This is a genomic window from Bradyrhizobium sp. LMTR 3 (genome assembly GCF_001693485.1).
Classification (GTDB): Bacteria; Pseudomonadota; Alphaproteobacteria; order Rhizobiales; family Xanthobacteraceae; genus Bradyrhizobium.
Map to the genome: position 1 here is coordinate 221311 of NZ_MAXC01000033.1, position 110490 is coordinate 331800.

The following is a 110490-nucleotide window of genomic DNA, read 5'->3' on the forward strand; positions in this document are numbered from 1 at the left end:
CGCCTGGGACTTCAAGCGCTTCCGCGAGATCGCCGATAGCGTCGGCGCCTATCTGCTGGTCGACATGGCGCATTTCGCCGGCCTCGTCGCCGGTGGCGTCCATGCCTCGCCGGTGCCGCATGCGCACGTCACCACCACGACGACGCACAAATCGCTGCGCGGTCCGCGCGGCGGCCTGATCCTCTGCAACGACGAGGCGCTTGCCAAGAAGCTGAATTCGGCGATCTTCCCGGGCCTGCAGGGCGGCCCGCTGATGCATGTCATCGCCGCCAAGGCGGTGGCGTTCGCCGAGGCGCTGCGTCCGGACTTCAAGGTCTACGCGAAGAACGTCGTCGAGAACGCCAAGGCGCTTGCCGAAACGCTGCGCGGCCATGGCCTCGACATCGTCTCTGGCGGCACCGACAACCATCTGATGCTGGTCGACCTCCGGCCGAAGGGCCTGAAGGGCAACGTGTCGGAGAAGGCGCTGGTGCGCGCCGCGATCACCTGCAACAAGAACGGCATTCCGTTCGACCCCGAAAAGCCGTTCGTCACCTCGGGCCTGCGTCTCGGCACGCCGGCGGCGACCACGCGCGGCTTCGGTGTTGCCGAGTTCAAGCAGGTCGGCGGCATGATCGCCGAGGTGCTCAACGCGCTGGCGCAGTCGGAGGACGGCAAGGCACCGCTGGTCGAAGCCGCGATCAAGGAACGTGTGAAGGCGCTCACCGACCGCTTCCCGATCTATCAGTAAGGTCTAGCAAGTCGAAGGTCCCGTTGGATGCGTTGTCCTAGCTGCAACAGTCTCGATACGCAGGTGAAGGATTCGCGTCCGACCGAGGACTCGGCCGTGATCCGACGGCGGCGGGTATGCATTGCCTGCAACTTTCGCTTCACCACCTTCGAGCGGGTGCAGTTGCGCGAACTGACGGTCATCAAGCGCAACGGGCGCCGGGTGCCGTTCGACCGCGACAAGCTGGTCCGCTCGTTGCAGATCAGTCTGCGCAAGCGCCCGGTCGACCCTGAGCGGGTCGAGAAGATGGTTTCAGCCATCGTGCGCGAACTCGAGAGCGGCGGCGAGGCGGAGGTTTCCTCGGAGGCGATCGGCGAGATCGTGATGGAGCATCTGCGCCAGCTCGACGACGTCGCCTATGTGCGCTTCGCCTCCGTCTATCGCAATTTCCGCGAGGCCAAGGATTTTGAGACCGTGCTCGGCGAGCTCTCGGGCGAGGACGAAGCGCGGATCGCCACGTTGCGCAAATGATCTTCCGCATCCTGGAAGACCAGTACGGGCAGAAGATCAGGGAGTCCAAAGCGGCTGACCAGCGCTTCATGCAGCTTGCGCTGTCGCTCGGCCGGCGCGGGCTCGGGCGCACTTGGTCCAACCCGGCCGTCGGGGCAGTCGTCGTGAAGGATGGCGTCATCATCGGGCGCGGCTGGACGCAACCGGGCGGGCGACCGCATGCCGAGCCGGAAGCCTTGAGGCGTGCCGGCGAGGCGGCGCGGGGCGCGACGCTGTATGTGACGCTAGAGCCCTGTTCGCATTTCGGCAAGTCGCCGCCTTGCGTCGACGCCGTGATCGCCTCCGGCATCGCGCGCGTGGTGTCGGCGATCGAGGATCCCAATCCCGAGGTGGCCGGGCAGGGACATGCAAAGCTCCGCGCGGCCGGGATATCAGTCGATGTCGGACTCGGTGCCCAGGAAGCCGAGCGCGATCACGCCGGCCATTTCCGCCGCGTCCGCGACAAGCGCCCGCATGTGATCCTGAAACTCGCCGTCTCCGCCGACGACAAGATAGCTGCCGCCGGCCACAAGCCCGTTGCGATTACGGGCGAGGCCGCGAGAACGCGGGTGCATCTGTTGCGCGCGCAATGCGACGCCATCCTGGTTGGCATCGGCACCGTGCTGGCGGACGATCCACTGCTGACCTGCCGCCTGTCCGGCATGGAAGCACGGTCGCCGGTACGGGTGGTGCTGGATCGCGCGCTGCGCATTCCCGGCACAAGTAAGCTGGTTCAGTCCGCGCGGCAGACGCCGCTCTGGGTGATGACCTCAGATTTTGCCGAGGCGCCGGCCGCCGTGAAGCTCGGTGCGGCAGGCGCGCAGGTGATACGCGTTGCGGCTACCGCGGAGCCGCCGTGGCTGGATCTATCGGCGGTGCTTCACGCGCTGTCCGACAAGGGCATCACAAGGCTGATGGTCGAAGGCGGATCGCGGGTGGCGACGTCCTTCGTCGCGAGCGGCTTGGTCGATGAAATCTGGCTGTTGCGCGGTCCTGATAAAGTCGGCGCTGACGGCATTCCCGCGCTGGACGCATTGCCGCTGTCGGCAATCACCGGGTCGCCCGCGTTCAGGGCACGTGCTAGCGAACTACTCGGTAAAGATACCCTGACTGTTTACGAGCGCGCTTAATGTTTACTGGAATTGTCACCGACATCGGCGAAATCGTCGCCCTCACGCCAACGGCGCAGGGGCAGTTGCACCGCATGCGGATCGCTTGCCGCTACGACCGGACGACCATCGCCGACGGGGCCTCTATTGCCTGCAACGGCGTCTGCCTGACGGTGGTGGCTTCCGGCGTCGAAGGCGGCAAGACCTGGTTCGACGTCGATGCCGCCGCGGAAACGCTCGGCATGACCACGGCAAAGCATTGGGCGAAGGGAACCAGACTCAATCTCGAGCGTGCGCTGAAGATCGGCGACGAACTCGGCGGTCATATCGTCGCCGGCCACGCGGACGGCATCGCCTCCATCGTCAGGCGCGACGATCTGCCCGATATGGCCCGGTTCGACCTGCGCACCACGCGAGAGCTGGCGCGGTTCATCGCGGCCAAGGGTTCGGTGACGCTGGATGGTGTGTCGCTGACCGTGAATACGGTCGAGGATGTCACATTTTCGGTGTTGATTATCCCGCACACGCTCAACGTCACCACGCTTGGCGGCTGGGCAGCAGGCAGCGAGGTCAATATCGAGGTCGACCTGATGGCACGCTATGCGGCGCGGCTGTCGGAAATGAAGTGACGGGCGAAAGCCCGTCATTCCGGGGCGCGAAGCGAACCCGGAATCTCGAGATTCCGGGTCTGGTCCTTACGGACCATCCCGGAATGACGATGTCTGAGTTCGCGCTTGGCTTAACCACCCGCGGCGACTACATAACGCGCCGGTAGAAGAGTGAATGGATTAAACGATGGCAGACGCACGGCGCGCACCGCTGAAAGACCAGACCGACATCACAGGCGCGCGCGCGCTGATCGTGGAGGCGCGGTTTTATGACGACATCCAGGACGCGCTGCTGGAAGGTGCCGTCGCCGAGCTGAAGGCCGCGGGCGTGACGCATGACGTCATCACCGTGCCAGGCGCCTTGGAAATTCCGGCCGCGATCGCGATCGCGCTCGATGCCGCCGAGCGGAACGGCAAGCCCTATGACGCGGCGATTGCGCTCGGCTGTGTGGTGCGCGGTGACACCATCCATTTCGAGATCGTCTCGATCGAATCCTCCCGCGCCCTGATGGACCTTGCGGTCGCGCGAAAGGTGCCGCTCGGCAACGGCATCATCACCGTCAATACCGAGGCGCAGGCCTGGGCGAGGGCGCGCGCCAGCGAGTTGAACAAGGGCGGCGACGCCGCGCGCGCGGCGCTGGCGATGCTGCGGATCAAACGCCGGCTGGCAAAGGCTTAGGCGATGGCAGAGAAGAAGCCCGCCAAAACTCCCGACAAGAAAGCCAACCGCCGTGGCGCGGCGCGGCTCGCTGCCGTGCAGGCGCTGTACCAGATGGACATCGCGGGCGCTGGCATCAACGACATCTTCGCCGAGTTCGAAAGCCACTGGCTCGGCAACGAGGTCGAGGGCGAGAAATACCTGCCGGCGGAAGCTGCGTTCTTCCGCGACGTGGTGTCGGGCGTGGTCCGCGATCAGGCAAGGCTCGATCCTCTGATCGACGACGCGCTGCAGAAGGGCTGGCCGTTGAAGCGGATCGACGCGATCTTGCGCGCGGTGCTGCGCGCCGGCTCCTACGAGCTCGAGCATCGCAAGGACGTGCCGGGCCGCGTGGTCGTCTCAGAATATGTCGACGTCGCCCATGCCTTTGTCGAAAAGGACGAGACCGGCATGGTCAACGCCGTGCTCGATCAGATCGCGCGCCAGTTCCGCGCCGACGAGTTCACGCGTGGCTAGCGGCAAACCAGTGTCCGGCGAGGACCGGCTGATCGCGCGCTATTTCCGCCCGCTTGCGACCGACCCCGGCGCCCTCCGTCTCGACGACGATGCTGCGGCGCTGAAGCCGTCCGGCGATGACATCGTGGTGACGACGGATGCGATCGTCGAGGGCGTGCATTTCCTGCCCGATGATCCTCCCGATGCGGTCGCACGCAAGGCACTGCGGGTGAATCTCAGCGATCTCGCCGCGAAGGGAGCAACGCCGGCCGGCTTTGTCCTGACGCTGGCGCTTCGCAGTGCGGATGAGGGTTGGCTAAAACCGTTCGTGGCGGCGCTGGGCGAGGACATCGGACAGTTCGCATGCCCGCTGTTCGGCGGCGATACGGTGTCGACGCCGGGGCCGCTGATGGTTTCGGTGACTGCATTCGGCCGCGTGCCGCCGGGCAGAATGGTCCATCGCAGCGGTGCCAAACCCGGCGAGCGCGTGATGGTGACGGGCACGATCGGAGACGCGGTGCTGGGGCTGGCCATCCTCCGCGGGGGAAAGGTGCATGCCGCCGCCGATACAGCCGCGCGGGAGATGCTGGTCGGGCGCTATCGCGTCCCGCAGCCGCGCGTGGCAATGGCCGAGATCGTTCGCGAATACGCCAGTGCTTCGATGGACATATCGGATGGCTTGGCCGGCGACCTGACAAAGCTCTGCGGCGTGTCGGGCGTATCCGCCGTGGTCGATCTGGAGCAGGTGCCGTTGTCCGGCGCAGCGCGGGGGTTGGTGTCGCGCGGCGTTGTCGGACTGGAAACATTGATCGTCGGTGGCGACGATTACGAAATCCTCTGCACGATTCCGGAAGAGCGTGTTGAAGCCTTCGAAGCTGCCGCGGGGCGCGCAGGGGTTGCGCCTAGTTCCATCGGAACGATCGTCGCGGGGAGTTCAGTTCCGAAGTTCGTCGACAAAGCGGGCAAGGAAATCGTGCTGGAACGGCTGTCCTACAGCCATTTTTGAAGGCGTCGCAGCATGCCGTCGGCTTTATTTCCTGCCGGCCATTGCAATTTCGCTGAAAACCTATAGGTTGTGGCGCATTCGATTACCGCCGTGCCTTTTTGAACGCGCCCCACGGGGCTTCTTTCCAGAGACATCGTCGAGATTGGATTTGAATCCGTGCGATCGCCGCGCGGAATGAAAAGCCTATGTGCTTTGGAGAAGAGAAAATGGCTACGGGAACAGTGAAGTGGTTCAATGGTCAGAAGGGTTTCGGTTTCATTGAGCCGAGCGATGGCAGCAAGGATGTGTTCGTGCACATCTCCGCCGTCGAGCGCGCCGGCCTTGGCGGGCTGGCCGAAGGTCAGAAGGTTCAGTTCGAACTCAAGACCGACAAGATGCGGGGCAAGGTAAGCGCGGAAAACCTGTCGCTGGTCTAAGGCCTCGAAACGGTCGTTTCACGGATGTACTGGAATGGCTAGTGAGCCCGCTCGATTCCCTTGGGATTGAGTGGGCTCTTGTATTTTGGGCCGGGCCGAATGCCCGACGCCGCCGGGGCGCCAGTTGGCTGGACGTATTCCGGGTGACACCTTTCAAAAATCGACGGTTTTCGCCCTCCGTGACATTGCGCCGGAAGGGCGATTTTGGCATGGTCCCGCCCGATTTGAGGCCGCCCTTCTGGGCAGGGAAGGCCTCCTTTTTATGCGTCCGCCGCTACCCGCGGTGACGGCGCGGGGGTGGAACGAACAAAAAACTGAGGCAAATTCAATGACAGCATTGTGGGTGATTGTGCTCTGCGGAGCGCTTTCGATTGTCTACGCCATCTGGGCCACGTCTTCCGTTCTGAAATCGGACGCCGGCAATCCGCGCATGCAGGAAATCGCGGCGGCCGTCGCCGAAGGCGCGCAGGCCTATCTGCGCCGCCAGTACATGACGATCGCCATGGTCGGCGTCGTGATCTTCGCGCTGCTGGCCTACTTCCTCGGCATGCTGGTTGCGATCGGCTTCCTGATCGGCGCGGTGCTGTCGGGCGCTGCCGGCTTCATCGGCATGAACGTCTCGGTTCGCGCCAACGTGCGCACCGCCCAGGCGGCGACCACGTCGCTGGCCGGCGGCCTCGAACTGGCCTTCAAGGCGGGTGCGATCACCGGTCTTCTGGTGGCGGGTCTCGCGTTGCTCGGCGTCACCATCTACTTCGCCTATCTCACCCAGTTCATGGGGTTGAAGGCCAACGATCGCGTCGTCGTCGACGCGCTGGTAGCGCTCGGCTTCGGCGCCTCGCTGATCTCGATCTTCGCCCGTCTCGGCGGCGGCATCTTCACCAAGGGCGCCGACGTCGGCGGCGACCTCGTCGGCAAGGTCGAAGCCGGTATTCCCGAAGACGATCCGCGCAACCCGGCGACCATCGCCGACAACGTCGGCGACAATGTCGGCGACTGCGCCGGCATGGCGGCCGACCTGTTCGAGACCTATGCGGTGACCGCGGTCGCCACCATGGTGCTCGCCGCGATCTTCTTCGCGACCTCGCCGCTGCTGGTGAACATGATGACCCTGCCGCTCGCTATCGGCGGCATCTGCATCATCACCTCGATCATCGGCACGTTTTTCGTCAAGCTCGGCGCCAGCCAGTCGATCATGGGGGCCTTGTACAAGGGCCTGATTGCCACCGGCGTGCTGTCGCTGCTCGGCGTCGCAGCCGTCATCCACTGGCTGATCGGTTTCGGCGAGCTGGCGGGCGTGAAGTACACGGGCATGGCGCTGTTCCAATGCGGCGTCATCGGTCTCGCCGTCACCGGCCTGATCATCTGGATCACCGAATACTATACCGGTACCGATTATCGTCCGGTGAAGTCGATCGCCTCTTCCTCGGTCACGGGCCACGGCACCAACGTGATCCAGGGTCTGGCGATCTCGATGGAAGCGACTGCGATGCCCGCCATCGTCATCATCGCCGGCATTCTCATCACCTACAGCCTTGCCGGCCTGTTCGGCATCGCGATTGCGACCACGACGATGCTGGCGCTGGCCGGCATGATCGTCGCGCTCGACGCTTTCGGTCCGGTTACAGACAACGCCGGCGGCATTGCCGAAATGGCGGGCCTTCCGAAGGAGGTCCGCAAGTCGACCGACGCGCTGGATGCGGTCGGCAACACCACCAAGGCGGTCACCAAGGGCTACGCGATCGGCTCGGCCGGCCTCGGCGCGCTGGTGCTGTTCGCAGCCTACAATGAAGACCTCAAGTTCTTCATCGCCAACGCTCCGAAGCATCCGTACTTCCAGGGCGTGCTGCCCGACTTCTCGCTCAACAATCCCTACGTGGTGGTTGGTCTGCTGTTCGGTGGCCTGCTGCCGTATCTGTTCGGCGCAATGGGCATGACCGCGGTCGGCCGTGCGGCCGGCGCGATCGTCGAGGAAGTGCGGCGCCAGTTCCGCGAAAAGCCCGGCATCATGCAGGGCACCGACAAGCCGGATTACGGCAAGGCGGTTGACCTGCTGACCAAGGCTGCGATCAAGGAAATGATCATTCCGTCGCTGCTGCCGGTGCTGTCGCCGATCTTCGTCTACTTCGCGATCTACGCGATCGCGGGTGGCGGCGCGGCCGGCAAGTCGGCGGCGTTCTCCGCCGTCGGCGCCATGCTGCTCGGCGTGATCGTGACCGGCCTGTTCGTCGCGATCTCGATGACCTCAGGGGGCGGCGCCTGGGACAACGCCAAGAAGTACATCGAGGACGGCCACTTCGGCGGCAAGGGATCGGACGCCCACAAGGCCGCCGTGACCGGTGACACCGTCGGCGATCCCTACAAGGATACGGCGGGTCCCGCGGTCAACCCGATGATCAAGATCACCAACATCGTGGCGCTGCTGCTGCTGGCGATCCTGGCGCACTGATCCGGCGAATAGCTGATCGAACAAGAAACCCCGCGGTACGAGCCGCGGGGTTTTGATTTGGACGAGACGTCTGGCGCTCAGCCCGCGTCCATCTGCAGGCCTTCGCGCTTGATGATGTCGCCGAACTTCGTCGTCTCCGCCTGGAGGAAGTCGGAATACTGCTGCGGCGTCCCGTAATCGGTGCGTGCGCCGATCTTGGCCATCTGGTCCTTGATGTCATCGCGCTCCAGGAACACCTTGATCTCCTTGTTGAGCGCGTCGAGGACAGGGGCGGGCACACTCTTCGGCAGGAAAATGCCGAACCAGGACGAGACGTCGAACTTTGCAAGCTCCGGTGCGCTCTCGCGCATGGTGGGAATGGTGGGCGCCAGCGCGTTGCGCTCCGGCGTCGTCACCGCCAGCGCATTGAGCTTGCCGTCCAGAACCTGCGGCAGCGTCGGATAGAGATTGTCGAACAGGATCTGGATATCGCCGGCAAGCGCAGCCTGCAGCGCCGGGCCGGCGCCGCGGAACGGCACGTGGACCATCTTCAGGCCGGTCAATTGCAGGAACCAGGCGCCGGTAAGGTGGGGGCTCTGCCCAACGCCGGACGAGGCATAGGTGAGTTTGTCCGGATTTGCCCTGATATAGGCAATCAGGTCCGCGATCGACTTGATCGGCACCGACGGATGCGCCGATACGATGTTTGGAATTCGGATCAGGTTGGAAACCGGCTGCAGCTGATCCGCTTTGTAAGGCATGTTGCGGAAAATGCTGTAGGCGATCGCATTGGGGCCGGGATTGCCGACTAGGATGGTGTGTCCGTCACCCTTGCTGCGCACGGCTTCGGCGGTGCCGATGGTGCCGCCACCGCCGGAGCGGTTTTCCACGACCGCGGACTGGCCCCACGCCTTCTGCAGATGTGCCGCCAGCAAGCGTCCCATCACATCCGTGGTGCCTCCTGGTGCCGCCGGCACAATGAGGCGAACGTTTTCGGTCGGCCGCCAGTCGGCGCCTAGACTCGACCGCGGCAAGATTGCTGCTGCCGAAACCGCTGCGGCACCGGTCAACACGCGGCGGCGAGAAAAAACTCTAATCGTCACAAGTTCACTCCCTGTTGTTAAATCGTTGTACGCAGCGCCGTAGTAGGCAGCGTACGCGCGCAGGGCAAGCGTGTGATTTAGCTCAGGTTTTCCGTCTCGCGGAAAGCAGCCAATCGCTAGTTGAAGCTGAGCAACTTGAACAGCGGCGTCAGATAGCTGAGCTCCTGGCCGGACGTCGGCGTGGTGCGGCTGATGAAGTCGAAGATCTTGCCGTCTTGCAATCCGTAATTGGCAAGCCGCTGCACCTGGCGGTTCTTGTCGAAATAGATCGCTATCACGCGCTGGTCCACGACCTGCTGGTTCATGAAAGCGACTTTGCGCTCGGAGCGCTGCGAGATGTAGTAAAACACCTCGCCGTTCAAGGTCGCGACCGTGGATGGCGTTCCCATCACGATCAGCACCTGGTCCTGGCTGGCGCCGATCGGAATCTGCTCCAGCGCGTTGGGCGGCAGGATGTAGCCCTTCTGGAACTGCTCGCCGGTGCATCCGGCGAGTGCGGCGCAGACCAGTGCAACGGCTGCGGCAGCGCGAAAACCGCGCCGGCGCGCGGTCATGCGGCGCGGCGAGGACACGCGGGCGCTCAGGTGGCTCATTTCGGTCATCTCAGGAATTCGCCCGTCCTCTTGCATCGCGCGGTGCGTTGACGTACCGGGCAGCACGCTTGATTGCAACATGCGCGGCCCGGGAGGGCTCGCTTGCGGAACCCACAATGCTTTGGCCGTTCAATCACTTCAGGAAACCCCGGACGCCGCTGCGCGGCACCATCGAGGCCATCTATGGCATGATCGTGACGCAGGCGCGAGAACCGTTGTTTTATCGGGACTTTGGGGTTCCGGACACGGTTAACGGCCGTTTTGACCTGCTTCTCCTGCACTTGTGGCTGGTCCTGCGACGGCTGAAGTCGGTGGAGGGCGGCACGACGCTATCGCAGGGGCTGTTCGACCATTTTTGCAACGATATGGACGATAATCTGCGCGAGATGGGGGTCGGAGACCTCACGGTGCCGAAGCGCATGCAGGCCTTCGGCGAAGCCTTCTATGGCCGGACCGCGGCCTATGACCTTGCGCTGACCGAGGGCCGCGAGGCACTGGCGCAGGCGATGTGCAAGAATATCCTGAATGGCGAGAACATCGAAAAGGCCCGACTGCTGGCCGCCTACGCCGAGGCGGCAATGACGGGCCTCGACAGCCTCGACGAGGCGACGCTGGTAAGCGGCCGGGGCAAGTTTCCCTCGCCGGAGAAAGCAGGCGCGCAGCAATGAGCAAGACTGGCACAGAGAAGCCCGACCCGTGGCGTGTTCCCGTTGCGGTGGCGCAGATCCCCGAGACGGGCCTCCATCGCGACATCGAGGCCGATCAGGCCATCCGCAAAGCCGTGGCCGACACGGGCGGCTTGCGCGAGGTGCTATCGGCGCAGGCTTCCTTCGACGTGACGCCGAAGAGCGGCAGCCGCTTCCATGTGGCCGGCCATGTGCGGGCGCGGATCGGGCAGACCTGCGTGGTGACGCTGGAAGAGATCGAGAACGAGATCGACGAGCCGATCGACCTGATATTCGCTCCGCCCGAGCAGATCCCGCAGATGGCCGCGCTGGTCGATGACGCCGAGGAAAGCGACGAGGAAACGCCCGATCCGCCCGAGCCGATCGAGAACGGCACGATCGATCTCGGCAGGGTCGCCACCGATGCATTGTATCTCGCGGTCGATCCATATCCGCGCAAACCCGGCGCCGTATTCGAGCCGATGGTCGAAGCTGCCGATCCCGAGGATCACCCGTTCGCAGCGCTCAAGGCGTTGAAGGCAGCGCCGAAGAAATCCGGCACCAGGAAGCCCAAAGGCAAGTAGCCGGTGGCCAAAGTAGTCCATGAGGCCGCATTCGGTTTGATGTAGCTGCACCACCTCGCCAGGAATCCTCAATAAGGTATTGAATTATCTGAATATATTTCTTATTCTCGATTTCGGGCCACACCGCTTCGCTTTTGCCAAAAGAGCGTGGTCAAGAGGTTGTGTCGGGCCGGGGACACGCTATTGTCGCGGCCCGGCGGAGGTGCGGTATAGCGTTTCGCCGAGCACCGCCTAACGGTGCCATTCCAGTGCGCGGCCGGCGTCTACGAGGGCCGCAAGAGATCAGGTTTCCGGGACGTTCATGCCGCAAAAGGTTCGAATCGCGCTTGACGCCATGGGTGGCGATGTCGGCGCAGCGGTCGTCATTCCCGGCGCCGCCATCTCGCTGAAACGGCATCCCGACAGCGAATTTCTGCTCTATGGCGACAGCAAGCAGATCGACGCAGAATTGGCGAAATACCCCACATTGAAGGTGGCTTCGCGCGTTATCCATACCGACGTGGCCATCAGCAATGACGACAAGTTGAGCCAGGCGCTGCGGCGAGGCCGCAAGACCTCCTCGATGTGGCTTGCGATCGACGCGGTGAAGCGGGGCGAGGCCGATGTCGCGGTTTCCGCGGGCAACACCGGTGCGCTGATGGCGATGGCGCGGCTCCACTTGCGCACGCTGCCCGGCATCGACCGCCCGGCGATCGCAGCCCTGTGGCCGACCGTGCGCGGTGATACCGTCGTGCTCGATCTCGGCGCGTCTATCGGCGGCGATGCACACCACCTCGTGGCGCTCGCAGAGATGGGCAGCGCGATGGCGAGCGTCCTGTTCAGTATCGAGCGGCCGACCGTAGGGCTGCTCAATATCGGCCGGGAAGAGATGAAGGGACATGAAGAAATCCGCGAGGCGGCGGAGCGATTGCGAGCGATGAACCTGCCGCAGCTCAACTATGTCGGTTTCGTTGAGAGCGACGATATCGGCAGAGGGGTGGCCGACGTGGTCGTGACCGAAGGCTTTTCCGGCAATATCGCGCTGAAGGCAGCCGAGGGGACCGCACGGCAGATGTCGGAATTCCTGCGCAACGCCCTGTCGCAAAACTGGCTGAGACGCATCGGCTATCTGCTTGCCCGCGGCGCCTTTCAGGCGCTGCGTGACAAAATGGACCCGAACAAAGGCAATGGTGGTGTGCTGCTTGGATTGAAAGGCGTGGTTGTCAAAAGCCACGGCGGAACCAACGCCGAAGGCTTTGCCTACGCAGTCGATGTTGGCTATGAGATGGTCCGCTGCGATCTCCTCACCAAGATCAATCAGATGATAAATAGCGACGGCAGTGCGCTGGCACCGACCGCGCAGGAGGCTGTCTCGTGACTGCGAAACGTTCGGTGGTGCTGGGCTGCGGCTCTTACCTGCCGCAGAAGGTGCTGACCAATGCCGAACTGGCGGCCCGAATCGACACTTCGGATGAGTGGATCGTGCAGCGTACCGGCATTCGGGAGCGCCACATCGCGGCCGAAGGCGAGTTCACCTCGCACCTGGCGATCAACGCCGCGCGCGCGGCGCTGGAACATGCCGGTCTCGACGCTCAGGCGATCGACCTGATCGTGCTCGCGACCTCGACGCCGGACAACACCTTTCCGGCCACCGCGGTTGCAGTCCAGAACGGGCTCGGTATCCATCATGGCGCCGCCTTCGATCTGCAGGCGGTGTGTTCCGGCTTCGTCTTCGCGCTCGCCACCGCCGACAATTTCCTGCGCTCCGGCGCCTACAAGCGCGCACTGGTGATCGGAGCGGAGACGTTTTCGCGCATTCTCGACTGGAACGACCGCGGCACCTGCGTGCTGTTCGGCGATGGAGCCGGCGCGGTCGTCCTGGAGGCGCAGGATCAGCCGGGCTTGCCTTCCGATCACGGCGTGCTCACGACGCATCTGCGTTCAGACGGCCGGCACCAGTCGAAGCTGTTCGTGGACGGCGGCCCTTCCACGACGCAGACCGTCGGTCATCTCCGGATGGAGGGCCGCGAAGTGTTCAAGCACGCGGTCGGCATGATCACGGACGTCATCGTGGACGCCTTCAATGCGACCGGGACGACCGCCGAGGACATCGACTGGTTCATCCCGCATCAGGCCAACAAGCGAATCATCGATGCTTCGGCGCATAAGCTTCATATTGCGCCGCAAAAGGTGGTGTTGACCGTCGATTTGCACGGCAACACGTCGGCTGCGTCGATCCCGCTGGCGCTCGGCGTCGCCGTCAAGGACGGGCGCGTGAAGAAAGGCGATCTGGTGCTGTTCGAAGCCATGGGTGGCGGTTTCACCTGGGGTTCCGCGCTGGTGCGCTGGTAGACGTGGCGTAAAAGTACTGTCTAAAATTGTAGTGCGGTTCCATGCTTCTGCATGATGGTCTCTGTTGACCATTGCGTGCTAACCTCATAATTTCAGGGAATAAATTTGTTCGCCGAGAGTGCGGGGCAGGCGATGACCACCGGGACCGGAAAAACAGTCACACGTGTCGATTTGTGCGAGGCGGTCTACCAGAAGGTGGGCCTGTCGCGGACGGAATCTTCAGCGTTTGTCGAACTCGTTCTGAAAGAGATCACCGATTGCCTGGAGAAGGGCGAGACGGTGAAGCTGTCGTCGTTCGGCTCCTTCATGGTGCGCAAGAAGGGTCAGCGTATCGGACGTAATCCGAAGACCGGTACTGAAGTGCCGATCTCGCCGCGTCGCGTGATGGTGTTCAAGCCATCGGCGATCCTTAAGCAGCGGATCAACGGTCACGCGCCCGGCAACGGCGAAAGCAAGACCGACTGACAAGACCGATTAACAAGATGGACTAGCGAGATCGATTAGCACGGCTGCGTAGCAAGGCGAGTACCGCGTCTTCACCAACGAATAAAGTTGAGAGGAGCTGGCACTTGGACAAGGCGCCGGATGCGTTCCGCACCATCAGCGAAGTCGCTGAAGAACTCGACATTCCCCAGCACGTGCTGCGGTTCTGGGAGACGCGGTTTGCCCAGATCAAGCCGATGAAGCGAAGCGGCGGGCGGCGCTACTACCGCCCGGACGATGTCGATCTGCTGAAGGGCATCCGCCGTCTGCTATACGGCGAGGGCTATACGATCCGCGGCGTGCAGCGGATCCTCAAAGAGCACGGCATCAAATCGGTGCAGGGCCTTGCCGACCAGACCTCGGCGGTCACCTTCGGCGCCGTCGAGGAAGCGATCGGCCTCAGCCTGCAGGAGCCCGATGAGGGCGAGATCCCGACCGTCGCAGCCGACGACGAGGACTTCGAGACCGAAGAGAAGGAAATCGACTACCGCTTTGTCGACACCGACGACGACGGCATTTTGCTGCCGTTTGCGAGGACCAAGCCGGGGCCGTCGGACGCCGACCGCGAGCGCCTGGAGCGGGTGCTGCAGGACCTCATCGCCTGCAAGCAATTGCTGGACAACGCGCTGAAGGACGGCTGAGCGGGCGGACGGAACTGGCGGTCTACCCGGCCGCAATGGGGCCGCTCTCCTGCCTTGCGCCGGGCGCTGATCGCAGCTAATGGAACGGCATCGGAGCGTGGCGCAGCCCGGTTAGCGCACTAGTCTGGGAGACTAGGGGTCGGAGGTTCAAATCCTCTCGCTCCGACCATTCATTTTCACGGATAGTGATTTTGATCGCTGCTAGATGCCGAAAACCCAGACGGCAACAATGGCCCCCAGCACGGCTACTCCGCTAACTGTCCAGCCCGTCAAATAGGCCGCATCATCCGTTTCCGGTCGATCGACCATGGTATCGCGCCACTGGGTCACGGCGGCCTCCTGTTCATTTTATTTGTACTGCCTCCGGTATGTAGGTCGCTGCCGCGGGCTCAAGGTTCAAGCTACGCGGGCCGTGAATATTTCCCCGCAGCTTTCATGACCCAACCAAGCTCTATGCCTGCGCTGTCCTGGTCCCAGGGGGAATTGCCCGACGTGCGCCGCAACACCCTCAACGGGCCGGAGACGCGCGGCGTCGTGGACATCCTTGTGGTCGGCGGGTGGATCTGGGCGCCCAAAATATCGAATCTGGTGCAAAGCCTGTTCTCGGGCGGACCTAGTGTTTCAATGTTCGCCGACACCAATCGTATCGGCCGGCCGGAAACCGCGCCGGTCGTGCGAAGCTGTATCTTCAAAGCGATGGACCTCGGTCCGGACGCCAACAAGATGGAGTCGAGCGCGGCGTACTTCGTCCTGAAGGCCGGCAGCATGCAGGCGAACGTTTCCGCCATGCTTGGCAAGTCAGACCGCTGGTCCGAAAACCGGACAGTTAATCTGGCCAACACATGGGGACAATTGGCGAGTTGCATCTACGCGCTGGACGATCGCGAACTCTGCGATCCCGACAACCGCGCAGCGGCAGTAGAGGCCACCATGAAGTTCTTTGCCTACGCGAAGCAGACCGGCGCATCCGCAGGCAAGCCGGCGATATCATCGCTACGGTACGCTTGTGGGCGCCGATTTCGACAGTCTTGCACCGGCCGAAATAGTGCAAGTCATGCGCGGCGAGCAAGCAACCCGCGACATCTGCAAGCGCTGACCCGAGACGGTCAGCCCGCAATGTGTGAAGGGCGCGCCCTGCACGCGCCCGCAGTGCGTTGATCCGCGGTTGAGACCAAGCGCATGTGCAAGACGCGGCGTTTCCGCTACTCTGCCGTGCCAATTCCGCAACTGGATCGCCGTTCCGTCCTTGGGTACGCTTGGTTTTGCGAAAGCGGGGAATACGCCCGCACGCAACGGATGGAAACGCGAGGGCAGCCCATGAAAGCACGTCCGACCGGCGTGATACCGCCGATGACGACGCCGTTCCGGAAAGACGGCGAGATCGATTTCAAACTCGTTGCATCGCAGGTCGACTGGCTGATCGCGGCCGGCAGCCACGGCATGGCGGCCGGCGGTTCGACCGGGGAGGGGCATACGCTCGATCACGAGGAGTATCGTGATCTGGTGGCGGCGACGGTGGAGGCCGCGAAAGGGCGCGCGCCCGTGATCGCCGGCATCATCGTCGATTCCACCCGCGATGCGATCCGGCGCGGCAAGCTGGTGCGCGACATGGATGTTGCAGCGCTTCAGGTGACGCCGGTGCACTACCTGTTCAAGCCGGACGAGCAGGCGATGGTCGACCATTTCCGCCGCATGGCCGATGAAATCGGCATGCCGATCATCATCTACAACGTCGTGCCCTGGTCCTATCTGTCGCCAGCGCTGCTGACGCGGATCATGAAAGAGGTGCCGCTCGTCATCGGCGTCAAGCAGAGCGCGGGTGATCTGAAACTGTTTGCCGACCTCATGATGATGGCGCCGGACAAATTGATCTACAGTGCCGTCGATGCGCTGATGTATCCGTCCTATACGCTCGGCGCGCATGGTTCGATCGCGGCGATCCTGAGCGCCGCGCCGCATGCTTCCGTCGAACTCTGGAATGTGGTCAAGGCAGGCAACCACACTCGCGCGCTCGAGCTGCACAAGAAACTGCTGACGCTGTGGAACGCGATCGTCTCGGACAATCTGCCGGCATGCACGCGCTATGCGCAGTCCCTGCAGGGCCTGCCGACGACATTCTCCCGCGCGCCGATGCCAGACGCATCGTCCGCGCAGCAGGCCGCGATCCGGAAGGCGCTGGAGGGATTGGGCGCGCTCGGCGGCTCGCGCGAGGCAGCAGAGTAATTCCGCTGCGCGAAAACGCCCTGTAAGACAATCGAGCCGCCCGTCTCGCGGACGGCTTTACCGGCAGCTCCCACCTGTTACTGTCGTTCCGCACGGGCTCCATGCCATGAGGGCTCCAACTCAAAAATTGAAAACCGAGGTAAGCGTCTCAATGAAGGATTTTGCCGGAAAGTTCGCCGTCATCACCGGGGGCGGCACGGGCATGGGCCGCGAGCTCGCGCGTCAGCTCGCGGCCGAAGGCTGCAATGTCGCAATGTGCGACGTCTCGCCGGAAGCGATGGCCGAGACCAAGCGGTTGTGCGAGGCGGAGAGGCTGCCGCAGGGCCTGCGCGTCACCACCCACGTCGCCGATGTTTCGATCGAGGCGCATCTCCAGCGCTTTCGTGACGAACTGATCGAGCAGCAGGCGACCGACAGGATCCATCTGTTGTTCAACAATGCCGGCATCGGCGGCGGTGGCAGCCTGTTCACCAACACGCGCGAGCAGTGGGAGCGCACCTTCAACATCTGCTGGGGCGGCGTCTATCTCGGCGTCCGCACTTTTCTGCCGCTTATGATCAAGGCCGAGGAGGCCCACATCATCAACACATCGAGTGTCAACGGGTTCTGGGCATCCGTGGGCCTGGGTGCCTCGCACACAGCCTACAGCGCCGCCAAGTTCGCAGTGAAAGGCTTCACCGAGGCGTTGATGACGGACCTGCGGCTCAACGCCCCGCACATCAAATGCTCTGTCGTGATGCCCGGGCATATCGGCACTTCGATCGTTTCCAATTCGCGCAAGATCCAGAGCGGATCGGAATCCGATGAACTCAGCCCGAACGAAATTTTGGCGACGCGGCAGCGCCTGAAGGGCATGGGCATCGACACCGAGCCGATGTCGGATGACGACATCCAGAAGATCGCACTCGACCGCGCCCGCACTTTCCGTGAGGAGGCGCCGACCACGGCGGCGGCTGCGGCAAAAATCATCCTCGACGGCGTCAAGGCCGAACGCTGGCGGATTCTCGTCGGCGACGATGCCCACAAGCTCGACGAGCGGGTGCGGCAGGCCCCGGAGAAGGCCTACACGCCGGAGTTCTACAAGAGCTTTACGGAAGAGGTCGGCTGGCGGCTCGGGTAGGGCTGGTCGGCTCTGATTGAAGCAGAACCGACGCTTCTCTTTTGTTAGAGCGTATTCTTCATGCGAACCCGTTGCCTGATCCTCGCGAGACGCGTTGACGCGAACCAGGGCGGTAGGCGAGGCGCGTGTGGCCCGAGCAATAGGGCATGCCTTCCACCGGCGTATTGCCGCAAAAGCAGAAGTCCTCTGCTCCTGGTGTGCTGATCGGCCAGCGGCACCTTTCGTTGCTGAGTTCGAGCAGCGAGCAGCGCTGGTTGCTGGCGATTGGCTCTTCCTGGATCGGCTGCGGGTTTTCGTAAACGGCCTGCAGTATTTGATATTGCAACCGGGGAATGGATTTCCGCGAACGCTCCCTGGCAACCTTGGTCGGACGCGGTTCGGCAGGGGCGGGGCCGCGCGTCAATTGCAGGCGCGAGAGTTTGCCGATCACGGCGTTACGGCTGACGCCGATGCTGGCCGCGATCTCGCGGCAGGTGAGGCCGGCCTCAAAATGACTCTTCAGGAGTTCGACGCGATCGGTGGTCCAGGTCGGTACATTCGTAAGCATTTTCTCGGTTCCACGTTCTGTGAAAACCGCCGCGCTGCTCCCGTCAGGACGCCTTGCCGTTGTCGCGGATTGCAAGCAGCCCATCCTTGATGGCGAGCCGAATGCCTTCCTCGATCAGGGTCCTTGCAACGCCGGGAACACTAGTGCCGTGGGTGCCCTGTCTCACCAATTTTTCCATATAAGCGATGGTCGAGAGCGCCAAGGTCACGGGAACGCGGTCGGTTTCGGCTTTTTCTGTAGCCATGGGGAACGCTAACTTTTAAACGCTGTACTGAAAAGTTACTATTTCGACTCTATTTAGTTTTACACACATGAGTCAAACGACTTGTGGATAGCTCTCTATCCATTTGAAAAAACGTATTAAAAGTAGAAGCGGGGTTTGTGGATTAACCAAAACGCCCGTGACACGCAGCGCGCGGCAGTCTTAACGGCGGTTACAGGCGCGGCGAAACGATCCAGCCGTGTGTGTCATTTCCCCATTGCTTCGCGCTGCAGGGAATGCCGATGATGCCCTGGGATGGCGGCAAGGGCGCAATGACAGTAACGAACGGTCTCTACACCATTCATATCGAGATGACGGACGGCGGTCATGGCCGCGCGCACGGCGTGATTGTGCTGCGCGACGGCAAGATCGCCGGCGGTGACTCGTATTTCTATTACACGGGTTCATACACCGCGGATCGCGGCAAGTGGCGCGGTGAACTGATCACCAACGAGCACACGAAATCGGCAGGCAGCCTGCCGCTGTTCGGCGGGCGAGAAGTCACTTGCGGCTTCAGCGGGTCGTACGCCGCCGACGGCGCGCAAGTGCAGGGGACCGCGTTGGTCGGAAAGACCAGCGTATTGTTCTACGCGCGGCTGAAGCTGCGCTCTCCTTTTTGAAGAGGCGCAAGTCGTCCGATCAGCCGTGCACGACCGCCTTCGCGATCATGCAGTGAATGCCCTTGGAGCCGTTCACGGTTTGCGTCACGCGCAAATCGGCGGCGAGGCTGCAGAGCGTGTAGGCATCCTCGCGCGACAGATTGCGCTTCTCGCCGAGCAGCACGATCATGTCGCGCAGCGCCCGCACCACGCATTGATCGAGATCGGGGTCCATCGCCATCGTCATGTAATGGTCAGGCGTTTCCGCGCGGGGATAGGCGAGCCGCAGGTCCTTGCGCAGCGTCAGACGGAAGCGGCCCTGCAGCGCGGTCTCGATCGCGGTGACGCAGACTTCGCCATCGCCCTGCACGCCGTGGCCATCGCCGCAGGAGAACAGCGCGCCCGGCACGAACACCGGCAGGTACAACTTGGCGCCGGCGCCCAGCTCCTTGTTGTCGAGATTGCCGCCCATCGCGCGCGGGATCAGCGAGGTGATGCGGCCCCAGGCGGACGGCGGCGCCACGCCCATCACGCCGAAAAACGGCTTAAGCGGCAGATCGAGCCCCCACGGCATCCGTCCCACCATCCGCTCGCGGTCGAGCGGAATGTTCAGGATCCGCGTTTCGTGAAAATCGTCGGGTAGCGTCCCCGCCAGCGGACGGATCAGGTTGTATCCCCAGTCCTGCCGGAGCAGGACGTCGAGAATATCGACCTCCAGCACGTCGCCGGGCTCGGCCCCCTCCACGGCGACCGGGCCGGTGAGAATATGGCCCGGCAGCATCCGCTCGCTTCGCGCGTGAATATCGGCAAGCTCGGGAGGAACGTGAAACTTGCTGCGATCAGGCACCACGTCCGGGCCGCCCGTCACGGTGTCGATGGTGACTTCGTCGCCGCTGGCAATGGTCATGACGGGCGTCAATTTGGCTTCGAAGAAGCCCCAGTGGCAGGTTTCGGGGCTGGAATGCAGGTGATGATGGGGCATGCGGAGGCTTTTGGTTGCTGCAATGGCGTCGTATGACGCTGTACCAGACATTATCAGAGGCTTCCCTTGTTTTTTGTCCTCTCCAAGACGCTCGGCTTTCTGCTGTTGCCGACGAATCTGCTGATCGGCGTAGGCTTCGTCGGTGCCATCCTGATGTTCACCCGCTTTGCATCGCTCGGCCGCAAACTGGTGATCGCAGCCGTTCTGCTGCTTGTCATCTGCGGACTGTCGCCGCTCGGGAACCTGCTGCTCTATCCGCTGGAGCAGCGCTTTCCGCCATGGGACGGTGCGCGCGGCGCGCCTGATGGCATCATCGTGCTCGGCGCATCGATCGAAGCCGATCTCTCCGTCGCGCACGGCACGCCGGTGGTGCGCAGTTCGCCCGATCGCCTGATCGCGGCTGCCGCGCTGGCGCACCGCTACCCGAAGGCTCGCATTGTTTTCTCAGGCGGCAGCGCGAGACTGATTTCGAACGACGCCAGGGAAGCCGATTTCGCTGGCGCCATCTTCGAAAGCCTCGGCATCGACAAGTCGCGGCTGATCATGGAACGGGGTTCCCGCAACACGCAGGAGAACGCGGAATTCTCCAAGGCGCTGCTTGCGCCCAAGCAAGGCGAGCGCTGGCTCTTGGTGACCTCGGCCTTCCATATGCCGCGGTCGGTCGGCCTGTTCCGGAAGGCAGGATTTGCGGTCGAGCCCTATCCTGTCGACTGGCGGGTTGGCCGAGGCGGCGACGTATTTGATTTCACCAATATTGCGATCGATGGACTAGGACGAACCGACCTCGCGCTGCGCGAATGGATGGGCCTGATCGCTTACCGCGCCACCGGCAAGATCGACGAGGTGTTGCCGGGTCCGGCAAAGTAGCAGCCGGCAGCCAGCCGGGCTACAATCGAAGGACAGGCGCCGGCTAAGCGCGCCGATTTGGGAGTTGACGCCATGCAACAGCAGACGCCGCCGGAAGCGTTCGATTTGGCCGGCATGGTGGCCGACCTGAACAGCCTGCTACGGCTGAAGACGACCGTGATCGGCATCAAGATGTTTGCCAGCGTCGAGGAGATGACGGCGATTCCAAAAATCCGGCGTCCCTCGGCGGTGCATACCACCGATCAGATCGTCAGCATGGCTTCGCGGCTCGGCTGGACCGTCGGCATCACCGGCGACGATCTGGTCGGCGCGCAATGCCGTGCGGTGATCGGGCTTGCGCCGCAGGATGAGAAGTGGCTCGCGGGGGAAAACTACGTCGGCGTCTGGCATGGCACCGCCGAAGATGCACGCAAGCGTCAGGAAGCGCTCGACGTGGTGCCCTTCGGCCAGTACCAGGCGATGGCGGTGAGCCCGCTCACCAGCGGCCGGCTCAATCCGCCGGATATCTGCCTGGTCTACGCCACGCCCGGCCAGATGATCATTCTGATCAACGGCCTGCAATATACCGGTTACAAGAAATTCGAATGGGGCGTGGTCGGCGAGACCGCCTGCGCGGATTCCTGGGGCAGGGCGCTGAAGACCGGCGAGCCGTCGCTCTCGCTGCCCTGCTTTGCGGAACGGCGTTATGGCGGCGTGCCCGACGAAGAGATGCTGATCGCGCTCAAGCCGGAACATCTTGCCAAGGCCATCGTAGGCATGAAGCAGCTCGCGAAGAATGGCCTGCGCTATCCGATCGCGCCCTATGGGATCCAAGCTGATGTCCGCGCCGGGATGGGCGTGTCCTATCCGAAGAAATAGGCTTGCGAAAGCCAGAGGAAACCGTCATTGCGAGCGGAGCGAAGCAATCCATGCCGTCCAAGCGGAGCAGTGGATTGCTTCGTCGCTTCGCTCCTCGCAATGACGAGCCTTAGGGAAATCGAACATGTCTTCGTCGAAATTCGACATCGTCGTCTATGGCGCCACCGGTTTCACCGGCCAGCTCGTCGCCGAATATCTCGCCGAGCATTACAAAGGTGACGCCAGCCTCAAGTGGGCGATGGCCGGCCGCAGCAAGGACAAGCTCGCTTCCGTCCGTGACGCTATTGGTGCGCCGGCCGACACGCCGTTGATCGTCGCCGATGCGGCTGATCCTGCGTCGGTGAAGGCGATGGTTGGCCGGGCGAAATGCGTGATCAGCACGGTCGGCCCGTACCAGCTCTACGGCAATGACCTGATCGCAGCCTGCGTGGAGGCAGGCACCGATTATTTCGATCTCTGTGGCGAGCCGATCTGGATGCGGCAGATGATCGACAAGCACGAGGCCGCGGCGAAGGCGAGCGGCGCGCGGCTCGTGTTTTCCTGCGGCTTCGACTCCGTACCGTTCGAGCTCGGCGCATTCTTCGTGCAGGAGGAGGCCAAGCGCGTGTTCGGCGCGCCGGCATCGCGCGTCAAGGGTCGCGTGCGCGACATGCGCGGTACGCTTTCCGGCGGCACAGCAGCAAGCGCCAAAGCGACCTTCGATGCAGTCGCCAAGGATCTCAGCCTTGTGGTCATCCTCAACGATCCATTTGCGCTGACGCCCGGCTTCACCGGTCCAAAACAGCCGCGGGGCAACAAGCCCGCCTATGAGGAAGACATGCAATCCTGGGCCGCGCCGTTCATGATGGCCTTGATCAACACGCGCAACGTCCACCGTTCCAACATGCTGATGGGATTCCCGTACGGCCGCGAATTCATCTATGACGAAATGGTGCTGACCGGCCCCGGCGAGAAGGGCGAGGCCAATGCCAAGCTCGTGATGGCGGCCAATACCGAAAAGACCGGCCCGAATGCGCCAAAGCCCGGCGAGGGTCCTTCAAAGGAAGAGCGCGAGAACGGGCTCTATGATCTCCTGTACGTCGCGATCGCGCCCGACGGCCGACAGGTCCGCGCCGCGGTAAAGGGCGATCGCGATCCCGGCTACGGCTCCACCTCGAAGATGATCTCCGAATGCGCGATCTGCCTGCTGCGCGACGCGCCCGATGTGCCGGCCGGATTCTGGACGCCGGGCGCAGCGATGCAGCACAAGCTGATCAAGCGATTGGTTGATCACGCGGGGCTGACCTTTACGGTGGAGAAGTAGCCGCAGATCGTAGGGTGGGCAAAGCGAAGCGTGCCCACCATTAAGAGCGAGCAAGATCATGGTGGGCACGGCGCTTGCGCACCTTTGCCCACCCTACACGCTACGCTCCCGCGCCTGTGCCGGATCATTACCCGCCTTCCAGCGTTCGGCGGCGACGAACATGCCCCACATCGTTCCCAGCATCATCCAGAAGTGCCGCCAATGGTCGGTATCGATGATGAAGCTCTCGCCGACCGTGCCGAGGAAGGCCGCGAAGATTGCCAGATAAGCCGGCTGCCAGGGCACGCGGACGAAGACATAGCGGAAGCCCGTCAGAACCGTGACGAAGACCAATGCCGGATAGCAGACGCCGGAGAGCCAACCGCCCGACATGAACGCGTTCAGGTACGAATTGTGGGTGTCTTCCGGGAAGTAGCGGGTGAACTGTAGCGGACCGATGCCGAATGGCAGGCCCAACGCCATTTCTGCGCCGAGGATGTGCCGGCCGAACCGGCCGAAGCGGCCTTCGTCGTAGCTCTGGTCAAGGCTGGCGCGCTCCTTGAATAGCTGCGCAATCGAATCGAAGGACAGAAGCACCGCGACCAGGGCGGCGGCCAGCACTACGGTAACCAGCGCCATCACGATGATGCGCGAGCGCTGCGACTGCGAGCGGCTGGTCAGCACCATCAATGCCAGCACGAAGCCCGAGGTGATGATAAGCATACCCCACGCAGCGCGTGAGAACGCCAGGAGAATCGCCAACGATATGATGCCAAACACGATCGCGCTGCGGAACGCCTTGCCGAATTTGTCCGTGACCACGCTTTGCAGCACGAGTAGCGCCGGCAGGACCAGGAACGCGCCAAACACGTTCGGGTCCTTGAAGGTACCGCGGGCGCGGTCGTACAGCGTCAGCAGGTCGCGCCCGCCGGGGACGAGATTGAAGTAACCCGCGATGCCGGCTAGCGCCGCAATCATCGCGCCGACGATGAGGCCGCGCCGGAGCATGTCGAGCCGCGCCGCGGTATCCTCGGAGATCACCATCGCGAACAAGATGACCGTGATCGCCATGTACCAGGAGGTCGCAATCCAGCTCGGCACATTGGGCCGATCCATTACGGCGACCGCACTGATGCTGTAGCCGAGGTTGAGCAGGAACAAGAGCAACAGCAGCGGCATGAACACCAGCCGCATCCGTGCGCCCGTTGCGAAGAAAATCACCGAGGCGGCAAGCGTCGCCAGCTCATAGGGGCTCGGCTCGATGAAGACGATGGCGATCGACGCACCCACCAGCCAAACCAGAGCGCGCTGCAGCGCGAGCACGCCGGGCGCGGCCGTTATCGATGGGAGCGATTCCCCGGCTGTCGCCGCATACGCCATTACACACTCACGCAACTCAACTAACTTCGGCGCCACTTCCGCGTTGGCGTCTCCTCAACTCAATACGCGTTCTCGCTCTTGGTCATCAGCGCGATCGGCGTCTTGAGCAAGATGTAGAGATCGAACAGCACCGACCAGTTCTCGATGTAATACAGGTCGAACTCGACGCGCTTCTGGATCTTCTCGTCGGTGTCGACTTCGCCGCGCCAGCCGTTGATCTGAGCCCAGCCGGTAATCCCCGGCTTGACGCGGTGGCGCGCGAAATAGCCATCAACGGCTTCGTCGAACAGGCGGCTTTGCAACTTGCCTTGCACGGCGTGTGGGCGCGGCCCGACCAGGGACAAATTGCTCTTGAACACGACGTTAAAGAGCTGCGGCAGTTCGTCGAGGCTGGTCTTGCGGATGAAGCGCCCGACGCGGGTGACGCGCGGGTCATTCTTGGTCACGACCTTGGAGGCGGTCGGATCGGCCTGATGGTGGTACATCGAGCGAAACTTGAAGACGTCGATGCGCTCATTGTTGAAGCCGAAACGCTTCTGGCGGAACAGTATCGGCCCCGGGCTATCGAGCTTCACCGCGAGCGCAACCAGCCCCATCACCGGTAGCGCCAGCAGCAGGATCACGAATCCGACGACGTGGTCGAACAGCCACTTCATCACGAGGTCCCAGTCGGTGATCGGCGCCTCGAACACGTCGAGGGTAGGCACCTCGCCGAGATAGGAATAGGAGCGGGGACGAAAGCGCAGCTTGTTGGTATGGGCCGAAAGGCGGATATCGACCGGAAGCACCCACAGCTTCTTCAACATATCGAGAATGCGGGTCTCGGCCGAAATCGGCAGTGCGAACAGCACGAGGTCGATGCGGGTGCGGCGCGCAAACTCGACGATGTCGTCGACCTTGCCGAGCTTGGGACTGCCGGCGCAGGTGTCCATCGCGCGGTCGTCGTTGCGGTCGTCGAAAACGCCGAGCACATGGATGTCGGAATCATCCTGCGTCTTGAGCGCTTGGACGAGTTCCTCGCCGTTCTCGTCGGCGCCCACGATGATGGTGCGGCGATCGAGCCGGCCCTGGCGGGCCCAGCGGCGCACCAGCGAGCGCAGGAGCACGCGCTCCGTGACCAGCGCCGCGAGGCCGCTCACGAAAAACGCCGCAAGCCACAGCCGCGAAATCTCGCTGCCGAGCTTCACGATGAAGGATGCGCCGATGAACAGCAGGAACACGAATGCCCAGGATGAAATCATCCGCGTCATCTGGCGAAGATGGCCACGAAATAACTGTACCTGATAAATATCGGCGGCCTGGAAGCAGATCACGGCCGTTGCCGCCACGCCGAAGATCGCCGCAAGAAATTCCCAGGAAAAGCCGCTGAGAGGTACGACATAACCAAAATAGAGCGCAGTACCGATCGCGCTTAACATCGCGAAATCGATCACGCGAACCACGCCTGCGATCACGATCGGCGAATAGGCGCGGCCAACTTTCTGATGGGTGACGGTGAGCGCTGCCGGAGATAGCCTGCGGCGCCGTTCGATCGGCGGACGATCGGCGCTGGCGGTCGCCGCGGCATCGAGCATCGAGCGTGCGTTAATCGATTCCACTGGTCCACGTCCGTTCTTGAGCGGGCACACAGCAACGTGCCCGCTGGTGCGGAATTCCCCACACCACGGGCTTACGGGACAAATCGGAAGAAACAGTTACGCTGGTAATTTTCGGTTAACGATTGGCAAACGCCTCGCGGTAGCCGGCAACAACGCCCTCGACCATCGCCTTCTGCGAAAAATGCTGGAAGATTCGTTCGCGCAGCGATTTGGCTCGCTCCTTTGTCGCGGCCGGATCCTTCAGCGCAGCTTCGATGGCATCGGCCATGGCGGCTGCGTTGCTCGGCGCGAACAAGGCGTCGCCATGCGAGCCGAAAATCTCGGGGATGCCGCCGACATTGGCGGCGAGCATCGGAATGCCGGCGGCCGCCGCCTCGATCACGACGTAGGGCATCGAGTCTCCGCGGGAGGGAACCACCAGCAGCGAGCCCTTGGAGAAGCCGTAACGCGCCTTGACGTGGCCGATGAAGCGCACGGCCTCACCGAGGCCGAGCCGCGCGACCTGGGCTTTGAGGCCTTCGCCTTCCTCGCCGTCGCCTGCGAGCGTCAGCGTCACCGGACGGCCGTCGACGCGCAGCCGCGCTACCGCATCGATCAGAAGGTCGGCGCCCTTGATGTGTCGGAACTCGCCGACATAGATCAGGTCGGTGGCGTCCTCCGCCTTGATGACGGGGTCGAATTCACTGGCGGTGACGCCGTTGAACACGCATCGCACCAGTCCCGTCGGCGTGCCGATGGTGCGTTGGTAGGTGTTGCGAGCAAACGCGCTTTCGAACAGGAACAGGTCGGTATCGTTCATCAGCGCGCGTTCGACACGGGCATAGATGTTGCCCTTCAGCGTCGACAGCGGATAGTGCAGCGAGCCGCCGTGCGGAGTGTAGACCCTGACCCTGTCGCGGGAAGCGGTCCTTAAACGCATGAAGGCGCCGGCCTTGGCGCCATGACCGTGCAGCACGTCCGGCTTCAATTGGCGGATCATGCGCTGGAACCGGGCCCACACCAGAAGATCGGACGGCAGCGGCTCGCGGCGAATGGCGGTGCGGTGAACGCCGAGCTCGAGGCGCGGGGCGATTTCCGCCAGCGCCTGCTCGGCGCGTTCGCCGCCGGTGAGGCTATCGGCGATGATGCCGACGTGATGGCCGCGATCGACCTGGCCGTTGGCGAGATCGAGGATGTGGCGGAAGATGCCGCCGACCGGCGCGCGCGTTGCGTGCAGGATACGAAGCGGCTGACCGTCAACGACAGGCATCGAGACCGCCTTCAGATGCGACCGGAACCTGCGCAGCCCGGACCAGGCAGCCCGCAAGCGTCAGCGCAGCAATCAGATATCGAATAGGGGCGAGCACGCCTCGCATTACAGGTATCCTGAAAAGTATTCCGCGATTAAGGGCTTTGATGGTTAACAAAAAATGACTGCGCGCGCGAGGTTCTGCTCGGGCGCGCAGACGAGGCAAATTAACCCAGCAGCAACCATAATGAAGTGTAATCGCCTTGATCGAGTGGACCGATAGTTGCGTCCGCGGGAGTGTGCGATGCGTTTGGCGTTCTGGCGTGCAGGCAAGGACAAGCCGGTGGTGCAGCGGGCAATGGCAAGGCCTGTGTCTTCGGCGCCGAAGACCGTCACCGCATCCGATTCCGGCGATCTCGATCTGCATGCGCTTGGTCAGGCGTTGATGCGCAGGCGGACCTGGATCATCGTTCCGACAGTGCTGGCGCTGGTGCTGTCGCTGGCCGCGGTCAACATGATCACGCCGCGCTACAAGTCGGAAGCGCGCATCCTGGTCGATGGGCGCGAGAACGTTTTCCTGCGGCCGAACGGCGAGCGCAACGAGGAGCGCAGTGCGCTCGACGCCGAGGCCGTCACTAGCCAGGTGCAGTTGGTGCAATCGCGCGATCTGGCCCGCGAGATCATCAAAAAGAACAAGCTAGCCGAGCGTCCCGAATTCGATCCGGTGCTTCAGGGGCTCTCGCCGCTGAAATCGCTGCTGGCACTGGTCGGCATCGGGCGCGATCCGTTTTCGTTGACGCCGGAAGAGCGCGTGCTGGAAGCCTATTATGAGCGCTTCACGGCCTATGCGGTCGACAAGTCGCGGGTCATCGTGGTTGAATTCCAGTCGCGCGATCCCGAGTTGGCCGCGCGCGTCGCCAACTCGATCGCGGAAGGCTATCTGGTGCTGCAGCAGGACGCCCGGCAGCAGCAAGCGAAGTCTGCCAGCCAGTGGCTCTCGGGTGAAATAGAACACTTGCGCAAGCGCGTGGCCGAGGCCGAATCGCGGGTCGAGGATTTCCGCTCCAAGTCGAGCCTGTTCGTAGGCACCAACAACACCACGCTGTCCAACCAGCAGATGGGCGAGATCAACACGCAGTTGAACAACGCCCGCGCGCTGAAGTCGGATGCCGAATCCAAGGCGCGGCTGATCAAGGAGATGCTTCAGAGCGGCAAGCCGATCGAGGCTTCCGAGGTGCTCAATTCCGAACTGGTGCGCCGGCTGTCCGAGCAGCGCGTGACACTGCGCGCGCAGCTCGCCGAGCAATCCTCGACGCTGCTCGGCGGTCATCCCCGCATCAAGGAATTGAAGGCCCAGCTTGCCGATCTCGATCGGCAGTTGCGCGAGGAGGCGGGCAAGGTGTCTCGCTCGCTGGAAAACGATGCCCGCATCGCCGGCGGCCGGGTCGAAGGCCTGACGGCGAGCCTCGATCAATTGAAAAAACAGGCTTCTTCGACCAACGGCCAGGACGTGCAGCTCCGCGCCCTCGAGCGCGAGGCCAAGGCCCAGCGGGACCTCTTGGAATCCTATCTCGCCAAGTACCGCGAGGCGAACACCCGCGAGAATATCGAGGCGGCGCCGGCCGATGGTCGTATCATCTCCCGCGCTACTGTCTCCAACACCCCGGCCTATCCGAAGAAGCTGCCGATCGTCTTGATCGCGACGCTGGCGACCCTGCTGCTCACTTCGGGCGCGATCGCGACCGGTGAATTGCTACGCATGACCGCCCCTCGGGCACTCGGTGCGGCTTCGTCAGAAGTTATGCGTGAAATTGCGCCAGAGATCGTCCTGGCTTCTGCGCCGGAACCGGTGCGTCCGCCGGCGAACGCGCCCGAGCTTCCTGTGGCGAACCTCGCTGAAGCGGATCACGTTTCAGAGCCAACGCTGAATGAGCCGCATGCCGACGCCCCGCGCATGGATGCTGCGGCGGGGGACAGCGAGATCGAGCAACTGGCTGATGAGCTGGTTGGCGTAGCCGCTGCAGCGCGCAAGGTGGCCGTGCTCGGCACGGCATCGAGCGAGAGCATCACGCTGACCGCACTCACGCTGGCGCGGCTGATGGCGCAGCAGGCAAAGATCGTGGTGGTCGATCTCGTTGCATCCTCGCCGACGATGACGGCGGCGTCGGTCGATCCGGTGGCACCAGGGCTTGCCGAACTGATGCAGGGCGAGGCCTCGTTTGCGCAGATTATCACCAAGGACCGGCTGTCGCGCGTCCATCTCGTCAGCGCCGGACGCCCCGGCTTCGACCGTGCGCAGCTTCAATCGCCGCGGCTGACGCTTGCGATCGACGCGCTGCTGCGGGTCTACGATCATGTGCTGCTGGATGCCGGCACCGCGTCCGATCTGCCGGCCGAACTCCTGACGTCGCAGGCGCGCGCGGTCGTGGTGCCCGAAGCATCGATGGCTCAGGATGCGCGCGCGCTGATGTGCGATCAGCTCAAGGCGGTCGGCTTCCTTGAGGTGACGATGCTGAGCAAACCGTGCGAGTCGTCGGACGCCGTCGAAGCCGGCCTGCGCGTCGTAGCGGCTTGAACGAATTCGCAGGGTGGGCAAAGGCGCGTCAGCGCCGTGCCCACCGTTTCACGACGTCATCTTGAATGGTGGGCACTTGGATGGTGGGCACGCTTCGCTTTGCCCACCCTACAGTCCTACGATGATAACATCTAGCTGAACGCGCTGCGCAGCTTTTGCGCCATCTCCAGCAGCGCCGGATTGTGCTTCACCAGCCGCTTGGTGCGGTTGAGGCCCGACATGATGCCGGCTGCAAGCTTGCCGCGCTGGCTGAGCGGGATGAAGCTGTCGAAGATTGGCTCGTCGCTCTTGCAGAACAGCCGCTTGTAGTCGTCCGATCCGATTCCGAGGTCGAGTGCGCGGTAACCCTGTGCGGCATAGTGATCGATGATGTCGCGCATCAGGATCAGGCCGGGGCTGTACTTTGAATTCGCCGACATCGTGTAGGTGTTGAACATCATCGAGAACCGATGCCCGTCGGCGACGCCGGCAAAGATCGCGATCACTTCCTCGTCGCATTCCAGCGCGTGGATGTCGATGGCGTGCCTGCCGCCGCCGAGCGGCGCGGCGCAGGCGCTGCGGACGAATTCCTCGATGCCGGGATCGGCGAACACATTCGGGAGCTTCTGCTCGGCCATCCGCAGCGGCTTGACGCGGAAGAACCAGTCGAGCAGCCGGGTGATGTCGGCCTCTGACGACGCAATATGGCTGCGATAGCCGGGCAGGGACTGCAGCTTGCGTTCCTTGCCCTTGAGGCGGCGCCGGAACGAGTTGCTGATCAGCGCGGGGGGAGCGGCGCCAGGCTCGATCGCCAATAGCGGGCAATCATTGGCCGACGGCTGATGCGGCAGCAAGGCGAACGGATTAGGTAGATCGCGCCAGCGAACCGGTTGCTGGTGCAGCGCGAGGACGTCGGCTTCCGACCGCTGCGATATCGCCGAGATCAGGCTTTCGAGATCAGCTTGCGTTACGCTTGCGGCGAAATCGCGGTCGAACAGCGCCATGTTGAAGGTGGAATGCTTGCCGCCCATGAAACTGGCGCAGCGCGCGCCATAAGCGTGCCTGAGCGCGAGCGGAAGCAGCGCCAGCGGACGGCGTTCCGCGTCGTAGGCAATCACGATGAAGGGAACGAGGCCTTCGCGCGCGCCGACCTGCCGCTGCCAGGAGCTGAGGAAGTCGAAGCGCTGATACGGCGTGAAGAAGGTTTGCGCGCCTTCCAGATTGCGCCAGACGCCTTCCGCCGCGGCGAGGTCGTGGACGATGTCGATCCCGGCGATGCGGCTCGCCTTCGACCACCCATCTGCATCCGCCGTCCGGTCTTCGATCGCGGCAGCCATGGTCATCGCAGAGCCCGTGTTATATGAATTTGTTTACAATTTCGGCTTTGGCCGACCTTCGCAGGGAAATGTCAACAAAGGGTAATACGATGCGGGCGCGACGGGCAGCGCGACCGCATGCTGAGGGCGGTACGTTGGCGTCGGATTTCGGAATTTTGCGGCGGGCCTGGATGGAGCTCGCCTATTTCAGCGGCTACTTCAGGCTGAAGCAGCGGCGGAGCGGTGGCGCCGGCGTCATTTTGCGGTTCGAGCGCGTGCGTCCGTGCGATTCCCGCACCTTTCAGCCCAACCGGTGGCGTGAAATCACGCCGCAATTTCTCGACCGGACGATCCGTGCACTAAAGCGCTGGAACTTCGACCTGATCACGATGGACGAGGTGTGCCGGCGGGCGGTCACGCTGCCAAGGTCGAACCGGTTTGCCTGCCTGACCTTCGACGGCGGCTGCAAGGATGTCATCACGGAGGCCTATCCGGTGTTGTCAAAGCACGGCGTGCCCTTCACCGTCTACCTGCCCACCGCGTTTCCGGATGGGCTCGGCGAAGCCTGGTGGCTGGCGCTGGAAGAGATGATCGCGCGCGAGGATCGCATCAGCCTGGTGATCGACCGCAGGGAGCGGCGTTTCGCAACGGGCAGCACGTCCGAGAAGCATGACACGTTCGAATTTCTGGCGAGCTGGATGCGGATGCTGCCGCCGCCGGATCTTTCGTTCGCGATCCACGACCTCTGCACGCGCTACTCCGTCGATCTCGCGGCGCTGTCGCGCGCGGCCTCACTGGATTGGGACGATCTGGCCAAGCTCGCCTCCGATCCGTTGGTGACGATCGGCAGCGCAACGGTGAACTATTCCGCACTGTCCAACCTGAAAGGGACGGACGCGCAGCGCGAAATGACGATGGGCAAGGCGGTTGCGGAGACCGCCTTGCGCCAGCCCGTCAGGCATTTCGCCTATCCGTTCGGCGACCGGCAATCCTGGCGCCGGGAGCATGTCGTGATGGCGCAGGAGGCAGGTTTCGCCAGCGCCGTATCGACGATTCCAGGCGTCGTCGAGGCCAAAGGATACACGAATCTGCATGCATTGCCGCGGATCGCCTGGGACGGGCGGCAGGGTTCGTTGCGCACGATGCGGGTGTTGCTGTCGGGGATGATGTTTCCCGCGGTCAGGCCGACCCGGGACAACTGGGTCTAGAGCATGATCCGGAAAAGTGGGTACCGGTTTTCCGAAAAGATCATGCTCAAAATTACTAAGCGGCGCGATCGGGCCGCGACATCCAGCTCACGATCGGCATCGCCGGCAGCACCCATCCAAGCCCGGCCACGACATAGAAGATCGCCTGCAGCAGGCCTGAACTGGCCAGCCACGGCGTCTGGGCGATGGTCATGCCCAACAGCGACCACACCACGACCAGCACGAGCAAAGCGAGGGTTCCGAAGAATTTGCGGGTGCGTATCGTCATGGCGGATATATCAGGCTCGTGGCGGGTTGCGCGCGGGAAGGGGCGGACTATAAGGGGCGCGCCAATTCAATCAAGCGCGCCTTCGAGGCGAGCCAGGACGGATTTCAAGACGGGTTTATGACCTCTAGTTCCGCACAGCAGGCCCCACATGCCGGCGCCATCAGGTGGTGGCTGATCGTGGTTGCCACGCTGATTGCGGTCATGGTGCTGGTCGGCGGCGCCACGCGCTTGACGGAATCCGGATTGTCGATCGTGGAGTGGAAGCCGGTTACCGGCACGCTGCCGCCGCTCAACGAGGCGCAATGGGCGCAGGCGTTCGAGGGCTACAAGGCCATTCCGCAATACCGCGAACTCAACGCCGGCATGAGCCTTGCCGAGTTCAAGACCATCTTCTGGTGGGAATGGAGCCATCGCCTGCTCGGGCGCGTGATCGGTGCGGTCTATCTGCTGCCGTTCCTGTACTTTCTGTGGCGTGGCGCGTTCAGCGCTGAATTGAAAAAGCGGTTGTGGCTGATCTTCGGCCTCGGCGCGCTGCAGGGCGCGGTCGGCTGGTGGATGGTCGCCTCTGGTCTCTCGCAGCGGACGGAGGTGTCCCAGTATCGTCTGGCGACGCATCTGGTGCTGGCGCTGATCATCTTTGCGTCGATCATCTGGACGCTAAGGCGGATGAGCGCACGTCCGCAGCCTGTGGCGGCGCCACGACTGAAGATAACCGCTGTGGCCTTGCTGGGATTGACTTTCTTGCAGCTCTATTTCGGCGCGCTGGTCGCGGGCCTGCGCGCGGGACGGGTGTACAACACCTGGCCCGAGATCGATGGCGCCTTCATTCCATCAGCGGCGCGGCTGTTCTTCGAGGAGCCGTGGTGGCGCAACTTGTTCGACAACACGCTCACTGTGCAGTTCGAACACCGCATGACCGCCTACGCGCTGTTGGCGCTGGCGGTCCTTCATGCGGTCGATAGCGTGCGGTCACGGGCCGGTGTTGCCGTGGTCGGCGGGGCCTGGTCTCTGGCGGCGGCGATCGCGCTGCAGGCCGGGCTCGGCATTCTGACGCTGCTGCATCAGGTGCCGATCGATCTCGCGCTGGCGCATCAGGCCGTTGCGATCGTGGTCCTGACGCTGGCGGTTTTGCAGACAGAGCGTCTGGTTGCGCGGCGCACCGAGCGCGACCAGCAGAAGCTGGTGATGCCGCTCGGGCAGCCTGGCTGAAATTGAGCAATTCTAATCTGCTGTCATTGCCGGAAGTGCCCGAATTGCAGGGGTTTCTTGCTACGCAAAGGCCTTGATGCATTTGGGTGGCGTGCGACCGCTTTACTTGAATCGTTTGGACGATAAAACGAGCCAAAACAAAGGTTCAGTTTCATGTCGTCAGCTTTCATCCAGGCCGCAATCATCCTGCTCCGCGAGGGGCTCGAAGCCATGCTGGTGATAGCGGCACTCGCGGGCTACCTGACCAAGGCCGGTGCCGCCCACCGCATTCAGGCGCTGTACGGCGGCGCGCTAGCCGCGGTCGGCGCCAGCTTGGTCGCCGCCTGGCTGTTTGCGGTGCTCAACTCCGGCGATCACAGCGATGTCCTCGAGGGCGTCATCATTCTCGTCGCCGCCGCCCTGATGCTCTATGTCAGCGGCTGGCTGATGGTGAAACAGGACCCGCGCGGCTGGCAGGATTATCTCGCGCATAAAGCCGACCGCGCGCTGTCGCAGGACACGGTGTGGGCGGTCGGCGCGCTGGCTTTCCTCGCGGTGTTCCGGGAGGGCGCCGAGACCGTGCTGTTCATCCATGCGCTGGCGAAGACCGAGGGCGGCTGGAGCGCTGGCCTGTTCGCCGGCCTTGCCGCCGCGACGGTGGGCCTCGCCGTGCTGTTCTATTTCATCAACCTGATTGCGCGAAAGCTTCCGCTGCGGCCGCTGTTCATCGTCACCTCGGCGTTCCTGTTCGTGATGGCGATCAAGTTCATCGGTGAGGCGGTGCAGGAGTTCCAGGAACAGGCGATCATCACGGTAACCGAGGTGAAGGGCTCGGCGTTTCTGACCGCGATCGGCCTGAATCCTTCCATGGAAGCGCTGTCGATCCAGGGCCTCGTGATCCTGTTTGCGCTGGCGAGCTATTCGGTGGTCCAGCGCAACAACCGCCTGATGCGCGAGGACAAAGCCGCTATGCGCGCGGCCGAGTAATTCATCGCAACTACGCTGCCTGCCGATTGAGTCCGAGATAGTCGAGCCCGATATCCAGCGCGGCCGAGCTGTGGGTCAGCCAGCCGGCGGAAATCAGGTCGACACCGGTCGCGGCGATCGCTTTTGCCGTCTCGGCCGTAATGCGGCCGGAGGCTTCGGTGATCGCCCGACCGCCGGTCATCGCCACCGCCTGTCGCAGCTCCTCGACCGTCATGTTGTCGAGCAGGACGGCATCCACGCCGATCGCAAGGGCCTGTTCGAGTTGCGCCAGGGTGTCGACCTCGACCTCGATCTTGACGAGGTGGCCGGCATGCGCCTTTGCCCGCCCGATCGCGGTCCTGATATCGCCGGCCAATGCGATATGGTTGTCCTTGATCAGAATGGCGTCGTCGAGGCCAAAACGGTGATTGCTGCCACCGCCGGCGCGGACTGCGTATTTTTCCAGCGCGCGCAGCCCGGGCGTCGTCTTGCGGGTACAGACGATGCGCGCCTTGGTGCCTTGCGCGGCCGATACCAGGGAGGCCGTGGCGGTCGCGACGCCGCTGAGGTGGCAGAGAAAATTCAGCGCCGTCCGTTCGCCGGTCAATAGTCCGCGTGCCGGCCCCTCGATCGCGGCGATCACGTCTCCCGGCGCCACCACGCTGCCGTCAGGGTGTTCCGCCTCGAGTTGGATCGCAGGATTGACGAGCTGAAATGCACAGCGCGCGATGTCGAGCCCGGCCACCACGCCGGGCTGGCGTGCGCGCAGCACCAGCGAGGCGCGCTTGTCCGCCGGAACGATCGCATCTGCCGTGATGTCGCCGGCGCGGCCCAAGTCTTCGAGCAGGGCGGTTCGAACCAGCGGCTCGTACACGACAGGCAGAAGCGGGGTTGGTGTCACGGCTGGGCACTCCCAACAGACAGAGATCCGGCTGCAGCAATGTCGCGCGCGGCCTCGAGCGCGTCCGCAAGCGAGATGGATGAGGATATGGCCGAAGGCAGGACATCGGGGAAGTCGGTGCGAAAATGCCCGCCGCGGCTTTCCTCGCGCCGCCAGGCGGCGACCGCGATCATCAATCCCACCAGCGCGGGATCGGCTGCCGCACTTCTGCCGTTGACGAGCGGATAGAGGCTGCGGATCGCGCGCTCGATGCCGTGCCGGTCGCGGAGCACGCCAAGGCCCTGCGACAGGATCGGCCGTATGGCCGAAGGATCGGACGCGGGCGCAGGTGCGCTGGCCACGCGCGCTTTCAGCGGGCCGTGGCTCGCGCCCGTGACGCTCTCTGCAACCCATTGCGCACAGACGATGGCTTCCATCAGCGAATTGCTGGCGAGCCGGTTGGCGCCATGGAGTCCGGTACGGCTGACCTCGCCGCAGGCCCAGAGGCCGTCCACGCTGCTGCGGCCTTCGATGTCCACGGCGATACCGCCCATGTGGTAGTGCACCGCCGGCCTCACCGGAATCGGATCGACCGCGGGATCGATCCCGGCCATTTTGCAGAACGCGGAGATGACGGGATAGCGTTCTGCAAATTCCGCTCCCGGATGTTTGCGTGCGTCGAGGAAAACGTGATGCCCTTCCGCGCGGCGGCGCCAGACCGCGCGCGCGACAATGTCACGGGGCGCGAGTTCGGCACCTGGCTGATCCGCCATGAAGCGCTGCCCGGTATCGTCGATCAGGACGGCGCCGTCGCCGCGCACGGCCTCGGTCACGAGCGGCATCGGGCGCGACGGCCCGTCGAAGGCGGTCGGGTGAAACTGGATGAATTCGAGATCGGCGAGCCGCGCGCCCGCGCGCGCCGCCAAGTCAAGGCCTTGGCCGTAACAGCCGGCGGGGTTGGTACTGTCGAGGAACAGTCCGCCGATGCCGCCCGTCGCCAGCACGATGCGGGTCGTGTCGATCACCAGCGATCCCTGCGCGTTCACCGCGAGCACGCCCCTGATGGCGTGATCCTCGACGATCAGGCTGCGCGCCTCGACGCCCTCCAGCAGCGTGACCGACGGACAGCGGCGTACCGCTGCAATCAGCGCGCGCATGATCTCGCGGCCCGTGCCGTCGCCGGTCGCGTGCACGATCCGGTTGCGGCCGTGTACGGCCTCCAGGCCGAGCCGCCAGCCGCCATCGGGCCGACGATCGAAGGCAACGCCAAGCCGTGCGAGATGTTCGACGGCCGCAGGCGCCGCCTGAACGATCCGGTGAGCGACGGCTTCGTCGCACAGGTCGGCGCCAGCGGCGATCGTGTCGGCCAGGTGCAGGGCAGGGTCGTCATCCTCGCCCATCGCCGCCGCAAGCCCGCCCTGTGCCCACAGGCTCGAGGCTTCCGCGCCGAGCGGTGCCTTCGACAGCAACGCGACCGGCTCGGGCGCCATCTGAAGCGCCGTCATCAGTCCGGCGGCGCCGCCGCCGATGATGACGGGACGGTGGTTAAGCGCTGAAATCTTCGGGCTCATAGCGCCAACATCCTTTCCACCGCGCGACGGGCGGGCGCAGCGATCGCAGGATCGATCGTCACCTCGTCTCGGCCGGTTTCCAGCGCATGGCGGATATTCTTCAGTGTGATCCGCTTCATGTGCGGACAGAGATTGCAGGGCCGGATGAACTCCACGTCGGGATGGAGCACCGCGACGTTGTCGCTCATCGAGCATTCCGTCAGCAGCACGACGCGAGGCGGCCGCTGCTTGCCGACGTAATCCGACATCGCGGCCGTGGAGCCGGAGAAATCGGCTTCCGCCACCACTTCGGGCGGGCACTCCGGATGCGCCAGGATGGTCACATCAGGATGATTTTCGCGCAGTTGCCGGACGTCGGAGGCCGTGAAGAGCTCGTGCACCTCGCAATGGCCCTTCCATGCGATGATCTTCACGCTTGTCTGCGCGGCGATGTTCTGCGCCAGATATTCATCCGGCAGCATGATTACCCGCTCCACGCCGAGTGACTCCACGACCTTGAGCGCGTTGCCGGAGGTGCAGCAGATGTCGGATTCCGCCTTCACCGCGACCGAGGTGTTGACATAGGTGACGACGGGAACGCCGGGATAACGCTGGCGCATCAGCCGGACATCCTGCGCGGTGATGGAATCCGCCAGCGAACAGCCGGCTGCGAGGTCGGGGATCAGCACGGTCTTTTCCGGATTCAACAGCTTGGCCGTCTCGGCCATGAAGTGCACGCCGGCCAGCACGATGATGTCGGCATCAACTTTGGTGGCCTCGCGCGCCAGCAGCAGGCTGTCGCCGACGATGTCGGCTACACCGTGGAAGATTTCAGGTGTCTGATAGTTGTGCGCCAGGACGACGGCGTTGCGCTCGCGCTTGAGCGCCAGAATGGCGTCGACATCCTCGGCAAAGATGGCCCATTCAGGCGGCGGAATGACCCGTTTGACCCGATCGTAAAGCGGTGCGGTGCGGGCGAGCGCTGAGGAACTGAGATTGGCCATTTATACTCTCCATGAGTATATCCTGGCTTATCCTTATCCTGAGCATAATCGAAGTCAAGTGCGCGATAAGGGAAGTTTGGTTCCGGCGATCGCCCGCTCTGCCAGCACGCCGTGGCGGAATCTGAACAATTTGGCGGGACGGCCGACGGTGTCGGCGGCGATTGCGCCAGTTTCCTCAACGAGTTGCTGCTGCTCGATCAGGCGCCGAAAATTCTGCTTATGCAGCAGGCGGCCTGCAAGCGCCTCAACGCTGCGTTGCAGTTGCAGCAGGGTGAATTCGGCCGGCATCAGTTCGAACACCACGGGGCGGTATTTGATCTTGGCGCGCAGGCGCGCAATCCCGGTAGCAAGAATGCGGCGATGATCTCCGGTCATTGGCTTACCCGGAATGACGGTCGTGGCGGCTGCGCCGTCACGCACCGCTTCCGGGATCAAGCCTGCTTCATAGAGCAGCTCATAGCGCTGCAGCACCAGCTCCTCGTTCCATTCGCGATCGTCGAGGCCAAACGTGATGGCGGCGCGCTGCCAGCGTTGGCGCTGCAGGCCGGTGTTCTCAGCGGATTTCGCCCACGCCCGCAGCCGCGACGCCAACGTCTTCGCCAGTGAAGCGGGGAGGCCGGCCCGCTGATCCTCCCATGGGAAATATTCGTACCAGCCGGACCAGTGCGCCTCAAAACCCTGGCCGACCTTGTCTTCGCGAGTCAGGCCCAGATAGCTGATCGAGATCGAATGCGGCGACTTGGCATCTCCGGCGCGCCCACGATCGGCAAACGTGTAGAGCTGCTCGACATAGCCGAGCGGATGGCCGGTCTGTGCCTCGACCCAAGCCCGCAATCCCGTCTGCAGCGAACGGTGCGCGAATTCGAACGGGCCGCTCGGCAACGCGCCGTCGTTGGCGATGGTCATGATCTTGGGCTCGCCCTCGGTGACGGCGACGAGGACGGCGACCAGATCCGCCGTGATCGCGTTGGCAGAACCTGTTGCCCTGTCTTTCTTCAATGCCCCTGCCACCTCTGTTGTCCGTCTCCGTCTCTGATGCGCCGTTAGCAATATCCGTACACGCCGCAGGCATAGGGCAGGCGAGCCCAGTAGGGTGTATAGGGGCCGCCATAGTAGGGGCCGTCATAGCTGTAGGAATGGCTGGTTCCGTAATAGCCGGGCAGCGTCGACGACCCGGGCAGCAATGGCGTGCCCCTGATCAGCGGCACGTAGGGCACCACTCCCACCGGCCTGATCAGCACTTCGGGCTCTTCTTCCGCGACGACCACCAGTTGGCGGCCGCGCCGCACGTAGAGTGATGCGGCCGGGGCGACCGTGGTTCTGTAATTGTAATGGGCTCTGGGCAGGCCAGGCGGCAAATTGCTGGCGGCACGAACCGCGGCGCGCTTGGTGGCGGCGGGGCCGTCGGCGGCGACAGCGGTTCCGATCGCGAACGTTGCAATCAGCAATGACATCGTCCAGCGCAGCATGGTTGGCTCCGAATCACTCGGGGGCGGGTCACCGCGACTTTATGCCGGAATGACCGTTAACGAGAGGCTTGTGATGCTTTGGTGAATGCGTCATTCCGGGATGGTGCGAAAGTACCAGACCCGGAATCTCGAGATTCTCAGGTGCGCAATCGCGCACCATAGTTCGATGCTACGCATCGCCCCGGAATGACTGCTGTTACACGCTCAGCGCCTGCTCCAGATCCGCGATCAAATCTTCCTTGTCCTCGATGCCGATCGACAGGCGCACCACATCGGGCCCCGCGCCGGATCTCACCTTGGCGTCGTCGTCGAGCTGGCTGTGCGTGGTCGAGGCCGGGTGAATCACCAGCGAGCGGGTGTCGCCGACATTGGCCAGATGCGAGAACAGCTTCAGGTTCGATACCAGGCTGACGCCGGCGTCGTAGCCGCCCCTGAGGCTGAAGGTGAATACGGCACCGGCGCCCTTCGGCGCGTATTTGCGCGCGAGCTTGTTGTACCTGTCGCTGGCGAGGCCCGCATAGTTCACCGAGGCTACCGCGGAATGGCCGGCCAGAAATTCGGCGACCGCCTTGGCATTCTCGCAATGCTTCTGCATGCGCAACGGCAGCGTCTCGATGCCGGTCAGTATCATGAAGGCGTTGAAAGGCGACAGCGCCGGGCCGAGATCGCGCAGGCCCAGCACGCGGCAGGCGATCGCGAAGGCGAAATTGCCAAACGTCTCCTGGATCCTGATGCCGTGATATTCCGGCCGCGGCTCGTTGAGCATCGGATATTTGTTGTCCTTCGACCAGTCGAAGGTGCCGGCATCGACGATGATGCCGCCGAGCGAATTGCCATGGCCGCCCAAGAATTTCGTCAGCGAGTGCACGACGATGTCGGCGCCGTGATCGATCGGGCGGATCAAATATGGCGTTGCCAGCGTGTTGTCGACGATCAGCGGCACGCCGGCCTTGCGGGCCACTTCCGCGATCGCTTCGATGTCGGTGATGCTGCCGGCGGGGTTGGCGATCGACTCGATGAAGATCGCCTTGGTGCGCGGCGTCACCGTGCGCTCGAAACTGCCGATATCGTCGGGGTCGGCCCACGCCACGTTCCAGCCAAAGCTCTTGAACGCATGCGTGAACTGGTTGATCGAGCCGCCATAGAGTTTTCGCGCGGCGATGAACTCGTCGCCCGGCATCAGCAATTGCTGCAGCACGACGACTTGCGCCGCGTGTCCCGAGGCAACCGCAAGGGCTGCGGTGCCGCCTTCCAGCGCCGCGATGCGCTCTTCCAGCACGGCGGTCGTGGGATTGCCGATGCGGGTATAGATGTTGCCGAACGCCTGCAGCCCGAACAGCGAGGCGGCATGGTCGGCATCGTTGAACACGAAGGACGTGGTTTGATAGATCGGCGTCACCCGCGCGCCGGTGGTGGGATCGGGCTGCGCGCCGGCATGCACGGCAAGGGTTGAAAATCCCGGGAGACGGTCGGTCATTCTTCTTCGTCCTGTTCTCTGGCTTGCTTGAAATGCGTGGGTGATGCTGATCGCAGCCGCGTCCGCCGTCAAGGCGAGGCGTTCACATGCAGCGGATTGGAAACGGGCCTGCTTCGTCAGGCCGCGTCTTCGAAATAATTGTTTCTCATTGCTTCACGTCGGCTCGCTTTTGTTCTTTGCGGCGCGATCCGATGCTGCCGTTGCCCCGCCGCCGACGCTCATCCGGTTCAGCGACAGCCGCATGCCCTGCGTCGGGATCGGCGCGCGCTTGGAGCTCAGCGTGCGCGAATTGACGCCCATCCATGAAATCTCCGACGACAGCCGACCATACTCGATCTTCGGGCAGCGGTTCATCACCACCTTGATGCCGGCGGCTTCGGCTTTTTCGGCGGCTGCATCGTCACGCGCGCCGAGCTGCATCCAGATCACTCTTGGCAACGGCGACAATGTCAGGGCCTCGTCGACGACAGGCATGATGTGGCTGGAGCTGCGAAAGATGTCGATCATGTCGACGGGACGGCCGATATCGGACAGCGAGGCGACGAAGGGCTTGCCGAGTAGCTGCTTTCCGACATGACCGGGGTTGACCGGAATCATGTCGTAGCCACGCTGCGCCAGGTATTTGAACGCGAAGTAGCTCGGCCGCACATTGACCGGCGAGGCCCCGACCATCGCGATCGATTTCACGGAGTTGAGGATGCTGCGGATGTAATTGTCGTCGTATGCGTCGTGGTTCATTTTCAATTCCTGTCATTCCGGGGCGATGCGTAGCATCGAACCCGGAATCCCGAGATTCCGGGTTCTCGCTTCGCGAGCCCCGGAATGACGACGCTTTGCGTCGTCACTTATCCTGCCACTTTGGCTCACGCTTCTCGATGAACGCGCCGATGCCTTCCTCGGCGTCGCGCGCCATCATGTTCTCGGTCATCACTTCCGCCGTGTATCGATAGGCCTCGGCGAGACTCATTTCGGCCTGGCGATAGAAAGCCTCCTTGCCGAGCTTGACGGTATAGGCGGATTTGAGCGCGACTTTCTGCGCCAGCGCGATCGCCGCATCGCGCTCGGTGCCGGCGGCCACGACGCGGTTGATGAGGCCGATATTCTTCGCCGTCGTCGCCGAAATCGGTTCACCCGTGAGCAGCATCTCCATCGCCTGCTTGCGCGGGATGTTGCGCGACAGTGCCACCATCGGCGTCGAGCAGAACAGCCCGATATCGACGCCAGGGGTCGCGAAGCCGGCAGCCTCGGAGGCGACCGCGAGATCGCAGCTCGCCACCAACTGGCAGCCGGCGGCGGTCGCGATGCCTTGCACGGCGGCGACGACGGGTTTCGGCAGGTGGACGACAGCCTGCATCATCGCGCTGCAGGCGTTCATGATCTGCCCGAAATAGGCGCGGCCACGATCGGGATCGCTGCGGCGCGCGGTCAGTTCCTTCATGTCGTGGCCCGCGGAGAACGCCGGGCCGTTAGCTGCGATGACAACGGCGCGGACGCTGTTGTCGTCGTGGATTTCCTTCAGCGCGCCGTGCAACTCGGCGATCAGGCCCTCCGACAGGCTATTGCGCGCCGCCGGCCGGTTGAGCGTGAGCACCCGGATGCTGCCGACATTTTCCTGCAGCAGGATCGGGGGTTGCGGCGTGGGTGCGCGAGCAGTTTGGGCGGGCATCTCTGAGGTTTCCACTCCAAGATTTTTCATTTTGGCTTTGCTGACAACGTAATGTAACAGGCAGCCTTAATCGAGGGGCAGGGGTCGCATGGCGGCAGCGAAAATGAGCGTGGCTGAGCTGGAGAAGTTCCTCCGCGAGGAGTTTCCGCAAGCCTTCAGCGATGGCGATATCACCATCGAGAGTGCCGACGGCGAGACCTGCCTGCTGCGGCGGCGCTATGACGAGCGCATGCTGCGTCCAGGCGGCACCGTGTCGGGGCCGACCCTGATGGCGATGGCCGATTTTGCGATGTATGTGGTGCTGCTCTCGGCGATCGGTCCGGTGGGGCTCGCGGTAACGACCAATCTCAACATCAATTTCCTGCGCAAGGGCCAGCCGGGACAGGACGTATTGGCCGCGGCCCGCCTGCTAAAACTCGGCAAGCGGCTGGCGGTTGGCGAGGTCAACCTGCTGTCAGGCTCGTCGCCCGATCCGATCGCCCATGTGACGGCGACCTATTCCATTCCAAACAAATAGGCTTTTGAAAGGTAGTATTACACCATATTTACAAGCTGCTGTTTTCGTTGATGTAATTTGTAAACATTGGCGTTGACTGGCAGCGCGCTGTTCTCTAGAAACCCGCCAGTTCGGCGCATCTGGCGCCGATTTCCATTTTCACGGATTTCCTCACATGAAAACCTATTCGGCAAAGCCCGCCGAGGTGACGAAGAAGTGGGTCTTGATCGACGCCAAAGGTCTGGTGGTCGGCCGTCTCGCCACCCTCGTCTCGATGCGCCTGCGCGGCAAACATCTGCCCACCTATACCCCGCATGTCGATTGCGGCGACAACGTCATCATCATCAACGCGGCGCATGTGGTGCTGACCGGTCGCAAGCGCGACAACAAGGTCTATTACAAGCACACCGGCTTCATCGGCGGCATCAAGGAGCGCACCGCGAAACAGGTCCTCGAGGGACGCTTCCCCGAGCGCGTGGTCGAGAAGGCCATCGAGCGCATGATCCCGCGCGGTCCGCTCGGACGCGTGCAGATGGGCAATCTGCGCGTCTACCCCGGCGCCGAACATCCGCATGAAGCCCAGCAGCCCGAGAAAGTTGATATCGCTTCGATGAACCGCAAGAACATGAGGGCCGCATAAGATGTCGGATACCATGCAGTCGCTCGACCAGTTGGCGTCGTTGAAGACGGCCGCTCCGGAAGCGCCGAAATACGTCAAGAAGGTCGACAAATACGGCCGCGCCTATGCCACCGGCAAGCGCAAGGACGCGGTCGCCCGCGTCTGGATCAAGCCGGGCGCCGGCAAGATCATGGTCAACACCCGCGAAGTCGAGGTTTACTTCGCCCGTCCGGTGCTGCGCATGCTGATCCAGCAGCCGCTGGTCGCGGCCGCGCGTGCCGGCCAGTACGACGTCATCTGCACGGTCGCCGGCGGTGGTCTGTCGGGCCAGGCGGGTGCCGTGCGTCACGGCATCTCGAAGGCGCTGACCAACTTCGAGCCCGATCTGCGCGGCGTGCTGAAGAAGGGCGGCTTCCTGACCCGCGACTCCCGCACCGTGGAGCGCAAGAAGTACGGCCGGGCGAAAGCGCGCAAGTCGTTCCAGTTCTCGAAGCGCTAGTTGCTTCGCTAAAATTTGCAGCGGATTGCTGCATTCATCGGACGAAAAAAGGGCGCCGATCGGCGCCCTTTTTGCTTACTATTTAGTGATGGGTTACCACGGATTTTCGTGAAAACTTGCTTACCTGCACAAACGAAATTGGAACACGGCCCTCCTAGTGTCCCCTGATGCGATGGCGCGAAATTGCATTTTCAGTGTGCGCCGAACAAGTAGCATCACACGCGTTCGGGTGAGCCCATGTCGTTCGATACTTCCACGCTGTATTTATTTGCCACGATGGTCGCAGGCATGCTCGGGGCGATGCTGGTGCTGTTCGGCAAGCAGGAAAACATTCCAGCCTTGAAGTGGTGGGGGACGGCCTATCTGCTTGGCGCATCGTCGGTGGCAATCTGGACCATCGGCGGCGCCACACTCGGCGAGCCGCTGTTGCTGGCGCTGCATGCGCTTGGTTTCGTGGCCTGCGGCATGGTCTGGAACGCCGCGCGCGTATTCCACGGCCGCAAGCCCAACCTGCCGGGGCTTTCCCTAGGCGCGATCGCCTGGGTCGGCACGGTGCTGGCTCTGCCATCCTTGAATCCCGCCATGCGGCTGGTCGTCGGTGCGGCGATCGTCGCGATCTACGCGGGGCTGACGGCTTCCGAATTGTGGAGCGAACGGCGCCGGACGATGAACAAGCGCTGGCCCGCGATCGCCGTGCCCGTAATGCATGGTTGCGTGCTGGCGCTGCCGATCCTGCTCGGCAGCCTGCTGCGCCCGCATGACGAGTCATTTGCCAGCAGCATCTGGGTGACGGCATTCTCGATCGAACTGATCTTGTATGCGATCGGCACCGTGTTCGTGATCTTCATGCTGGTATCGGATCGCGCCGTGACGGTGCACAAGACCGCGGCCTCGGTCGATCCGTTGAGCGGAATGCTGAACCGCCGCGGCTTTTCGGAAGCCTGCAACGGCGTGATCGAACGCGAGGCCGCCGCGGGGCGGCCGGTGACGGTGATGATTTTCGACATCGACCATTTCAAGAGCATCAACGACCGCTTCGGCCATCCCGCGGGCGACGAGATCCTCAAATTGTTCTCCACTGTCGTGGTCAGCAATTTGCGCATCAGCGATCTGTCGGGGCGCATCGGCGGCGAGGAGTTCGCGGCATTGTTGGCGTGTCCGCTGGAAGAGGGCGTGATCGTGGCCGAGCGCGTGCGCGAGGCGTTCGAGGCGTCCAACATCGTCTGCGAGGAAGGCCCGGTCGACACCACCGTCAGCATCGGCGTTGCCGGCGGTCCGGCGGGCACCGAGCTCGAAGTGCTGCTGGCGGCGGCCGATACCGCGCTCTATCAGGCCAAGCGCGGCGGCCGTAACCGGGTCGAGGCGGCGGAAGAGCTGCCGCTGTCGCTGGAGAAATGGCGGCGCAAGACCGCGGGACGCGCGGCTTCGCAACGCCCGGCGACAGCGACCTAGCACGGAATGGTGCGCGAGCGGCTGAAGCGCTAGTTCGAGAGCCCGGATTTGATCGCGAGGTCTTGCACGACGGTGGCGACACGCATCAATTGGGGAAGCGCCTGGTCGCGGAACGCAGCCATGTCCATGCGCGTCGCATCCACCGTGACGCTTAGCCCGGCGGTCACCGAGCCCTGCGCATCGAAGACCGGCGCCGCCAGCGTGCGGAGACCGTAAGCGTTTTCGCCGTCGGAGATCGCGTGGCCCTGCTGCTTGACGAGATCAAGCCGGTCGAGCAAGGCATCGAGATCCGTCAGGGTTTTCTCGGATAATTTGATGCGTGGCCGCAATTCCAGCCGGCGGATCTGCTCGTCCCGCGGCAGATGTGCCAGCAGGATATGGCCGAGGGCGGCGCTGTAAGCCGGAATGCGCGTGCCGGGCCGCCGGTCCATCTTGTGCCGGTCGAGGCCGGTGCCGACGCGAGCGAGATAAATCACGTCGCCTCCGTCGAGGGCGCCGAGCGAGGCCGCGTCGCTCACCGACGGCACGAGGCCGCGCAGCAACGGCTCGGCCAATGCGCGCAGCGTCCCGCCTGACAGCACCGTGTAGCCGAGATCGAGGCATGCAACGCCGAGCCTGAACCGGCGGCTCTGCGGAACGGGTTGGAGATAGCCGAGTTCAACCAGGGTCTGGATCAGGCGGAACGCCGTGCCGCGATCGAGATTGGCGCGCGCGGCAATCTCGCTCAGCGTCAGCTCGAAGGCGTCGCTGGAAAAACCTTGCAGGACCGCGAAGGCCTTGCCGACGGAGGCGACGTAGTTCTTTGGATTCTGCGGCGCGGTGGTCGGCACGCGCTTTGAGTTCTTCGCCATCTCGTCAATGCCCGCTTGAACATTGGCCCGGCAGCCCTTGACGGCCGCGCCGGTCCGGTTCTAGGAGAGTGCAGACTATATAACAAATGTTCGCAATCCGAACAATGGCATTCGGGCGATCGGAGGAACTTTGTCGACATCATCCCTGCACCCTCGTGGCGTGTTCAGTGCGGCGCTGACCCCGCTTGACGCCGAGCTCGCTCCCGATCACGCGCGTTTTGTCGCGCATTGCCGCTATATCCTGAGCGAGGGCTGTGACGGCATCGCGATGCTCGGCACCACCGGCGAAGCCAACTCCTTCTCGGTCGGCGAACGCACGGCGCTGCTCGAGGCGGTCGTGCAGGACGGCATCGCGCCGAACCGGCTGCTGCCCGGAACCGGCGTCGCAGCGCTCAGCGATACCATTGCGCTGACGCGTCACGCGCTTTCGCTCAGCGTCGATACCGTGGTGATGCTGCCGCCGTTCTATTACAAGGGCGTCACCGATGACGGCGTCTATGCGTCCTACAGCGAAGTCGTGCAGCGGCTTGGCGATGCGCGGCTCAAGATCGTGCTCTATCATATTCCCCAGATGTCGATGCAGCCGATCTCGCATGCGCTGATCGAGCGGCTGCGCGCGGCCTATCCGGCGACCTTCGTCGGCATCAAGGATTCCTCCGGCGACTTCGCCAATATGACTGCGATGGTGGAGCGCTTTCCGGGCTTTGCGGTGCTGGCCGGCGCGGATCCGCTGCTCCTGCCGCTGTTGCGCAAGGGAGGCGCGGGATGCATCACCGCTACCTCCAACCTCGTCGCGCGCGATCTTGCCTATGTCTATCGGCACTTCCGCGACAGCGACGATGACGCCGGGCTCGCGGCGGCGCAGGCGCGCATCGTGAAGGCACGCGAGCTTGTCTCACGTTTTGCGCAGATGGCATCGCTGAAGGCTCTGGTTGCGCAGCGAACCGGCCATGCCGGATGGCAACGCCTCCGGCCGCCGCTGGAGTTGCTGCCGGCTCCGCAGTTGAAAGAGCTGCTTGCTAACGCCGGCGCGTTTGCCGCCGCCAGCGTTTAGCGCCAGTGGGCGACGAGACGAGCTGATGACCGGATCCTTCCAAAATGTGCTTGCTGGATTGGCGGCACTCGTTGGCGACAATTATGTCATCGGTTCCACCGGCGATCAGGAGCCCTATGTAGTGGACTGGCGCGGACGCTACCGCGGCCGGGCTGTTGCGGTCGTCAAACCCGGCTCGACGGCTGAGGTTGCGGCGGTTGTCCGCTATTGTGCAGACCAGCGGCTCTCGATTGTCCCGCAAGGCGGCAACACCGGCATGTGCGGCGCCGCCACACCGGATGACAGCGCATTCAACGTCGTGATCCGGCTCGACCGCATGCGGCGCGTGCGCGACGTCAGTTTGCTCGCCAATACGATTACGGTGGAGGCCGGCTGTATCCTCGCCGAAGTGCAGGCTGCGGCCGCGGCTGTGGACCGTCATTTTCCGTTGAGCCTCGGGGCCGAGGGCTCGTGCCAGATCGGCGGCAATATCGCGACCAATGCGGGCGGGACGGCTGTGCTTCGCTACGGACCGATGCGCGATCTCGTGCTTGGGTTGGAAGTGGTGCTGCCGGACGGACGCATCTTCAACGGCCTGCGCGCGCTGCGCAAGGACAACACGGGCTATGCGCTCAAGCAGCTCTTCATTGGTGCGGAAGGAACGCTTGGCATCGTGACCGCTGCGGTGCTGAAGCTGTTCGCGCCACCGCGCAGCTCCGCCCTGGCACTGCTCAAATTGCACAGTGTCGACCAGGCCCTGCAGATCATGCAGCGTCTGCGTGGCGCCGTCGGTGACCGGCTCGGCAGCCTCGAAATCATGTCACGCAGCCAGATCGAGGCGATTGCGGCGACCGTGCCGCATGTCACCATCCCTTTCGAAGTCACCACGCCGTGGTATCTGATCGTCGAACTGACCGACGCGCTGGCTGGGATCGACCTCAACGAGCCGCTGGCGGCGGTGCTCTCGGAGGCGATGGAGGCGGGACTGGCCGAAGATGCCGTTCTGGCCTCGAGCCTTGCCCAGGCGAAGGCGATCTGGGCCGTGCGGCACAGCGTGTCGGAGGGCAACAAGCGCAGCGGATACGTCGTGTCGCACGACAGCGTGGTTCCGCTGGAGCGGCAGGCCGCATTCGTCGCCAATGTCGAGACCAGGATCAAGGCGGCCGTTCCCGATGCGCAAGTTGTGATGCATGGCCATATCGGCGACGGCAATATTCATGTGATCGCCCTGATCGACCGCGATCGCTGCCAGGACCCCGCCGCGACCGCGGCGCTGGTGACGGAGATCAACGAGATCGTCGACGACGAGACCGCGGCGCAGGGCGGCGCGATCAGCGCCGAACACGGCATCGGCATCACCAATCGCGGCCGGCTCGCGCGTGTGGCCGACCCGCTCGATATCGACCTGATGCGCGGCATCAAGCAGCTGTTCGACCCAAATGGCCTGATGAATCCCGGCAAGATCTTCGCGGCCGAGCGCCGCACGGCCGGTAACGCGGGAGCAGCATGACGATGACGAGCATCCGCCTTCTTGCCGACGATCTCACCGGTGCGCTCGATACCGCCGCCGAGTTCGTCGGACTATGCGGACCGTTCGACGTGACCTGGCCGGAAGCGCTTTCGACGGACAACTCTCCAAGCCTGGCGATCGACAGCGGTACCCGCGAACTCGCACGGGCCGAGAGCGTCGAGATCGTAGGACGGCTGGCGCCGCTGCTGTGTGAAGGCACGATCGCCTACAAGAAGGTCGACAGCCTGTTGCGCGGCGCGTGGGCTTCCGAGCTTGGCGCCTGCCTGCGTACCGGCCGTTGGGCTTCCTGCGTCGTTGCGCCGGCCTTCGCCTACCAGGGGCGGCGCACCCGCGATGGTCAGCAGTTCGCCCGCACGCCGGATGGCGACTGGTATCCGGTCGGCGCCAATCTTCTGACGCAGCTCAAGGCGGAGAACATCGACGCCCGGCAAGGCCGGCCCGACACGCTGTCGCATGGTGGCGTCCAGGTCTTCGATGCCGAGAGCGACCGCGATCTCGATCGTGTTGTCGAGATGGGCCGTCAGCTTGCTGCGCCGGTCTTGTGGTGCGGCAGCGGCGGATTGGCCGGTGCCTTGGCACGCGGCCGCCGCGCTGGTGCGCCGCGCCATCTGAAAAAGCCGGTGCTGGGATTGTTCGGCTCCGATCAGGTCGTGACGGCGTCCCAGCTTGAGGCGTGTGGAGAGGCTACCATCACGCTTGCAGAGGGCGAGGCCGCAGGTGCGGCGCGGGTGCACCGCAAGCTTGCCGGTGACGGCGTGGCGCTGGTGAAGTTTTCACTGCCCGAGAGATTGTCGCGCGCAGAGGCGGCACAGCGGATCGCGCGTGAAATGACCGCATTGATTGCGGCACTTGATCCTCCCGGCACGCTGATTGTCGCCGGTGGCGAGACCTTGAAGGCGGCCTGCGTCGCGCTCGGTGCGCAGGCGTTACAGGTCGCCGGGCGCATCGTGCCGGGCCTGCCGCGCTCCATCCTTCAGGGCGGCCGCTGGGCCGGCGTCGACGTAATCTCCAAATCCGGAGCGTTTGGTACAAGGGAGCTGTGGCACGATCTGCTCCATGACAATGAACTGCTCAGCACAGGGAAACCGACATGACCTCTCGCCATCTCGCGATCACCATGGGCGATCCGGCCGGGATCGGGCCGGAGATCATCGTCAAGGCCTGCATCGGCTTGCAGGACAGGATCGCCAAGGGCGATCTGCGCCTTCTGATCATCGGCAGCGGTGCCGCATTGGGGGCCGCGAAGGCGGCGCTTGGCGCAAGCATCGCGATTCCGGAAGTGAGCGCCGAAGACCGCGATTGGCCCAATCTCTGCTTTTTGCAGGCCGACGCCGAAGGCGCGCCGATCAAACCGGGGGCGCTGAGCGCCGATGGCGGACGGTTTGCTTTCAAGGCGGTGGAGCACGGCGTGCGGCTGACGCAGGCCGGCCGGACCGCGGCCATCGTCACGGCGCCCTTGAACAAGGAAGCGCTCAACAAGGCAGGCTACCACTATCCCGGCCACACCGAGATGCTGGCGCATCTCACCGGCGTGCGCGGCTCGGTGATGTTGCTCGCCCATGGTAACATGCGCGTCAGCCATGTCTCGACGCACGTGGCGCTCGAGGACGTGCCGAAGCGCTTGACGGCGGAGCGGCTCCGTCAGGTGATCGACCTCACCGACGATGCGCTGCGCCGGCTCGGCATCGCGCGCCCGAAGATCGCCATCGCAGCACTCAATCCGCATGCCGGGGAGGGCGGGTTGTTCGGCCGGCAGGATATCGACGTCTCGGCGCCGACCATCGCCAAGGCGGTCGCCGACGGTCTCGACGTCATTGGGCCGGTGCCGGGCGACACCATCTTCGTCAAGCTGCGCGCCGGCCAGTTCGACGCGGCGGTCGCGATGTATCATGACCAGGGGCACATTCCGGTGAAGCTGTTGGGCTTCCAGGTCGATCCAGCGACCGGCCGCTGGCAGGAGCTTTCCGGCGTCAACATCACGTTGGGCCTTCCGATTATCCGCACCTCCGTCGACCACGGCACCGCCTTCGATATCGCAGGCAAGGGTATCGCCAACGAGCACAGCCTGATCGAGGCCATCGACTACGCCGAGCGCCTGGCCGGCGGCACCTCCATGGCTCCAAAGTGACGAGAGCAGACATCCAATGACCAATTCCTTCACGCCGATCGAAATTCTGCGTCCCAACGTCGTCGAGTTCGGATGCGGAACGATTGCCGCCGCTCAGCGCTTTGCGGAGCGGATCGGCGCGCGGCGGCCGCTGGTGATTTCGGATCCGTTCAACGCGAAGCGCGTCGATCAACTCGGGCTGCCTGGAGCAGTCAAGGTATTCGGTGACGTCAAGCCAGAGCCTGATATGCCCAACCTCGACAAGGCGGTGGCGATGGCGCGGGAGGCCGCGCCCGATCTCATCGTCGGTTTCGGCGGCGGCAGTGCGATGGACCTCGCCAAGCTGGTTGCCGTGCTCTGCACGGGTGAGGCGGCTTTTGCCGACGTCGTGGGCGCCGAAAAGGTTGCAGGCCGCAGCGTGGCGCTGATGCAGATTCCGACCACCTCCGGGACCGGCAGCGAAGCCGGCACCCGTGCACTCGTCACCGATCCGGCCAGCCGCAACAAGCTCGCGGTGCAGAGCCGCTTCATGCTGGCGGATATCGCCATCGTCGATCCCGACCTTACAATGACCGTGCCGAAGGATGTCACGGCGGCAACCGGCATCGACGCGCTGGCGCATTGCGTCGAGGCCTATACCAGCCGCAAGGCGCATCCGGCCATCGACCTCTACGCGATTGAAGGCGCGCGGCTGGTCGGCCGCTATCTGCGGCGTGCGGTATCCGACGGCAGCGATCGCGAAGCGCGCGCCGGCCTCGCGCTGGCCTCGCTTTATGGCGGTTATTGCCTCGGCCCGGTCAATACGACGGCTGGCCACGCCGTCGCCTATCCGCTCGGCACGCGCCACCATGTCGCGCATGGCCTCGCCTGCGCAGTGATCTTCCCGCATACGCTGGCGTCCAACATGCCGGCGACCTCGACGAAGACGATCACGGTGCTCCACGCGCTCGGCCTGCCGGAACGCAACGTTCCGGCGGCGGCATTCGACGCCACTTATCGTTTCTGCGCCGATCTCGGCATCGAGATGCGGTTGTCCGCGCTCGGTGTTCCCAAGGACGATCTCGGCGTCATGGCGGGCGAAGCCCATGCCATTCGCCGCCTGCTCGACAACAACCCGCGCGATTTGAGCCGAGACGAAATCTTGAAGATGTACGAGGCGGCGTTCTAGCGACCCGGCAGTAGCGCGCGGCGGACAATTAATAACAGGAAGCAGAGGAAACTTAGATGAAATCAATATGGCTTGTTGTTGCGTCGGCGATGTTGTTGGCGGCGGCGCCCTCGAAGGCGGAAGATGCGTATCCTTCGAGGCAGGTGAGCGTGATCGTTCCCTTCGCTGCCGGCGGCACCGCCGATATCTTCGCACGCATGGTGGCCAATCATCTTCAGGCGAAACTGGGCAAGCCGTTCGTGGTCGAAAACGTCGGCGGCGCCGGCAGTATCGTCGGCGTGACGCGGCTGGCGCGGTCGGCGCCGGACGGGCTGACCCTCGGCCTCGCCAGCACATCCGCGCTGGCGATCAATCCATCGCTGTATGGGCCGAAGCTCAGTTATCAGCCCGACAAGGATCTGCAGCCGATCGTCCAGATCAGCGTCGTTCCCAATGTGCTGGTCGTCAATCCCGACAAGATCAAGGCGCGGACCTTGCCGGATCTGATCGCCTATCTGAAGGCCAATCCGGACAAGGTCTCGTTCGGTTCGGCGGGTGTTGGCACCTCGCAGCACCTGGCGGGCGAATTGTTCCAGCAGATGACCGGCACCAAGATGGTGCATGTGCCCTACAAGGGCTCCAGCACGATGCTGACCGACCTCATCAGCGGCCAGATCGACCTTGCCTTCGACAATGTGCCGCTGCTTCTGCCGCAAGCCAAGGACGGCAAGCTGACGCTGATCGCCGCCGCAACGCCCAAGCGCGCCTCGTTCGATCCGAATCTTCCCACTGTGGCCGAGTATCTGCCGGGCTTCGAGGCGGTCGCCTGGCACGGCTTCTTCGTCCCGGCGGCGACGCCGAAGCCGATCGTGGAGAAGTTGTCGGCGGAAATCCGGACCTTCATGCAGCAGCCGGAGACGGTGCAGAAGATGGCCGAACTCGGTGCCGATGCCGTCGCGGTGGAGCCCGGGCCGTTTGCTGCCTACATCGCATCGGAGACGGCGCGGTGGAAGAAGGTCATCGTATCAGCCAACGTCAAGATGGAGTAGGGCGCTAATCGCGCTTTCTGAAACGTCACGCGTATACAACGCGATACGCCCGGAGACTAATTCAGTACTTTTGAATTGGTCTCCGGATGGACACAATGTGGTAATCTTCCGTTTACCATTCCATTCATATCATCTGCGCATGGACTCATCCCGCAGACGAAACCCACAGGCTGCCCTGATGTCGCTCGAAGCGGCCGCAGCCTCCGCCCGCGGCGGGTTTGGTTGCATGTTCTCGACCTCGGAAGAATTCGAGATGGCGCTCATCACCGAGCGCCGTGCGCAGGGGCGTTACGTTCAGCGCAGAATGCGCTGGCCTGCCATCCTGTTCATCGGCTGTGCGCTGATGGTCGCCGGCGCGGCGCTGCTGTTCGGCTAGCAGCTCATCCTCACTTCGCCAATGGGTCGGGGCGTACCTGAATATGCACCGCCCGCGGCTTTGAGCCCTTGCCACCCTCCATCAACCAGGGTGTGCGGTCGCCGCTCGAACTCCAGAGACCACGGCCTTTCCAGCCTGCGTTTGGATCGTCAATGCGTCCGTCGAGGCCCTTGGCAAAAAAACCGAGCGGATAGGGGATGCGCAGCATCACCATCTGCCCGTCCTTGAAGGCGACGAAGCCATCGTTGAGGTTGGCGGTGGAGATCGGGATGTTCTCGCCGAGCCCGGCCGTGTTGTGGTGATCGACCCAGGTGTAATAGCTCGCCTCGGCGCTGGAGTTCTCGAACCCTTCGAAGCCGGGGCCCGGATATTTGAAGTAGGCGAAGCCTTCCGGGCAGTGGTTGCCGGTCGCTCCCGGCCCATTCAGCGGCGCCTTGCACTTGCTGCGATCGAAGCGGATCAGGCTGCCGTTCGAGCCCGAGCCCCAGAGCACGCCGTTCTTGTCGATGTCGCCGCCGCGAATGCCGATGCCTTCCTTCGGAATCGCGTAAAATTCCGAGAGCTTGGTCTTGGGGTCGAACCGCATGAAGCCGGGTGGACCGACGAACACGTTGACGGTGTACCAGACCGAGCCGTCGGTCGGATGCGGCATCACCGCGTAGGGGCCGGAGCCCGCGATCCGCATATCCTTGCCGGCCTCCGCCGGCTTGCCCGGGTCGGTATATTCGTCGACCTTGCCGTTGCCGTTGGTGTCGAGCACGAATGGTGCCCAGCCCTGCGCTTTGACGGCATCGCCGGTCTCGTCCCACAGCCTGGTGTTCACCCAACCGGCGACCGGGCCGGTCCCCGAAAGCCACAGCGTATCGTCGGCGTCGTAGCCGAATTGCGGATGGTGGGTGCCGAAGCAGGTATCGACGAAGCTGTACTTCTGGGTCTTGGGATCGAATACCGACACCTGCCGGCCCGAGCGTTCGAGCGGAAACGCCTTGGCCGACGGGTGATCAGACCCCTTCTTGCAATACGCCGGATTTTCGATGCCGCGTACGGCCGCCGCCAGCCACAGGCGGCCCTTCTTGTCCAACATGCTGTTGTGATTGTTGGTCCGCTGGCTCCAGATCTTCTCGTCGCCCCAATAGGCCGAAGGGCTGACCGGATTGAGGAGGGCCGTGCCATGCAGCGGAGGGCCGAACGATTCCGGAGCGTTGGGATCGGCGACCGGCATCTTTGAGAACGTCACCTTGTGCGTTTTGGGATCGAGGATCGGCATGTCGTCGGAGGAATATTCGTTCGCGCCGAACAGCGGGCCGTAGGCGTTGACAGTCGGATAACGCCGGTCCGAGGAAATCAGGTCGTGGACGAAGTGTTTTTCGGTCGCCCATTCCCACGACGAGATCACGACGTTGCGCTCGATGCCGGACGGCCGCGGCGGTTTTTCTTTCGGTAGTTCGCCCTTGGCGACCCGGTCGGTCCAGTCGCCGAAATATTTGAACGGTACGCCGCCCATTTGCCCGGCGAGCCGGTTCACCATCCATTCGCCAGTTTGCCCTGCGGCAACGCGGCGCATCCAGGCTTCCTCGCCCGATTTGAATTCGCCGAACGCGGCCGGGACCGTGCGGGTGGATTCCTGGCCGAGTTGATGGCAGCCGATGCAGTCGACATTGTTCATCCGCTGGCGCCAGAGGTCCTGAGTGATCTCCTTCGGGATTTCGGTGGAGCCGCCGAAATCTTTTGCCGGCGGGATCTTCATCAGCGTGTACCAGTAGATCGCCGAGTAATAATGAGCGGCGGCTGCCTCGTTCGGCGCCGGGACCGTAGTGAGATTGACCTGCTGGCCGGGCTTGGCGCGCAGCCTGGGTGAATCCACCAGGCCATAGCCGCGAACCCAGATCGCGTAGTTGACGTTCGGCGGCAGGTCCGGGATCACGTAACGGCCCTGGTCGTCGGTGACGACGATCTTGGCGAATTTGGTCGGCAGTTCGGTGGTCTCCCCGATGACCCAGACGCCGGCCTCCGGCCCGTTCGGTCCGCGCACCACGCCGCCGATATCGTCATTGTCGATGGCGACTGCCGCTGGCTGCTGCGCATGCGATGGCGCCGCCATCAAGCTCAGTCCACTTGCCGCCGCGACCAGGGTGAAGGAGAACAGGATCCGACCGAGATTCATTGTTTCTCTCCCCGCGACCATGAGCTTGTTGTCGCTCGTTGTTGGCGCAAGCCTACACCAGACCAGGGTTGCGGCGGGAGCATGTCCCGCGCGCGGTTTCCTCACGCTTGCGGCATCAACGACTACCGTGCATCGCAACAACGTCCATGCATCCGCCTTTTGCTTTTGAGGCGTCTGGGTTAGACACGCCAATTCTCACGAGAGGGCGTAACCCAATGATCACCGAAATCGCACAAATCGACGTGAAGCCGGGCACCGAGAAGGATTTTGAAGCGGCCGTCGCCAAGGCCCGTCCGCTGTTCCTGCGCGCCAAGGGCGGCAAGGGGTTTGAACTGCACAAGTCGATCGAGAAGCCGCAGCGGTACCGGCTGGTGGCGAAGTGGGAGACGCTGGAAAACCACACCGTGGACTTTCGCGGCTCGGAAGATTTCACCGCCTGGCGGGCGCTGGTCGGGCCGTACTTTGCTTCGCCGCCCGAGGTCGAGCATACCGAGACGGTGCTGACCACGGCGGACTGAAGCCATCAGCCGGCCGCAATCGCGACCGGCGCTGCTTCCGCCTTGAAATGATCGATCATCACCTTGGCGATTGCCATCAGCGGCAGCGCAAGCGCCAGCCCCCAGATGCCGAACACGACGCCGAGCAGGATCTGGAATGCAAACAGCGTCGCAGGCGGAATATCCAGCGCCTGCCGCTGAATGATCGGCGTCAGCACGTAGCTTTCCAGCGCGTGCACGCCGAGGAACAGGATGAAGGCGGAGAGGCCCGCGACCCATCCCGACGCGAGACTTGCCAGCACCACGATCAGTCCGCCGAGAATGGCACCGACCGTCGGGATGAAGGCGAGCAGGCCTGCCTGGATGCCCAGGATGAACGAGCTCTGGATGCCGATGATCGATAGCCCGATCCAGGTTACCAGGAACACCGCGACCATGGTGATGATCTGCGCAATCAGCCAGCGCTCCAGCGTCTCGCCGATCCGGTCGACGATCGCTACCGCGCGCACGCGATGCTTCGCGGGCGCCATGAACAACAGGCCATTGCGGTAGACGCTCGGCTGGGTTGCGAAGGCAATCCCCAAAAACAGCACGATGAAGAAGTTTCCGACCGCGCTGGCGGTGCCGAGAATCAGTTTCAGGCTCTGGCTGAAGATGGCGCCGCCGCTGGCCGCTATCGTGCCGGCGCTGGGAAGCGTGTGCGGCGTCGGCGTCGCAGTGGGCGCCGGCGTGCCGTCATCCGACGTCGACGACAGCGTACCGAAATCGAAAAAGCTGGTGTCGATGCCGTTCCGCTCCAGGAAGCCTTTGACGTTGACGAGCTGCGATTTGAGCGTGTTGCTCAACGCCGTCGTCTGCTGGGCGATCGTGGTGCCGCCGAGGAAGACGATGCCCGACAGCATGCCCGCGACCACCAGGCAGACCATCGTCAGGCGCAGCGCGTGCGGCAGCCGCACCACGCGTCCGAGCAGGTTGCTCATGGCGTTGAGGGTGACGCCGAGCAGGATACCGGAAAAGATCAGAAACAGCGTCGCGGCAAAGTGCCAGGTGAACACGAGCAGCGCGGCGAACAGCACGACGCCGATGCCGCCGACCGATATCGCCCACGCCATATCGTTGCGGGCCTGAAGGCGATTGTCAGCCGGACCTGTCACGTTGATTCCTTCTCGCAGAATGTCGTCTGCAGTCTTTCGCCAAAAACGCCGCCGGGATCAAGCCGGAGCGCACGCGCCGGTTTGACGCTGCCACGTCCGGTATGCCAAGCGGTAGACGAATCCGATATGGCGCCGGCGAGGATGAGATGAATTTCAAATGGTTCGGCCCGATTGCGCTGTTGGCGGCGCTGGTGGTCGGCGACCAGATCAGAATCAACCGTCCCGCCCACAAATATCGTCTGTCGGTCGACGTCGAGACGCCGGAGGGGCGCAAATCGGCATCCGGCGTGGTGGCCGTTCATCCCGATCGCAGTTACACCCGCCGTGGTCAGACCCGCACCGTCGGCGACGCCATTTTCGTCGATCTCGGGCAAGGCAAGAACCTCGTCGCGCTGCTCGCGCATGTTGACACTAACCTCGTCCTCGACGACGTGAACTACGTGGCGCTGCGCGCCTACACGGCGGCGGCCGGCAAGCGGGTCTCTTTTGACGAGATGAGCCGGTTGACCGGCGTCGTGCCGGTAAAGGACGCGCTGATCCCGGTGCTCGTGACCTTTACCGATCCGGCCGAGCCCGGCACCGCGCGGCGGGTAGCGCCCGACGACGCCGAGGCGGTGCTCGGCAGCGGCTATCGCCTTCAGGGGATATCGGCTGAAGTGGTACCGAACGGATATTGGCCGGTCGATTTCGGCGGCGCGCTGGGCGAGCCGGTCACGCGTGGAATTCAGGCGAAACTGCCGTGGCTGGGTGATGCCGGCAATTCGGCTGCCGCGGCGCTCCGGGCGGCCGGTTTGCCCGGGGTCGACGGCATCGACGCCCGCGAGGCTTTCACGCGAAAATAGCAGGGCAGGCCCGCAAGCCGCTGCCGCATATTGATCCGCCGCCGGCTCGCGGGCATTATCGTCTGCAATGGCGGCCCAACCTAGAAGGTCCTTGCACAGGACGATGACAGCGGAAAATTGGCGATGAGACGGCCCGTGGTCGGTGTGATCGGGAACGCCTATCGCGTCGAAAATCGTTTCCAGACCCAGATGGTCGGAGAGCGCAATTTGCGTGCGGTCACCGACGTGGCGGGGGCGCTGCCGCTGATGTTTGCCGGGTCGCCCGAGATTACCGACATCGGCGCGCTGCTCGACGTCGTCGATGGCATTGTGCTGACCGGCGCGCGGGCCAATGTCCATCCGACCCGCTTCAAGACCGAGCCGCATGAGAGGCACGAGCCCTACGACATCCACCGCGATGACGTCGCGCTGGCGCTGACGGAGGCCTGCGTCGCCCGCGGCGTGCCGATCTTCGGCATCTGTCGCGGCCTGCAGGAGATGAACGTCGCCTTCGGCGGCTCGCTGCATCCGGAAATCCGCGAGATCCCCGGCCGCATGAACCACCGCATGCCGAGGCTGGAGAACGGCGAGATTCATCCCGATCCCACGGTCGTGTTCGCGGACCGCCACGACGTCCACCTCACGCCCGGCGGCACGTTTGCAAGTCTGCTCGGCTGCGAAACCATCCGGGTGAACTCGCTGCACGGGCAGGGCATCCTCGAACCGGGCAATCGCGTCGTCATCGAAGGCATTGCCGAGGACGGCACCATCGAAGCGATCCGGATTGCGGACGCGCCGAGCTTTGCGCTCGGCGTGCAGTGGCATGCCGAGTATGACCCGCAGCGCAACCCGATCAATCGCAAACTGTTCGAGGCGTTCGGGGCGGCGCTCAAGGCGCACGAGCGCGCGAGCTGACCGGACAGACGCGCGTCCCGGAGCGACCTGATCCGTAATCCTACGGGGCCGAAAAGATGGGATCGGCTCCGGGAAGTCGGCTAAGTCACCCATCATCTCGACACTGGTAAAGTCGCCATGACGCAACCTGGACGTCTCGCGCCGGCGATGATCCTGCTGGTCCTCGTGACGTCCTGCGTCGTGAGCGCAGTGACCTATTTCCTGGCGACCCGCGCCCCCTCGCTGGGGCCGCTGGCGATCATCGTCGGCGCCGCACTGGCGAGCGCTGTAATCATCGGCCTGTTTGCGATTCTTGCTGCGGCGCGGCTTTGGCACAGGCTTTCCGATGTCGCGGGCCTTGCGGATGGACGCAACGGAGCGGAGGAGGAACGCGCTGACCAGACGCTGATCGACAGCGACATGGCGCAAGCCATTATCGAGGGTTCGCTCGACGCCTTCGTCCAGACCGACGAGCGCTGCGTCATCCTCGGCTGGAGTCCGCATGCCGAGGCCCTGATGGGATGGACGCGCACCGAGGCGGTCGGCCGGAGCGTGGACGAACTGGTGTTTCCGGAATCGCAGCGCGCCGTGCACCGGCAGTGGGTCGACCGATTCCTGAGCGAGGCGGCAGCCAGCCCCGTTGGCGGGCGATACGAAACGCCGCTGCTGCACAAGGACGGCCGCGAATTCTTCGCCGAAATATCGCTCACAGCACTGCACCGCGGCGAAGGTTACATCATCAACGCCTTCGTCAGGGACATCACCGCCAAGCGCGCCACGGAGGAGCAGTTGAAGGAAAATCCGCCGAGGCGGGAGTAGGTCTTCGAGGGACGAAGACGGCGACAGCGCCGCCTTTCCGTCATTGCGAGCGCAGCGAAGCAATCCATCTCTCCGAGTGCGAGGTGACAATGGATTGCTTCGCTTCGCTCGCAATGACGCGGAGATAGCGACGCAACACTCGACTGTCATCCCCGCGAAGGCGGGGATCCAGTACGCTGCGGCTTCTCGGTTCAATCACTGGCGTCTCTGGAATACTGGATCGTCCGCCTTCGCGGACGACGACAGTTGAATACGACTTCGCGATCTCGCGACGCATTGCGCCCGAACTTTGCCTAAAACTTCTCGCCCTCTCGTTCGGAGGGCGCAGGGAAGACCGGGTGCTTGCTGCACCCGCGGTCTCGTGTGCAATTTGCGCACTAAGAACGCGCACACGAGCATACAGGTACAGCGGGAGCATCCCGGCCTTCCCTGCGCAATGGGTTTACGGCTTACTTCGTGCTCTTCCCGGAGAACGGCTCTTTTGCCTCCGTCATCGGCGGGACACTTCCCGCCAACTTAGCGCCAGCACCGCGGCGCCCGAACCACACGACTTCGCCGTACGCTTCCGGCGCGTACGTCTAGCGCGCCATCAGCGTCCATCGCATCTCACCGCACGTTCGTGACGATCGCGAGCGCCCCTCAATGGGTGAGACGGGCAGAGTTATGCGACTGATTTGCCTCTTGCGTTAAGCGAAATATTTTTGATTCCTGCGCTTGACACGATTTCGGAAAATCAGAATTGATTTGCCCGTCGTGTTGATTTGTCGCAGCCCTGGCGCGAGATCGCGCTTGCACGGCAGGCAAATCAGTAAAGCAAGTGGCCCCGCATGAGCCAACGGGTCGCGCGAATGCGCGCCCGATGACAGGCTCCGCGACATGCGGGCATGGTGAACATCCCAGGTGTCGCTTTCGCTCATCCGGACTACGCTTGCTGCTCTCGCGGCAACGTTAAGAAACGCCAGAAGAAGGCAACCTCAGTCGGCCTGGATATTTTTCGCGTTACCAGCATCGCTTCAGGCCCCGGATGTCGCTGCTCGCACAGTAATCACCACTAGAGGAGAGCCAACCCATGTACATCCTGTATCACTTTCCGTATTCCCAGCACGCGCGACGCGTGGTGTCGCTGATGGTGGAAGCGAATCTCGAATATGAGTTGCGCCACGTGGACATGGGCAAGGGCGAGCATCGGTCCACGGAGTACCTTTCCGTCAATCCGAATCATCAGGTCCCTACGCTCATCGACGGCGACATCAAGATTCACGAGTCGAATGCGATCCTGCGCTATCTCTGTGTGAAGCATGGCCTCGACGCGTGGTACCCGAAAGAACTGCCCGTGCGCGCCAAAGTCGAGCAATGGCTCGACTGGAATCAATGCCGGCTGTCTCCGACCGTCGTCGACATCGTGCTCAACAGCGTCTTTCTGGGGTCGGCGGGCGATAAGGCCGCTGTCGAGCGTGGGTTATCCCGGATGCCGGAGCTTTGGTCGATTCTGGATGCCGGACTCGCCGGCACGCAGTTTCTGGCCGGCTCACGACCGACGATCGCGGACCTGTCGTTGGCGTCCAGCGTCTTCCAGTTAACATTCGCTAGCATCACGCCGACCGCGCGCAATACCGTGGACTGGTTTCAGCGAGTGAGCGGGCTTGAGGGCTTCCGAAAATCGCTACCGTCGCAATAGTGTCGTAGCCAAAGTCAGATCCGAGCTTGGTTCAAGCTCCGCCGTGCGGATTAGCGGGCCGCGCGGCGGTGCATTATCAATGTCGTTGAACAGAATTACGGTGAGCACTGTCACCGAAATCATGCATCGGAGGCCGTGGCGAAGCGCGATTGCGGTGACGCTGCATTAACGCAAGCCCAAGCTTTGCGGGAGCGACGGTGTCTGGGCATTTTGCACTGACTGCTCCTGTGTTCGGGCGTCCGGTACCTCGACCCGTGCATTTTGCTCTTCCCGGACCCTTGCTCGATGATTTCGCTGGGTTCGGATCTCTGCTCGCGCATTGCGCTCGGACCGGGCCCGTCGATGTTTTTTCGTTGGCTGGGCCTGAACTGGGGCATCTTGCGCAACCGGCACCGGGGCAGCTTGCGCGGGCTGTACGGGCACGACCTGTACCCGTGAATCTTCCCTGGCCGCCCAGGCTTCGAATTCCTTCAACAAGGCCTCGGCTGGCGGCTGACCGATCGCGGTTTGATTCTGATCGGCAGGTTCGGAAGCTGCAGCAATTTCGTCGCGCGCCGGCGCGTCGCTTGTCGTCGTCGGCAAATCCTGAGTGCCGGCGATCGATTGAATTGCCGGCGCCGACGGACCGGCGTCAGGCTGAAGCGCCGGTTTTTCGACCCACGCAGCCGTGACGTTCTCAACGAGCGCGACTGGATCTCCCACCGATAGGATCGCGATACCGATCGCTGTCGCCGTTGCAGCCCAAATACTCGCCTTGAGGATTCGCGACGAGATAACCGCTCTTTCCCAAACCTTCCCGATATCCGGCTGCCCGATTTCTTCGGCAGGCTCGGAGAGAAAGATAGGAGAACGATCCGGCTGGAAACCGTCTTTTGTCGCCATTGGGGGATGCCGCCTCTTATTGTTCTCGCCCACGAATACCCCGCCAGCGAGGTCCAAAAGCGACAATGACCGCCACGATTTGGGAGAAGTCTTGATTTCACTGGGATTCGGGAACCGCAAGATCGCTGGAACCCGGATTGCCTTGAGCATGAGGGGAAGTGGCCGCCACAAAAACAAAAGGCGCCCGAATGCAGGCGCCTTTTGCATCTTGCGACAATGATCCCAGCGGCAAGCCGCCGACTAGTTCACCGGCGATGATGTCTCGTCACTGGGGCGCGCGGCGCGCGGGCGCAGCGGCGGCCGGTCGCAACTCCATTGTGGATACGCCTGCCGCAATATTCACGCCTGTCTGCCCCTGCACGGATAGCGGCTGCATCATCACCGTGCGGTCCGAGCCTCCAACCAGGACATTGGCACTCGCTCCGGCGCCGACCGTGCCGCCGGCGGTCGCACCCGTATAGGTTCCCGCCAATGCCGCCCGGCGCAGCGTGGTCGGCGCAAAAATCGCCCAGGCCAACTGCCCGCCGGTCGTGGCGCCGATGTCGAGGCCAAGCGTGCTGACGGTGCCCTCATAGGCTTCGCGCCCTCTGCCTCTCGTTGACGCATAGACGCAGCTCAGTTGCCGTTGCCCACCGATAACCATGCCGACACCGGGCGCTATGTTGCAGGTGAGCGTGCCGACTCTCGTCCGCCCGGTGTCCTGAGCCGTGGCCGGAGCCGCGGCAAGGGCGAGCGTCAGGGCAACGCATGTGGTCGCGAGACTATTCAAGGTTGTTCCATTCAGGGTTGCTTTGTTCATGGGCGGCGTCCTCCTTCGACGCATTCTGATGGACCCCTTCAACGCGCAGCGACATTGCGAGGTTCCGGCCCCTATGGCGGGCTTCGAGCGCTTGCGGCGATATGAGCGGAATTCGCGGCGGCAGTTGGCCGTCACGAATATACGAACGAGGCGGCCAAACGCCTGACTTTCCTTCGCAAAAACAAAAGGCGCCCCGCGAGGAGCGCCTTTCGCATTGTCGGACGGTGATACTGGCGGCCCGAGCGCCGGGCGCCATCACTGCGAATAATACATCTCGAACTCGACCGGATGCGGGGTCATCTCGAAGCGCTCGACTTCGGTCATCTTGAGCTCGATGAAGCTGTCGATGAAGTCGTCGTCGAACACGCCGCCGTTCTTCAGGAACGCGCGGTCCTTGTCGAGGTTTTCCAGTGCCTCGCGCAAGGAGCCGCAGACCGTCGGGATCTGCTTCAGCTCTTCCTTCGGCAGATCGTAGAGGTCCTTGTCCATCGCCGGGCCCGGATCGATCTTGTTCTTGATGCCGTCGAGGCCGGCCATCAGCATCGCGGCGAAGCCGAGATAGGGGTTGGCCATGGGATCGGGGAAGCGGACTTCGACGCGCTTGGCCTTCGGGTTCGCCGTATACGGGATGCGGCAGGAGGCCGAACGGTTGCGCGCGGAGTAGGCGAGCAGCACGGGGGCTTCATAGCCCGGGACCAGGCGCTTGTAGGAGTTGGTCGACGGGTTGGTGAAGGCGTTGATCGCTTTCGCATGCTTGATGATGCCGCCGATATAGTGGAGGCAGGTCTCCGAGAGGTCGGCATATTTGTTGCCGGCGAACACCGGCTTGCCGTCCTTCCAGATCGACTGGTGGCAGTGCATGCCCGAACCGTTGTCGCCGTAGACCGGCTTCGGCATGAAGGTGGCGGTCTTGCCGTAGATGTGGGCGACCTGGTGGATGCAGTATTTGTAGATCTGCATCTGGTCGGCCATCAGCGTCATGGTGTCGAACTTCATGCCGAGCTCGTGCTGGGCGGATGCGACTTCGTGGTGATGCTTCTCGACCTTGACGCCCATCTTGGCCATCGCGCCGAGCATTTCCGAGCGCATGTCCTGCACCGAGTCCTGCGGCGGGACCGGGAAGTAGCCGGCCTTGGTGCGGATGCGGTGACCGAGATTGCCGCCTTCATACTCGGTGTCCGAATTGATCGGCAGTTCCGAGGAATCGAGCTTGAAGCCGGTGTTGTAGGGGGTGGTCTGGTAGCGCACGTCGTCGAACACGAAGAATTCGGCTTCCGGTCCGAAGAACACGGTGTCGCCGACGCCCGACGATTTCACCATCGCCTCGGCTTTTTTGGCGATGCCGCGGGGGTCGCGGTTGTAGGGCTCGCCCGTGGTCGGCTCCAGCACATCGCAGACGATGACCATGGTGGTCTCTGCGAAGAACGGGTCGATCGTCGCGGTCACCGGATCAGGCATCAGGCACATGTCGGATTCATTGATCGCCTTCCAGCCGGCGATCGAGGAGCCGTCGAACATCTGGCCTTCGGCAAAGGTGTCCTCTTCGATCATGCTGACGTCGAAGGTCACGTGCTGCCACTTGCCGCGCGGATCGGTGAAGCGCAGGTCGACGTATTTTACGTCGTTGTCCTTGATCGATTTCAGGACGTCTTTAGCGGTCTTCATGAATACCCCTTTTGGCTTACGGGACGGTTTCCGGAGCGCGACATTTCGCAGACGATCGAGGCATCGCGAACGAAATCAGGCCGCGGAAGCAGCCCTTTTCTTGTTTTTCAGTCGCAAACTTTCGGATAGCACCCGGCTCAGATAGCGTCCAGCCCGGATTCTCCGGTTCTGATCCGGATCGCTTCCTCGATATTGGAGACGAAGATCTTGCCGTCGCCGATGCGCCCGGTCTGGGCGGCGCGGCGGATCGCGTCGATCGCCTTCTCGACCAGCTCGTCCGAAATCACGATCTCGATTTTCACCTTGGGCAGGAAGTCGACGATGTATTCCGCACCGCGATAGAGCTCGGCGTGTCCCTTCTGTCGGCCGAACCCCTTGGCCTCGGTGACCGTGATACCCTGCAGTCCGACTTCCTGAAGCGCCTCTTTCACCTCGTCGAGCTTGAATGGCTTGATGATGGCTTCAATCTTCTTCACTGAGCGCCTCCCGGGCATTTCCAAATTGCAGAGTGCAGATAGTTTCGGTGTCGCAGCCGGGTGAACTTACCTGGCGCCGTCTGGTTTGATCCTTGCATCCGGCAAAGCCGGAACGGCTCATGATTGCAAAACCGGAGCTGCTCATAATTGCCGCTGACTGCGACCATCCTGAGCTCGGCTTTCCAACCGGCTTCCTCAAAAGCAGGGTCTATGCCAAGTTGTTAATGCGGCTGATTTCGGAACGTTATCAGACTTTTAACAGGCAAGTGAGAGAGGTCAGCCGGCGGTTCGCATGATAGCGAAGCTTACAAAATAGGCAAACCGATCATTTCGTGTGCAGATGAGGCAAAGCGGGCCACCGGCGCGACGGGGATATGCCTCCAGAAAAGGCGGATGGATCGAGGATTCGGCATGGAAGTCTTGACCACGACCGAGATGGAGCGGGCCGACCGGCTGACGATCGCCGGCGGAACGCCCGGCTTTGCGCTGATGATGAGCGCCGGGCAGGCCGTGGCGGAGGTTGCGATGGATCTCGTCGAGGAGGGGCCGATCGTCGTGGTCGCCGGCCGCGGCAACAATGGCGGCGACGGCTTTGTGGCGGCCGCCGAACTCGCCGCACGCGGGCGCGAGGTTTCCGTCATCCTGTTGTGCGAGCGCGACAGCCTGCAGGGAGATGCCGCGCTCGCCGCGCGCGGCTGGAAATATCCGGTGCTGCCGTTCAACCCACAGGCGATCGGCAAGCCGTCCCTGATCATCGACGCGCTGTTCGGCGCAGGTCTCAATCGTCCGGTCAAGGGCGATCCGCTCGAGATGATCGAGGCGATCAACGCCAATGGCGCGCCGGTGCTGGCCGTCGACCTGCCGAGCGGCATCAACGGCACCACGGGCGCGGTGATGGGCGCTGCAATCGACGCCGTCGAAACCGTGACCTTCTTCCGCCGCAAGCCGGCGCATCTGTTGATGCCCGGGCGCAGGCATTGCGGCCGCGTCCGCGTCGCCGAGATCGGCATCGATGCGCATGTGCTCGAGGAGATTCGGCCGCAGACGTTCGAGAACGTTCCGCAGAGCTGGCGAAAATCTTTTCCGGTGCCTTCTATCGACGGCCACAAATACGCCCGCGGCCACGCCGTCGTGCTGTCGGGGGAGCTGGCGTCGACGGGTGCGGCGCGGCTGGCGGCCCGTGGCGCGCTGCGGGCAGGGGCTGGCCTCGTCACGGTGGCCTCGCCGCGCGATGCGCTCGCCGTCAATGCCGCGGCGCTGACGGCAGTCATGGTGCGTCCCGTCGATACCGTGATCGAATTCGCCGACCTCGTGGGCGACAGACGGCTCAATTCCATCGTGATCGGGCCGGGCGCCGGCATCGGCGCGCGGACACGCGATCTCGTTCACAGCGCGCTCTCGACGAAACGCGGCCTCGTGCTCGACGCCGATGCGCTGACGAGTTTTGCCGAAGCGCCGGAGCGGCTGTTTGAAGCGATCAAGGCCAGCGAGGAACCGCAGGTCATTCTCACCCCGCATGAGGGCGAGTTTCCGCGCTTGTTCAGCGACATCAGCAACAAGCACCCCGGCCGTTCGAAGCTGGAGCGGGTGCGCGACGCCGCCCAGCGCTCCAGCGCGGTGGTGCTGCTGAAGGGACCGGACACGGTGGTGGCTTCGCCGGACGGGCGTGCCAGCATCGCCGCCAACGCGCCGCCCTGGCTCGCGACGGCGGGAGCCGGCGATGTGTTGGCCGGCATGATCGCGGGGCTGCTGGCGCAAGGCGTGCCGGCCTATGAAGCCGCCTGCATCGGTGTCTGGATGCACGGCGAAGCCGCGGGCGAGGCGGGGCCTGGCCTGATCGCGGAAGACCTTTCGGAAGTGCTGCCCGCGGTATTCCGCCGGCTCTATGACGAGTTCGGCGTCGAGTATTAGATCGTAGGATGGGTGGAGCGGAAGCGATACCCATCAATTCCCGCGGCTTGGTTAGATGATGGGTATCGCTTCGCTCCACCCATCCTACGCGATCAGATACTTCGCGACCGCCGTCTCATTCCACTCCAGCCCAAGGCCTGGGCCTCGCGCCGTCACCGTGCCGTCGACGATCTCGGTGGGGTGGGCGAGGATGACGCTGGCGAAATCCATAAATTCGAGCCAGTGCGCGGTTGGCGTCACCGCCAGCATGTGGGCGCTGGCTTCGGCGAAGAGATGGCTCGACATCGGGATGTTGGCGGCTTCGGCTTGGGCGGCGACCTGCAGCCAGCCGGTGACGCCACCGCACTTCATCAAATCGGGCATGATGAAATCGCTGGCACCTAGCGCGATCGCCTCTGCAAAGCCGCGCGGGAACCACCAGTTCTCGCCGGCCTGAATCGGGGTCGGCGAAGTCTCGCGGACCCTGGCGTGGCCTGCGAGGTTTTCCTGCGGCACAGGTTCTTCGATCCAGTGCAAATCGTAGGGCGCGAGGCGAGCGATCCGGCGCGCGGCTTCCGCTGTAGCGAGCGACTGGTTGAAGTCGATCATCAGCGCGATGTCGGGGCCGATCAGGGCGCGCACGCCCTTGACCACGCGCTCGTCATTGGCGGCATCGCCGTCGCCGCCCTTGATCTTGATGCCGCGAAACCCCTGCTCCAGCGAGCGGCGCAGCGCCTTCTCGTCGGCCACGGGATCGACCACGCCATAGCTGTCATAGGCCCGGACCGGCTTTGGCGAACCGCCGAGCAGTTCAACCACCGGCTTGCCCGGTATCTGGCCGAGCGCGTCCCAATAGGCCATGTCGAGGCCGGACACCGCCATGCCGACCAGGCCCTGCCAGCCGAGCAGGCGGAATTTTGCGTCCATCGTCTTCATCAAGTCGAAGGGCGCCATCGGCTTGCCAACCAACTCGCGCCCGATCTCCTCGATCAGGTGCACCAGCGGCTTCAGCGTCAGCTTGCTGTAGGCGAAAATGTAGGAGTGGCCGGTAACGCCCTGGTCGGTCTCGACATCGATCAGGACCAGTGGTCCGACATCGATCACGCCAAAGGCGTTCTTCACGGGGCGGGCGAGCGGTACGACGAGCGCTCGCGCCTTGACGCTGCGAATAGCGGGAACGGGTTTGCTCATGGCGTGCTCCTCATTCGACTGCGTACCATCGCACCAGCCGCGGCGCCGCCCAGTCGGTGACGACGGATTCGATCAGCCAGAGGCCGGCATGTTCGGCGGCAAAGGCGATGCGTTGGGTCTGGCCCGGCTCGATCGCCAGCGTATCCAGCCAGAACGGCTTCCAGCCGTCGTCGAGCCGGTCGAGCAGGCGGAAATGATGGCCGTGGAGGTGGAAGACTGTGGCGACCGCGGCACGGTTGGTGAGCGCCAGCACTACGGTACGGCCTTTCCTGGCGCGGAAGGCGGGCGGGGCACTCACGGCAAAATTGGCCGGCGTCGCCCAATCAGCGGAAGGCCCGCCCAGCACAACATCGATCCGGATCGCCCCCTTGAGGTCGAGCCGCTCGGGCAGGCCGTTGGAGGGCAGCGGCGGAGCGGGTGGCAGCGGGGCCGCACGGACCGGCGGTTCGCTGGAGACGACAAGCTTGCCGATCGGGCGGGCTTCCTTGCCATCATGCAGCAGGATCGCATTGGTCGTGCCTACTGAGGCGGTCAAATCGATGAAGGCGTCGACCCGCCCGCCCGGCGCCAGTACCAGCGCGCTATTGCGGGCCTGGAAGGGCTCCGATGGCTGGCTGTCGATGGCCATGACCCGGACGTCGAGCCCATCCAGTTTGATAGCAACAACAGAGCGTTGGCATCCACTGATGATGCGGAGCCTGATCCGTTCGTTGGTACGACCTGAGAGTTCGAGCGAAGTCCGGCCGTTAATCGTTTGGAGGGGCGCGGTGTCCTTCGGATCGATTCCCGGCGCGATCGCTGTTCCGTCGGGCCTTGCCCGCCAGTCCTCGATCAGGAGCACCTCGTCGCGGTCGACAACGACCGGCTCGGTTTCACGAACGATCAACGGCCGTGCCCGCGCTGGTTGTGCCTGTTGGTCGCCAAGCAGCCCGGAGTCGCAGACGAAGGTCCCGGCCTGGCGCAGGGGAAGCTGCAAGATGGCCTTGCCACCGCTTGCGAGGGCTGCGCGCGCCGTGAGGGGGGCGTGAGCCGGAACGCCGTCCATCCCCAGCCAGTTGAGGACGACCGGCACTGGCAGCCCATTGGCGAAGGCTATCTCGGCCGTCTCGCCACGCTTGAAGGTGAGGTCGGGTCCTTGCAGCGACCAGACCGGCGCGGCGGTGCCGCCCGGCCGGAGTGCGAGGGTCTCCGGCGTGGCCTGTAACGTCAGCGGGGGGCGTGCCTGGGCTGCGCCGGAAACCGGCCATATCGGGGCCAGCGCGGCGGCGCCCAGCCCGGCTATCAGCTCGCGTCGATCTAGCGTTGATTTGGGGCTTGCCATCGGACCGATATGGACCATTTCTGATGTGCCTGTCCTAGCTGTGACGCCTTGCCCCGGGGCTGTCAAAAAGGGCCATTTTTTTTGCTGCGGAGGTGTAGGCTCATGTTATAAGCCCGCCGCCCGCGGCATCGCGGCCGGGTATGGATGCTTTTCACGCGGGCGTGGCGGAACTGGTAGACGCGCTGGATTTAGGTTCCAGTGACGAAAGTTGTGGGGGTTCGAGTCCCTCCGCCCGCACCAAGCGCTCTATCCAAGCGTTTGCATGACGAATACTGGAGGGCTTGCTTCCCCCTATGGGGGAGCCAAGGTCAGCCGAACCACCGGCGCAGGGCTGCAAGGCTTGCGCGCCGAACAAAATTAGACACTGCCGCGGCCGTTTGGCCCGGCGCAAGCGGAAGAAGATTGACACCATGCAGGTCACCGAAACCCTCGCCGAGGGATTGAAGCACGAGTTCAAGGTCAGCGTTCCCGCATCGGATCTCGATGCCAAGGCCGATGCCAAGCTGGTCGACCTCAAGGACAAGGTGAAGCTCAATGGCTTCCGCCCCGGCAAGGTGCCGGTGAGCCATCTGAAGAAGGTGTATGGCCGGTCGGTGATGGCCGAGACCATCGACCAGACCATCCGCGACACTAACACGCAGATCTTCACCGACCGCGGTTTCCGTCTCGCGACCGAGCCCAAGATCACGTTGCCGACCGAGCAGAAAGAGGTCGAGGAACTGCTCGCCGGCAAGAGCGATCTGACCTACACGGTGGCGATCGAGGTGGTGCCGACGATCCAGCTCGCCGATTTCAAGACCTTCTCGGTGGAGAAGCCGGTGGTCGAAGTGACCGGCGCCGAGGTCGACGAGGCGATCAAGCGCATCGCCGACCAGAACCGTCCCTATGCCGCGAAGGCCGAGGGCGCCAAGGCGGAAACCGGCGATCGCGTCACCATCAGCTTCAAGGGCAGCATTAGCGGCACCCCGTTCGACGGCGGGACTGGCGAGGGCATCCAGGTCGTGATCGGCGCCGGACAGTTCATTCCGGGTTTTGAGGAACAGCTCGTCGGCATCGGGGCCGGTGAAACCCGCACGCTGAAGGTGTCGTTCCCGAAGAATTACGCCAGCGAGAAGCTCGCCGGCCAGCCGGCCGAATTCGAGACCACGGCAACCCTGATCGAAGCGCCGGGCGAGACTGAGATCAACGACGAGTTTGCAAAAACCCTTGGCCTGGAATCGCTCGACAAGCTGAAGGAGGCCGCGCGCGAGCGGCTGGTTGCCGAGTTCGCAGGAGCCACGCGCCAGCGCGTCAAGCGCGCGCTGCTCGACCGGCTCGACGACAGCCACAAATTCGAGGCGCCACCGTCGCTGATCGAGGAAGAGTTCAACCTGATGTGGAACTCGATCAAGGCCGAGATGGAATCCTCCGGCAAGACCTTTGCCGATGAGAACACCACCGAAGAGGCGGCCCAGGAAGAGTACAAGAAGATCGCCGACCGCCGCGTCCGGCTCGGCCTCGTGCTGTCGGAGATCGGCGAGAAGAACAAGATCACCGTGACCGATGACGAGGTCAGCCGCGCGGTGATCGAGCGGGCGCGCTCGATGCCCGGCCGCGAGAAGGAGGTCTGGGACTACTATCGCAACAACGCCAATGCGCTGGCCCAGCTTCGTGCGCCTATTTATGAAGACAAGGTGGTCGATTTCATCCTCGAACTCGCCAACGTGACCGAGAAGAAGGTGTCGCGCGAGGACCTGTTCAAGGACGACGAGGCCGACGAGAAGAGCGCAGCCTGATCGATTTGGTCAGGCCGGCGTTAATGATGAACGGCGATAGCGGCGTGGTGACGGCACCCGTCGCTATGAGATTGGCTGCGAATCAGTTTGAACTTCTCTCATTCGGCTCCGCAATTGCCCGGCCTTGTCGCCAGGAAATTGGCTCATATCTGTGAGCTGAGTCGAAGTCCTGCATCACGGGACGTTCGTCCGCGCGCGGCAAAGATGTCTGCCTTGCCGATGGATGTTCCGCTTATTCTCTATCCGAACCCTTGGGGTGATTCATGCGCGATCCCGTTGAAACCTACATGAACCTCGTTCCGATGGTGGTCGAGCAGACCAACCGCGGGGAACGCGCCTACGACATTTTCTCGCGGCTTCTGAAGGAGCGCATCATCTTCCTGACCGGTCCGGTCGAAGACGGCATGTCGACGCTCGTCGTCGCGCAGCTTCTGTTCCTCGAGGCGGAGAATCCGAAGAAGGAAATCTCGATGTACATCAACTCGCCCGGCGGCGTGGTGACATCGGGACTTGCGATCTACGACACCATGCAGTTCATCCGTCCGCCGGTGTCGACGCTGTGCACCGGGCAGGCGGCCTCGATGGGTTCGCTGTTGCTCGCGGCTGGTGAAAAGGACATGCGCTTCTCGCTGCCCAATTCGCGCATCATGGTGCATCAGCCTTCCGGCGGCTTCCAGGGCCAGGCCACCGACATCATGCTGCATGCGCAAGAGATCCTGAATCTCAAGAAGCGCCTCAACGAAATCTACGTGAAGCACACCGGCCAGACCTACAAGGCGATCGAGGACGCGCTGGAGCGCGACAAATTCCTGACCGCCGACATGGCGCACGACTTTGGTATCGTCGACAAGGTGATCGACAAGCGTCCCGAAGAGACGACACCGGTGAAAGTCCCGTAAGGTACCGGGTAGCGACGCGTTGACCTTAACGGTTGGTTGAATCGGCAAATGTGGCCGAAAGCCGCGCCTATGCCCCGGCGTAGGCCGAAAGTTCCGCTTTCGTGCCGGTTTTGCGGCGTGGCAATACCGCAACGCTCGGTCGATTTCGTCAACTTCTCCCCGTGCGAACGCCACAAATCACGGTATTGTCACGGGTAGCCAAACCGGCCCCGATTAGCGAATTCTTGATAGTCGGGTGTCAGCATGGTTGGCTGTGTGGACTGCGTTAAGATCGCGGGGGATTCTAGAAGCCGTGATTCGCACGGTGGGTAATTGAGTTAGGGTCTTTTCTGGTACGGAATTTGCTCTATCTACCTTCAGGTCCGGTGCAGTGCCGGAATGGGTCGATCGGGTAACGGATCGAACGGCGGACGGAGACAGGAATGAGTAAGGTTGGCACGAGCGACTCCAAGAACACGCTATATTGCTCGTTCTGTGGAAAGAGCCAGCACGAAGTCCGCAAACTCATCGCGGGTCCCACCGTATTCATCTGCGACGAATGCGTCGAACTCTGCATGGACATCATCCGTGAGGAGAACAAGTCCTCGCTGGTGAAGTCGCGTGACGGCATCCCGACGCCGAAGGAAATCTGCAAGGTGCTGGACGACTACGTGATCGGTCAGAGCCATGCCAAGAAGGTGCTCTCGGTTGCCGTTCACAACCACTACAAGCGCCTCAATCACCAGACCAAGCACAACGACGTTGAACTCGCGAAGTCGAACATCCTGCTGATCGGTCCGACCGGTTCGGGCAAGACGCTGCTGGCGCAGACGCTGGCGCGGATTCTCGACGTGCCGTTCACCATGGCGGACGCGACGACGCTGACCGAAGCCGGCTACGTCGGCGAGGACGTCGAGAACATAATCCTGAAGCTGTTGCAGTCCGCCGACTACAATGTCGAGCGCGCGCAACGGGGCATCGTCTATATCGACGAAATCGACAAGATCAGCCGCAAGTCCGACAACCCGTCGATCACCCGCGACGTGTCGGGTGAGGGCGTGCAGCAGGCGCTGTTGAAGATCATGGAAGGCACGGTCGCTTCCGTGCCTCCGCAGGGCGGCCGCAAGCACCCGCAGCAGGAGTTCCTGCAGGTCGACACCACCAACATCCTGTTCATCTGCGGCGGCGCGTTCTCAGGCCTTGAGAAGATCATCTCCGCACGCGGACGCTCGACCTCGATCGGCTTCGCCGCCCAGGTGCTGGCGCCCGAAGACCGCCGCACCGGCGAAATCTTCCGCCATGTCGAGCCGGAAGACTTGCTGAAGTACGGCCTGATCCCCGAATTCGTCGGCCGTCTGCCGGTGGTCGCGACGCTGGAGGATCTCGACGAGACCTCGCTGAAGAAGATCCTGACCGATCCGAAGAACGCGCTGGTGAAACAATACCAGCGGCTGTTCGAGATGGAGAACATCGAACTCACCTTCGCCGACGAGGCGCTTGGCGCGGTCGCCCGCAAGGCGATCGAGCGCAAGACCGGCGCGCGCGGGTTGCGCTCGATCCTCGAAAGCATCCTGCTCGAGACGATGTTCGATCTGCCGGGTCTGGAAGGCGTCGAAGAGGTTGTGATCTCGCGCGAAGTTGTCGAGGGAACTGCCCGTCCGCTCTACATTTATGCGGACCGTTCGGACCGGGCCGTCGAGAGCAGCGCCAGCGCCTGATACCGTCGCGCTGCCCAGAACTCAGCATCTACAATAGCGCGGCTGCCGAGCCTTTCGGCGGCCGCTGTGGCGTAAGCATTTTTCGCGCGTCTGATCCGCAATTTGCGGTCATTTTCCGTGACTTGACACCCCCATACCCGATAGCCACCTAATGCCTATGGTGGCGGAAATCACGTTCGAGATTCGTCGCAAAGATCATCCGGTGAGAGGCGGCAGCGAAGGCGGCCGACCGGCCCGGAACTCCCAGCACCTTGTGGCGGTTGCGCAAGCGATGCGGACTGCGTGCAGGGGGGCAAAACAGAAGGAATAGGCCATGACGACTCCAAAAACCCGGCCAACCATCATTCTCGGCGAAAGCCATTCGTATCCGGTGCTGCCGCTCCGCGACATCGTCGTATTTCCGCACATGATCGTGCCGCTGTTCGTCGGCCGCGAGAAATCGATCCGCGCCCTCGAAGAGGTGATGAAGAACGACGCGCTGATCCTGCTAGCGACGCAGAAGAACGCGTCCGACGACGATCCGAGCCCGGATTCTATCTACGAAGTCGGTACGCTCGCCAGCGTGCTGCAGCTCCTGAAACTTCCCGACGGCACCGTGAAGGTGCTGGTCGAAGGGCTCGAGCGCGCGCGCGTGCAAAAGTATTCCGACCGCACCGAATATTACGAGGCGACCGCGGTCGCGCTCGCCGATACCGACGCCAACTCGGTCGAAGCCGAGGCTCTGGCGCGCTCGGTCGTGTCCGACTTCGAAAGCTATGTGAAGCTGAACAAGAAGATCTCCGCCGAAGTCGTCGGCGTGGTTCAGGCGATCACTGACTTCGCCAAGCTCAGCGATCAGGTCGCGCAGCATCTCGCTGTCAAGATCGCCGATCGTCAGGGTATCCTGGAGACGTTGTCCGTCACGCAGCGCCTGGAGAAGGTGCTGGGTCTGATGGAAAGCGAAATCTCGGTGCTGCAGGTCGAGAAGCGCATCCGCTCGCGCGTCAAGCGCCAGATGGAGAAGACCCAGCGCGAGTATTACCTGAACGAGCAGATGAAGGCGATCCAGAAGGAACTCGGCGACGACGAAGGTCGCGACGAGCTGGCCGATCTGGAAGAGAAGATTGCCAAGACCAAGCTTTCCAAGGAAGCGCGGGAGAAGGCGCAGCACGAATTGAAGAAGCTGCGCCAGATGTCGCCGATGTCCGCGGAAGCCACCGTCGTGCGCAACTATCTCGACTGGCTGTTGTCGATTCCGTGGAACAAGAAGTCCAAGGTCAAGAAGGACCTCGAGCAGGCCCAGGCCGTGCTGGACTCCGACCACTACGGGCTCGAGAAGGTCAAGGACCGCATCGTCGAGTATCTCGCCGTGCAGTCGCGCGCCAACAAGCTGACCGGACCGATCCTGTGTCTGGTCGGGCCTCCCGGCGTCGGCAAGACCTCGCTTGGCAAGTCGATCGCGAAGGCGACCGGTCGTGAGTTCGTGCGCGTCTCGCTCGGCGGCGTGCGGGATGAAGCGGAAATCCGTGGTCACCGCCGCACCTATATCGGCTCGATGCCCGGCAAGATCATCCAGTCGATGCGCAAGGCCAAGACCTCGAATCCGCTGTTCCTGTTGGACGAGATCGACAAGATGGGCGCCGATTTCCGCGGCGATCCATCGTCGGCACTGCTCGAGGTCCTTGACCCCGAGCAGAACTCGACCTTCAACGACCACTATCTGGAGGTCGACTACGATCTGTCGAACGTCATGTTCATCACGACCGCGAATACGCTCAATATTCCCGGGCCGCTGATGGATCGCATGGAGATCATCCGGATCGCCGGCTACACCGAGAACGAGAAGGTCGAGATCGCGCGCAAGCACCTGATCCCGAACGCCATCTCCAAGCATGGCCTCGATTCCAAGGAATGGTCGATCGACGACGATGCGCTGCTGTTGATGATCCGCCGCTACACCCGCGAAGCGGGCGTGCGTAACCTGGAGCGTGAGCTCTCCACACTCGCCCGCAAGGCGGTGAAGGAGCTGATGATCTCCAAGAAGAAGTCGGTCAAGGTCACCGAGAAGACTCTCGAAGACTTCCTCGGCGTGCCGAAGTACCGCTTCGGGGAGATCGAGAGCGAGCCGCAGGTCGGTATCGTCACGGGTCTGGCCTGGACCGATGTCGGCGGTGAGTTGCTGACGATCGAAGGCGTCATGATGCCCGGCAAGGGCAAGATGACGGTCACGGGCAACCTGCGCGACGTGATGAAGGAGTCGATCTCGGCGGCGGCGTCTTACGTCCGCTCGCGGGCGATCAACTACGGCGTCGAGCCGCCGCTGTTCGACAAGCGCGACATCCACGTCCACGTGCCGGAGGGCGCAACCCCGAAGGACGGACCGTCGGCGGGTGTCGCCATGGCCACCGCGATCATCTCGGTCATGACCGGCATTCCGGTCCGGCACGATGTCGCGATGACCGGCGAAATCACGCTGCGTGGCCGTGTGCTGCCGATCGGTGGCCTGAAGGAGAAGCTGCTCGCGGCCGCCCGCGGCGGTATCAAGACGGTGCTGATCCCGGAGGACAACGCCAAGGATCTCACGGAGATTTCCGATGCGATCAAGGGCGGTATGGATATCGTCCCGGTTGCTCGGCTCGATGACGTCGTCGCCAAGGCGCTGGTCCGCGCCCCAGTGCCGATCGTCTGGGAAGAGGACACCAAGGTGCCGGTCAAGCAGGACGCCTCGGACGAAGCGGCCGGTGGCCTGACGGCCCACTGAGCTCGATCAGTCACCACTGAGCATCGAACTGAAATGATAAAACGGCGCCTTCGGGCGCCGTTTTTGTTTATGCGCACGTCGTCACCGTCGTCCTGGCTGGACCTGATCCCAGTGTGTCCCGGACGCGGCGCGGCACCATCAGCGCGTTTACGCGCGTCTTCGACACGCTATGGTGACGCGATGCAGAGCCGGGACCCGGTTGGCCGCCTCTGGGTCCAGCTCTGCGGCGCACCGCCAAGAGGCGCTGCACCGCGTCCGGGACACGACGAGCGAGTTGTCGGGCAAATCTTTTGCTGATCGGATGCGAGCCTGCGGAGTTGATGAGGATGGAAATCGACGGGCAATGCCATTGCGGGCGGGTGACCTATCGGGCCGATATCGACCCTGAAAAAGTATCGATCTGTCACTGCACCGATTGCCAGAACCTGACGGGATCGCCGTATCGGGTGACGGTGATCTGTTCGGCCGAGCAGGTCCGCATGACCGGCGCACCGGCGAAGGTCTATCCGAAGAAGGGCGACAACGGCCGGACGCGCTTTCAGCACTTTTGCGAAGTCTGTGGCTCGCCAATGTTCACCAGTGGAGACGGCGGACCGGACGATTGGGGCATTCGCTGGGGCAGCATCCGCCAGCGCGATCAGCTCAAGCCGGCGCGCCAAATCTGGTGCCGCTCCGCCGCGCCGTGGATCCACGATCTTGAGGCGCTACCCGGGCGGCCGGGCGACTAGTGCAACCAAGCGCGGATATCCCACCTTGCACCAAAGGGGGTCGAGAGGCTAAACAGGCGGCTTACGGGCGGCTAGCTCAGCTGGTTAGAGCATCTCGTTTACACCGGGATGACGCCAATGCGCAAAGGCTTGAAGTGCATGGCCTTTTTGCATCGGTACTGCTGAGCGCAACAGAAACCGCAACAGATACGGCGGCGTGGGGCGGTTAGCTCAGCGGTAGAGCACTGGTTTTACACACCATTGGTCGGGAGTTCGATCCTCTCACCGCCCACCACCGTTTTTCCGAAGATGTGGCCTTATGGCGGGGCGGGAGGCGCATTCGATGCCAGTATTCGTTGCTAAGGTCACTGAGGAGAGCGGTGATCTATTGCTGCCTGTGACGGTGAGTGCACAAGACGCTCAAACAGCCGAGAAACTGGTTCGCGATTTGCCACATGTTGACGCGACGGCAAAGGTTGAGGTGCGCGAGTTGCAGGGCAATCTGAAGAAGGTTTTCGGCGCTCAGGCGGAGGGCACGGCTGTTGTTCGCATCGATTGGACTTGGCGAGGTGATCAGCCTGAGAAGAACCCGTTCTGAGGATGAAGGCATCACACACCATCTGATGATCCGCATCCTCGTGCCCAGCACGTTCCCGCGCTGTGTGCGTCCCTTTGACCGCATCGCCGGGACCGCTCCCGTGCCCGTGTTTATTTTTTTAGGAACTGCGCGTCCTTTACAAGTGACGCACCCAGCCGTGGCTTTCGATCATCGAGCGTATACAGGAAGTTGGTGTCTGCGGCGTAGACCTGCCGGTCCGCATAGGCGACCATCGCGCCGTTCAAGCGAGCAACGCCACTCGCATCGAGGACAATCGTATCTTCTTTGATTTCAAAAGCACCGACAACAGCCATGCGCCTACTGATGGGAAAGATGACTTCCGTGCCGGGCAGCCCGTGACCGGGGCCGTGAAAGCCGCCGCGCCTTTTGGGATCGGAGAACATCAAGCAGACAGGATGATCGCAGGTAATGAAGCCGCCAGTTTCCTTTGGAGCCAGCAACACCACCCACTTCCTATCAAGCAACGTTCTCAAGACGGCATCGAGCGAATGCAACTCAAGTTGAATGTGCCGCTCTGTGGACACCTCCAGCCGAAATGCCTTTTCCACAACAAAGCGGCGCAATTCTTCATAGGGCACATCGTGCTCGGGGACATAACCTGACGCCTTCATTCGTCGCATCTGGCCCTCCCATCGCTCTTTAGTGCTTGTCGCCAAGTCCATGATGATTTCCGCCGTGCGCTCGTGAAAGCCACGAATGTTTTCGCGGCGTCGCGGGTTTCTGATTGCTGTTATCCCGATCAGGTTCATCAGGAGCAAGCGGTCATCATCGTTGTTGAGCGAGCGGCTTTCCAATATGCGGAGTAGTGCCGGACCAAGTTCGCCTTCAAACTTCGCGTACCCTTGCTCGATTGCGTCCGGCGGATGGCCTTCGACATCTATGCGATTGAAGTCCTTTTCGGTCGCAACATTGATGATGTTGGCGGTGAACGCCTTACCGTCACGATCGGCAACGTAGACGTGATGCGAAGCGCCGCGTCCACGGGGTTTACCGAAGTGCTTCAGGTAGCATCGCGGCAGGTAATGATGTCGTCTGGCAACCATAGATTATCATGACATATGGCGGTTGAGGTCTCCAGCGCCATCAGACAGTAAGTTGTTGGCCGCCGCGCCCACCGGCGGCCGGGCAGAAAGGCAGTGATCAAGAGCAGAGCTACAATCGCGGCAGATTTCACTTGCGATCCTCCTCCGGCCTGAAGCCCTTCGGCAGTCGCGGCGGTTCGTCCGGTGTCGACCGATTGCATCGCGGGCAGGGCGCGCCAGCAGCGCCACAAGCGCAGGCGTGCGGGCCTTCCCATGGCTGGTCGGGATGGACCTCGCAGACCCAGCCCGTGTCGTCGCAGAGCGGGCACGTCATCATTGTTTGGGCTTCGGATGCGCCTGATCGTAAACGGCCGTCACGATGAACGCCGCGCTTGTCATCTCGCGACGCTGCTCGGTTCCGCAGTGGGGGCATTCAATGATCTCTAATTCCTTGCCGCCGGGGACACCGCCACCAATCGCTGTTACGGTGAACTGGCCTTGGCAGCGCGGGTCTTTGCAGGTCTCAGCCATCGGTCTCCACCCCCTTGGGTTTTATATTTTCGTTGTCTTTAAGCGAACAGGTCCGCACCGGACTGCGTGAACTTCACGAACGTCCCGCTCTCGTGCAGTTCGAGCCAGCCGCGCTCGATCGCGAAGGCGAGCCCGGCGGAATACTCTGCCGGAGTGCTTTTGTCTCCGAACAGGAACGGGCCGTTGAGAATCTCGATATAGATGCGGCCATCCTGCACCACCTCGAAGGCGTGCGCGTGCTGCATCAGTCGGCGCGCGGCCTTCTCGGGATCAGCGAAGGGCCGGTCGGCGGCGGTGTACTTCATCGCAGCGGCACCTTCTCGCCGCGATCCATCAGCGCGTACTTCCGTGCCGTCCAGTCGCGTTGGTCACGCCACTCTTCAAAGTCGGCCTGTGTGCGTTTGGCTGCGAAGGCCAGCCATGCCTTTTCGAACCTAGCCTTAGCCTCTTCGAAGGTCTCGGCGCAGCCTGTCCTGATCTCACCAGCGTGAGAGCCGGGGTAGAAGCCAGCGGACCAATTCCAGTTGTTGACCGCGTTGGGCATGCCGACGGCCTTAGCAATAGTGCCTGCGTGGATGTCGCCGCAATAAATGAACCAACAGTCGGGGCGGTCGGGGTCGCGGCGGCGGGTCAGCTTTGTGAAATCTAGCGTCACGACCGGCATTTAAGCGCTTCAGCTTGCCTGTGAATACTGGATCATCCTGTGTTCGGTCAACGCCGCGAGCTAAGTTTCTTGGCCACTCGTGCGGCGATATCGTCTGGGTCTGGCAGCACACCGAGTACAGCCCTGCACCGAGGGCAGTGGGCGATGTAACCAGATACAAGTGGCCCAGAAAAGCTATTGCCGAGCTGGCCTGCTTGCAGGTCAACATTCGACATGGTCTGCTCGCAGCTCGGGCATTTCACCGAGATCATCTTGAGTCCCTCTGGCCTAACGACGCGCGTCGTCAAGCCTGCATCTGATCGAGCTGAGGTGCGTTTAACGGCTTCCAGCTGCTGTTGTTCTTCTTGAAGCAGGTGGTGCCATTCTCGATCCGATCGAGATCGGCGAGACGTTCAAGCATCTTGCGGATGTGAACGTCTCCGCCGGCGAATTCGGAGTAGAGCGCGCGCAGGAGCCGATCGGCCGTGCCTGGGATGTGCTTGCCTCGGCTCTTTTCCCATAGCCGAAGGGTTTGCTCGGTCGCGCCGATGATGCCGGCGAGGTCCCTTTGCGTCAGCTCCATCTCGGTCCGGAGAAAGCGTAGCTCGGCGCCGTCGAGGGGGATCGGGCGCGTGATCAGGTGCTTGCCAATGGCCTTGTGGAGGCCGGCTGTGTTCTGGATCGACACGCCTTCGCCGTACGGCGTCTTGTGAATTGTGAAGCCGTCTACGAGATAGATGTTGTCGAGGCCGCTTTCCGTGTAGTGATAGCTCTTTGACATGGACTGCTCCTCTCAGAAGGTGGTGACGACGATCAATCGCGCTGGCCAGTCAATCGCGACGACGCAGGTGATTTGTTCACCGGCGGTAAACCGTGACAGATTGACTTGCCAATTTCCCTTCGCGTTGATGAAGGGTCCTTCTGTAATACTTCCTTTCTGGATGCACCGCTCGATCTGAGGGCGCGTGATATTTCGTTGTGCTCTTCGTTTCTGTGCATGCTTGATGACGACGATGTTATTGCTGTCGGCAGCAAGCATGTGGATAAGCTTGAGGGCATCCGCCTCGTTGAGGCGGTCCGGCTGTTCAGCGGGCGGAAACGCCCGCCGTATCGGGACAACCTCGGCCGAATGGCGTGCCTTATGCTCGGCCACACGCTTCGGTGGTCGCTTTGGCTTATCGTCCGGTTCATTCATGGACCTATAAATATTATAGGTTACGGTCCTGTCAACACCTGCTTTTGCCAATGGTTCCTGGGCGTGATGAATTCGCGGCAATGTGACCGATCCGCGACGGTAATTGGGCGTCCGACGCCGAAAATGGCTTGCCGTGCAAGGGGTTTGTTAACCTTGGCCGCGCGCGCGGGCTCCGGCGCTTTCACAGCCAGCGAAGGCAGGCGGCTCGACCCGGCTCTATTGCGCGCCCCCATCAAGCCCGGTCTCGGTCATCTGGCGGTAACGCTGGATCGATGTTTTCTGGAAGAAGCCGTCGCTTTTCGCGTCCACCTTGGTGCCGCTTGGCGCGTGCACCGATACGTTGACCGAGCCCTCGGCCTTCACCGCCCCGGCGCTTGTGCCGATCGCGCCATCGATGCGGCTGCGGCTGATGTCGGCGTCGACGTTGGCCCCGATCCGCCGCCGCTCCTCGTTGATCCGAGCCTGCATCGCTTCCCGGAAGCGTCGGGCTCCCGCATGGCCGCCAGGGCCGCCGCCCCAATCGTTATAGATGTTGGTGTCGCCACGGAACTCCTTGCGCCCGCCCATGTACCAGCCGTTCGGATCGCTCCTCATGCCCTGATCGGTTGCGCCTTCAAGTTCGTTGCTCGTGAATGCCTGATCGATGGCGCGGTTCATCTGGCCGGCAAGTGCCGGGTTGCGCCGTAGCCGTTCGATGTGCGCCGGCAATTCACCGCGCCGGATTGGACCGTAGAAGCGGCCTGTCATCATGTCAGCAAGCGGCTTGTTGGCATAGTCGGCGCGGTTGAACAGGCTTTCGACGACGCGGCGCGGGTTCCTGGCACCCTCGCTATGTGCAATCGCCGCCAGCTTCTCTCGCAATGCCGGGTTCGCTTCCAGCTCTTGCTTGAACCTGGCTCTACGCTCGGCGAGATATGCCGAGCCCGTGCTGTCCGATGTCACTGATCCAGCGCGGTTGGTGTCGAACGGCGACCTGCCGCCGCCATCGAGGCTCGGGACGGCACCGCCCAGCCCATTGCGGCCGGTGCCGAACATGCTGCGGTTGCCACCGCCCATTTCGGGGATCACAGAATAGCCGCCGCCACCGAAACCACCGAAACCACCGAACCCGCCGCCGCGTGCCGCACCGCTGCTACCGCCAAAGCTTGCATTGATCATGCCGCCGGTATTGCCGCCACTGAGCCCGCGCTCAAATTGGAAGTTCGCCTTCCTAAGATTGTCGGCGAACTTACCGAGTTCATCGTCTGTCTGACGAAACGACTGCGGTATCGCCCGGCCTCCTGTGCGCGGGTTGCCGGGGTTCAACAGCCGATCCCAAAAATCACCAGATGATCCACCAGCAGGCGGTTTGTAGCCACCGCGCGGTGACTGGTTTTCGCTCGGCCCGAACATATTTCTCAACTTCTCAAAGCCGCTGATCGTCTTTTCAATGGCGGTGTTGATCGCTTCCAGGCCGCGCGTGAATGTCGGAAACATTCCCGACAGCGCCTTGGTCTTGATGTCGTCGAGGGTGTTGCCGAGCTTTTCCCATTGCAGCCGGAATTTCTCGCTCGCCTCGATTTGATCTTTCGCAAGTGTCCCGCTCTTGGCTATTTCGGCGTTCGCTTTCTCAAGGTCCTGCCATGTCAGGCGAGCGGCGGCGGCGGTGCCGAACATGCTGTCAGCAAATCGCTTCGCTACCGCAGGGTTCTTCCGCTGCAACTCCTGCATACGCTGGAACGCAATCCGCAGCGCGTCGGTGGTGCTGCCGGCGCGAGCAATTGCCTCAACCACATCGCCAGCGCCGGGATTGTGCAGTTCGTCACGAAGCCCGCCGATGCGCAGTTTGAAATCTTCGGCGTTCTTCGCGAAGGTTTGTAATGCGGCAAGTGATTGGCTAGGGTCGATGCGAACGCCCTCGAACGCCCTCTGAAACGCCTTCAACTGCTGCGTGGTGAAGCCGAGCGAGTTCGCGGCAAACTTCATGTCGGCGTTGACCCTGGAAAAATCGCGCAACGCGGTCATGGTTTTGCCGGCCGCCGCAGCGAACACGCCTGCCGCAAGCCCGGCACCGGCGAGGCCGAACCGAAATTGCGATAGCGCCTCAACACCGCCGGTCAATCCGGTTCGCAGATTGCGCAGCGGGTTGACCATGCCGGTCAGTTCGCGGCGGGTGCGGGAAGTGTCGACGCCTTTCCCGAGTTCGGAAAGCTTGCCCCTGATCTGCGACAGCGTGCGCGACACGTCATCTTCGAGCGTCGCTCGCATCCTCAAGACATCGTCAGCCATTTCCATCACCCCGTTGATTATCAAAGACAGTATCAAATTCGGCGCGTCGCCGCTTTACGGAATTGCCACGGAAACACCATTGACGGCCCAGCCCTGACCGATCGCGCAAGCTGCCGGCTCCAGCATCGGCGCACGCGCCAGCAAACTGGTTGTGCTGCATGCCGCCCACCACGACGCGGTGCCGTCAGCGGTGAAGGTGCCGAGCGCGGTGAGGGACGTAACCTTTCGACCGCTCGGCGATCCTGCGGACGGCGGCCCGAACAGCGTTGGACCTGCCGGGTTCGTCGCAACGCCCATCTTGTAGGTTGATGATGCCTCCGCGAATGTCGTCGGCTCGGCGTTGCACAGAAACATCTGGCTTGCCTGACTTGAAAGAACACCCAGCCCACCGTCCAGAACCTCATCCCCAATAACGCCCGGCATCGCTTCCTCTCCTTGCCCAAACCACCAAAGCTCAAAAACCCGATGATGCGGATCATGCGGTCAGTGTAATCCGCGTTCGTGTGTCCATCGAACCATCGCGCGGAACTCGTCCAGCAACGCGTCCCTAGTGAGATTGAGCGGCGCGCCACCGAGCAGCGCGACGTCAAGCCGCTCCCGAAACCTCGCGACAACTGCGCCGTCCCACGCGGCGTCAAAAACAGCAAGGTGGGCCAGCACGCCGTCCTCGACCTGATCCAAAACATCAACGGCCCTCCGCAACATGCGACGCTGTTCGTCAGCATGTGTGTCGTCAGGATCGATGCTTATTTCCGCGATGGCATCGCCGAGCCGGGCGCGCAAATCGCAGGTGGCGTCCCAAAGCGGTGCAAGATCGGCGATTTCGTGTTTCATCGGAAGCTCGCAAGGTGTCAATCATCGCATCGTCGTCATTCGGCCGGCAGACGGATATCGAACGATGCCAGCGTGAAGGTGTTCGTTACGGCGACAACTTGCGCGGCCGCCAGAGGGCCGTGTGCATGCAGCGATGCAGTGCCGCAGGCAGCCCACCATGACGCGGTGCCGGATGTGGTGATGGTGCCGTCGGTTATCGCGACCGAGCTAACCTTCCTGCCGTTCGGAGATGCGTCCGAAGGCGAGGAAAACACATTGCCAGCGCCCCAGCTTTTGACGCCGAGAACGTATGTAGTCGACGCCTGCGCGTAGTTTGCCGGCTCGCTTGAGCAAATGAAGATATGAGACGTGAGCGTGTCGAGAACCGACAGCCCATTGTCCGCGACAACATCCGAAATTCCCGCTGGCATTTCACTGTCCCCCGGTCATCGTCATTAAAAGTTCGCAAGGTAGTTGGAGTCGGGCATCTCGTCTCCTGTCGACGTGGCTGCGATTTCCGCGTGATCAGTTTACCCGCCGCTTGCGTACCGTGTCGAACAACGGCCGGTGCAGTTCGTCGAGGAATGTTGCAGCGTCCGGGTGATCTAGCGTCGGGCCGCCGCCGACCGCGCGCAGCCTGATCTTCAGCGCCATCATGATGATGCCGCCGGTCGCGCGATCCGCCGACGCCAGGTTGTACAGCGTGACGTCCGGCACCTGACCCAGCGTGCCTGCGATCCTAGCGAGACCATCGCGCGCAGCGTCGGCGCAAGGGCTCGCCGGGCTGACCGCGATCGCGGCGGCGGCGATTGCGTCGCGCAGTTGATCCGCGAAGTCGTCGATGACGTTGATCATTTCCCTGATTTCGTCGTCACTCGGCTCGGGCTCATGCAGCATCGTCGACATCGGCACCCTCCTGTGCGCGCAGTTCATCAGCCTTGCGCCCGGCAACGTCAGCAATCTCGTGCAAGCACTCGTGGATGACGCCCTCGATCCTCCTGCGCAAGAGAAGATCCGAACCCGCAGCCCGCGCGGGAAGTCCGGACAGACAGGTCCGCATGACACCGCACATTTCGTCTACAATGTTCAGGTGATCATCGAACTTGATCAACGAGCCCGTCTTCTCGCCGACCTTCAGCCGCAGCAATTCCGTTTTCGCCTTGGTGAACTCGACGTCGGCCGCCGACCGCGCCGACTGCGCCCGCTGCTCACGCAGGCGCTTGATGTAGCGGCTCCGGCATTCGTCGAGATCGAAGCCGCCGCCCGGCAGCGCCTTGATGACATCGGCGGTCACCAACTTGCCGATGTATTGCCTCGAGCACGACAGATGCGTCGCCAAGGTGGCAGCCGACACGCCCGGCTTGGGCCGACCGGCAGCAGCAGCCTCGCCCAGGCGACGAGCCTGCGATCCCCGGCGGCGTGGTGGTGATTTCCCCGTCATGCTTGCCCCGGCAACCGCAACCTTGGTTTCTCGAAAATCAAATATCCTGAAGGCGGGCCGTCGCGCGTCCCCTGCTGGCTTTCCGAGCCCCAGAGGACCCGGAAGGGCTCAGCAGGGCCGTTGCCAGCCTCGCCCATGCGTTCCGCTGCCTCGGGTGTCGGCGGCGACATCCATCCTCGATTGCCGCATGGGCGGTGGCAGCGGCCTTGGCGCGGCCCTCTGGCGGCAACGGCCGGATAGGCTGCGGCCGTCACCATCGCTTCGCCCACGACTTTATCTCATATGGTACGTCCGGGGCGGGCGGCTTCGGCACCGCCTTCAATCCCAGTACGGCTTCGGCGGGCAGGCCGTCGCGAAAGGCGATCGGCGCGCCGGCATCGATCTGTTGCCATATCATGGCGCATTCGGTGCGGGCATTAGCCATGATGTCGTCGCTGATCTCGTCCTCACGACGTCGGCGATCGTCATCGGTCAGCGCGTTCGCGTCATCAGCTTCCGCTTCGATCTCGCGGTCCAGCGCGGCGACCAGCGCGTCCTGATGGACAAACGCAAACAGGCTCAGCAAATCAGGCTCGACCCACTGCGCTAGCGCGGCAGGGCTTTCCACGTTCGCAACTCTTGCGGAACGGCGCACGTCGGCAAACGTGATTTCGGAACCATGCTCAACCAGCGCGCCGACGTGCGGCCGCCCGCGCTCCGCCAGTTGGGCAATCTGCGATCGCATCGCTTGCTTTGCCCATGCGGATGGTCGCGGTGCTGACTGAACACGATGAAGGTCGCCTTGAAGCTCGCGGCCTCGGCGCTGCGCGCGCTTGGCGGCGTCCGTCAGCGTCTCGCCCTTCTTCATCTCAGGAACAACTTCGACAACCTCGAAGTCATTGGCCCCGGTGCTGCCTATAACCCATCCCTCGCAGGCCTCAACGATCCGGTTAATCGCCTGCCAGGCTGCACCTCTCTCGTCGCGGATAACTTCTAGGCGCTGTGCTTCGGCGCTCGCCGATGCCGCGACATTCTTCAGTCGCATGACCTCGGGATCGCCAGTGTCCTCGGGCAGGCGGAACACCGCGATCTGTCGCCGGATCGTCGCTTCAGCGTTTTGCTGGCGTTCCCTCTGCTGGTTCACGCGGTCCGACGCAGCCAGCACCGCAGCGTGCTTTTCGGCGCTCGCATCGCCAAGGCGGCGCAGGCGCGATGCCGCCACGTCAGGGAGAGCGATGTCGGCGGCGATGGGTTTGGCTAGTGTCGGATGCACTGTGTTTTCCTTTCATCGAAGCGTGATCGATCACAACGTGCCCGCGTCGGTGGCTAACGAATAGCGAGAAAGTGCGGCACGGGTTGTGCCGAGCGAAGGCACAGCGTCACGCGCCTTCAAAGCCTCGAAGCAATGTGCGGTGACCCGGCCAAGGTGGCGTGTCGGACAAGTCACTGCGGTCCGCTCGCGCCGCCAAGAACCGTTCGCATACATGCTGACGACATCACGCACTTTTCGCGCTGCCTCACGCTGCGACAAGCCGGGGAAGTGCTGCGCAATGGCTCGCAGAGCTTCATCACGCCGGGCGATGGCCGCCAAAAACTGCGGCGTCCTGATCCCGCGACCACGCGCCACCGGCGGTGCGTCGACCGCTTCAGCGCCGACGAGATCGACAGCGTGACGCAACTGTTTCATGGCTTGTCGTTCCCGGCATCCCAAGCGCGCGTCGGGTACGTCGTCGGCCACGGCAACTTGGGCAGCGTGATCGGACGGTGTTGAAGCTGCTGATGCTGTTCGTCATCAGCGGTCGGCCGGTCCTGCACGGGCTTTGGGTCAACACGCGCCGGGCTCGGCGGTCGCGGGGCACGGGACTTGACCGGCCGCCGGGCGGCTACCGCTAATTCCCGCGCCTCTGCTGCCGACGCAATCGAGCGCCATCGGTCCGAAAGCGTGAAAATCTGTGCACGGCGGACATCGACGAACCCGAGCGACGCGAGTTCGCGGGTCGATGAGGCGATGTGCGCCCTGTTGCACCCCGCCGCCTGAAGCGCGTCATACGATAGTGCCGCCGGTGCTCCATTGCGCGCCGCCGCGTCCACGGCAAGCGCAAGAATGTGCCGGCTCGTCTTGCCGAGGGTTGCGTAGGCGATTGATTGTTCACGTGTCATGTGGTCGCTTCCTCGCTTGCCTGCGCTCGGCGGCCTCTCTGCGCTTGCGTTGCGCAGGCGCGTCATGCAACACGGGCAGTGCTTTCTTCGTCACCGGGAGACCGGTGATCGGGTTCTGGGTACCGTGTTGATGCGGAATACCCCTTGGAAGGCCTCTTTCGGTGGTTCTGCGGTCTCGTGTCGCAAATGTTGTCCACAGTAAGAACCACAAGGTTACTGTGGACGCATTTTGCGACAGGGGGGCTAAGTCCTGCTGTAGCCGCCTTTTTCCGCCTCCGCTCCAAGGTCCGGCGGCAGATGCCCTCGGCCTCCCAAGGACGGCTCTGGCTCAGCGGCACGCGCTTCGGCTGGGCGGCGCGTTGGTCCCGCTTACGCTCACGATCCTTGCGCTTGCGCCGCTCCTCGGCCGTCTCGCCCGCGTTAAAGGCCCAGATGGTCTTGATCTTCAGTGCCGTGCGGACGTCATCCGTCAGGCCGATGGCGATGCCCAGCGCCGCCGCGTTGTATCTCCTCGGACGCGTGGCGGCCTGCTTTGCCATCGCCTCAGCCTTCGCTTCTGAGAGCCACGGTGCCCATACCTTCGCGAAATGGCAGCAGCGATTGATGACGTCGCTACCAGCCACAGCGAAGTGGTGAAACAGGATCATCAGATCGTCGCGCCCTGCGTCGTCGTCAGACAGGTGCCGGCCGTACTTCAATCTGAAGAAACGCTCCAACTCGCGGATACGCAGGTTGCCTTTCAGCCGGTAGGGTTGACCACCTTGCCTATCGAGTGCGGCGACGCGGTATTTGTGCGCGATGATGCGGCGACGGGTGGCGACTGCCTGGGGCGATGGCCGGGGCCGGGCTTGCGTCTGCCGATCCGCTGGCGTATGTGTTCTAGGCATCATTATTCGATCCTCGTCGAATGGTGGTGCGTTCATGGTGATGTGCCTCATCGCTGAACGCTGTTTTCGTCCTGAACCCCAAGTGTTGCCGCCGCTCCGTAGCCCCGGAAGCGGCGGTATTTTTTCGGTGATGGTGTGAGGGCGTCATGGCGTGGCCTCGCGCGGTCCGAACGAACCACCGGGCACGAAGCGGCTCAAGACGCGCGCGGCGTGCCCTTCAATTTCAGCGAAGGGCAAATCGCGCCAACACGGCAAGCAGACCGCGGAGACCGTCGCCGCAGTCGGGCGGACGGCGCTGCACGAATATAGAAATGCTGCCGGTTGCAGCGCTGTCTCGAAGTCAGCCTCACAGCAGATGCAACTGAGCGCGCCAGCGCCCCGAACGAAGTCCCCCAGCGCTGCTTTGAAGATATTCGCGTGCGGATGTGTGTCGAGCGGCACACCGGCCGCGACCAACGCGGTGTCGAGCCCGTACGCGCTGCGGCGGCGGAAGCGGCTGACCTTGGCGGCCTCGTGTCGGCGGGCGTGGCGGTTTTCACGGATAGGCGGAATAGCGCGCATGATGCGCTCGCTCTCTCTTCAAATCTGCACCGCGCCAGTCCCGCCACCGGCGTGTTACTAGAGCTTTCTCGTTATCCTGCTGCGCTCTTGGCCTGCGTCGGCCTGCCTTCAGCGAGGATACGCCGCCACAGATCGCCGGGCACCCGCAGCTTTCGCCCGAACTTGGTGGTCGGGATTTGCCCGCGCTTGGCCGCCTCGTAGGACGCGGCGCGGCTGAGGTCGACCATGGCTCCTGCTTCTGGAACGGCATAGGTAAGCGGCAAGTCCTTGCGTTTCATGTGAAAACCCCGCGCTGAAAAGTTGTCTGACACTATGAAAGACAGTCTCACTGCGTCTTGATCGTGGCAATGGGATGGGATAGGTTCTGACTTAATATTTGTAAGACAGTTTGAGGCAGGCGGCGGATGAGCAAGCGACGTGGGCCAGCCCCCAAGGGGGAGCATTACGGGAAGAGCGCAGTATTCAGCACGCGCATCCGCGCTGACCTTCGCGCCAAACTTGACGCAGCCGCAAAGGCCAGCGGCCGTTCTCTGTCCCAGGAAGTGGAGAACAGGCTTCGGCTTTCCTTCGTGCAGGATGAAAAAATTGCGGATCAGTTCGGCAGCGTACGCAACGCCCTCGTCATGAAGCTAATCGGCACCGTGCTACAGTTGGCACACAACCCCGAGCGGCCGAACGTCTCTTGGCTCGATGATGCCTACGCGTTTCGGCAAGCGATGCGCACCGTGGGCGCAGTTCTCGAAGCGATCCGTCCTGACGGCGCTCCCTCGCTCTCCGACAAGTCATTGCAGGGACGGGATGCATGGTCTCCATATGTCTCGGCGGCGAACCTGTGGGCCGGAATGACGCAGGCCGATGCCAGCTTGCCGCTTAAGGCGACGCCGGAGCAGCACTTCGCCAACACGATCAGGAACAGAATGCCGGACATAGTTGAAAGGGTCGCCGCACGCCGCGAAGCGGGCATGTCTGACCTAGAGAGGCGAACTAGCGCGCTAAAATCGAAATCGCGGAGGACGAAGCCGTGAGCATCTCCGATTACTACGCGGCATCCATGACGCGGATGAAGGCCGAACGCGCGCGGCGTGCGGCGGCGGGCGACCGGCTCGCCGTCCGGTTAGAAGCCGCGCGGGAGCGTGGCGAGGCCGCGCAGCGCGAGGAAGAAAGCCGCGAGCGCGCCCGGCTGCGGCAATTGCTCGCCGTCGACGACAAGGCCGTGCCGACGCCGTCCACGGTCGAGAAGCCCGAGCCGGTGTTGAAGGGCAGGCGGGCGCTAGCTATTCCTGAGAACGTCAGCGCAACCGACATGCTTCGGCTCGAAGTCGCCGCGCGCATCGCGTTCCCGGATGGCTCGATGTCCGCCAGCGCTCTGCGGCGCGAAGCGGCAGGGGGTCGCCTCACCATCTATCCAATCCGCAACAAGCACTTCACTACGCTCGCTCACATCGAGGAGATGCAACAGCTATGCCGCGCCCAAGCAAAGGTCCAAGGCTCGCGCTCTTCAAGGCCAGAGGCCGCACCGCCATGTGGAACATTCGCGACGGACAGCGCACCGTCGGCACTGGCTGCATTGAAAGCGACCGCGCAGGCGCTGAGCGAAAACTCGCCGCCTACATCGTCAGCAAGCACGATCCCCGAGCAAGCCGCAGCGGCGGTGATCCCAATGCGGTCAAGGTCGCTGACGCGCTGAGCGTTTACTTGACCGATCACTTCGCCACGGTGGCCCGCCCCAAGGCGCTGAAGAAGATGGTGCTCGATCTCGGCGAGTTCTTCGCTGAGGATACCATTGGCGATCTTAACGGCCAGCGGCAGCGCGACTATGCGAAGCAGCGGGGTTCGCAGAGCGCCGCGCGTCGTGATCTGGAAACGCTGGCGGCGGCAATCAACTACTACGTTCGCGACATGGTCGGCGGTGTGCAGACGCTGTTCCGGCCGGTTCTGCCGGAAGCGGTGCCCGCTCGCGAGCGGTGGCTCACCCGCAGTGAGGCCGCGAGCCTGATCCTGGCGGCATGGCGCAAGCGCTGCGATCACGATGGCGTCGAGAAGGGGCGGCACACCTCACGGCACATCGCCCGCTTCATACTCGTCGGGCTCTACACCGGGACGCGGGCGGGGGCGATCTGCGGCGCGGCGCTGATCGCGACCATTGGTCGCGGCCATGTCAACCTTGAGACCGGACAGTTCCGGCGGCTCGCCTACGGCAAGAAGCAGAATAACAAGCGGCAGCCGACGGTCGATCTCCCGCCGCGCCTTCTCGCCCACATGCGGCGATGGGAGCGGCTCGGCATCTCAAACAAGGCCGTAGTCGAGTATCAGGGCGAGCCGGTGCAGCGCGTCAGCAATGGCTGGGACGGCGTCGTCGAGAAGGCTGGGCTGGCAACTGAGGTCAAGGAACTGAAGGTCATCCCGCACACGCTGAGGCACACGGCGATCAGTTGGTATCTGCGCTCGGGGGTTCCCGTCGACAAGGTGTCCGATTATTGCGGTGTGTCGATCCAGATCATCAAGAAAGTCTACGGCCACCACATCCCTGGCGGGTTCGACGGCGTGGTCGAGGCTTCCGGGCGTATTGGCCGGAGCGCAACAGAAACGCAACAGAAACGGTTGCAACGGACGTGAACGAAGTGAGACAGGATCGACCAAAAATGCTGGATTTTCAGTATGGCGGTCGCGCTCTATCTCGTTTACACCGAGAGGGTCGGGAGTTCGAATCTCTCGCCGCCTACCAGCCTTCGCCCCTGCGGGGCTTCGGCTCGGCATGCCAGCTTCGCGGCAGTGGCGCGACCGTTTGCTCCTCCGCAGGGGCGAAGGCCGTCGCGCCGAGCTTGAAGAGCGAAGGCGGACTGGCCTTGCGCTCTTCTCATTCAACCTTGTGGGGTTGTCGTGGTAGCCGGGAGAATTAGGGGCGCTCCTCCAACCGAAACTGGCCCCACAGGTTGAGGCTGCCGATGCATCTTCTTGCGCACTACTCGGGATAGCCGGTTTTGAGCGTGCCTTGCTGAAATGGAGGAAGTTATTTCCGGCTTTATTGCATTTTGCAGCGAGTCGACCTTCGCCATAAGCTTGGAAAGCTGAGCAGATATCTTCTTCACGTCTTCATGTTCATCCGCTATCTGAGCGGAAATTTTCTTCACACTGACCTGCTCATCCACGACGCTTTGTCTCAGAGAAGCAAGCGCAATTGAATCCTGCTGAAGAAGAGCTGTGTTTTGCTGCAACAGGATATTGCTCTCTTGCAGCGCGACAACGTGTTGCTGCTGAGCCGACTGAATATCCTTCAATGCGGCAACAGCCGGATCTGCTATCGGATCGGAAGCTTTCTGATGTGGAAGCAGTTCGGCCAAGCGGCTGATATCCGGCAGGGTGAAATCCGGCGGCAGGGTATAGACGGCCGCCGCACTGTTTATTCCAAGAGCGAACACCGCTAGCGCCAAGACCGATTTCCGGCTCGATTGCTTGCTCGGTGCGGTGGATTCGGGTTGTTCGATTTGGCTCTGCGTTTCCGATGCCGTGGTCACGTGTACTAACCTCAAATGAGTGAAATCAAAAAAGGAGCCGTCGCTGGATCGTCCCTCGCGACGGCTCCCTTACGCGACACCCAACTAGACTGCCTGAAATAATAGGCCTGTGAGATTAATTCGGCGTTAGCGCCTCCAGGGCGCAGGCTAGCGCCGAAGCTCGCTGAGCGACGACGGACCTGATCGACATCGAACCGAGCTTCCGATCACGATGCGTAATGGAGGAGCCATCACCAGCAATCTAAACGCTAACAGGTGCAGGGCGGGGTGGCGCGGAGCAATGTCGCACCACCCCGCGACTGAAAATTAGCGAGCTCTACAGGCGACCTCTACAAGTCTCGCGATACCGACGGCAATTTCCTTCGCCTCGTTCACCCAACGCATCCTTGTTGAGGCAAGCTTGTCTCAATTCGGCGCAGACATCGGTCCGAACTGGTCGACCGCAGGCCTCCCGATATCTGCGGCAATTTCCTTCGCCCCGCTCCCCCAGCGCGTCCTTGTTTTCGCAGGCAAGCCTCAATTGCTCGCAGCGCCCACCTCCTCGATCCACTCGGACGCCTCCCGGTCCAATCTCAATGGATTGAGAAAAGGCCGAAATCGGAATTACAAATAGAGCGGCCGCCGCCGCGGCGCCGAACGCATATTTGCGCATTCCATTCATCTTGATCCCTCCAGGTGCTAGTGCCGGTCAGTGCCTTGCGGCAATAGATCACGCGAAAGGCGGGATATCGTTCCGAAGGAAATTCACGAAAGTGTAGTTATGGCTGTAAATCTCGGGGTATATGAACAAACGAAGCGGCATCACGGCAATGATACGGCAACGGTCTGGCACAGGTGCGACGGACGTTCGAAATTGAAAAAGGAACGCGCAAATGGACACACCGGCAAGCCACGAGCAAAACGCTGACCAGGTCGCCTACTGGAACGGTCCGGCCGGACAGCGCTGGGCGGACCGGCAGGCGGCTCAGGACGTACTGCTCAAACCGGTCGCCGACCTGGTCGTCGACCGGGCCAGGCTGAAGCCGGGCGACCGCGTCATCGACATCGGTTGCGGCAGTGGTGCCACCGCGATTGCGTTTGCGCGCAAGGTCGCGCCATCGGGCCATGTGCTCGGCATTGACGTATCCGGCCCGATGCTGGAGCGGGCGCGGCAGGCTGCGCCGAAGGATCTGCCGATCGATTTCATCCTTGCCGACGCCACCGTCTATCCGTTCGAGCATGCCAGCTTCGATGTCCTGGCCTCGCGGTTCGGCGTGATGTTCTTTGCCGATCCGGCGCTGTCGTTCGCCAACATGCGGAAAGCGCTGAAGCCTTCGGGGCGCATGGCCTTTGCCTGCTGGCGCGAGCCGCGCGAAAATCCGTTCTTCATGGCGCCGCTTGCGGCCGCCTACAAGCACGTGCCAAAGCTGCCGCAGCTTGGGCCGGAAGACCCGGGACCGTTTGCATTTGCTTCGGAGGCGCGCGTGCGCCGTATCCTCGACGCGGCCGGCTTTACCGGCGTCGAAATGGAAGCGTGTCCGCTGTCGCTGGATGCAGCGATCGGCCGCGGCCTCGACGGCGCGGTGCAGGGTGCGCTGGAGATCGGCCCGGTGAGCCGTGCGCTGGACGGCCAGTCGGAAGAAGCTCGTGCCGCCGTCGCCGCTTCCATTCGCGAAGCGCTGACTCCGTTCGCGAAGGGCGACGCGGTGCTGCTGCCGGCGTCGGTCTGGATCGTGACGGCGCGGGCGTCGTAATTCACCTCCGTCATTGCGAGCCACCCGGTCGGCGCGAAGCGCCGCCGGATGACAGGCTCCGCGAAGCAATCCATAGCGCCGCAGAACGGAAAAATGGATTGCTTCGTCGCTTCGCTCCTCGCAATGACGGGGAGAGAGCGGTGCGCGGACCCGCTACGCCCGCTCTTCCCAGATCATCGCCAGATGCACGATGGTCTCCGCCGCCTTCTCCATATCTTGACGGCTCACCCATTCCAGCCGTGAATGAAAGGCGTGTTCGCCGGCAAAGATGTTGGGGCAGGGCAGGCCCATGAAGGACAGCCGTGAGCCGTCGGTGCCGCCGCGGATCGAGCTTCGCACCGGCGTCAGCCCGGCGCGCTTGATCGCCTCGATCGCGTACTCGACGGTCTCGGGATGGCGGTCGATCACCTGCTTCATGTTGCGGTATTGCGGCTTGATCTCGATCCGGTAGGTCGAGCGCGGATAGTCCTTCATCACGTCTTTGACGATGCCTTCGAGCAGCGCTTCCTTTTGCTGCAGGCCCTCATCGGTGAAATCGCGCACGATGAAGCCGATGGTGGCCTTCTCCAGCGCGCCCGAAATGCCGATCGGGTGCAGAAAACCTTCTTTGCCTTCGGTCGTCTCAGGCGAGCAGGTATCCTTGGGCAAGCGGTCGATGATGGCCGCCGCGATCTTGATGGCGTGCTCCATCTTGCCTTTGGCAAAACCGGGATGGGTCGAGACGCCTTCGATGGTGATGGTGGCGCCGTCGGCTGAAAAGGTTTCGTCCTCGATATGTCCGGCGCTTTCGCCGTCCATCGTATAGGCGAAGTCGGCGCCGAGCTTTTTCAGGTCGACCTCGTCGACGCCGCGGCCGATCTCTTCATCCGGCGTGAACAGGATCTTGATGGTGCCGTGCTTGATTTGCGGATTTTCGATCAGGAACCGCGCCGCATCCATGATCTCGGCGAGGCCGGCCTTGTTGTCGGCGCCGAGCAGCGTGGTGCCGTCGGTCGTGATGATGTCGTGGCCGATCTGGCCGGCGAGCGCAGGATGATCGGCAAAGCGGATCACCTGGGTGGGGTCGGCCGGTAGCACGATGTCGCCGCCGCGATAATTCTTCACGACCTGCGGCTTGACGTTGGCCCCGGTGCAATCCGGGGAAGTATCCATATGCGAGCAGAAGCAGATCACCGGGACCTTCTTCTCGGTAGTGGCCGGGATCGTCGCATAGACGTAACCGTGCTCGTCGAGATGGGCGTCGGTGAGCCCCATCGCCTGCAACTCCGACGCCAGCAGGCGGCCGAGATTTTTCTGCTTCTCGGTGGAAGGGCAGGTCGGCGAGGCCGGGTCGGACTGGGTATCGATCACGACATAGCGCAGGAGGCGCTCGGTGACGTCGTGGGTGAAGGGGAGGGGCGAACGCGGCATGACGATCCGGAAAAATTGAGCAAGGAAAGCGCTCTATAACAGAAAAGCGCCATTCCGGGTCCCCGCCGGAATGGCGCTTCTGGTGCGATCGGGGAGGCGTGTCAGACCGCTTCCTTCAGTTCCTTGGCCGCGCGGAACGCGACCTTCTTGCTGGCCTTGATCTGGATCGGCTCGCCGGTGGCGGGGTTGCGGCCGGTGCGGGCGGCGCGCTTGCGGACCTGGAGGATGCCGAGGCCAACGATCCGGATACGCTCGCCCTTTTTCAGGTGTTTTGTGATCTTGCCGACCATGTCGGTCAGGATCGCCTCGGCGGCCTTTTTCGACAGATCATGTTCCTCGGCGAGAGCTGCTGCCAGATGCTTCAGTGTGATGGTGGCGGGAGCCGCCGCTTTCTTCGCCATGTCTGGCCCTCCTCGTTGGTTGAATGGCTTTGAGCGCGTTCGCTGGTACCGGTCCGCGCTGGGAAAATGCGTTCGTGGTGACTTGAAACCCGCGGTTCCGGTACAACCGGAGCGGGGAGGATTTCAAGAAACCCAGACGTAGCAGGCCTTAAACGATTCGGATAATCGCTACTTACGTTGTTTTACCTGAAAACAGGCGGCTATTTGCACAGGAATTGCAGAAATGCCCGTCTGGCGCGGGGATTCGCAACGTCCTTGACTAAGCGGGAGCGGGCCTTTATGCCCTCGGTTCTGCGCGGATCAGGATCTGATTACGGCATCCGCGGGAGTAGCTCAGTTGGTTAGAGCGCCGCCCTGTCACGGCGGAGGCCGCGGGTTCGAGTCCCGTCTCTCGCGCCATTTTCTCAGATCGGCTTGACCTTGGTCTCCGAGACTGCCGCCAATAAAAAAGGCCGCCCGAGGGCGGCCGTTTTTATTCCAACGATATCTATATCGCTTAACGGACCGTCGAGGTGTTCGAGCTGGTGACGACCACCGGCTTACCCGCTTTTACGACCTGGGCAGTTTGGCTGTACTCAGAACCGGTCCGAGCCGAAATGCCGAAGGCCGCAACCGCGATACCGGCCACCAGTGCGACAACCACGATCTTCAGGTGGGTACTGCGATCCGCCGAGTGAAAGGAGTGGTTCATGTGATGCCTCCCGGACACCTTTGGCGTCCTGTGTTGGGAAGAGACGTACGCTCTGTCTGTTTCAGGATCGTTTCGCGGTTTCGGCAAAATGGTTTCATTCGGGTGGTTTTTGGCCGGTTTTTTGCCCATGCATCCGTGATGTGGATCACATACAGCCTGTGTGCCGGATCGAACGCCGCTCAACCGGGCCGCAAGGCCCGACATGATCGCGGGTGCCCATAGTTGAGCTGCCGCCTGCGGCGCGACATCAACCATGCTTCCCCCTGAATGTTCTTTTTTGCTGAACCTGCCGCTCACGCCTCGCGAATGAAATTCCCCGCTTCGAATTCAACCGGCCGCGCGGTTGAATCGAAGGACACGCCGATCGGATCGCGGCCGGCGGCGATCCCTTCGAGCTGATCGCTCAGCATCCGCCGGATCATCAGGATGCCGCGGTCGCTCCGGCCGAAATGCTCTTCCGAATGCAGCGTCACCTTGCCCTGGCCGACCTGCGCCTCGTAATCACCGGGGAATTGCTGGTGCTCCTGTTCGGTCATCTCCCACCAGAATTTTCCGTTGAATTTCGAGCGCATCCTTCCGATATCGCCTGAATTCTTCACCCGGCCTGCGACGTAGATGCGGAAGGACGTGTCATCAATCGGCAGCGTCCAGCCGATCGACTCGACGCGGGCGAATTGCGCGACCCGCGGATTGGGTACGACGCGCAGCGTGGGGAGAGCGGCTTCGGTCACCCGGTAAAGCACCTTGCCGTCGTCCTGATGCCGGATCGAGCGCACGGTGACGCCGCGCGGCGACATCTCGAACTTCACCTCCGGCATCGAGGCCATCATGTCAGTGAATTGCGGGCCCGAGAACGAGCCGTGCAGCACCGGCACATGGTAGGGATCGACGACGTTCTCGAAATGCTGCAGCCAGTTGCAGGGGATGATGGCCGGACCGCCGCCGCCGATCGATGAATCGTCCGCCTCGACGAACTCGCCATCGTCCATTTTCTCCAGGCATTCGTAGCGCGGCAGCACCGGCTTTTTTTCGGCCGGGCCCAGATAGGCGAAGATCAGGCCGTAGCGCTCCTCGACCGGATACCAGGGCTGCCGCACCTTGTCCTTGAACAGGCCGCCCTCGGGCTCGCAGGGCTGTTCGAGGCAATGGCCCTCGGTGTCGAACTTCCAGCCGTGATAGCAGCAGCGGATGCCGTCTTCCTCGACCTTGCCGTAATAGAGCGTGGTGCCGCGATGGCAGCAGCGGGCGTGCAGCAGCCCGACGCGGGCATGCCGGTCGCGAAACAGCACCAGGTCCTCGCCGAGCACGCGCACTTTTCTGGGGATATCGGTGGCGTCGGACACGAGCCCGATCGGGTGCCAGTAGCGCCGCAGCAATTCGCCCATCGGCGTGCCGCGGCCGACCGCGGTCAGCTCGGTCCGGGTCGTCGACGGCTTCATGGCGTAGCCAGTCCCGAGATCGCGATCCCGCTCCGTAATGGTCATGCCGTGTTCCTCCCGCCGCGGCTTTGATGCCGCGGTCATTTGGCTTGTTCCAGGAAGTAAAATGCCGATCGATGATAATGTCAACGATTTCGATAGAGCTATTCGATGACCCCATTCGATGGGCTTATCTGATGATCCTTCTCGATCGTCCTTGGCACCGGCGCGCTTTGTTGGCAGAGGTTGCAAATGAGCCGGAAGCCGGAAAAGCAGACTGCGCCATCGCCTGCGGCCGCCGATGTCGCGGAATTGGCGCCGATCACCGCGATGATGTCGTCGCGGCTGATGGTGCTGGCCAATCTGCTCAAGCGCGGCGCGATCCTGCGCTACAAGCGGCTGGCGGGCTTGTCCTCGGTGGAGTTCGGCCTGGTGGCCTCGCTGGGGCGGCGGCCGCCGATGAGCGTTATCCGGCTTGCGGAGGCGGTCGGCATGGACAAGGGCCAGATCAGCCGGGCGCTGGCGGAACTGGTCGCGCGCAAGCTGGTCGCAAAGGCGGTCAACCCGCGGGACAACCGTGAGACGCTGGTTTGCCTGACCAAGGCGGGGCTGGCCGCCCATGATGCAATTGTGGCAGGGGCGCAGGAGCGTAACCGGCGCCTGCTGGAACAGCTCGGCAAGGAAGAGCTGGCGGTGCTGTTCGACCAGATCGATCGCCTGACCGACACGGCCGCCCAAATGCTCGCCGACGAAAAGGATTTGAAGTGAAAATTTGGGCACCATGCAGCCCGGCCCGCGTTGGACGGGCGAGGCAGGAACGCAACACTTTTCCGGGTTCTGCCGGCGCATCAAGGGCGGACGGAGACGTGAAACCAGCTTGTCTTGCGCCCTCTGTTGCGCTGCGCTAAGCCAAGAATAATTCCAATCAACGAATCTGCGGCCAAATCCGCACAAAAGGCACCGCCGATGAACGGCATCCTGCAAGATTACCTGCCACTTGTCGTGTTTGTCGGGGTGGCGAGCCTGATCGGTCTGGCGCTCCTGATCGCCCCGTTCCTGGTCGCGTTCCAGCAGCCGGACCCGGAAAAACTGTCCGCCTATGAATGCGGATTCAACGCATTCGACGACGCCCGCATGAAGTTCGACGTCCGCTTCTATCTGGTCGCGATCCTCTTCATCATCTTCGACCTGGAAGTGGCGTTCCTGTTCCCGTGGGCGGTCGCGTTCGGCAAGTTAGGGGCCACCGGCTTCTGGTCCATGATGGTGTTCCTCGCCGTCCTCACGGTCGGCTTTGCTTATGAATGGAAGAAAGGCGCGCTCGAATGGGATTGATGAGCCCGACAGCTTTAGGCTCCTCGCCTGATATCGCGCAGGCGCCGAAGGGCATTCTCGACCCCTCGACCGGCAAGCCGGTCGGGGCCAACGACCCGTTCTTTCTCGAGGTCAATCACGAGCTTTCCGACAAGGGTTTCTTCGTTGCCGCCGCCGACGATCTGATCACCTGGGCGCGCACCGGCTCGTTGATGTGGATGACGTTCGGCCTCGCCTGCTGCGCTGTCGAGATGATGCAGGTGTCGATGCCGCGCTACGACGTCGAGCGCTTCGGCTTTGCGCCGCGCGCCTCGCCGCGGCAATCCGACGTGATGATCGTGGCGGGTACGCTGACCAACAAGATGGCGCCGGCGCTGCGCAAGGTCTACGACCAGATGCCCGAGCCGCGCTACGTGATCTCGATGGGGTCATGCGCCAATGGCGGCGGCTACTATCATTACTCGTACTCGGTTGTGCGCGGCTGCGACCGCATCGTGCCGATCGACATCTACGTGCCCGGATGCCCGCCCACGGCGGAGGCGCTGCTCTACGGCATATTGCTGCTGCAGAAGAAGATCCGGCGCATCGGGACCATCGAACGCTAAGGTTTTAGGTAATGGACGACGGCAAGCTCGACACCCTTGGGCAGACGATTGTTAGCGCGCTTCCGGGCGCGGCCACTGCCCATGCGGTCGCGTTCAATCAGCTCACCGTCACGGTCGAGGCGGGCAAGATCGTCGAGGTCGTCAAATATCTGCGCGATGATCCGGCGCTGCGCTTCGTCAACTTCACCGACGTCACCGCGGTGGACTATCCCAGCCGCGAGAAGCGCTTCGACGTGGTCTATCATTTGCTGTCGCCGACGCTGAACGAGCGCATCCGCCTGCGGGCGGAAGCCGACGAGACCACGCAGGTGCCGTCGATCATCGACGTGTTTCCCGGCGCCGACTGGTTCGAGCGCGAGACCTACGACCTCTACGGCGTGATCTTCACCGGCCACCCCGACATGCGGCGGCTGCTGACGGATTACGGCTTCGATGGACATCCGCTGCGCAAGGATTTCCCGCTCACCGGCTTCGTCGAGGTCCGCTACGATGACCAGGAGAAGCGGGTGCTCTACGAGCCGGTCCGCCTCAACCAGGAATTCCGCAAATTCGATTTCCTCTCGCCATGGGAAGGTGCGGACTATCCGCTTCCGGGCGATGAGAAGGCTGAGCCGAAGGCCTGACCATGAACGAACAGCAGAACCTGCGTAACTTTACGATCAACTTTGGGCCGCAGCATCCGGCGGCGCATGGTGTGCTTCGTCTCGTCCTTGAATTGGATGGTGAAGTCGTCGAGCGCGTCGATCCGCATATTGGCCTGCTTCATCGCGGCACCGAAAAGCTGATCGAGCACAAGACCTACCTCCAGGCGATCCCGTATTTCGACCGGCTCGATTACGTCGCGCCGATGAACCAGGAGCACGCGTTCTGTCTCGCGGCGGAAAAGCTGCTCGGCATCACGGTGCCGCGCCGCGGTCAATTGATCCGCGTGCTCTACTGCGAGATCGGCCGTATCCTGTCGCACCTGCTCAACGTGACGACGCAGGCGATGGACGTCGGCGCGCTGACCCCGCCGCTGTGGGGTTTTGAAGAGCGCGAAAAGCTGATGCAATTCTACGAGCGCGCCTCCGGCTCGCGCATGCATGCGGCGTATTTCCGCGTCGGTGGCGTGCACCAGGACCTGCCGCAGAAACTGATCGACGATATCGACGCCTGGTGCGATCCGTTCCTGCAGGTCGTCGCCGATCTCGACACGCTGCTGACCGCCAATCGCATCTTCAAGCAGCGCAACGTCGATATCGGTGTGGTGTCGCTGCAGCAGGCCTGGGAGTGGGGCTTTTCGGGCGTGATGGTGCGCGGCTCCGGCGCGGCCTGGGACCTGCGCAAGGCGCAGCCTTACGAGTGCTATGCCGAGATGGATTTCGACGTTCCGATCGGCAAGAACGGCGACTGCTACGATCGCTACCTGATCCGCATGGAGGAGATGCGCCAGTCGGTCCGCATCATGAGGCAGTGCATCGCGAAGCTGAACTCGGCGGACGGGCAGGGGCCTGTCGTCGTCGAGGACAACAAGATCGCGCCGCCGCGGCGCGGCGAGATGAAGCGCTCGATGGAAGCGCTGATCCACCACTTCAAGCTCTACACCGAAGGCGTGCACGTGCCGGCCGGCGAGGTCTATGCCGCGGTCGAGGCGCCGAAAGGTGAGTTCGGCGTCTACTTGGTCTCTGACGGCACCAACAAACCTTACAAGTGCAAGATCCGCGCGCCGGGCTTTGCCCATCTGCAGGCGATGGATTTCATCTGCCGCGGCCATCTGCTCGCCGACGTCTCAGCCATTCTCGGCTCGCTCGACATCGTGTTCGGAGAGGTCGACCGGTGATGGCGCAGGCGCCCATCCAGTTTGACCGGGCTTCGGGCGTACTCGAGGGTGCGAACGCGTGGGAGCGTTTGGCTGCGGTGGCGCTGACGCTGGGGTCAAAGGTGGCGTCGAACTTCTCTCACCGCGGCTACAACATGTGCGCCAACCTGTTGCGCACGACGCTGCCGGAGCGCGGCATCCAGGTCAAACTCAACCACGACGCCGTGTTCGAGTTTCCCTATGGCGACGGCTACTGGAGCAAGCTGCTGAACCGCAGCTTCCGCTACGAGGATGAACTGGAGCTGTTGTTTCAGGATGCCGCCGAGGTCGATTACACGCTGCTCGATTGCGGCGCCAATTACGGCTACTGGTCGGTATTGGTGTCGAGCAAGCCGTTCGGCTCGCACAAGGCGATCGCGATCGAGCCCTCGGGACAGAATTATCCGAAGCTCGCCAACAACGCGCGGATCAATGGTAATCGTTTCGAGACGATGAAATGCGCGATCGGCGCTGCGCGTGGCATCGCGCGGCTGTCCGGCACCAAGCATGAGGCCTTCAGCATCGCCGGCGATCAGTCGGGCGGCGAGGAAGTGCCGGTTATCGCGCTCGACAATCTGCTCGATGACGGGAAGGTCGCAGCGGATGGAAAGTACCTGATCAAGCTCGACGTCGAGGGCGTCGAGATCGAGGCCATGAAGGGCGGCGCGCGGCTGATGCAGGGCGACAGCGTGTTGCTGTGCGAGGAGCACGGCAACGATCCCGAGCATACCGTGTCGCGCTATATCCTCGAACAGACCCCGCTGAAGCTGATCGTCTACGATCCGCGCAGCCATCGCCTTGAAACCGTGACCGACCTTTCGATTCTGGATCGGATCAAGGTTTCAACCCATGTCGGCTACAACGTGTTCGGCACCGCAAGCGCATTCTGGCTCGCCCGGATCGATGCGCTCAATGCGAAGGCCGCGCGCCGCGTGCAATGAGAGACTGAACGATGTCCGTCCGCCGCCTCGCACCGAAGGAATTGCAGCCCGCGAGCTTCACGTTCACGGATGAGAATCTCGCCTGGGCCAAGGCCCAGATCGCCAAGTATCCGCCGGGTCGTCAGGCCTCCGCCGTGATCGCGATCCTGTGGCGCGCGCAGGAGCAGCATGAGGGGTGGGTGTCGGAAGCCGCGATCCGCGTGGTCGCCGACCTGCTCGACATGCCCTACATCCGCGTGCTGGAAGTGGCGACCTTCTACACCATGTTCCAGTTGCAACCGGTCGGCAAGAAGGCCCATGTCCAGGTGTGCGGCACCACGCCGTGCCGGCTGCGCGGCGCCGGCGACCTGATCGAGGTGTGCCAGAGCCGGATCCATCACGAACCCTTCCATCTGTCGAAGGACGGCAATTTCAGTTGGGAGGAGGTCGAGTGCCTGGGCGCCTGCGTGAACGCGCCGATGGTGCAGATCTGGAAGGACACCTACGAGGACCTGACCAAGGAAAGCTTCGGCAAGGTGCTGGACGGCTTTGCCTCGGGCAATCCGCCGAAGCCCGGACCGCAGATCGACCGTCAGTTCTCGGCGCCTGCGGGCGGGCCGACGACGCTGAAGGAATCCACATGAGGCGTGACGCTACATTGTCCGTAAACCGGACCGAGAGGGGCGGCGTGATGGAGAAGTCACGCTGTGCCGGGGCTCGCCTGCGCGCAGTCCAATCGCTGATCTGAGGAAGCTTCAAGTCATGCTCGACGACAAGGATCGCATCTTCAAGAACCTTTATGGCCTCCACGATTGGGGGCTGGAGGGTGCGCGCCGCCGCGGCGCGTGGGACGGCACCAAGGCGATCATCGACAAGGGCCGCGACTGGATCATCAACGAGATGAAGGCCTCCGGCCTGCGCGGGCGCGGCGGGGCGGGCTTTCCGACCGGCCTGAAATGGTCGTTCATGCCGAAGGAATCGACCGACGGCCGGCCGAGCTATCTCGTGGTCAACGCCGACGAGTCCGAGCCCGGCACCTGCAAGGACCGCGAGATCATGCGGCACGACCCGCATCTCCTGGTCGAGGGCTGCCTGCTGGCGAGCTACGCGATGGGCGCGCATGCCTGCTACATCTACGTCCGCGGCGAGTTCATCCGGGAGCGGGAGCGCCTGCAGGCCGCGATCGACCAGGCCTATGACGCAAAACTGGTCGGCAAGGATAACGTCAACGGCTGGCCGTTCGACGTCTATGTCGCGCATGGCGCCGGCGCCTATATCTGCGGCGAAGAGACGGCGCTGCTGGAAAGCCTGGAGGGCAAGAAGGGCCAGCCGCGGCTAAAGCCGCCATTCCCGGCCAATGTCGGTCTCTATGGCTGCCCGACCACCGTCAACAACGTCGAATCCATCGCGGTTGCGCCCGACATCCTCAGGCGCGGGGCGGCGTGGTTCGCGGCGATCGGCCGGCCCAACAATGTCGGCACAAAGCTGTTCTGCGTCTCCGGTCATGTCGAGCGGCCCTGCAACGTCGAAGAGGCGATGGGGATTCCGTTCCGTGAGCTGATCGAGCGGCATTGCGGCGGCATTCGTGGCGGCTGGGACAATCTGAAAGCCGTAATCCCCGGCGGCTCGTCGGTGCGCATGGTGCCGGCCGAACAGATCATCGACACGCCGATGGATTTCGACAGCCTAGGCAAGCTGCGCTCCGGCCTCGGCACCGCGGCCGTGATCGTGATGGACAAGTCGACGGACCTGATCCGGGCGATCGCGCGCATCTCCTATTTCTACAAGCACGAGAGCTGCGGCCAGTGCACGCCGTGCCGCGAAGGTACCGGGTGGATGTGGCGCGTCTTGACGCGCATGGCCGAAGGCCGCGCCCACAAGCGCGAGATCGACATGCTGCTGGAGGTCACAAAACAGGTCGAAGGCCACACCATCTGCGCGCTCGGCGACGCTGCCGCATGGCCGATCCAGGGCCTGATCGCGCATTTCCGCCACGAGATCGAGGCGCGCATAGACCAGTATTCGCATAAGGCCGACATCGACGATGCCGGCGTGCGCGATCCCGAGAACCTGGTCGCGGCGGAGTGATGCCGATGTCGCAACCGAGCTCCTGGTGGCAGAGATACGGGACGCTGGCGCAGATGGCGCAGGCGGCCGTGGCGCTGCTCGGCTTTGTTGCGATCCTGTTCCAGATCAACGAAATCCGCACCAACAACCGCGCCACGAGCGCGCGGCAGGCGTTTCTGGGCTACACCGATCTGGCATTCAAGAATCCGAAATTCGCGCAGCCGGACTACGAGAAGATCAAGGCGGCCGGCGGCGATGAGCAGGTTCAGTACGAAAGCTTCGTCACGTACTTCCTCTACGCTTGCGAGGAAGCGATCGGCGCGTTCGCGGGAAAGCGCGAATGGCTGGCCTCCTGCGACTACGACCTGAAGCCGCATCTGCCGTTCCTGTGCGAGAAGAACGCGGCGCAGCCGGCCTATCTCGCTACCTATGGCGCCGAGACTCAGCGATGGATCACGGCGTCGATGAAGACCGCCAGCGTTACACCGCCAGACTGCAAGCTGGGAAAGACTTGAGACAGCAATGACCAAACTCATCATCGACGGCAAAGAGATCGATGTGCCTGCGGAGTACACGCTGCTGCAGGCGTGCGAGGCCGCGGGCGCCGAAATCCCGCGCTTCTGCTACCACGAGCGGCTGTCGATCGCCGGCAATTGCCGGATGTGCCTCGTCGAGATCAAGGGCGGCCCGAAGCCGGTCGCAAGCTGCGCCTGGGGCGTGCGCGATTGCCGGCCCGGCCCCAAGGGCGAGCCGCCGGAAATTTCCACGCGTTCGCCGATGGTCAAGAAGGCACGCGAAGGCGTGATGGAATTTTTGCTGATCAACCACCCGCTGGATTGCCCGATCTGCGACCAGGGCGGCGAGTGCGATCTGCAGGACCAGGCGATGGGCTATGGCGTCGACACCTCGCGCTTTGCCGAGAACAAGCGCGCGGTCGAGGACAAATATCTGGGCGCGCTGGTCAAGACCTCGATGAATCGCTGCATCCAGTGCACGCGCTGCGTCCGCTTCTCCGCCGAAGTCTGCGGCACGCCGGAAATGGGCGCCACCGGGCGCGGCGAGGACATGGAGATCACGACCTATCTGGAGCAGGCGCTGACGTCCGAGCTGCAGGGCAACCTCGTCGATATCTGTCCCGTGGGCGCGCTGACTTCGAAGCCGTATGCTTTCGCCGCGCGTCCGTGGGAACTCGGCAAGACGCAGTCGGTGGACGTCATGGATGGCGTCGGTTCCGCGATCCGCGTCGATACCCGTGGCCGCGAGGTGATGCGGATCCTGCCGCGCATCAACGAGGCGGTGAACGAGGAATGGATTTCCGACAAGACCCGTCACGTCGTCGACGGGCTGCGTACGCAGCGGCTCGACCGGCCCTATGTCCGCGAGCACGGCAAGCTTCGCGCCGCGTCGTGGCAGGAGGCCTTCGCGGCGGTCGCTGCCAAGGTCAGGATGAGCGACGGCAAGCGGATGGGAGCCGTCGCCGGTGACCTCGCCGCGGTCGAGGAGATGTTCGCGCTCAAGGATCTGTTGGGCCGATATGGCTCCAGCAATCTGGCGGTGCAGGGTGGCGACGCCTTCGACCCCAAGGCGGGACGGGCGACCTACATCTTCAATCCGACCATTGTGGGCATCGAGCAGGCCGACGCGCTCCTGATCATCGGCTCCAACCCGCGCAAGGAAGCCGCCGTCCTCAACGCGCGGATCCGCAAGCGCTGGCGCACGGGTCAGCTCAAGGTCGCTCTCGTCGGCGCCAAGGCCGATCTGACCTACGACTACGACTATCTCGGCGCGGGCGCGGATACGCTTGGCGAACTCGCCAGCGGCAAGCATTCCTTCGTCGAGGTGCTGAAGGGCGCCAAGCACCCGATCGTGCTGGTCGGCGCCGGTGCGCTGGCGCGCCATGACGGGGCGGCGGTGCTTTCGCTGGCGGCCAAGGTCGCGGCAGGTGCGGGCGCGCTCAAGGACGGCTGGAACGGCTTTGCCGTTTTGCAGGATACCGCCTCGCGCGCGGGCGCGCTCGATATCGGCTTTGCCCCCGGTGCGGGCGGGCTCAGCCTCGCGCAGATGACGACGTTCGGCACGCTCGACGTGCTGTTCCTGTTGGGGGCGGATGAGGTGAAGGTGCCGGACGGCACGTTCGTGGTCTATATCGGCACCCATGGCGACCGCGGCGCTCACCGCGCCGACGTCATCCTGCCGGGCGCGGCCTACACCGAGAAGTCCGGCCTCTACGTCAACACCGAGGGCAGGGCACAGATCGTCAGCCGCGCGGCGTTCCCGCCCGGAGAGGCGCGCGAGGACTGGGCGATCGTCCGCGCGCTGTCGGACGTGCTCGGCAAGAAGCTGCCCTACGACTCCCTGCAGGCGCTGCGCCAGGCGCTGTTCAAGGCCTTCCCGCATCTGATGCGGATCGACCAGATCGAGCCCGGCAAGGCCAGTGACGTCAAGGCGCTCGCAGGCAAGAAGGGCGGCAAGCTCGACAAGACCCCGTTCAAGAGTTCGGTCGAGGATTTCTATTTGACCAACCCCATCGCGCGGGCCTCGGTGGTGATGGCGGAATGTTCCCGGCTGGCGTCCGGGAAAATGCTGACGGCAGCGGAGTGAGCGTGATCTGATGGCTGAATTCTTCGCAAGCTCGTTCTGGACCGGCTTCCTCTGGCCGCTGATCATCATGGTCGCGCAGAGCCTGCTGCTGCTCGTCGTGCTGCTGATCGCGATCGCCTACATCCTGCTCGCCGACCGCAAGATCTGGGCGGCGGTGCAAATCCGCCGCGGCCCCAACGTGGTAGGTCCTTGGGGCCTGCTGCAATCCTTCGCGGACCTCTTGAAGTTCGTGCTGAAGGAGCCGATCATCCCGTCCGGCTCCAACAAGGGTGTGTTCCTGCTGGCGCCGCTGGTGTCCTGCGTGCTGGCGCTGGCCGCCTGGGCCGTCATTCCGATGGATGCCGGCTGGGTGATCTCCAATATCAATGTCGGCGTCCTCTACATCTTCGCGATCTCGTCGCTGTCGATCTACGGCATCATCATGGCCGGCTGGTCGTCGAACTCGAAATACCCGTTCCTGGCGGCGCTTCGCTCCGCGGCGCAGATGGTGTCCTACGAAGTCTCGATCGGCTTCGTCATCATCACGGTTTTGTTGTGCGCCGGCTCGCTCAACCTTTCGGCGGTGGTGGAAGCGCAGAATGCCCGCGGTTTCGCCAGCCTGATCGGCCTGCCGCAGCTCACCATCCTGAACTGGTATGTGTGGCCGCTGTTCCCGATGTTCGTGGTGTTCTACGTCTCGGCGCTGGCCGAGACCAACCGTCCGCCGTTCGATCTGGTGGAAGCAGAATCCGAACTGGTCGCCGGCTTCATGGTCGAATACGGCTCGACGCCGTATCTCTTGTTCATGCTGGGCGAATACGTCGCGATCACCACGATGTGCGCGCTGGCGACGATCATGTTCCTCGGGGGCTGGCTGCCGCCGGTGGCGCTGCCGCCGTTCACCTGGATCCCGGGTGTGGTCTGGTTTGCGCTGAAACTGTTCTTCATGTTCTTCCTGTTCGCGATGGCGAAGGCGATCGTGCCGCGCTACCGCTACGACCAACTGATGCGGCTCGGCTGGAAGGTGTTTTTGCCGCTGTCGCTGGCGATGGTGGTGATTGTGGCCGGGGTGCTGCAATTCGCCGGCATTGCGCCGAAGTGAGGCCATCATGAGTGTCAACGTCAATGCAACAGCCCGCGCGCTTCTCTTGAGCGAATTCGTATCGGCGTTCTTTCTCGCCATGCGCTATTTCTTCAAGCCGAAGCCGACCATCAACTATCCGTTCGAGAAGAACCCGATCTCGCCGCGCTTCCGCGGTGAGCATGCGCTGCGCCGCTATCCGAACGGCGAGGAACGCTGCATCGCCTGCAAGCTGTGCGAGGCGATCTGCCCGGCGCAGGCGATCACGATCGAGGCCGGCCCGCGCCGCAACGACGGCACCCGCCGCACCGTGCGCTACGACATCGACATGGTGAAATGTATCTATTGTGGCCTGTGCCAGGAAGCCTGTCCGGTCGATGCCATCGTCGAGGGACCGAATTTCGAATTCGCGACCGAGACCCGCGAGGAACTCTACTATGACAAGGCGAAACTGCTCGCCAATGGCGACCGCTGGGAGCGCGAGATTGCGAAAGCCATCGAACTCGACGCGCCGTACCGGTGAGGTGAGGATATGATCCTTCCCGCACTGTTCTTCTATCTCTTCGCCGGCGTCTGCGTGGCCTCGGCTGTGATGGTGATTGTGTCGCGCAATCCCGTGCACTCCGTGCTGTATCTGATCCTGGCCTTCGTCAACGCGTCCGGCCTGTTCGTGCTGATGGGCGCCGAATTCCTCGGCATGATG

Annotated in this window: 117 protein-coding genes, 4 tRNA genes and 2 pseudogenes (2 of these 123 cut by a window edge); 72 read left to right on the top strand and 51 right to left on the bottom strand. The window is 63.0% G+C overall.

The features are described from left to right. From glyA to LMTR3_RS21870, 9 genes are all read left to right on the top strand, one after another. A protein-coding gene (gene glyA / locus LMTR3_RS21830) for a serine hydroxymethyltransferase (protein ID WP_065747064.1) crosses the window boundary here: on the top strand, window positions 1-730 show its 3' portion. It extends 581 nt beyond the left edge of the window; 730 of the gene's 1311 nt are visible here — the last part of the coding sequence; its start codon lies off the left edge, out of view; its stop codon occupies window positions 728-730. A gap of 27 nt (window positions 731-757) precedes the next feature. Further along, window positions 758-1240 (top strand): transcriptional regulator NrdR, encoded by a 483-nt coding sequence (gene nrdR / locus LMTR3_RS21835; RefSeq protein ID WP_028345697.1) that lies wholly within the window; start codon window positions 758-760, stop codon window positions 1238-1240. Further along, window positions 1237-2388, top strand: coding sequence for a bifunctional diaminohydroxyphosphoribosylaminopyrimidine deaminase/5-amino-6-(5-phosphoribosylamino)uracil reductase RibD (ribD, locus tag LMTR3_RS21840; RefSeq protein ID WP_065747065.1), 1152 nt, complete (start codon window positions 1237-1239; stop codon window positions 2386-2388). Before nrdR ends, ribD begins: the two co-directional genes overlap by 4 nt. Beyond that, on the top strand, window positions 2388-2996 hold the full coding sequence (locus LMTR3_RS21845; protein WP_065747066.1) for a riboflavin synthase: 609 nt from the start codon (window positions 2388-2390) through the stop codon (window positions 2994-2996). The genes ribD and LMTR3_RS21845 overlap by 1 nt, the downstream gene beginning before the upstream one ends. 166 nt (window positions 2997-3162) lie before the next feature. After that, the gene (gene ribH, locus LMTR3_RS21850) at window positions 3163-3654 is read left to right on the top strand and encodes a 6,7-dimethyl-8-ribityllumazine synthase (RefSeq protein WP_065747067.1); all 492 of its coding nucleotides are present in this window, start codon (window positions 3163-3165) and stop codon (window positions 3652-3654) included. 3 nt (window positions 3655-3657) lie between these two features. Further along, window positions 3658-4149, top strand: a complete 492-nt coding sequence (gene nusB, locus LMTR3_RS21855; protein ID WP_057845752.1) for a transcription antitermination factor NusB — start codon at window positions 3658-3660, stop codon at window positions 4147-4149. Beyond that, complete coding sequence (gene thiL, locus LMTR3_RS21860) at window positions 4142-5134, top strand: thiamine-phosphate kinase (protein WP_065747068.1); 993 nt, start codon at window positions 4142-4144, stop codon at window positions 5132-5134. The genes nusB and thiL overlap by 8 nt, the downstream gene beginning before the upstream one ends. Before the next feature lie 206 nt (window positions 5135-5340). Next, a complete protein-coding gene (locus tag LMTR3_RS21865) occupies window positions 5341-5550 on the top strand; it encodes a cold-shock protein (RefSeq protein ID WP_028345703.1) in 210 nt (69 codons plus the stop codon). 328 nt (window positions 5551-5878) lie between these two features. Beyond that, entirely contained in the window at window positions 5879-7999 is a 2121-nt protein-coding gene (locus LMTR3_RS21870) for a sodium-translocating pyrophosphatase (protein ID WP_065747069.1), read from the top strand. Between the two features lie 77 nt (window positions 8000-8076). On the opposite strand, the gene LMTR3_RS21875 is transcribed toward LMTR3_RS21870, so the two are convergent. Together LMTR3_RS21875 and LMTR3_RS21880 are read right to left on the bottom strand one after the other, a co-directional pair. Next, window positions 8077-8925, bottom strand: a complete 849-nt coding sequence (locus LMTR3_RS21875) for a Bug family tripartite tricarboxylate transporter substrate binding protein (protein WP_502686661.1) — start codon at window positions 8923-8925, stop codon at window positions 8077-8079. A gap of 272 nt (window positions 8926-9197) precedes the next feature. After that, on the bottom strand, window positions 9198-9674 hold the full coding sequence (locus tag LMTR3_RS21880) for an outer membrane protein assembly factor BamE (RefSeq protein WP_502686662.1): 477 nt from the start codon (window positions 9672-9674) through the stop codon (window positions 9198-9200). A 116-nt stretch (window positions 9675-9790) separates the two neighbouring features. Here LMTR3_RS21880 and LMTR3_RS21885 point away from each other — a divergent pair, with 116 nt between their 5' ends. The 7 genes from LMTR3_RS21885 (at window position 9791) to LMTR3_RS21915 (ending at window position 14547) form a co-directional block, all read left to right on the top strand. Further along, window positions 9791-10342 (top strand): ubiquinol-cytochrome C chaperone family protein, encoded by a 552-nt coding sequence (locus LMTR3_RS21885; RefSeq protein WP_065747071.1) that lies wholly within the window; start codon window positions 9791-9793, stop codon window positions 10340-10342. After that, complete coding sequence (locus LMTR3_RS21890) at window positions 10339-10923, top strand: YceD family protein (protein ID WP_065747072.1); 585 nt, start codon at window positions 10339-10341, stop codon at window positions 10921-10923. The genes LMTR3_RS21885 and LMTR3_RS21890 overlap by 4 nt, the downstream gene beginning before the upstream one ends. A 301-nt stretch (window positions 10924-11224) precedes the next feature. Continuing rightward, window positions 11225-12280: a phosphate acyltransferase PlsX gene (gene plsX / locus LMTR3_RS21895; protein WP_065747073.1), complete on the top strand. Its 1056-nt coding sequence runs from the start codon at window positions 11225-11227 to the stop codon at window positions 12278-12280. Next, complete coding sequence (locus tag LMTR3_RS21900) at window positions 12277-13254, top strand: beta-ketoacyl-ACP synthase III (RefSeq protein ID WP_065747074.1); 978 nt, start codon at window positions 12277-12279, stop codon at window positions 13252-13254. The genes plsX and LMTR3_RS21900 overlap by 4 nt, the downstream gene beginning before the upstream one ends. Before the next feature lie 132 nt (window positions 13255-13386). Then, complete coding sequence (locus LMTR3_RS21905; protein WP_065747075.1) at window positions 13387-13719, top strand: integration host factor subunit alpha; 333 nt, start codon at window positions 13387-13389, stop codon at window positions 13717-13719. A 104-nt stretch (window positions 13720-13823) separates the two neighbouring features. Next, complete coding sequence (locus LMTR3_RS21910) at window positions 13824-14378, top strand: MerR family transcriptional regulator (RefSeq protein ID WP_065747076.1); 555 nt, start codon at window positions 13824-13826, stop codon at window positions 14376-14378. A gap of 91 nt (window positions 14379-14469) precedes the next feature. After that, window positions 14470-14547, top strand: a tRNA-Pro gene (locus tag LMTR3_RS21915). Window positions 14548-14579: 32 nt separating this feature from the next. Here the strand turns inward: LMTR3_RS21915 and LMTR3_RS39875 are convergent. Continuing rightward, on the bottom strand, window positions 14580-14708 hold the full coding sequence (locus tag LMTR3_RS39875) for a hypothetical protein (RefSeq protein ID WP_283809317.1): 129 nt from the start codon (window positions 14706-14708) through the stop codon (window positions 14580-14582). A gap of 123 nt (window positions 14709-14831) precedes the next feature. Between LMTR3_RS39875 and LMTR3_RS21920 the strand changes: the two genes are divergently transcribed. The 3 genes from LMTR3_RS21920 to LMTR3_RS21930 all read left to right on the top strand — a co-directional run bounded on the left by LMTR3_RS21920 (window position 14832) and on the right by LMTR3_RS21930 (window position 17721). Beyond that, the gene (locus tag LMTR3_RS21920; RefSeq protein ID WP_065747077.1) at window positions 14832-15536 is read left to right on the top strand and encodes a hypothetical protein; all 705 of its coding nucleotides are present in this window, start codon (window positions 14832-14834) and stop codon (window positions 15534-15536) included. Between the two features lie 159 nt (window positions 15537-15695). After that, window positions 15696-16601: a dihydrodipicolinate synthase family protein gene (locus tag LMTR3_RS21925; protein WP_065747078.1), complete on the top strand. Its 906-nt coding sequence runs from the start codon at window positions 15696-15698 to the stop codon at window positions 16599-16601. A gap of 151 nt (window positions 16602-16752) precedes the next feature. Further along, window positions 16753-17721 (top strand): SDR family oxidoreductase, encoded by a 969-nt coding sequence (locus tag LMTR3_RS21930; RefSeq protein ID WP_065747079.1) that lies wholly within the window; start codon window positions 16753-16755, stop codon window positions 17719-17721. 58 nt (window positions 17722-17779) lie between these two features. On the opposite strand, the gene LMTR3_RS21935 is transcribed toward LMTR3_RS21930, so the two are convergent. Then, the gene (locus LMTR3_RS21935; RefSeq protein WP_065747080.1) at window positions 17780-18268 is read right to left on the bottom strand and encodes a GcrA family cell cycle regulator; all 489 of its coding nucleotides are present in this window, start codon (window positions 18266-18268) and stop codon (window positions 17780-17782) included. Window positions 18269-18311: 43 nt separating this feature from the next. Next, window positions 18312-18512 (bottom strand): hypothetical protein, encoded by a 201-nt coding sequence (locus tag LMTR3_RS21940; RefSeq protein WP_065747081.1) that lies wholly within the window; start codon window positions 18510-18512, stop codon window positions 18312-18314. Between the two features lie 260 nt (window positions 18513-18772). On the opposite strand from LMTR3_RS21940, the gene LMTR3_RS21945 reads away from it, so the two are divergent. Then, window positions 18773-19150 carry a GrlR family regulatory protein gene (locus LMTR3_RS21945; protein ID WP_245319968.1) on the top strand — a complete coding sequence of 126 codons (378 nt, stop codon included), beginning with the start codon at window positions 18773-18775 and terminating at the stop codon, window positions 19148-19150. 19 nt (window positions 19151-19169) lie between these two features. Here LMTR3_RS21945 and LMTR3_RS21950 read toward each other — a convergent pair whose 3' ends face one another. Continuing rightward, window positions 19170-20111, bottom strand: coding sequence for an acetamidase/formamidase family protein (locus tag LMTR3_RS21950; RefSeq protein ID WP_065747083.1), 942 nt, complete (start codon window positions 20109-20111; stop codon window positions 19170-19172). 66 nt (window positions 20112-20177) lie between these two features. On the opposite strand from LMTR3_RS21950, the gene LMTR3_RS21955 reads away from it, so the two are divergent. From LMTR3_RS21955 to LMTR3_RS21965, 3 genes are all read left to right on the top strand, one after another. Then, window positions 20178-20978, top strand: a complete 801-nt coding sequence (locus tag LMTR3_RS21955) for a YdcF family protein (RefSeq protein ID WP_084029753.1) — start codon at window positions 20178-20180, stop codon at window positions 20976-20978. 72 nt (window positions 20979-21050) lie between these two features. After that, the gene (locus LMTR3_RS21960) at window positions 21051-21836 is read left to right on the top strand and encodes a DUF169 domain-containing protein (RefSeq protein ID WP_065747084.1); all 786 of its coding nucleotides are present in this window, start codon (window positions 21051-21053) and stop codon (window positions 21834-21836) included. A 124-nt stretch (window positions 21837-21960) separates the two neighbouring features. After that, entirely contained in the window at window positions 21961-23139 is a 1179-nt protein-coding gene (locus LMTR3_RS21965) for a saccharopine dehydrogenase family protein (RefSeq protein WP_065747085.1), read from the top strand. A 93-nt stretch (window positions 23140-23232) separates the two neighbouring features. Here the strand turns inward: LMTR3_RS21965 and LMTR3_RS21970 are convergent, their stop codons facing one another. The 3 genes from LMTR3_RS21970 to LMTR3_RS21980 all read right to left on the bottom strand — a co-directional run bounded on the left by LMTR3_RS21970 (window position 23233) and on the right by LMTR3_RS21980 (window position 27345). Further along, a complete protein-coding gene (locus LMTR3_RS21970) occupies window positions 23233-24498 on the bottom strand; it encodes an O-antigen ligase family protein (RefSeq protein WP_065747086.1) in 1266 nt (421 codons plus the stop codon). 59 nt (window positions 24499-24557) lie between these two features. Continuing rightward, entirely contained in the window at window positions 24558-26096 is a 1539-nt protein-coding gene (locus LMTR3_RS21975) for an undecaprenyl-phosphate glucose phosphotransferase (RefSeq protein WP_084029754.1), read from the bottom strand. Between the two features lie 115 nt (window positions 26097-26211). Next, window positions 26212-27345, bottom strand: a complete 1134-nt coding sequence (locus tag LMTR3_RS21980; RefSeq protein WP_065747361.1) for a glycosyltransferase family 4 protein — start codon at window positions 27343-27345, stop codon at window positions 26212-26214. A gap of 283 nt (window positions 27346-27628) precedes the next feature. On the opposite strand from LMTR3_RS21980, the gene LMTR3_RS21985 reads away from it, so the two are divergent. Beyond that, complete coding sequence (locus tag LMTR3_RS21985) at window positions 27629-29899, top strand: GumC family protein (protein WP_065747088.1); 2271 nt, start codon at window positions 27629-27631, stop codon at window positions 29897-29899. A 131-nt stretch (window positions 29900-30030) separates the two neighbouring features. Here LMTR3_RS21985 and LMTR3_RS21990 read toward each other — a convergent pair whose 3' ends face one another. Beyond that, window positions 30031-31221, bottom strand: coding sequence for a GNAT family N-acetyltransferase (locus tag LMTR3_RS21990; protein WP_065747089.1), 1191 nt, complete (start codon window positions 31219-31221; stop codon window positions 30031-30033). A gap of 128 nt (window positions 31222-31349) precedes the next feature. Between LMTR3_RS21990 and LMTR3_RS21995 the strand changes: the two genes are divergently transcribed. Beyond that, window positions 31350-32402 (top strand): polysaccharide deacetylase family protein, encoded by a 1053-nt coding sequence (locus LMTR3_RS21995; protein WP_065747362.1) that lies wholly within the window; start codon window positions 31350-31352, stop codon window positions 32400-32402. A 55-nt stretch (window positions 32403-32457) separates the two neighbouring features. On the opposite strand, the gene LMTR3_RS22000 is transcribed toward LMTR3_RS21995, so the two are convergent. Beyond that, window positions 32458-32670 carry a DUF2842 domain-containing protein gene (locus LMTR3_RS22000; protein WP_057844248.1) on the bottom strand — a complete coding sequence of 71 codons (213 nt, stop codon included), beginning with the start codon at window positions 32668-32670 and terminating at the stop codon, window positions 32458-32460. A gap of 117 nt (window positions 32671-32787) precedes the next feature. Here LMTR3_RS22000 and LMTR3_RS22005 point away from each other — a divergent pair, with 117 nt between their 5' ends. Beyond that, window positions 32788-33879: a COX15/CtaA family protein gene (locus tag LMTR3_RS22005; RefSeq protein WP_065747363.1), complete on the top strand. Its 1092-nt coding sequence runs from the start codon at window positions 32788-32790 to the stop codon at window positions 33877-33879. A 150-nt stretch (window positions 33880-34029) separates the two neighbouring features. Beyond that, window positions 34030-34845 (top strand): annotated as a pseudogene (locus LMTR3_RS22010) (FTR1 family iron permease); the annotation flags it as partial. 10 nt (window positions 34846-34855) lie between these two features. On the opposite strand, the gene nadC reads toward LMTR3_RS22010, so the two are convergent. The 8 genes from nadC to LMTR3_RS22050 form a co-directional block, all read right to left on the bottom strand. Beyond that, on the bottom strand, window positions 34856-35725 hold the full coding sequence (gene nadC / locus LMTR3_RS22015) for a carboxylating nicotinate-nucleotide diphosphorylase (RefSeq protein WP_065747091.1): 870 nt from the start codon (window positions 35723-35725) through the stop codon (window positions 34856-34858). Then, window positions 35722-37275, bottom strand: coding sequence for an L-aspartate oxidase (locus tag LMTR3_RS22020; RefSeq protein WP_065747092.1), 1554 nt, complete (start codon window positions 37273-37275; stop codon window positions 35722-35724). The genes nadC and LMTR3_RS22020 overlap by 4 nt, the downstream gene beginning before the upstream one ends. Further along, window positions 37272-38258 (bottom strand): quinolinate synthase NadA, encoded by a 987-nt coding sequence (gene nadA / locus LMTR3_RS22025; protein ID WP_065747093.1) that lies wholly within the window; start codon window positions 38256-38258, stop codon window positions 37272-37274. Before nadA ends, LMTR3_RS22020 begins: the two co-directional genes overlap by 4 nt. Window positions 38259-38312: 54 nt before the next feature. Further along, window positions 38313-39257, bottom strand: coding sequence for an NUDIX hydrolase (locus tag LMTR3_RS22030; RefSeq protein ID WP_502686663.1), 945 nt, complete (start codon window positions 39255-39257; stop codon window positions 38313-38315). A gap of 44 nt (window positions 39258-39301) precedes the next feature. Then, window positions 39302-39727 carry a hypothetical protein gene (locus LMTR3_RS22035; RefSeq protein ID WP_065747095.1) on the bottom strand — a complete coding sequence of 142 codons (426 nt, stop codon included), beginning with the start codon at window positions 39725-39727 and terminating at the stop codon, window positions 39302-39304. A gap of 196 nt (window positions 39728-39923) precedes the next feature. Then, window positions 39924-41204 carry an O-acetylhomoserine aminocarboxypropyltransferase gene (locus tag LMTR3_RS22040; protein WP_065747096.1) on the bottom strand — a complete coding sequence of 427 codons (1281 nt, stop codon included), beginning with the start codon at window positions 41202-41204 and terminating at the stop codon, window positions 39924-39926. Window positions 41205-41357: 153 nt separating this feature from the next. Next, on the bottom strand, window positions 41358-41942 hold the full coding sequence (locus LMTR3_RS22045) for a CoA-binding protein (RefSeq protein WP_065747097.1): 585 nt from the start codon (window positions 41940-41942) through the stop codon (window positions 41358-41360). 103 nt (window positions 41943-42045) lie between these two features. Further along, window positions 42046-42870, bottom strand: coding sequence for an enoyl-CoA hydratase (locus LMTR3_RS22050; RefSeq protein ID WP_065747098.1), 825 nt, complete (start codon window positions 42868-42870; stop codon window positions 42046-42048). An 88-nt stretch (window positions 42871-42958) separates the two neighbouring features. Here LMTR3_RS22050 and LMTR3_RS22055 point away from each other — a divergent pair, with 88 nt between their 5' ends. The 4 genes from LMTR3_RS22055 to LMTR3_RS22070 all read left to right on the top strand — a co-directional run bounded on the left by LMTR3_RS22055 (window position 42959) and on the right by LMTR3_RS22070 (window position 45936). Beyond that, entirely contained in the window at window positions 42959-43387 is a 429-nt protein-coding gene (locus LMTR3_RS22055) for a PaaI family thioesterase (RefSeq protein ID WP_065747099.1), read from the top strand. A 154-nt stretch (window positions 43388-43541) separates the two neighbouring features. Continuing rightward, window positions 43542-44006, top strand: a complete 465-nt coding sequence (gene rplM / locus LMTR3_RS22060; RefSeq protein WP_065747100.1) for a 50S ribosomal protein L13 — start codon at window positions 43542-43544, stop codon at window positions 44004-44006. 1 nt (window position 44007) lies between these two features. Then, complete coding sequence (rpsI, locus tag LMTR3_RS22065; protein ID WP_065747101.1) at window positions 44008-44484, top strand: 30S ribosomal protein S9; 477 nt, start codon at window positions 44008-44010, stop codon at window positions 44482-44484. Between the two features lie 237 nt (window positions 44485-44721). After that, window positions 44722-45936 carry a GGDEF domain-containing protein gene (locus LMTR3_RS22070; protein ID WP_065747102.1) on the top strand — a complete coding sequence of 405 codons (1215 nt, stop codon included), beginning with the start codon at window positions 44722-44724 and terminating at the stop codon, window positions 45934-45936. Window positions 45937-45965: 29 nt separating this feature from the next. On the opposite strand, the gene LMTR3_RS22075 is transcribed toward LMTR3_RS22070, so the two are convergent. Beyond that, window positions 45966-46787, bottom strand: a complete 822-nt coding sequence (locus tag LMTR3_RS22075; protein WP_065747103.1) for an IclR family transcriptional regulator — start codon at window positions 46785-46787, stop codon at window positions 45966-45968. A gap of 130 nt (window positions 46788-46917) precedes the next feature. Here LMTR3_RS22075 and LMTR3_RS22080 point away from each other — a divergent pair, with 130 nt between their 5' ends. The 7 genes from LMTR3_RS22080 (at window position 46918) to LMTR3_RS22110 (ending at window position 54030) form a co-directional block, all read left to right on the top strand. Next, window positions 46918-47841, top strand: coding sequence for a dihydrodipicolinate synthase family protein (locus tag LMTR3_RS22080; protein ID WP_065747104.1), 924 nt, complete (start codon window positions 46918-46920; stop codon window positions 47839-47841). Window positions 47842-47866: 25 nt separating this feature from the next. Then, complete coding sequence (locus LMTR3_RS22085; RefSeq protein ID WP_065747105.1) at window positions 47867-49330, top strand: FAD-binding oxidoreductase; 1464 nt, start codon at window positions 47867-47869, stop codon at window positions 49328-49330. A gap of 2 nt (window positions 49331-49332) precedes the next feature. Further along, entirely contained in the window at window positions 49333-50445 is a 1113-nt protein-coding gene (locus LMTR3_RS22090; protein ID WP_065747106.1) for a four-carbon acid sugar kinase family protein, read from the top strand. After that, window positions 50442-51479 carry a 4-hydroxythreonine-4-phosphate dehydrogenase PdxA gene (gene pdxA, locus LMTR3_RS22095; protein WP_065747107.1) on the top strand — a complete coding sequence of 346 codons (1038 nt, stop codon included), beginning with the start codon at window positions 50442-50444 and terminating at the stop codon, window positions 51477-51479. The genes LMTR3_RS22090 and pdxA overlap by 4 nt, the downstream gene beginning before the upstream one ends. Window positions 51480-51495: 16 nt before the next feature. Then, window positions 51496-52626, top strand: coding sequence for an iron-containing alcohol dehydrogenase (locus LMTR3_RS22100; RefSeq protein ID WP_065747108.1), 1131 nt, complete (start codon window positions 51496-51498; stop codon window positions 52624-52626). A 56-nt stretch (window positions 52627-52682) separates the two neighbouring features. Further along, on the top strand, window positions 52683-53654 hold the full coding sequence (locus LMTR3_RS22105; RefSeq protein WP_065747109.1) for a Bug family tripartite tricarboxylate transporter substrate binding protein: 972 nt from the start codon (window positions 52683-52685) through the stop codon (window positions 53652-53654). A gap of 139 nt (window positions 53655-53793) precedes the next feature. Further along, the gene (locus LMTR3_RS22110) at window positions 53794-54030 is read left to right on the top strand and encodes a hypothetical protein (protein WP_065747110.1); all 237 of its coding nucleotides are present in this window, start codon (window positions 53794-53796) and stop codon (window positions 54028-54030) included. Window positions 54031-54040: 10 nt separating this feature from the next. On the opposite strand, the gene LMTR3_RS22115 is transcribed toward LMTR3_RS22110, so the two are convergent. After that, window positions 54041-56194, bottom strand: a complete 2154-nt coding sequence (locus tag LMTR3_RS22115) for a carboxypeptidase-like regulatory domain-containing protein (protein ID WP_065747111.1) — start codon at window positions 56192-56194, stop codon at window positions 54041-54043. Between the two features lie 215 nt (window positions 56195-56409). Between LMTR3_RS22115 and LMTR3_RS22120 the strand changes: the two genes are divergently transcribed. Continuing rightward, a complete protein-coding gene (locus tag LMTR3_RS22120) occupies window positions 56410-56712 on the top strand; it encodes an antibiotic biosynthesis monooxygenase family protein (RefSeq protein ID WP_057839131.1) in 303 nt (100 codons plus the stop codon). Between the two features lie 5 nt (window positions 56713-56717). Here LMTR3_RS22120 and LMTR3_RS22125 read toward each other — a convergent pair whose 3' ends face one another. After that, window positions 56718-57845, bottom strand: a complete 1128-nt coding sequence (locus LMTR3_RS22125) for an AI-2E family transporter (RefSeq protein ID WP_065747112.1) — start codon at window positions 57843-57845, stop codon at window positions 56718-56720. A gap of 146 nt (window positions 57846-57991) precedes the next feature. Between LMTR3_RS22125 and LMTR3_RS22130 the strand changes: the two genes are divergently transcribed. The 4 genes from LMTR3_RS22130 (at window position 57992) to LMTR3_RS22145 (ending at window position 62057) form a co-directional block, all read left to right on the top strand. Beyond that, complete coding sequence (locus LMTR3_RS22130) at window positions 57992-58687, top strand: hypothetical protein (RefSeq protein ID WP_065747113.1); 696 nt, start codon at window positions 57992-57994, stop codon at window positions 58685-58687. A gap of 123 nt (window positions 58688-58810) precedes the next feature. Further along, window positions 58811-59581, top strand: coding sequence for a gamma-glutamyl-gamma-aminobutyrate hydrolase family protein (locus LMTR3_RS22135; protein WP_065747114.1), 771 nt, complete (start codon window positions 58811-58813; stop codon window positions 59579-59581). A 117-nt stretch (window positions 59582-59698) separates the two neighbouring features. Then, window positions 59699-60379 carry a PAS domain S-box protein gene (locus tag LMTR3_RS22140; protein WP_065747115.1) on the top strand — a complete coding sequence of 227 codons (681 nt, stop codon included), beginning with the start codon at window positions 59699-59701 and terminating at the stop codon, window positions 60377-60379. A gap of 1069 nt (window positions 60380-61448) precedes the next feature. After that, window positions 61449-62057 (top strand): glutathione S-transferase family protein, encoded by a 609-nt coding sequence (locus tag LMTR3_RS22145; RefSeq protein ID WP_065747116.1) that lies wholly within the window; start codon window positions 61449-61451, stop codon window positions 62055-62057. A 165-nt stretch (window positions 62058-62222) separates the two neighbouring features. On the opposite strand, the gene LMTR3_RS22150 is transcribed toward LMTR3_RS22145, so the two are convergent. From LMTR3_RS22150 to LMTR3_RS22165, 4 genes are all read right to left on the bottom strand, one after another. Next, complete coding sequence (locus LMTR3_RS22150) at window positions 62223-62939, bottom strand: hypothetical protein (RefSeq protein ID WP_141686741.1); 717 nt, start codon at window positions 62937-62939, stop codon at window positions 62223-62225. 265 nt (window positions 62940-63204) lie between these two features. Next, entirely contained in the window at window positions 63205-63738 is a 534-nt protein-coding gene (locus LMTR3_RS22155) for a DUF992 domain-containing protein (RefSeq protein ID WP_084029755.1), read from the bottom strand. A gap of 255 nt (window positions 63739-63993) precedes the next feature. Further along, complete coding sequence (gene glnA, locus LMTR3_RS22160; protein ID WP_028345760.1) at window positions 63994-65403, bottom strand: type I glutamate--ammonia ligase; 1410 nt, start codon at window positions 65401-65403, stop codon at window positions 63994-63996. Window positions 65404-65540: 137 nt separating this feature from the next. Continuing rightward, entirely contained in the window at window positions 65541-65879 is a 339-nt protein-coding gene (locus LMTR3_RS22165; RefSeq protein WP_027537227.1) for a P-II family nitrogen regulator, read from the bottom strand. Window positions 65880-65998: 119 nt separating this feature from the next. Between LMTR3_RS22165 and LMTR3_RS38645 the strand changes: the two genes are divergently transcribed. Further along, window positions 65999-66175, top strand: a complete 177-nt coding sequence (locus LMTR3_RS38645; RefSeq protein ID WP_176721966.1) for a hypothetical protein — start codon at window positions 65999-66001, stop codon at window positions 66173-66175. A gap of 115 nt (window positions 66176-66290) precedes the next feature. Beyond that, window positions 66291-67790 carry a bifunctional ADP-dependent NAD(P)H-hydrate dehydratase/NAD(P)H-hydrate epimerase gene (locus LMTR3_RS22170; RefSeq protein WP_065747118.1) on the top strand — a complete coding sequence of 500 codons (1500 nt, stop codon included), beginning with the start codon at window positions 66291-66293 and terminating at the stop codon, window positions 67788-67790. 84 nt (window positions 67791-67874) lie between these two features. On the opposite strand, the gene LMTR3_RS22175 is transcribed toward LMTR3_RS22170, so the two are convergent. After that, window positions 67875-68960, bottom strand: coding sequence for an enolase C-terminal domain-like protein (locus tag LMTR3_RS22175; protein WP_065747119.1), 1086 nt, complete (start codon window positions 68958-68960; stop codon window positions 67875-67877). Window positions 68961-68970: 10 nt separating this feature from the next. Next, window positions 68971-70299 (bottom strand): multicopper oxidase family protein, encoded by a 1329-nt coding sequence (locus LMTR3_RS22180; protein ID WP_141686742.1) that lies wholly within the window; start codon window positions 70297-70299, stop codon window positions 68971-68973. 137 nt (window positions 70300-70436) lie between these two features. On the opposite strand from LMTR3_RS22180, the gene LMTR3_RS22185 reads away from it, so the two are divergent. From LMTR3_RS22185 to LMTR3_RS22220, 8 genes are all read left to right on the top strand, one after another. Continuing rightward, window positions 70437-70521: transfer RNA gene (locus LMTR3_RS22185), tRNA-Leu, on the top strand. 170 nt (window positions 70522-70691) lie between these two features. Further along, window positions 70692-72056: a trigger factor gene (gene tig, locus LMTR3_RS22190; RefSeq protein WP_065747366.1), complete on the top strand. Its 1365-nt coding sequence runs from the start codon at window positions 70692-70694 to the stop codon at window positions 72054-72056. 263 nt (window positions 72057-72319) lie between these two features. Beyond that, window positions 72320-72955 carry an ATP-dependent Clp protease proteolytic subunit gene (locus LMTR3_RS22195; protein ID WP_065747120.1) on the top strand — a complete coding sequence of 212 codons (636 nt, stop codon included), beginning with the start codon at window positions 72320-72322 and terminating at the stop codon, window positions 72953-72955. Window positions 72956-73377: 422 nt separating this feature from the next. Continuing rightward, window positions 73378-74652 (top strand): ATP-dependent Clp protease ATP-binding subunit ClpX, encoded by a 1275-nt coding sequence (gene clpX / locus LMTR3_RS22200; protein WP_028345767.1) that lies wholly within the window; start codon window positions 73378-73380, stop codon window positions 74650-74652. Between the two features lie 313 nt (window positions 74653-74965). Then, the gene (gene lon, locus LMTR3_RS22205; RefSeq protein ID WP_065747121.1) at window positions 74966-77392 is read left to right on the top strand and encodes an endopeptidase La; all 2427 of its coding nucleotides are present in this window, start codon (window positions 74966-74968) and stop codon (window positions 77390-77392) included. A 326-nt stretch (window positions 77393-77718) separates the two neighbouring features. Further along, window positions 77719-78120: a GFA family protein gene (locus LMTR3_RS22210; protein ID WP_065747367.1), complete on the top strand. Its 402-nt coding sequence runs from the start codon at window positions 77719-77721 to the stop codon at window positions 78118-78120. A 199-nt stretch (window positions 78121-78319) separates the two neighbouring features. Next, window positions 78320-78394, top strand: a tRNA-Val gene (locus LMTR3_RS22215). Between the two features lie 48 nt (window positions 78395-78442). Further along, on the top strand, window positions 78443-78697 hold the full coding sequence (locus tag LMTR3_RS22220) for a hypothetical protein (protein ID WP_141686743.1): 255 nt from the start codon (window positions 78443-78445) through the stop codon (window positions 78695-78697). A gap of 110 nt (window positions 78698-78807) precedes the next feature. On the opposite strand, the gene LMTR3_RS22225 is transcribed toward LMTR3_RS22220, so the two are convergent. The 7 genes from LMTR3_RS22225 to LMTR3_RS22255 all read right to left on the bottom strand — a co-directional run bounded on the left by LMTR3_RS22225 (window position 78808) and on the right by LMTR3_RS22255 (window position 84113). Further along, on the bottom strand, window positions 78808-79761 hold the full coding sequence (locus tag LMTR3_RS22225) for a DUF4238 domain-containing protein (RefSeq protein WP_065747123.1): 954 nt from the start codon (window positions 79759-79761) through the stop codon (window positions 78808-78810). Window positions 79762-80073: 312 nt separating this feature from the next. Then, window positions 80074-80271 (bottom strand): hypothetical protein, encoded by a 198-nt coding sequence (locus LMTR3_RS22230; protein ID WP_065747124.1) that lies wholly within the window; start codon window positions 80269-80271, stop codon window positions 80074-80076. A gap of 38 nt (window positions 80272-80309) precedes the next feature. Continuing rightward, window positions 80310-80576, bottom strand: coding sequence for a hypothetical protein (locus LMTR3_RS22235; RefSeq protein ID WP_065747125.1), 267 nt, complete (start codon window positions 80574-80576; stop codon window positions 80310-80312). Further along, a complete protein-coding gene (locus LMTR3_RS22240) occupies window positions 80573-80935 on the bottom strand; it encodes a hypothetical protein (RefSeq protein WP_065747126.1) in 363 nt (120 codons plus the stop codon). The genes LMTR3_RS22235 and LMTR3_RS22240 overlap by 4 nt, the downstream gene beginning before the upstream one ends. A 283-nt stretch (window positions 80936-81218) precedes the next feature. Further along, the gene (locus LMTR3_RS22245; RefSeq protein WP_065747127.1) at window positions 81219-81695 is read right to left on the bottom strand and encodes a helix-turn-helix domain-containing protein; all 477 of its coding nucleotides are present in this window, start codon (window positions 81693-81695) and stop codon (window positions 81219-81221) included. A gap of 12 nt (window positions 81696-81707) precedes the next feature. Then, the gene (locus tag LMTR3_RS36750; protein WP_084029756.1) at window positions 81708-82109 is read right to left on the bottom strand and encodes a DUF4258 domain-containing protein; all 402 of its coding nucleotides are present in this window, start codon (window positions 82107-82109) and stop codon (window positions 81708-81710) included. A 216-nt stretch (window positions 82110-82325) separates the two neighbouring features. Further along, window positions 82326-84113: a hypothetical protein gene (locus tag LMTR3_RS22255; RefSeq protein WP_141686745.1), complete on the bottom strand. Its 1788-nt coding sequence runs from the start codon at window positions 84111-84113 to the stop codon at window positions 82326-82328. Here LMTR3_RS22255 and LMTR3_RS38955 point away from each other — a divergent pair. After that, on the top strand, window positions 84073-84474 hold the full coding sequence (locus tag LMTR3_RS38955) for a hypothetical protein (protein ID WP_141686746.1): 402 nt from the start codon (window positions 84073-84075) through the stop codon (window positions 84472-84474). The genes LMTR3_RS22255 and LMTR3_RS38955 overlap by 41 nt on opposite strands. On the opposite strand, the gene LMTR3_RS22260 is transcribed toward LMTR3_RS38955, so the two are convergent. The 11 genes from LMTR3_RS22260 to LMTR3_RS22305 all read right to left on the bottom strand — a co-directional run bounded on the left by LMTR3_RS22260 (window position 84432) and on the right by LMTR3_RS22305 (window position 90496). Beyond that, window positions 84432-84800: a hypothetical protein gene (locus LMTR3_RS22260; RefSeq protein ID WP_141686747.1), complete on the bottom strand. Its 369-nt coding sequence runs from the start codon at window positions 84798-84800 to the stop codon at window positions 84432-84434. The genes LMTR3_RS38955 and LMTR3_RS22260 overlap by 43 nt on opposite strands. Window positions 84801-84860: 60 nt before the next feature. Beyond that, the gene (locus LMTR3_RS22265) at window positions 84861-85211 is read right to left on the bottom strand and encodes a hypothetical protein (protein ID WP_065747130.1); all 351 of its coding nucleotides are present in this window, start codon (window positions 85209-85211) and stop codon (window positions 84861-84863) included. Window positions 85212-85246: 35 nt separating this feature from the next. Next, the gene (locus LMTR3_RS22270; RefSeq protein ID WP_065747131.1) at window positions 85247-85621 is read right to left on the bottom strand and encodes a hypothetical protein; all 375 of its coding nucleotides are present in this window, start codon (window positions 85619-85621) and stop codon (window positions 85247-85249) included. Window positions 85622-85715: 94 nt separating this feature from the next. Further along, window positions 85716-86096, bottom strand: coding sequence for a hypothetical protein (locus tag LMTR3_RS22275; RefSeq protein ID WP_065747132.1), 381 nt, complete (start codon window positions 86094-86096; stop codon window positions 85716-85718). Then, window positions 86077-86631 (bottom strand): hypothetical protein, encoded by a 555-nt coding sequence (locus LMTR3_RS22280; RefSeq protein WP_141686748.1) that lies wholly within the window; start codon window positions 86629-86631, stop codon window positions 86077-86079. The genes LMTR3_RS22275 and LMTR3_RS22280 overlap by 20 nt, the downstream gene beginning before the upstream one ends. Window positions 86632-86881: 250 nt before the next feature. Next, entirely contained in the window at window positions 86882-87883 is a 1002-nt protein-coding gene (locus tag LMTR3_RS22285) for a hypothetical protein (protein WP_065747134.1), read from the bottom strand. Window positions 87884-87913: 30 nt separating this feature from the next. After that, complete coding sequence (locus LMTR3_RS37900) at window positions 87914-88297, bottom strand: hypothetical protein (RefSeq protein ID WP_141686749.1); 384 nt, start codon at window positions 88295-88297, stop codon at window positions 87914-87916. Beyond that, entirely contained in the window at window positions 88294-88770 is a 477-nt protein-coding gene (locus LMTR3_RS37905; RefSeq protein ID WP_141686750.1) for a hypothetical protein, read from the bottom strand. Before LMTR3_RS37905 ends, LMTR3_RS37900 begins: the two co-directional genes overlap by 4 nt. 62 nt (window positions 88771-88832) lie before the next feature. Beyond that, entirely contained in the window at window positions 88833-89693 is an 861-nt protein-coding gene (locus LMTR3_RS22295) for a hypothetical protein (RefSeq protein ID WP_141686751.1), read from the bottom strand. A 108-nt stretch (window positions 89694-89801) separates the two neighbouring features. Further along, entirely contained in the window at window positions 89802-90218 is a 417-nt protein-coding gene (locus LMTR3_RS22300; RefSeq protein ID WP_065747137.1) for a hypothetical protein, read from the bottom strand. A gap of 71 nt (window positions 90219-90289) precedes the next feature. Beyond that, the gene (locus LMTR3_RS22305) at window positions 90290-90496 is read right to left on the bottom strand and encodes a hypothetical protein (protein ID WP_065747138.1); all 207 of its coding nucleotides are present in this window, start codon (window positions 90494-90496) and stop codon (window positions 90290-90292) included. A 126-nt stretch (window positions 90497-90622) separates the two neighbouring features. Between LMTR3_RS22305 and LMTR3_RS22310 the strand changes: the two genes are divergently transcribed. From LMTR3_RS22310 to LMTR3_RS22320, 3 genes are read left to right on the top strand one after another with little or no spacing between them, the layout of a single operon-like run. Further along, on the top strand, window positions 90623-91243 hold the full coding sequence (locus LMTR3_RS22310; protein ID WP_065747139.1) for a hypothetical protein: 621 nt from the start codon (window positions 90623-90625) through the stop codon (window positions 91241-91243). Further along, the gene (locus LMTR3_RS38960) at window positions 91240-91905 is read left to right on the top strand and encodes a hypothetical protein (protein ID WP_210184725.1); all 666 of its coding nucleotides are present in this window, start codon (window positions 91240-91242) and stop codon (window positions 91903-91905) included. Before LMTR3_RS22310 ends, LMTR3_RS38960 begins: the two co-directional genes overlap by 4 nt. Before the next feature lie 29 nt (window positions 91906-91934). Further along, window positions 91935-92834, top strand: coding sequence for a tyrosine-type recombinase/integrase (locus tag LMTR3_RS22320; RefSeq protein ID WP_176721968.1), 900 nt, complete (start codon window positions 91935-91937; stop codon window positions 92832-92834). A gap of 245 nt (window positions 92835-93079) precedes the next feature. On the opposite strand, the gene LMTR3_RS22325 is transcribed toward LMTR3_RS22320, so the two are convergent. Further along, window positions 93080-93733 carry a hypothetical protein gene (locus LMTR3_RS22325; protein ID WP_245319969.1) on the bottom strand — a complete coding sequence of 218 codons (654 nt, stop codon included), beginning with the start codon at window positions 93731-93733 and terminating at the stop codon, window positions 93080-93082. An 872-nt stretch (window positions 93734-94605) separates the two neighbouring features. Here LMTR3_RS22325 and LMTR3_RS22330 point away from each other — a divergent pair. Next, window positions 94606-95466, top strand: a complete 861-nt coding sequence (locus tag LMTR3_RS22330) for a class I SAM-dependent methyltransferase (protein WP_065747143.1) — start codon at window positions 94606-94608, stop codon at window positions 95464-95466. A gap of 153 nt (window positions 95467-95619) precedes the next feature. Here LMTR3_RS22330 and pepT read toward each other — a convergent pair whose 3' ends face one another. Both pepT and LMTR3_RS22340 read right to left on the bottom strand, forming a co-directional pair. Beyond that, window positions 95620-96876 carry a peptidase T gene (gene pepT, locus LMTR3_RS22335; protein ID WP_065747144.1) on the bottom strand — a complete coding sequence of 419 codons (1257 nt, stop codon included), beginning with the start codon at window positions 96874-96876 and terminating at the stop codon, window positions 95620-95622. Window positions 96877-96977: 101 nt separating this feature from the next. After that, window positions 96978-97289, bottom strand: a pseudogene (locus LMTR3_RS22340) (HU family DNA-binding protein); the annotation flags it as partial. 310 nt (window positions 97290-97599) lie between these two features. Here LMTR3_RS22340 and LMTR3_RS22345 point away from each other — a divergent pair. Next, window positions 97600-97676: transfer RNA gene (locus LMTR3_RS22345), tRNA-Asp, on the top strand. A gap of 97 nt (window positions 97677-97773) precedes the next feature. On the opposite strand, the gene LMTR3_RS22350 is transcribed toward LMTR3_RS22345, so the two are convergent. Further along, entirely contained in the window at window positions 97774-97968 is a 195-nt protein-coding gene (locus LMTR3_RS22350) for a hypothetical protein (protein WP_028345774.1), read from the bottom strand. Window positions 97969-98261: 293 nt separating this feature from the next. After that, the gene (locus tag LMTR3_RS22355; RefSeq protein ID WP_065747369.1) at window positions 98262-99452 is read right to left on the bottom strand and encodes an aromatic ring-hydroxylating dioxygenase subunit alpha; all 1191 of its coding nucleotides are present in this window, start codon (window positions 99450-99452) and stop codon (window positions 98262-98264) included. 186 nt (window positions 99453-99638) lie between these two features. Here LMTR3_RS22355 and LMTR3_RS22360 point away from each other — a divergent pair, with 186 nt between their 5' ends. From LMTR3_RS22360 to LMTR3_RS22420, 13 genes are all read left to right on the top strand, one after another. Continuing rightward, window positions 99639-100154, top strand: coding sequence for a MarR family winged helix-turn-helix transcriptional regulator (locus LMTR3_RS22360; RefSeq protein ID WP_065747145.1), 516 nt, complete (start codon window positions 99639-99641; stop codon window positions 100152-100154). A gap of 198 nt (window positions 100155-100352) precedes the next feature. Then, entirely contained in the window at window positions 100353-100718 is a 366-nt protein-coding gene (locus tag LMTR3_RS22365; RefSeq protein ID WP_065747146.1) for an NADH-quinone oxidoreductase subunit A, read from the top strand. After that, entirely contained in the window at window positions 100718-101302 is a 585-nt protein-coding gene (locus LMTR3_RS22370) for a NuoB/complex I 20 kDa subunit family protein (protein WP_065747147.1), read from the top strand. The genes LMTR3_RS22365 and LMTR3_RS22370 overlap by 1 nt, the downstream gene beginning before the upstream one ends. Window positions 101303-101313: 11 nt before the next feature. Further along, window positions 101314-101925 carry an NADH-quinone oxidoreductase subunit C gene (locus LMTR3_RS22375; RefSeq protein WP_065747148.1) on the top strand — a complete coding sequence of 204 codons (612 nt, stop codon included), beginning with the start codon at window positions 101314-101316 and terminating at the stop codon, window positions 101923-101925. A gap of 2 nt (window positions 101926-101927) precedes the next feature. Beyond that, window positions 101928-103121, top strand: a complete 1194-nt coding sequence (locus LMTR3_RS22380) for an NADH-quinone oxidoreductase subunit D (RefSeq protein WP_065747149.1) — start codon at window positions 101928-101930, stop codon at window positions 103119-103121. Beyond that, a complete protein-coding gene (locus LMTR3_RS22385) occupies window positions 103121-104080 on the top strand; it encodes an FkbM family methyltransferase (RefSeq protein ID WP_065747150.1) in 960 nt (319 codons plus the stop codon). The genes LMTR3_RS22380 and LMTR3_RS22385 overlap by 1 nt, the downstream gene beginning before the upstream one ends. 11 nt (window positions 104081-104091) lie before the next feature. Then, window positions 104092-104703, top strand: a complete 612-nt coding sequence (gene nuoE, locus LMTR3_RS22390) for an NADH-quinone oxidoreductase subunit NuoE (protein ID WP_065747151.1) — start codon at window positions 104092-104094, stop codon at window positions 104701-104703. Window positions 104704-104821: 118 nt separating this feature from the next. After that, window positions 104822-106147, top strand: coding sequence for an NADH-quinone oxidoreductase subunit NuoF (gene nuoF, locus LMTR3_RS22395; protein WP_065747152.1), 1326 nt, complete (start codon window positions 104822-104824; stop codon window positions 106145-106147). 5 nt (window positions 106148-106152) lie between these two features. After that, window positions 106153-106641, top strand: a complete 489-nt coding sequence (locus LMTR3_RS22400) for a hypothetical protein (RefSeq protein WP_141686755.1) — start codon at window positions 106153-106155, stop codon at window positions 106639-106641. A gap of 7 nt (window positions 106642-106648) precedes the next feature. Then, a complete protein-coding gene (gene nuoG / locus LMTR3_RS22405; protein ID WP_065747154.1) occupies window positions 106649-108727 on the top strand; it encodes an NADH-quinone oxidoreductase subunit NuoG in 2079 nt (692 codons plus the stop codon). A 10-nt stretch (window positions 108728-108737) separates the two neighbouring features. After that, complete coding sequence (gene nuoH / locus LMTR3_RS22410) at window positions 108738-109808, top strand: NADH-quinone oxidoreductase subunit NuoH (RefSeq protein WP_065747155.1); 1071 nt, start codon at window positions 108738-108740, stop codon at window positions 109806-109808. Between the two features lie 7 nt (window positions 109809-109815). Beyond that, window positions 109816-110310, top strand: coding sequence for an NADH-quinone oxidoreductase subunit NuoI (gene nuoI / locus LMTR3_RS22415; RefSeq protein WP_028345787.1), 495 nt, complete (start codon window positions 109816-109818; stop codon window positions 110308-110310). Between the two features lie 9 nt (window positions 110311-110319). Beyond that, a protein-coding gene (locus LMTR3_RS22420; protein ID WP_065747156.1) for an NADH-quinone oxidoreductase subunit J crosses the window boundary here: on the top strand, window positions 110320-110490 show its start. Its footprint extends 468 nt past the window's final position; 171 of the gene's 639 nt are visible here — the first part of the coding sequence; the start codon lies at window positions 110320-110322; the stop codon falls past the right edge of the window.

Excerpts from the sequence above, each read along its gene's own strand:
- nrdR (WP_028345697.1), top strand. The coding sequence starts at position 758 with ATGCGTTGTCCTAGCTGCAACAGTCTCGATACGCAGGTGAAGGATTCG.
- ribD (WP_065747065.1), top strand. The coding sequence starts at position 1,237 with ATGATCTTCCGCATCCTGGAAGACCAGTACGGGCAGAAGATCAGGGAG.
- LMTR3_RS21845 (WP_065747066.1), top strand. The coding sequence starts at position 2,388 with ATGTTTACTGGAATTGTCACCGACATCGGCGAAATCGTCGCCCTCACG.
- ribH (WP_065747067.1), top strand. The coding sequence starts at position 3,163 with ATGGCAGACGCACGGCGCGCACCGCTGAAAGACCAGACCGACATCACA.
- nusB (WP_057845752.1), top strand. The coding sequence starts at position 3,658 with ATGGCAGAGAAGAAGCCCGCCAAAACTCCCGACAAGAAAGCCAACCGC.
- LMTR3_RS21865 (WP_028345703.1), top strand. The coding sequence starts at position 5,341 with ATGGCTACGGGAACAGTGAAGTGGTTCAATGGTCAGAAGGGTTTCGGT.
- LMTR3_RS21870 (WP_065747069.1), top strand. The coding sequence starts at position 5,879 with ATGACAGCATTGTGGGTGATTGTGCTCTGCGGAGCGCTTTCGATTGTC.
- LMTR3_RS21880 (WP_502686662.1), bottom strand. The coding sequence starts at position 9,674 with ATGAGCCACCTGAGCGCCCGCGTGTCCTCGCCGCGCCGCATGACCGCG.
- LMTR3_RS21885 (WP_065747071.1), top strand. The coding sequence starts at position 9,791 with ATGCTTTGGCCGTTCAATCACTTCAGGAAACCCCGGACGCCGCTGCGC.
- LMTR3_RS21890 (WP_065747072.1), top strand. The coding sequence starts at position 10,339 with ATGAGCAAGACTGGCACAGAGAAGCCCGACCCGTGGCGTGTTCCCGTT.
- plsX (WP_065747073.1), top strand. The coding sequence starts at position 11,225 with ATGCCGCAAAAGGTTCGAATCGCGCTTGACGCCATGGGTGGCGATGTC.
- LMTR3_RS21905 (WP_065747075.1), top strand. The coding sequence starts at position 13,387 with ATGACCACCGGGACCGGAAAAACAGTCACACGTGTCGATTTGTGCGAG.
- LMTR3_RS21920 (WP_065747077.1), top strand. The coding sequence starts at position 14,832 with ATGCCTGCGCTGTCCTGGTCCCAGGGGGAATTGCCCGACGTGCGCCGC.
- LMTR3_RS21925 (WP_065747078.1), top strand. The coding sequence starts at position 15,696 with ATGAAAGCACGTCCGACCGGCGTGATACCGCCGATGACGACGCCGTTC.
- LMTR3_RS21930 (WP_065747079.1), top strand. The coding sequence starts at position 16,753 with ATGAAGGATTTTGCCGGAAAGTTCGCCGTCATCACCGGGGGCGGCACG.
- LMTR3_RS21935 (WP_065747080.1), bottom strand. The coding sequence starts at position 18,268 with ATGCTTACGAATGTACCGACCTGGACCACCGATCGCGTCGAACTCCTG.
- LMTR3_RS21940 (WP_065747081.1), bottom strand. The coding sequence starts at position 18,512 with ATGGCTACAGAAAAAGCCGAAACCGACCGCGTTCCCGTGACCTTGGCG.
- LMTR3_RS21945 (WP_245319968.1), top strand. The coding sequence starts at position 18,773 with ATGATGCCCTGGGATGGCGGCAAGGGCGCAATGACAGTAACGAACGGT.
- LMTR3_RS21950 (WP_065747083.1), bottom strand. The coding sequence starts at position 20,111 with ATGCCCCATCATCACCTGCATTCCAGCCCCGAAACCTGCCACTGGGGC.
- LMTR3_RS21960 (WP_065747084.1), top strand. The coding sequence starts at position 21,051 with ATGCAACAGCAGACGCCGCCGGAAGCGTTCGATTTGGCCGGCATGGTG.
- LMTR3_RS21965 (WP_065747085.1), top strand. The coding sequence starts at position 21,961 with ATGTCTTCGTCGAAATTCGACATCGTCGTCTATGGCGCCACCGGTTTC.
- LMTR3_RS21970 (WP_065747086.1), bottom strand. The coding sequence starts at position 24,498 with ATGGCGTATGCGGCGACAGCCGGGGAATCGCTCCCATCGATAACGGCC.
- LMTR3_RS21980 (WP_065747361.1), bottom strand. The coding sequence starts at position 27,345 with ATGCCTGTCGTTGACGGTCAGCCGCTTCGTATCCTGCACGCAACGCGC.
- LMTR3_RS21985 (WP_065747088.1), top strand. The coding sequence starts at position 27,629 with ATGCGTTTGGCGTTCTGGCGTGCAGGCAAGGACAAGCCGGTGGTGCAG.
- LMTR3_RS21990 (WP_065747089.1), bottom strand. The coding sequence starts at position 31,221 with ATGACCATGGCTGCCGCGATCGAAGACCGGACGGCGGATGCAGATGGG.
- LMTR3_RS22000 (WP_057844248.1), bottom strand. The coding sequence starts at position 32,670 with ATGACGATACGCACCCGCAAATTCTTCGGAACCCTCGCTTTGCTCGTG.
- LMTR3_RS22005 (WP_065747363.1), top strand. The coding sequence starts at position 32,788 with ATGACCTCTAGTTCCGCACAGCAGGCCCCACATGCCGGCGCCATCAGG.
- LMTR3_RS22020 (WP_065747092.1), bottom strand. The coding sequence starts at position 37,275 with ATGAGCCCGAAGATTTCAGCGCTTAACCACCGTCCCGTCATCATCGGC.
- nadA (WP_065747093.1), bottom strand. The coding sequence starts at position 38,258 with ATGGCCAATCTCAGTTCCTCAGCGCTCGCCCGCACCGCACCGCTTTAC.
- LMTR3_RS22035 (WP_065747095.1), bottom strand. The coding sequence starts at position 39,727 with ATGCTGCGCTGGACGATGTCATTGCTGATTGCAACGTTCGCGATCGGA.
- LMTR3_RS22040 (WP_065747096.1), bottom strand. The coding sequence starts at position 41,204 with ATGACCGACCGTCTCCCGGGATTTTCAACCCTTGCCGTGCATGCCGGC.
- LMTR3_RS22045 (WP_065747097.1), bottom strand. The coding sequence starts at position 41,942 with ATGAACCACGACGCATACGACGACAATTACATCCGCAGCATCCTCAAC.
- LMTR3_RS22050 (WP_065747098.1), bottom strand. The coding sequence starts at position 42,870 with ATGCCCGCCCAAACTGCTCGCGCACCCACGCCGCAACCCCCGATCCTG.
- LMTR3_RS22055 (WP_065747099.1), top strand. The coding sequence starts at position 42,959 with ATGGCGGCAGCGAAAATGAGCGTGGCTGAGCTGGAGAAGTTCCTCCGC.
- rplM (WP_065747100.1), top strand. The coding sequence starts at position 43,542 with ATGAAAACCTATTCGGCAAAGCCCGCCGAGGTGACGAAGAAGTGGGTC.
- rpsI (WP_065747101.1), top strand. The coding sequence starts at position 44,008 with ATGTCGGATACCATGCAGTCGCTCGACCAGTTGGCGTCGTTGAAGACG.
- LMTR3_RS22070 (WP_065747102.1), top strand. The coding sequence starts at position 44,722 with ATGTCGTTCGATACTTCCACGCTGTATTTATTTGCCACGATGGTCGCA.
- LMTR3_RS22075 (WP_065747103.1), bottom strand. The coding sequence starts at position 46,787 with ATGGCGAAGAACTCAAAGCGCGTGCCGACCACCGCGCCGCAGAATCCA.
- LMTR3_RS22085 (WP_065747105.1), top strand. The coding sequence starts at position 47,867 with ATGACCGGATCCTTCCAAAATGTGCTTGCTGGATTGGCGGCACTCGTT.
- LMTR3_RS22090 (WP_065747106.1), top strand. The coding sequence starts at position 49,333 with ATGACGAGCATCCGCCTTCTTGCCGACGATCTCACCGGTGCGCTCGAT.
- pdxA (WP_065747107.1), top strand. The coding sequence starts at position 50,442 with ATGACCTCTCGCCATCTCGCGATCACCATGGGCGATCCGGCCGGGATC.
- LMTR3_RS22100 (WP_065747108.1), top strand. The coding sequence starts at position 51,496 with ATGACCAATTCCTTCACGCCGATCGAAATTCTGCGTCCCAACGTCGTC.
- LMTR3_RS22105 (WP_065747109.1), top strand. The coding sequence starts at position 52,683 with ATGAAATCAATATGGCTTGTTGTTGCGTCGGCGATGTTGTTGGCGGCG.
- LMTR3_RS22110 (WP_065747110.1), top strand. The coding sequence starts at position 53,794 with ATGGACTCATCCCGCAGACGAAACCCACAGGCTGCCCTGATGTCGCTC.
- LMTR3_RS22115 (WP_065747111.1), bottom strand. The coding sequence starts at position 56,194 with ATGAATCTCGGTCGGATCCTGTTCTCCTTCACCCTGGTCGCGGCGGCA.
- LMTR3_RS22120 (WP_057839131.1), top strand. The coding sequence starts at position 56,410 with ATGATCACCGAAATCGCACAAATCGACGTGAAGCCGGGCACCGAGAAG.
- LMTR3_RS22130 (WP_065747113.1), top strand. The coding sequence starts at position 57,992 with ATGAATTTCAAATGGTTCGGCCCGATTGCGCTGTTGGCGGCGCTGGTG.
- LMTR3_RS22135 (WP_065747114.1), top strand. The coding sequence starts at position 58,811 with ATGAGACGGCCCGTGGTCGGTGTGATCGGGAACGCCTATCGCGTCGAA.
- LMTR3_RS22140 (WP_065747115.1), top strand. The coding sequence starts at position 59,699 with ATGACGCAACCTGGACGTCTCGCGCCGGCGATGATCCTGCTGGTCCTC.
- LMTR3_RS22145 (WP_065747116.1), top strand. The coding sequence starts at position 61,449 with ATGTACATCCTGTATCACTTTCCGTATTCCCAGCACGCGCGACGCGTG.
- LMTR3_RS22150 (WP_141686741.1), bottom strand. The coding sequence starts at position 62,939 with ATGGCGACAAAAGACGGTTTCCAGCCGGATCGTTCTCCTATCTTTCTC.
- LMTR3_RS22155 (WP_084029755.1), bottom strand. The coding sequence starts at position 63,738 with ATGAACAAAGCAACCCTGAATGGAACAACCTTGAATAGTCTCGCGACC.
- glnA (WP_028345760.1), bottom strand. The coding sequence starts at position 65,403 with ATGAAGACCGCTAAAGACGTCCTGAAATCGATCAAGGACAACGACGTA.
- LMTR3_RS38645 (WP_176721966.1), top strand. The coding sequence starts at position 65,999 with ATGATTGCAAAACCGGAGCTGCTCATAATTGCCGCTGACTGCGACCAT.
- LMTR3_RS22170 (WP_065747118.1), top strand. The coding sequence starts at position 66,291 with ATGGAAGTCTTGACCACGACCGAGATGGAGCGGGCCGACCGGCTGACG.
- LMTR3_RS22175 (WP_065747119.1), bottom strand. The coding sequence starts at position 68,960 with ATGAGCAAACCCGTTCCCGCTATTCGCAGCGTCAAGGCGCGAGCGCTC.
- LMTR3_RS22180 (WP_141686742.1), bottom strand. The coding sequence starts at position 70,299 with ATGGTCCATATCGGTCCGATGGCAAGCCCCAAATCAACGCTAGATCGA.
- tig (WP_065747366.1), top strand. The coding sequence starts at position 70,692 with ATGCAGGTCACCGAAACCCTCGCCGAGGGATTGAAGCACGAGTTCAAG.
- LMTR3_RS22195 (WP_065747120.1), top strand. The coding sequence starts at position 72,320 with ATGCGCGATCCCGTTGAAACCTACATGAACCTCGTTCCGATGGTGGTC.
- clpX (WP_028345767.1), top strand. The coding sequence starts at position 73,378 with ATGAGTAAGGTTGGCACGAGCGACTCCAAGAACACGCTATATTGCTCG.
- lon (WP_065747121.1), top strand. The coding sequence starts at position 74,966 with ATGACGACTCCAAAAACCCGGCCAACCATCATTCTCGGCGAAAGCCAT.
- LMTR3_RS22210 (WP_065747367.1), top strand. The coding sequence starts at position 77,719 with ATGGAAATCGACGGGCAATGCCATTGCGGGCGGGTGACCTATCGGGCC.
- LMTR3_RS22220 (WP_141686743.1), top strand. The coding sequence starts at position 78,443 with ATGCCAGTATTCGTTGCTAAGGTCACTGAGGAGAGCGGTGATCTATTG.
- LMTR3_RS22225 (WP_065747123.1), bottom strand. The coding sequence starts at position 79,761 with ATGGTTGCCAGACGACATCATTACCTGCCGCGATGCTACCTGAAGCAC.
- LMTR3_RS22230 (WP_065747124.1), bottom strand. The coding sequence starts at position 80,271 with ATGGCTGAGACCTGCAAAGACCCGCGCTGCCAAGGCCAGTTCACCGTA.
- LMTR3_RS22235 (WP_065747125.1), bottom strand. The coding sequence starts at position 80,576 with ATGAAGTACACCGCCGCCGACCGGCCCTTCGCTGATCCCGAGAAGGCC.
- LMTR3_RS22240 (WP_065747126.1), bottom strand. The coding sequence starts at position 80,935 with ATGCCGGTCGTGACGCTAGATTTCACAAAGCTGACCCGCCGCCGCGAC.
- LMTR3_RS22245 (WP_065747127.1), bottom strand. The coding sequence starts at position 81,695 with ATGTCAAAGAGCTATCACTACACGGAAAGCGGCCTCGACAACATCTAT.
- LMTR3_RS36750 (WP_084029756.1), bottom strand. The coding sequence starts at position 82,109 with ATGAATGAACCGGACGATAAGCCAAAGCGACCACCGAAGCGTGTGGCC.
- LMTR3_RS38955 (WP_141686746.1), top strand. The coding sequence starts at position 84,073 with ATGTCGGCGTTGACCCTGGAAAAATCGCGCAACGCGGTCATGGTTTTG.
- LMTR3_RS22255 (WP_141686745.1), bottom strand. The coding sequence starts at position 84,113 with ATGACCGCGTTGCGCGATTTTTCCAGGGTCAACGCCGACATGAAGTTT.
- LMTR3_RS22260 (WP_141686747.1), bottom strand. The coding sequence starts at position 84,800 with ATGCCGGGCGTTATTGGGGATGAGGTTCTGGACGGTGGGCTGGGTGTT.
- LMTR3_RS22265 (WP_065747130.1), bottom strand. The coding sequence starts at position 85,211 with ATGAAACACGAAATCGCCGATCTTGCACCGCTTTGGGACGCCACCTGC.
- LMTR3_RS22270 (WP_065747131.1), bottom strand. The coding sequence starts at position 85,621 with ATGCCAGCGGGAATTTCGGATGTTGTCGCGGACAATGGGCTGTCGGTT.
- LMTR3_RS22275 (WP_065747132.1), bottom strand. The coding sequence starts at position 86,096 with ATGTCGACGATGCTGCATGAGCCCGAGCCGAGTGACGACGAAATCAGG.
- LMTR3_RS22280 (WP_141686748.1), bottom strand. The coding sequence starts at position 86,631 with ATGACGGGGAAATCACCACCACGCCGCCGGGGATCGCAGGCTCGTCGC.
- LMTR3_RS37900 (WP_141686749.1), bottom strand. The coding sequence starts at position 88,297 with ATGAAACAGTTGCGTCACGCTGTCGATCTCGTCGGCGCTGAAGCGGTC.
- LMTR3_RS37905 (WP_141686750.1), bottom strand. The coding sequence starts at position 88,770 with ATGACACGTGAACAATCAATCGCCTACGCAACCCTCGGCAAGACGAGC.
- LMTR3_RS22295 (WP_141686751.1), bottom strand. The coding sequence starts at position 89,693 with ATGAACGCACCACCATTCGACGAGGATCGAATAATGATGCCTAGAACA.
- LMTR3_RS22300 (WP_065747137.1), bottom strand. The coding sequence starts at position 90,218 with ATGCGCGCTATTCCGCCTATCCGTGAAAACCGCCACGCCCGCCGACAC.
- LMTR3_RS22305 (WP_065747138.1), bottom strand. The coding sequence starts at position 90,496 with ATGAAACGCAAGGACTTGCCGCTTACCTATGCCGTTCCAGAAGCAGGA.
- LMTR3_RS22310 (WP_065747139.1), top strand. The coding sequence starts at position 90,623 with ATGAGCAAGCGACGTGGGCCAGCCCCCAAGGGGGAGCATTACGGGAAG.
- LMTR3_RS22330 (WP_065747143.1), top strand. The coding sequence starts at position 94,606 with ATGGACACACCGGCAAGCCACGAGCAAAACGCTGACCAGGTCGCCTAC.
- pepT (WP_065747144.1), bottom strand. The coding sequence starts at position 96,876 with ATGCCGCGTTCGCCCCTCCCCTTCACCCACGACGTCACCGAGCGCCTC.
- LMTR3_RS22350 (WP_028345774.1), bottom strand. The coding sequence starts at position 97,968 with ATGAACCACTCCTTTCACTCGGCGGATCGCAGTACCCACCTGAAGATC.
- LMTR3_RS22355 (WP_065747369.1), bottom strand. The coding sequence starts at position 99,452 with ATGACCATTACGGAGCGGGATCGCGATCTCGGGACTGGCTACGCCATG.
- LMTR3_RS22360 (WP_065747145.1), top strand. The coding sequence starts at position 99,639 with ATGAGCCGGAAGCCGGAAAAGCAGACTGCGCCATCGCCTGCGGCCGCC.
- LMTR3_RS22365 (WP_065747146.1), top strand. The coding sequence starts at position 100,353 with ATGAACGGCATCCTGCAAGATTACCTGCCACTTGTCGTGTTTGTCGGG.
- LMTR3_RS22370 (WP_065747147.1), top strand. The coding sequence starts at position 100,718 with ATGAGCCCGACAGCTTTAGGCTCCTCGCCTGATATCGCGCAGGCGCCG.
- LMTR3_RS22375 (WP_065747148.1), top strand. The coding sequence starts at position 101,314 with ATGGACGACGGCAAGCTCGACACCCTTGGGCAGACGATTGTTAGCGCG.
- LMTR3_RS22380 (WP_065747149.1), top strand. The coding sequence starts at position 101,928 with ATGAACGAACAGCAGAACCTGCGTAACTTTACGATCAACTTTGGGCCG.
- LMTR3_RS22385 (WP_065747150.1), top strand. The coding sequence starts at position 103,121 with ATGGCGCAGGCGCCCATCCAGTTTGACCGGGCTTCGGGCGTACTCGAG.
- nuoE (WP_065747151.1), top strand. The coding sequence starts at position 104,092 with ATGTCCGTCCGCCGCCTCGCACCGAAGGAATTGCAGCCCGCGAGCTTC.
- nuoF (WP_065747152.1), top strand. The coding sequence starts at position 104,822 with ATGCTCGACGACAAGGATCGCATCTTCAAGAACCTTTATGGCCTCCAC.
- LMTR3_RS22400 (WP_141686755.1), top strand. The coding sequence starts at position 106,153 with ATGTCGCAACCGAGCTCCTGGTGGCAGAGATACGGGACGCTGGCGCAG.
- nuoG (WP_065747154.1), top strand. The coding sequence starts at position 106,649 with ATGACCAAACTCATCATCGACGGCAAAGAGATCGATGTGCCTGCGGAG.
- nuoH (WP_065747155.1), top strand. The coding sequence starts at position 108,738 with ATGGCTGAATTCTTCGCAAGCTCGTTCTGGACCGGCTTCCTCTGGCCG.
- nuoI (WP_028345787.1), top strand. The coding sequence starts at position 109,816 with ATGAGTGTCAACGTCAATGCAACAGCCCGCGCGCTTCTCTTGAGCGAA.